The organism is Mucilaginibacter lappiensis (genome assembly GCF_050433765.1).
Taxonomy (GTDB): Bacteria; Bacteroidota; Bacteroidia; order Sphingobacteriales; family Sphingobacteriaceae; genus Mucilaginibacter; species Mucilaginibacter lappiensis_A.
This window is the reverse complement of sequence record NZ_JBNPWP010000001.1, coordinates 230,687-346,029: the sequence shown is the minus strand read 5'-3', so window position 1 is coordinate 346,029 and position 115,343 is coordinate 230,687. Positions and strand designations below refer to the sequence as shown.

102 protein-coding genes and 1 other RNA gene (2 of these 103 running past the window's edge) are annotated in these 115,343 nt (G+C 40.3%); 62 read left to right on the top strand and 41 right to left on the bottom strand.

Features of this window, described 5'->3' with window-relative positions; all coding sequences use genetic code 11:
- A protein-coding gene (locus M2273_RS01595; protein WP_429392131.1) for an FG-GAP repeat domain-containing protein crosses the window boundary here: on the top strand, positions 1–724 show its 3' portion. The gene continues 827 nt to the left of window position 1, outside the view; 724 of the gene's 1,551 nt are visible here — the last part of the coding sequence; the start codon falls outside the window, past its left edge; the stop codon is at positions 722–724.
- Positions 725–860: 136 nt separating this feature from the next.
- Here the strand turns inward: M2273_RS01595 and M2273_RS01590 are convergent, their stop codons facing one another.
- The 5 genes from M2273_RS01590 to M2273_RS01570 all read right to left on the bottom strand — a co-directional run bounded on the left by M2273_RS01590 (position 861) and on the right by M2273_RS01570 (position 11,870).
- Positions 861–3,137, bottom strand: coding sequence for a GH92 family glycosyl hydrolase (locus M2273_RS01590; RefSeq protein WP_429392128.1), 2,277 nt, complete (start codon positions 3,135–3,137; stop codon positions 861–863).
- Positions 3,138–3,210: 73 nt separating this feature from the next.
- Entirely contained in the window at positions 3,211–5,334 is a 2,124-nt protein-coding gene (locus M2273_RS01585) for an alpha-L-fucosidase (RefSeq protein ID WP_429392127.1), read from the bottom strand.
- 9 nt (positions 5,335–5,343) lie between these two features.
- Complete coding sequence (locus tag M2273_RS01580; RefSeq protein ID WP_429392125.1) at positions 5,344–7,647, bottom strand: family 20 glycosylhydrolase; 2,304 nt, start codon at positions 7,645–7,647, stop codon at positions 5,344–5,346.
- 12 nt (positions 7,648–7,659) lie between these two features.
- Entirely contained in the window at positions 7,660–10,341 is a 2,682-nt protein-coding gene (locus M2273_RS01575; protein ID WP_429392122.1) for a glycoside hydrolase family 2 protein, read from the bottom strand.
- 98 nt (positions 10,342–10,439) lie between these two features.
- Positions 10,440–11,870 (bottom strand): alpha-L-fucosidase, encoded by a 1,431-nt coding sequence (locus tag M2273_RS01570; RefSeq protein WP_429392120.1) that lies wholly within the window; start codon positions 11,868–11,870, stop codon positions 10,440–10,442.
- Positions 11,871–12,037: 167 nt separating this feature from the next.
- On the opposite strand from M2273_RS01570, the gene M2273_RS01565 reads away from it, so the two are divergent.
- The 4 genes from M2273_RS01565 (at position 12,038) to M2273_RS01550 (ending at position 19,559) form a co-directional block, all read left to right on the top strand.
- On the top strand, positions 12,038–12,682 hold the full coding sequence (locus tag M2273_RS01565) for an RNA polymerase sigma-70 factor (RefSeq protein ID WP_429392117.1): 645 nt from the start codon (positions 12,038–12,040) through the stop codon (positions 12,680–12,682).
- A gap of 50 nt (positions 12,683–12,732) precedes the next feature.
- On the top strand, positions 12,733–13,818 hold the full coding sequence (locus tag M2273_RS01560; protein ID WP_429392115.1) for a FecR family protein: 1,086 nt from the start codon (positions 12,733–12,735) through the stop codon (positions 13,816–13,818).
- 229 nt (positions 13,819–14,047) lie between these two features.
- Positions 14,048–17,368, top strand: coding sequence for a SusC/RagA family TonB-linked outer membrane protein (locus tag M2273_RS01555; RefSeq protein ID WP_429392112.1), 3,321 nt, complete (start codon positions 14,048–14,050; stop codon positions 17,366–17,368).
- Between the two features lie 10 nt (positions 17,369–17,378).
- Positions 17,379–19,559 (top strand): glycoside hydrolase family 3 N-terminal domain-containing protein, encoded by a 2,181-nt coding sequence (locus tag M2273_RS01550; RefSeq protein ID WP_429392109.1) that lies wholly within the window; start codon positions 17,379–17,381, stop codon positions 19,557–19,559.
- Positions 19,560–19,645: 86 nt separating this feature from the next.
- On the opposite strand, the gene M2273_RS01545 is transcribed toward M2273_RS01550, so the two are convergent.
- Complete coding sequence (locus M2273_RS01545) at positions 19,646–20,326, bottom strand: MgtC/SapB family protein (protein ID WP_429392107.1); 681 nt, start codon at positions 20,324–20,326, stop codon at positions 19,646–19,648.
- Positions 20,327–20,499: 173 nt separating this feature from the next.
- Here M2273_RS01545 and M2273_RS01540 point away from each other — a divergent pair, with 173 nt between their 5' ends.
- Complete coding sequence (locus tag M2273_RS01540) at positions 20,500–20,829, top strand: hypothetical protein (protein ID WP_429392105.1); 330 nt, start codon at positions 20,500–20,502, stop codon at positions 20,827–20,829.
- A 12-nt stretch (positions 20,830–20,841) separates the two neighbouring features.
- Here M2273_RS01540 and M2273_RS01535 read toward each other — a convergent pair whose 3' ends face one another.
- Together M2273_RS01535 and M2273_RS01530 are read right to left on the bottom strand one after the other, a co-directional pair.
- Positions 20,842–21,540 carry a uracil-DNA glycosylase family protein gene (locus M2273_RS01535; RefSeq protein WP_429392102.1) on the bottom strand — a complete coding sequence of 233 codons (699 nt, stop codon included), beginning with the start codon at positions 21,538–21,540 and terminating at the stop codon, positions 20,842–20,844.
- Positions 21,541–21,636: 96 nt separating this feature from the next.
- Positions 21,637–23,268 (bottom strand): carboxylesterase/lipase family protein, encoded by a 1,632-nt coding sequence (locus M2273_RS01530; RefSeq protein WP_429392100.1) that lies wholly within the window; start codon positions 23,266–23,268, stop codon positions 21,637–21,639.
- 146 nt (positions 23,269–23,414) lie between these two features.
- Between M2273_RS01530 and M2273_RS01525 the strand changes: the two genes are divergently transcribed.
- The 8 genes from M2273_RS01525 to M2273_RS01490 all read left to right on the top strand — a co-directional run bounded on the left by M2273_RS01525 (position 23,415) and on the right by M2273_RS01490 (position 29,253).
- Positions 23,415–24,146: an NUDIX hydrolase gene (locus tag M2273_RS01525; RefSeq protein ID WP_429392098.1), complete on the top strand. Its 732-nt coding sequence runs from the start codon at positions 23,415–23,417 to the stop codon at positions 24,144–24,146.
- 155 nt (positions 24,147–24,301) lie between these two features.
- Positions 24,302–24,727 (top strand): VOC family protein, encoded by a 426-nt coding sequence (locus M2273_RS01520; RefSeq protein ID WP_429392096.1) that lies wholly within the window; start codon positions 24,302–24,304, stop codon positions 24,725–24,727.
- A 58-nt stretch (positions 24,728–24,785) separates the two neighbouring features.
- Positions 24,786–25,163 carry a DoxX family membrane protein gene (locus M2273_RS01515; RefSeq protein ID WP_429392093.1) on the top strand — a complete coding sequence of 126 codons (378 nt, stop codon included), beginning with the start codon at positions 24,786–24,788 and terminating at the stop codon, positions 25,161–25,163.
- Between the two features lie 93 nt (positions 25,164–25,256).
- A complete protein-coding gene (locus tag M2273_RS01510; protein WP_429392090.1) occupies positions 25,257–25,478 on the top strand; it encodes a hypothetical protein in 222 nt (73 codons plus the stop codon).
- Between the two features lie 62 nt (positions 25,479–25,540).
- Positions 25,541–25,936 carry a VOC family protein gene (locus M2273_RS01505; protein ID WP_429392088.1) on the top strand — a complete coding sequence of 132 codons (396 nt, stop codon included), beginning with the start codon at positions 25,541–25,543 and terminating at the stop codon, positions 25,934–25,936.
- Between the two features lie 487 nt (positions 25,937–26,423).
- Positions 26,424–26,810 carry a response regulator gene (locus tag M2273_RS01500; RefSeq protein ID WP_429392085.1) on the top strand — a complete coding sequence of 129 codons (387 nt, stop codon included), beginning with the start codon at positions 26,424–26,426 and terminating at the stop codon, positions 26,808–26,810.
- Positions 26,791–27,879 (top strand): sugar transferase, encoded by a 1,089-nt coding sequence (locus M2273_RS01495; protein ID WP_429392083.1) that lies wholly within the window; start codon positions 26,791–26,793, stop codon positions 27,877–27,879. Before M2273_RS01500 ends, M2273_RS01495 begins: the two co-directional genes overlap by 20 nt.
- Before the next feature lie 600 nt (positions 27,880–28,479).
- Positions 28,480–29,253 (top strand): 4'-phosphopantetheinyl transferase family protein, encoded by a 774-nt coding sequence (locus M2273_RS01490; RefSeq protein ID WP_429392082.1) that lies wholly within the window; start codon positions 28,480–28,482, stop codon positions 29,251–29,253.
- Here M2273_RS01490 and M2273_RS01485 read toward each other — a convergent pair.
- Positions 29,224–29,949 (bottom strand): glycosyltransferase family 2 protein, encoded by a 726-nt coding sequence (locus tag M2273_RS01485; RefSeq protein WP_429392078.1) that lies wholly within the window; start codon positions 29,947–29,949, stop codon positions 29,224–29,226. The two genes, M2273_RS01490 and M2273_RS01485, sit on opposite strands and share 30 nt — an antisense overlap.
- 184 nt (positions 29,950–30,133) lie before the next feature.
- Here M2273_RS01485 and pbpC point away from each other — a divergent pair, with 184 nt between their 5' ends.
- From pbpC to M2273_RS01445, 8 genes are all read left to right on the top strand, one after another.
- Positions 30,134–32,422, top strand: coding sequence for a penicillin-binding protein 1C (gene pbpC / locus M2273_RS01480; protein WP_429392075.1), 2,289 nt, complete (start codon positions 30,134–30,136; stop codon positions 32,420–32,422).
- Positions 32,423–32,508: 86 nt separating this feature from the next.
- The gene (locus M2273_RS01475) at positions 32,509–33,087 is read left to right on the top strand and encodes a hypothetical protein (protein WP_429392073.1); all 579 of its coding nucleotides are present in this window, start codon (positions 32,509–32,511) and stop codon (positions 33,085–33,087) included.
- A gap of 181 nt (positions 33,088–33,268) precedes the next feature.
- On the top strand, positions 33,269–33,856 hold the full coding sequence (locus M2273_RS01470) for an RNA polymerase sigma factor (RefSeq protein ID WP_429392070.1): 588 nt from the start codon (positions 33,269–33,271) through the stop codon (positions 33,854–33,856).
- Positions 33,853–35,472, top strand: a complete 1,620-nt coding sequence (locus M2273_RS01465; protein WP_429392067.1) for an outer membrane beta-barrel protein — start codon at positions 33,853–33,855, stop codon at positions 35,470–35,472. Before M2273_RS01470 ends, M2273_RS01465 begins: the two co-directional genes overlap by 4 nt.
- 107 nt (positions 35,473–35,579) lie before the next feature.
- Positions 35,580–36,290 (top strand): 3'-5' exonuclease, encoded by a 711-nt coding sequence (locus M2273_RS01460; RefSeq protein ID WP_429392065.1) that lies wholly within the window; start codon positions 35,580–35,582, stop codon positions 36,288–36,290.
- Positions 36,290–38,002, top strand: coding sequence for an ABC transporter ATP-binding protein (locus tag M2273_RS01455; RefSeq protein WP_429392063.1), 1,713 nt, complete (start codon positions 36,290–36,292; stop codon positions 38,000–38,002). Before M2273_RS01460 ends, M2273_RS01455 begins: the two co-directional genes overlap by 1 nt.
- Positions 38,003–38,088: 86 nt before the next feature.
- Positions 38,089–40,224 (top strand): ribonuclease R, encoded by a 2,136-nt coding sequence (gene rnr / locus M2273_RS01450; RefSeq protein WP_429392060.1) that lies wholly within the window; start codon positions 38,089–38,091, stop codon positions 40,222–40,224.
- Positions 40,225–40,300: 76 nt separating this feature from the next.
- The gene (locus tag M2273_RS01445; protein ID WP_429392058.1) at positions 40,301–41,275 is read left to right on the top strand and encodes a polyprenyl synthetase family protein; all 975 of its coding nucleotides are present in this window, start codon (positions 40,301–40,303) and stop codon (positions 41,273–41,275) included.
- A 182-nt stretch (positions 41,276–41,457) separates the two neighbouring features.
- On the opposite strand, the gene rpmA is transcribed toward M2273_RS01445, so the two are convergent.
- From rpmA to M2273_RS01425, 4 genes are all read right to left on the bottom strand, one after another.
- Positions 41,458–41,898, bottom strand: a complete 441-nt coding sequence (gene rpmA, locus M2273_RS01440; RefSeq protein ID WP_429392055.1) for a 50S ribosomal protein L27 — start codon at positions 41,896–41,898, stop codon at positions 41,458–41,460.
- A 48-nt stretch (positions 41,899–41,946) separates the two neighbouring features.
- Positions 41,947–42,255 carry a 50S ribosomal protein L21 gene (gene rplU / locus M2273_RS01435; RefSeq protein WP_090467954.1) on the bottom strand — a complete coding sequence of 103 codons (309 nt, stop codon included), beginning with the start codon at positions 42,253–42,255 and terminating at the stop codon, positions 41,947–41,949.
- A gap of 75 nt (positions 42,256–42,330) precedes the next feature.
- Positions 42,331–42,753: a hypothetical protein gene (locus M2273_RS01430; protein WP_429392053.1), complete on the bottom strand. Its 423-nt coding sequence runs from the start codon at positions 42,751–42,753 to the stop codon at positions 42,331–42,333.
- Positions 42,754–42,999: 246 nt separating this feature from the next.
- A complete protein-coding gene (locus M2273_RS01425) occupies positions 43,000–44,373 on the bottom strand; it encodes a dicarboxylate/amino acid:cation symporter (RefSeq protein ID WP_429392051.1) in 1,374 nt (457 codons plus the stop codon).
- A 57-nt stretch (positions 44,374–44,430) separates the two neighbouring features.
- Between M2273_RS01425 and M2273_RS01420 the strand changes: the two genes are divergently transcribed.
- Genes M2273_RS01420 through M2273_RS01405 form a run of 4 tightly spaced genes read left to right on the top strand, consistent with a single transcriptional unit; the run spans position 44,431 to position 46,635 of the window.
- Positions 44,431–44,958, top strand: a complete 528-nt coding sequence (locus M2273_RS01420; RefSeq protein ID WP_429392049.1) for a hypothetical protein — start codon at positions 44,431–44,433, stop codon at positions 44,956–44,958.
- Between the two features lie 45 nt (positions 44,959–45,003).
- Positions 45,004–45,501 (top strand): RNA polymerase sigma factor, encoded by a 498-nt coding sequence (locus M2273_RS01415; protein WP_429392048.1) that lies wholly within the window; start codon positions 45,004–45,006, stop codon positions 45,499–45,501.
- The gene (locus M2273_RS01410; RefSeq protein ID WP_429392046.1) at positions 45,488–46,078 is read left to right on the top strand and encodes a hypothetical protein; all 591 of its coding nucleotides are present in this window, start codon (positions 45,488–45,490) and stop codon (positions 46,076–46,078) included. The genes M2273_RS01415 and M2273_RS01410 overlap by 14 nt, the downstream gene beginning before the upstream one ends.
- A gap of 26 nt (positions 46,079–46,104) precedes the next feature.
- Positions 46,105–46,635 carry a GNAT family N-acetyltransferase gene (locus M2273_RS01405; RefSeq protein ID WP_429392043.1) on the top strand — a complete coding sequence of 177 codons (531 nt, stop codon included), beginning with the start codon at positions 46,105–46,107 and terminating at the stop codon, positions 46,633–46,635.
- 1 nt (position 46,636) lies between these two features.
- Here the strand turns inward: M2273_RS01405 and M2273_RS01400 are convergent, their stop codons facing one another.
- From M2273_RS01400 to dinB, 4 genes are all read right to left on the bottom strand, one after another.
- A complete protein-coding gene (locus M2273_RS01400; protein WP_429392040.1) occupies positions 46,637–47,338 on the bottom strand; it encodes a LytR/AlgR family response regulator transcription factor in 702 nt (233 codons plus the stop codon).
- A gap of 4 nt (positions 47,339–47,342) precedes the next feature.
- The gene (locus M2273_RS01395) at positions 47,343–48,377 is read right to left on the bottom strand and encodes a sensor histidine kinase (protein ID WP_429392038.1); all 1,035 of its coding nucleotides are present in this window, start codon (positions 48,375–48,377) and stop codon (positions 47,343–47,345) included.
- Between the two features lie 4 nt (positions 48,378–48,381).
- Complete coding sequence (locus M2273_RS01390) at positions 48,382–49,596, bottom strand: acyltransferase family protein (protein ID WP_429392036.1); 1,215 nt, start codon at positions 49,594–49,596, stop codon at positions 48,382–48,384.
- Between the two features lie 302 nt (positions 49,597–49,898).
- The gene (gene dinB / locus M2273_RS01385) at positions 49,899–51,083 is read right to left on the bottom strand and encodes a DNA polymerase IV (protein ID WP_429392033.1); all 1,185 of its coding nucleotides are present in this window, start codon (positions 51,081–51,083) and stop codon (positions 49,899–49,901) included.
- A gap of 72 nt (positions 51,084–51,155) precedes the next feature.
- Between dinB and M2273_RS01380 the strand changes: the two genes are divergently transcribed.
- From M2273_RS01380 to M2273_RS01330, 11 genes are all read left to right on the top strand, one after another.
- Positions 51,156–51,782: a 2'-5' RNA ligase family protein gene (locus tag M2273_RS01380; RefSeq protein WP_429392031.1), complete on the top strand. Its 627-nt coding sequence runs from the start codon at positions 51,156–51,158 to the stop codon at positions 51,780–51,782.
- A 9-nt stretch (positions 51,783–51,791) separates the two neighbouring features.
- Positions 51,792–52,376: a hypothetical protein gene (locus tag M2273_RS01375; RefSeq protein ID WP_429392028.1), complete on the top strand. Its 585-nt coding sequence runs from the start codon at positions 51,792–51,794 to the stop codon at positions 52,374–52,376.
- A 101-nt stretch (positions 52,377–52,477) separates the two neighbouring features.
- Positions 52,478–52,576, top strand: an RNA gene (gene ffs, locus M2273_RS01370) — signal recognition particle sRNA small type.
- Positions 52,577–52,665: 89 nt separating this feature from the next.
- Positions 52,666–53,625 carry a YpdA family putative bacillithiol disulfide reductase gene (locus M2273_RS01365; RefSeq protein WP_429392026.1) on the top strand — a complete coding sequence of 320 codons (960 nt, stop codon included), beginning with the start codon at positions 52,666–52,668 and terminating at the stop codon, positions 53,623–53,625.
- A 319-nt stretch (positions 53,626–53,944) separates the two neighbouring features.
- The gene (locus M2273_RS01360) at positions 53,945–56,047 is read left to right on the top strand and encodes an LruC domain-containing protein (RefSeq protein ID WP_429392024.1); all 2,103 of its coding nucleotides are present in this window, start codon (positions 53,945–53,947) and stop codon (positions 56,045–56,047) included.
- Positions 56,048–56,351: 304 nt separating this feature from the next.
- On the top strand, positions 56,352–57,044 hold the full coding sequence (locus M2273_RS01355; RefSeq protein WP_429392023.1) for a TolC family protein: 693 nt from the start codon (positions 56,352–56,354) through the stop codon (positions 57,042–57,044).
- A complete protein-coding gene (locus M2273_RS01350; protein ID WP_429392021.1) occupies positions 57,045–59,207 on the top strand; it encodes an exopolysaccharide transport family protein in 2,163 nt (720 codons plus the stop codon).
- Between the two features lie 3 nt (positions 59,208–59,210).
- On the top strand, positions 59,211–60,404 hold the full coding sequence (locus M2273_RS01345; protein ID WP_429392018.1) for a glycosyltransferase: 1,194 nt from the start codon (positions 59,211–59,213) through the stop codon (positions 60,402–60,404).
- Positions 60,394–60,543, top strand: coding sequence for a hypothetical protein (locus M2273_RS01340; protein ID WP_429392016.1), 150 nt, complete (start codon positions 60,394–60,396; stop codon positions 60,541–60,543). Before M2273_RS01345 ends, M2273_RS01340 begins: the two co-directional genes overlap by 11 nt.
- Positions 60,543–62,084 carry an O-antigen ligase family protein gene (locus tag M2273_RS01335; RefSeq protein ID WP_429392013.1) on the top strand — a complete coding sequence of 514 codons (1,542 nt, stop codon included), beginning with the start codon at positions 60,543–60,545 and terminating at the stop codon, positions 62,082–62,084. The genes M2273_RS01340 and M2273_RS01335 overlap by 1 nt, the downstream gene beginning before the upstream one ends.
- On the top strand, positions 62,077–63,294 hold the full coding sequence (locus M2273_RS01330) for a glycosyltransferase (RefSeq protein ID WP_429392011.1): 1,218 nt from the start codon (positions 62,077–62,079) through the stop codon (positions 63,292–63,294). The genes M2273_RS01335 and M2273_RS01330 overlap by 8 nt, the downstream gene beginning before the upstream one ends.
- A gap of 15 nt (positions 63,295–63,309) precedes the next feature.
- Here M2273_RS01330 and M2273_RS01325 read toward each other — a convergent pair whose 3' ends face one another.
- The 4 genes from M2273_RS01325 to M2273_RS01310 are packed head-to-tail and all read right to left on the bottom strand — an operon-like array spanning position 63,310 to position 67,201.
- Positions 63,310–64,995, bottom strand: a complete 1,686-nt coding sequence (locus M2273_RS01325) for an FAD-dependent oxidoreductase (protein ID WP_429392010.1) — start codon at positions 64,993–64,995, stop codon at positions 63,310–63,312.
- 11 nt (positions 64,996–65,006) lie between these two features.
- Positions 65,007–65,582, bottom strand: coding sequence for a gluconate 2-dehydrogenase subunit 3 family protein (locus tag M2273_RS01320; protein WP_429392008.1), 576 nt, complete (start codon positions 65,580–65,582; stop codon positions 65,007–65,009).
- A gap of 33 nt (positions 65,583–65,615) precedes the next feature.
- Positions 65,616–66,404: a glycosyltransferase family 2 protein gene (locus M2273_RS01315; protein ID WP_429392006.1), complete on the bottom strand. Its 789-nt coding sequence runs from the start codon at positions 66,402–66,404 to the stop codon at positions 65,616–65,618.
- 5 nt (positions 66,405–66,409) lie between these two features.
- Positions 66,410–67,201 (bottom strand): glycosyltransferase, encoded by a 792-nt coding sequence (locus tag M2273_RS01310; RefSeq protein WP_429392004.1) that lies wholly within the window; start codon positions 67,199–67,201, stop codon positions 66,410–66,412.
- A 77-nt stretch (positions 67,202–67,278) separates the two neighbouring features.
- Between M2273_RS01310 and M2273_RS01305 the strand changes: the two genes are divergently transcribed.
- Positions 67,279–68,616 carry a lipopolysaccharide biosynthesis protein gene (locus M2273_RS01305; protein WP_429392001.1) on the top strand — a complete coding sequence of 446 codons (1,338 nt, stop codon included), beginning with the start codon at positions 67,279–67,281 and terminating at the stop codon, positions 68,614–68,616.
- A 9-nt stretch (positions 68,617–68,625) separates the two neighbouring features.
- Here the strand turns inward: M2273_RS01305 and M2273_RS01300 are convergent, their stop codons facing one another.
- Positions 68,626–69,750, bottom strand: coding sequence for an acyltransferase family protein (locus tag M2273_RS01300; protein ID WP_429391999.1), 1,125 nt, complete (start codon positions 69,748–69,750; stop codon positions 68,626–68,628).
- Between the two features lie 124 nt (positions 69,751–69,874).
- Here M2273_RS01300 and M2273_RS01295 point away from each other — a divergent pair, with 124 nt between their 5' ends.
- Positions 69,875–70,750 (top strand): beta-1,6-N-acetylglucosaminyltransferase, encoded by an 876-nt coding sequence (locus M2273_RS01295; RefSeq protein WP_429391996.1) that lies wholly within the window; start codon positions 69,875–69,877, stop codon positions 70,748–70,750.
- Here the strand turns inward: M2273_RS01295 and M2273_RS01290 are convergent.
- The 4 genes from M2273_RS01290 to M2273_RS01275 are packed head-to-tail and all read right to left on the bottom strand — an operon-like array spanning position 70,710 to position 73,262.
- The gene (locus tag M2273_RS01290; RefSeq protein ID WP_429391994.1) at positions 70,710–71,243 is read right to left on the bottom strand and encodes an ATP-binding protein; all 534 of its coding nucleotides are present in this window, start codon (positions 71,241–71,243) and stop codon (positions 70,710–70,712) included. The genes M2273_RS01295 and M2273_RS01290 overlap by 41 nt on opposite strands.
- 5 nt (positions 71,244–71,248) lie before the next feature.
- The gene (locus M2273_RS01285) at positions 71,249–71,584 is read right to left on the bottom strand and encodes an STAS domain-containing protein (RefSeq protein WP_429391991.1); all 336 of its coding nucleotides are present in this window, start codon (positions 71,582–71,584) and stop codon (positions 71,249–71,251) included.
- Positions 71,585–71,587: 3 nt separating this feature from the next.
- Entirely contained in the window at positions 71,588–72,730 is a 1,143-nt protein-coding gene (locus tag M2273_RS01280; protein ID WP_429391989.1) for a PP2C family protein-serine/threonine phosphatase, read from the bottom strand.
- The gene (locus tag M2273_RS01275; RefSeq protein WP_429391987.1) at positions 72,720–73,262 is read right to left on the bottom strand and encodes a hypothetical protein; all 543 of its coding nucleotides are present in this window, start codon (positions 73,260–73,262) and stop codon (positions 72,720–72,722) included. The genes M2273_RS01280 and M2273_RS01275 overlap by 11 nt, the downstream gene beginning before the upstream one ends.
- A gap of 66 nt (positions 73,263–73,328) precedes the next feature.
- On the opposite strand from M2273_RS01275, the gene M2273_RS01270 reads away from it, so the two are divergent.
- Genes M2273_RS01270 through M2273_RS01260 form a run of 3 tightly spaced genes read left to right on the top strand, consistent with a single transcriptional unit; the run spans position 73,329 to position 76,047 of the window.
- Positions 73,329–74,249, top strand: a complete 921-nt coding sequence (locus tag M2273_RS01270) for a glycosyltransferase family 2 protein (RefSeq protein WP_429391984.1) — start codon at positions 73,329–73,331, stop codon at positions 74,247–74,249.
- Positions 74,246–75,412 (top strand): glycosyltransferase family 2 protein, encoded by a 1,167-nt coding sequence (locus M2273_RS01265; RefSeq protein ID WP_429391982.1) that lies wholly within the window; start codon positions 74,246–74,248, stop codon positions 75,410–75,412. The genes M2273_RS01270 and M2273_RS01265 overlap by 4 nt, the downstream gene beginning before the upstream one ends.
- Before the next feature lie 17 nt (positions 75,413–75,429).
- A complete protein-coding gene (locus M2273_RS01260; protein ID WP_429391980.1) occupies positions 75,430–76,047 on the top strand; it encodes an acyltransferase in 618 nt (205 codons plus the stop codon).
- 67 nt (positions 76,048–76,114) lie between these two features.
- Here the strand turns inward: M2273_RS01260 and M2273_RS01255 are convergent, their stop codons facing one another.
- Positions 76,115–76,921 carry a glycosyltransferase family 2 protein gene (locus tag M2273_RS01255; RefSeq protein WP_429391979.1) on the bottom strand — a complete coding sequence of 269 codons (807 nt, stop codon included), beginning with the start codon at positions 76,919–76,921 and terminating at the stop codon, positions 76,115–76,117.
- A 336-nt stretch (positions 76,922–77,257) separates the two neighbouring features.
- Here M2273_RS01255 and M2273_RS01250 point away from each other — a divergent pair, with 336 nt between their 5' ends.
- The 9 genes from M2273_RS01250 to M2273_RS01210 all read left to right on the top strand — a co-directional run bounded on the left by M2273_RS01250 (position 77,258) and on the right by M2273_RS01210 (position 84,778).
- Positions 77,258–77,689 (top strand): hypothetical protein, encoded by a 432-nt coding sequence (locus M2273_RS01250; RefSeq protein WP_429391977.1) that lies wholly within the window; start codon positions 77,258–77,260, stop codon positions 77,687–77,689.
- Positions 77,690–78,178: 489 nt separating this feature from the next.
- Positions 78,179–78,820, top strand: coding sequence for a GNAT family N-acetyltransferase (locus M2273_RS01245; RefSeq protein WP_429391975.1), 642 nt, complete (start codon positions 78,179–78,181; stop codon positions 78,818–78,820).
- A 38-nt stretch (positions 78,821–78,858) separates the two neighbouring features.
- Positions 78,859–79,224, top strand: coding sequence for a four helix bundle protein (locus M2273_RS01240; RefSeq protein WP_429391973.1), 366 nt, complete (start codon positions 78,859–78,861; stop codon positions 79,222–79,224).
- A 32-nt stretch (positions 79,225–79,256) separates the two neighbouring features.
- Complete coding sequence (gene argG / locus M2273_RS01235; RefSeq protein WP_429391970.1) at positions 79,257–80,459, top strand: argininosuccinate synthase; 1,203 nt, start codon at positions 79,257–79,259, stop codon at positions 80,457–80,459.
- Complete coding sequence (locus M2273_RS01230) at positions 80,452–80,805, top strand: cupin domain-containing protein (protein WP_429391968.1); 354 nt, start codon at positions 80,452–80,454, stop codon at positions 80,803–80,805. The genes argG and M2273_RS01230 overlap by 8 nt, the downstream gene beginning before the upstream one ends.
- A complete protein-coding gene (gene argC, locus M2273_RS01225) occupies positions 80,783–81,781 on the top strand; it encodes an N-acetyl-gamma-glutamyl-phosphate reductase (protein ID WP_429391966.1) in 999 nt (332 codons plus the stop codon). The genes M2273_RS01230 and argC overlap by 23 nt, the downstream gene beginning before the upstream one ends.
- A gap of 65 nt (positions 81,782–81,846) precedes the next feature.
- Positions 81,847–82,974, top strand: coding sequence for an aspartate aminotransferase family protein (locus M2273_RS01220; protein ID WP_429391965.1), 1,128 nt, complete (start codon positions 81,847–81,849; stop codon positions 82,972–82,974).
- A gap of 23 nt (positions 82,975–82,997) precedes the next feature.
- Positions 82,998–83,945, top strand: coding sequence for an N-acetylornithine carbamoyltransferase (locus M2273_RS01215; protein WP_429391962.1), 948 nt, complete (start codon positions 82,998–83,000; stop codon positions 83,943–83,945).
- A 215-nt stretch (positions 83,946–84,160) separates the two neighbouring features.
- Entirely contained in the window at positions 84,161–84,778 is a 618-nt protein-coding gene (locus M2273_RS01210; RefSeq protein ID WP_429391960.1) for an FMN-binding negative transcriptional regulator, read from the top strand.
- On the opposite strand, the gene M2273_RS01205 is transcribed toward M2273_RS01210, so the two are convergent.
- Positions 84,768–86,012, bottom strand: a complete 1,245-nt coding sequence (locus tag M2273_RS01205; protein WP_429391957.1) for a cation:proton antiporter — start codon at positions 86,010–86,012, stop codon at positions 84,768–84,770. The genes M2273_RS01210 and M2273_RS01205 overlap by 11 nt on opposite strands.
- Positions 86,013–86,072: 60 nt before the next feature.
- Positions 86,073–87,371 carry an NAD(P)/FAD-dependent oxidoreductase gene (locus M2273_RS01200; protein WP_429391955.1) on the bottom strand — a complete coding sequence of 433 codons (1,299 nt, stop codon included), beginning with the start codon at positions 87,369–87,371 and terminating at the stop codon, positions 86,073–86,075.
- Between the two features lie 203 nt (positions 87,372–87,574).
- Between M2273_RS01200 and argB the strand changes: the two genes are divergently transcribed.
- The 4 genes from argB (at position 87,575) to M2273_RS01180 (ending at position 93,831) form a co-directional block, all read left to right on the top strand.
- Positions 87,575–88,420: an acetylglutamate kinase gene (argB, locus tag M2273_RS01195; RefSeq protein WP_429391953.1), complete on the top strand. Its 846-nt coding sequence runs from the start codon at positions 87,575–87,577 to the stop codon at positions 88,418–88,420.
- Positions 88,417–89,235, top strand: coding sequence for a pyrroline-5-carboxylate reductase (proC, locus tag M2273_RS01190; protein WP_429391952.1), 819 nt, complete (start codon positions 88,417–88,419; stop codon positions 89,233–89,235). The genes argB and proC overlap by 4 nt, the downstream gene beginning before the upstream one ends.
- Positions 89,236–89,421: 186 nt before the next feature.
- Complete coding sequence (locus M2273_RS01185; RefSeq protein ID WP_429391949.1) at positions 89,422–90,798, top strand: aspartate kinase; 1,377 nt, start codon at positions 89,422–89,424, stop codon at positions 90,796–90,798.
- Positions 90,799–91,020: 222 nt separating this feature from the next.
- Positions 91,021–93,831 carry a prolyl oligopeptidase family serine peptidase gene (locus M2273_RS01180; RefSeq protein ID WP_429391946.1) on the top strand — a complete coding sequence of 937 codons (2,811 nt, stop codon included), beginning with the start codon at positions 91,021–91,023 and terminating at the stop codon, positions 93,829–93,831.
- A gap of 162 nt (positions 93,832–93,993) precedes the next feature.
- Here M2273_RS01180 and M2273_RS01175 read toward each other — a convergent pair whose 3' ends face one another.
- The 3 genes from M2273_RS01175 to M2273_RS01165 are packed head-to-tail and all read right to left on the bottom strand — an operon-like array spanning position 93,994 to position 99,492.
- Positions 93,994–95,469, bottom strand: coding sequence for a dihydrolipoamide acetyltransferase family protein (locus M2273_RS01175; protein WP_429391944.1), 1,476 nt, complete (start codon positions 95,467–95,469; stop codon positions 93,994–93,996).
- A 55-nt stretch (positions 95,470–95,524) separates the two neighbouring features.
- A complete protein-coding gene (locus tag M2273_RS01170) occupies positions 95,525–96,760 on the bottom strand; it encodes a competence/damage-inducible protein A (protein WP_429391941.1) in 1,236 nt (411 codons plus the stop codon).
- A gap of 5 nt (positions 96,761–96,765) precedes the next feature.
- On the bottom strand, positions 96,766–99,492 hold the full coding sequence (locus tag M2273_RS01165) for a putative LPS assembly protein LptD (RefSeq protein WP_429391940.1): 2,727 nt from the start codon (positions 99,490–99,492) through the stop codon (positions 96,766–96,768).
- A gap of 52 nt (positions 99,493–99,544) precedes the next feature.
- On the opposite strand from M2273_RS01165, the gene M2273_RS01160 reads away from it, so the two are divergent.
- The gene (locus M2273_RS01160) at positions 99,545–100,480 is read left to right on the top strand and encodes an N-acetylmuramoyl-L-alanine amidase family protein (RefSeq protein ID WP_429391938.1); all 936 of its coding nucleotides are present in this window, start codon (positions 99,545–99,547) and stop codon (positions 100,478–100,480) included.
- 79 nt (positions 100,481–100,559) lie between these two features.
- The gene (locus tag M2273_RS01155) at positions 100,560–101,504 is read left to right on the top strand and encodes an MlaD family protein (protein ID WP_429391936.1); all 945 of its coding nucleotides are present in this window, start codon (positions 100,560–100,562) and stop codon (positions 101,502–101,504) included.
- Positions 101,505–101,630: 126 nt separating this feature from the next.
- Here M2273_RS01155 and M2273_RS01150 read toward each other — a convergent pair whose 3' ends face one another.
- The 4 genes from M2273_RS01150 to M2273_RS01135 form a co-directional block, all read right to left on the bottom strand.
- The gene (locus tag M2273_RS01150; RefSeq protein ID WP_429391933.1) at positions 101,631–102,545 is read right to left on the bottom strand and encodes a ribonuclease Z; all 915 of its coding nucleotides are present in this window, start codon (positions 102,543–102,545) and stop codon (positions 101,631–101,633) included.
- A gap of 22 nt (positions 102,546–102,567) precedes the next feature.
- Positions 102,568–102,945, bottom strand: coding sequence for an STAS domain-containing protein (locus M2273_RS01145; RefSeq protein ID WP_076378832.1), 378 nt, complete (start codon positions 102,943–102,945; stop codon positions 102,568–102,570).
- Positions 102,946–102,991: 46 nt separating this feature from the next.
- Positions 102,992–103,936 (bottom strand): phosphoribosylaminoimidazolesuccinocarboxamide synthase, encoded by a 945-nt coding sequence (locus tag M2273_RS01140; protein WP_429391931.1) that lies wholly within the window; start codon positions 103,934–103,936, stop codon positions 102,992–102,994.
- A gap of 147 nt (positions 103,937–104,083) precedes the next feature.
- On the bottom strand, positions 104,084–105,043 hold the full coding sequence (locus tag M2273_RS01135; RefSeq protein ID WP_429391929.1) for a PhoH family protein: 960 nt from the start codon (positions 105,041–105,043) through the stop codon (positions 104,084–104,086).
- 101 nt (positions 105,044–105,144) lie between these two features.
- Between M2273_RS01135 and M2273_RS01130 the strand changes: the two genes are divergently transcribed.
- The 5 genes from M2273_RS01130 (at position 105,145) to M2273_RS01110 (ending at position 110,235) form a co-directional block, all read left to right on the top strand.
- Entirely contained in the window at positions 105,145–105,921 is a 777-nt protein-coding gene (locus M2273_RS01130; RefSeq protein ID WP_429391927.1) for an SAM hydrolase/SAM-dependent halogenase family protein, read from the top strand.
- A 10-nt stretch (positions 105,922–105,931) separates the two neighbouring features.
- Entirely contained in the window at positions 105,932–106,459 is a 528-nt protein-coding gene (locus M2273_RS01125) for a hypothetical protein (protein WP_429391925.1), read from the top strand.
- A 30-nt stretch (positions 106,460–106,489) separates the two neighbouring features.
- On the top strand, positions 106,490–108,322 hold the full coding sequence (locus M2273_RS01120; protein ID WP_429391923.1) for an ABC transporter ATP-binding protein: 1,833 nt from the start codon (positions 106,490–106,492) through the stop codon (positions 108,320–108,322).
- A gap of 108 nt (positions 108,323–108,430) precedes the next feature.
- The gene (locus M2273_RS01115) at positions 108,431–109,831 is read left to right on the top strand and encodes an MBL fold metallo-hydrolase (RefSeq protein ID WP_429391920.1); all 1,401 of its coding nucleotides are present in this window, start codon (positions 108,431–108,433) and stop codon (positions 109,829–109,831) included.
- A gap of 83 nt (positions 109,832–109,914) precedes the next feature.
- Positions 109,915–110,235: a hypothetical protein gene (locus M2273_RS01110; RefSeq protein WP_429391918.1), complete on the top strand. Its 321-nt coding sequence runs from the start codon at positions 109,915–109,917 to the stop codon at positions 110,233–110,235.
- A gap of 115 nt (positions 110,236–110,350) precedes the next feature.
- Here M2273_RS01110 and M2273_RS01105 read toward each other — a convergent pair whose 3' ends face one another.
- The 5 genes from M2273_RS01105 to pnp all read right to left on the bottom strand — a co-directional run.
- On the bottom strand, positions 110,351–111,301 hold the full coding sequence (locus M2273_RS01105; RefSeq protein ID WP_429391917.1) for a D-2-hydroxyacid dehydrogenase: 951 nt from the start codon (positions 111,299–111,301) through the stop codon (positions 110,351–110,353).
- Between the two features lie 110 nt (positions 111,302–111,411).
- Positions 111,412–112,479 (bottom strand): 3-phosphoserine/phosphohydroxythreonine transaminase, encoded by a 1,068-nt coding sequence (gene serC / locus M2273_RS01100; RefSeq protein ID WP_429391914.1) that lies wholly within the window; start codon positions 112,477–112,479, stop codon positions 111,412–111,414.
- 184 nt (positions 112,480–112,663) lie between these two features.
- On the bottom strand, positions 112,664–113,332 hold the full coding sequence (rpe, locus tag M2273_RS01095) for a ribulose-phosphate 3-epimerase (protein ID WP_429391912.1): 669 nt from the start codon (positions 113,330–113,332) through the stop codon (positions 112,664–112,666).
- A gap of 105 nt (positions 113,333–113,437) precedes the next feature.
- Positions 113,438–113,710, bottom strand: a complete 273-nt coding sequence (locus M2273_RS01090; RefSeq protein ID WP_429391909.1) for a hypothetical protein — start codon at positions 113,708–113,710, stop codon at positions 113,438–113,440.
- A 168-nt stretch (positions 113,711–113,878) separates the two neighbouring features.
- Positions 113,879–115,343, bottom strand: partial view of a polyribonucleotide nucleotidyltransferase gene (gene pnp / locus M2273_RS01085; RefSeq protein ID WP_429391907.1) — the 3' portion only. Its footprint extends 671 nt past the window's final position; the window shows 1,465 of its 2,136 coding nt (coding positions 672–2,136); its start codon lies off the right edge, out of view — the gene reads right to left on this strand; it ends in the stop codon at positions 113,879–113,881.

Genomic DNA, 115,343 nt, shown 5'->3' with positions numbered 1-115,343 from the left:
CCGGGCAGGCAAGTACACCGAACAGGTTTTAATGCCGCTTGCAGGCGCTATAAAGTGCTATATTAAAGATATGGATGGTGATGGCAGGAAAGATATTGTGGCCATGTTTTCGCAGGGGGATGAAAGCGTTTGGATCTTTTATCAAAAGGATAAGTTGAAATTCAAAGCCAAAAGAGTTTTGCGTTTCCCACCAAACTATGGCACAACGGATATGGTTTTAGTTGATTATAATCACGATGGCCTTACAGATATTGTAACGGTGCATGGTGATAACGCCGATTACTCCAACATCCTGAAAGCTTATCACGGTATCAGGCTTAATATTAACCAGGGTAACGATGTTTTTAAAGAGAAATTCTTTTACCCTATATATGGCGTAACCCGGGTATTAGCCGAGGATTTTGATAAGGATGGCGATATTGATTTTGCTGCCACAGCCTTTTTCCCGGAGTTTAGTAAACTGGTTGATGAGTCGTTTGTTTACCTGGAGAATATAGACAAGGATAAATTTGCTTTTAAATCTTATACACTAAAAAGTGAGATCCCTATAAAAACATTAGCCCTGGAGGCAGCTGATATTGACGGCGATGGCGACCTGGATATCATTACCGGAAACTTCGCGCAAAGCCCCGGTCCGGCACCGGCAGAACTGGATCAAAAATGGAGATCGGCTAAATACGGGCTAAGTATTTTCATGAATCAGCTTTATCAGCCGAAGAAATAATTATTAAAAAACGCGTCATTGCAAGGAAGCAATTAGCCCAACCCAACCCGCCCCGGAAGGGAGGGCTTAAAACCAAAAGTCTCCCCTACCGGGGGAGATTTAGAGGGGGCTTCCTTACAATGACGCGTTGTGTATTTTACTTCAACACTGATACCGCCCTGTTGGTATCCCCTACACCCCAAACGGTGCCCGGTTTATCGCCCATGGTGATCACCAGTTCGCCGCCATTTATGATATCTGTATGGGCGAAATAGGTTTTATTATAGGTTTTACCATTCAGTTGCATGGCATTAATATATTTATTTTGTGGACCATTGTTTTTTACCACAATATGGAACGTTTTATTTCCCTGCAATTTTAGTGTAGCCTCATTGATAACCGGACTGCCAAACACGTACAGGCCATTTGCCGGGTTAACTGAGTAAAAACCAAGCGCCGATAATACATACCAGGCCGACATCTGGCCAACATCCTCATTACCTATTATACCGTCGGTTTTATCGGTATAAAAATCATCCAAAATATACCTCACTTTTTCAGCTGTTTTCCAGGGTTGGCCCGAATAAGCATAAAAATAGGTCATTGGATGACTTGGCTCATTGCCATGAGCATACTGCCCTATCAAGCCTGATATATCATTCGAAGCAAGTTTCCCCATATCGCCCTTTGCTATAAATAACGAATCGAGCTTGGTATTAAATTTTGCGTCACCACCTAAAAGATTGATCAGGCCTTCCACATCCTGGGGTGCCAAAAAGGTGTATTGCCATCCGTTACCTTCAGTAAAATCGCCGTGTTCATGGATGGAAATAAAGGGACTGTATGGTGTACGCCATGCGGTTTCAGACAAGCGACCGCGCATAAAGCCGGCTTTGGGATCATAATAGTTCTTATAATATTGACCGCGCTTGCTGAAATATTCGTAATCAGCCTGTTTGCCTAATTTTTTTGCTACCTGCGCAATACACCAATCGTCAATGGCGTATTCCATACCCATCGAAACAGATTCAGCAGTGCTATCGGCCGGGATATAACCTAGCTTTTTAACATATTTAATACCGCGGGCATCCTGCATGGCGGTGGTTTTCATGGCTTCATAAGCTAAGTTGGCATCAAAGCCCTTGTAGCCTTTTAACAAAGCATCGGCCACAACCGGTACGGCGCTATAGCCCACCATACAATTGGTTTCGTTGGCCATTAAATGCCAAACCGGAAGACTACCCTGCTGCTGATAAATGGTCAGCATGGAGTTGATCATATCATTAGTATGTTCGGGATGAATAATGGTAGACAGCGGATTGTTGGCCCTGTAAGTATCCCATAATGAAAAAGTAGTCACATTATTAAATCCGACATTTTTGTGCACCTTTTTATCAGTTCCCCAATACTCACCATTTACATCATTAAACACAGATGGAGCTATCATCGTATGATAAAAAGCGGTATAGAACTTTTTAAGCTGTGATAATGAATCGGTTTTGATAGTGATTTTTTCCAATTGTGTATTCCAGGCTTTATCAGCATCGGCTACCACCTTGTTAAAATCCCACCCTGGTATTTCGGTTTTAATATTCAGCATCGCGTTTTCGGCGCTTACCGGTGATATACCTACTTTGGCATAAACTACCTCGCCTTTAGTGGTGCTAAAACTTACTACACCTTTAACTTTTATACCTTTTAGTTCTGCACCCGGTGCATTTGCTGTGCTATCATACACGGCAAACGTTTTTATAGGTTTGGAGAAAACCGCGGTAAAGTAAATGCGCTGATCAACAGCCCAGCCTTTTGAAAAACGATAACCGCAAATAGTATTCTTATCTACCTGTTTAATATATGTTTCCATCGGCCTGTCCCAGCCTATACCCTCCTGCAGGTCGATAACCACATGCGCATCTTTTGATGCCGGGAAAGTATATTTGTGCATCCCTACCCTTGTACTGGCGGTAAGCTCAACGCCTATATCATAACGCTTTAGTTTTACTTTATAGTAGCCGGGTTTTACCACTTCATCTTTATGACTAAACAGGGAGGTATACCCGCTTTGCAAATCTTTTATGCTGCCTTTGAATACTTTTACCGGGCCGGTTGTAGGCATAAATGAAATATCGCCCAGGTCGCCAATACCGGTACCGCTTAAATGGGTGTGCTGAAAACCAACTATCGTTGAATCAGATATATGGTATCCTGAACACCAGTCCCAGCCCTGGGATATATTGGTTGGCCCCAGCTGCACCGCACCAAAAGGCACACTGGCCCCAACAAAAACATGGCCGTGAAAACCCGTGCCAATGTATGGGTCAACATATTGGGTTAAGCCGGCAACTTTACTTAAAGGGGTCGACCTGTGCGACTGGCTAAAGGAATTTAAACTAAACAATGCCAGTAAACCGGCTAAACAAATTTGTTTTTTCATTTGTGATTTTATAGAAAATGGTACGTGGTTTATAATTTCTTTTCAAACATAAACCCGTACACTTAATAGTTTATTAATAAACGCTTAATTCGGCAACTGTAATACCATTGCCAGCAATTACATGCACGGCTTCAAATTTAAAGTACCGGGCAAAAACCACGTGAGATAATGTTACTGTTTGTTCAATTGGATTTGATTTAATATTTGAGAATTCGCCCGAGGCTACTTTTATCCAATCCTGGCCATCCGGGCTAACATAAAAATTATAACGATCAACAGTTCCTTCTGATTGTTTATCCTGTCTTGGCAAATAAGAAAAGGCTTTTATTTCCTGTCTTTTTCCCATGTCAATAACTATTTGCTGAGGGAAAGCAATGGTATCCTGATTATGTTTAAGGGTACTATAAAAGGAGTTGGTATGCTCATCAATGGCATTCTCGGCCCTTTTTCCATCCCCATCTGTACCAGAGGCATCTGTAATTACCCAATCCTTTTGGCTAATGCCAAACTGCTGTGTGGCTGTTTCACTTGCCAGACCTGCACTTTCAAAAGCACGGGCTTTTATCACTTTACCGTTGCCAGGAGGGATAGGTTTTTCATATAAGGGAGATGAGATGGTAGGTTCTTCACCATTTAAAGTATAATGTATGGCATTTACCGGGGCTTCTGTACCTATAACTACTTCCCCACTTTTATTACGGGTAATTGTTGGGGCCGATAAATGTATCGGCTCTTTATAAATACCAAAATCACTTAAAGCAATTGCTACCGGCGACCCCGTAATACGAAGCCTTAATTTACTTGCGGTAACGTTTTGAGTTAAACGGATAAGCCTGTTACCTCCTATGCTGGTCGCGGCGCCAATTTGCTGCCATTTGTTATTTACAAAAGCATCAACAGCTACAGATTCAATGCGTTGCCCTAACTTAATGTTTTCCCTTAGCCTGATCACATTAAATACCTGTGGGCTATGCAGATCTATCATCAATTGTGGGAGTTTTATGTTATCATCAGTAGCCCAGTAGGTATAGCGGTCATTGTCAAGCAAAAACTGAGGCCCGTATTTAGCTTTATTACCACCGCGAACATTACTGGCTATAACGGTTGCGCCCTTTGCCAGGTTAACCGCGAAGGTTTGCTTTAACAAATTACCAAATTCGGTTAATGATTTTACGTCTATCTCGTTGAGTATCCCCCGTGGGTCCGGTGATAAGCCCAGATCAAGCGCCGCGCCGCGGCCTACACTTTTGTAATACAGATCAAGCAAAGTATAGGGCGATTTAACCCCATTGTTTTGCGTTTCGTGATAAAACCATCCGGGCCTTAATGATACATCGCATTCGGCAGGCATCCAGTATAAACCATCCCGGGTACCTTCAGTACCTTCGTAATCCTTAACGTAACCATTAGCCGGAATTTTACCCTCATCAGGTGCATGAGGCGTATAGGTTGCCCAGCTGGTTTCACCGGCATGACCTTCTTCGTTACCAACCCAGCGCACATCAGGGCCAACATCACCAAATATAACCGCGTTGGGTTGTAGTTTGCGGGTAATGGCCCAGGTAGTGTACCAGCCATAGTAGGTAGAGCGATCAATTTTACGCACCTCGCGCTTGCCGCCATAATAACCATCACCTCCGTTGGCTCCATCGTGCCACGACATAAATAGTGGCCCGTAATTGGTATACAATTCTTTCAATTGCTCGCGGTATATGTTCACATATTCGGGTGTACCATAGTTGGCATTATTCCTGTCCCAGGGCGAGCAGTATACGCCTAATTTCATCCCTAATTTATCGCAGGCTTCGCGGTATTCCTGCAACATATCACCTTTACCATTTTTATAAGGGCTTTTGGATATATTATGATCTGTTGTTTTAGTGGGCCAAAGGCAAAAGCCATCGTGATGTTTTGCCACCACTACTACCCCTTTAAAGCCACCGGCTTTGGCCGCCTCAACTATTTGCATGGCGCTAAACTGCGATGGGTTTAGTAATTTTGGATCTTCGCCCCCATCGCCCCATTCCTTATTGGTGTAAGTATCAAGGCCATAGTGTATCAGGCAGTACATACCCATTTCCTGCCAATCCAACTGACCTTTGGTGGGTATCGGCCCATAGGGTTTTGGAGGAGCCTGGCTAAAACCCCGAACACTGACAACGATAAACAATAATACTAAACCAATAAACTTTTTCATTTCAGATCTTTAATTTTTAAACCATTCAGCAGGGATATCCTGCGGGGCCGAACCATTTAAGCTATATTTTAGTATAAGCTTGAAACCGCCGCCGCCCTCAATAAAATCAAGCGCGAAAGGGTGCAAACCCATTTTTAAAGCAACCTGCCCGCTCTTTTCCTGTGCCGAATGATTGCCATCATTATTTACGGTAACCGTTGGCCCTATCTTTAGCACACCGCCATCGTCGCAAGTTAAATAAAAGCTATAAATACCATCCGAAGGTACGTCGATGTATCCTTTGTATGAAATACCAAAAGACGGCGCTTTTACTGTTGCAGGTACAGCGATAGTATTGGTTGTAAAGATACTATCAACCTTTGCGTTTTGCATCAAAGCTGTTTGTTTAAAGGCGGCTTTGTAATAACTACAAACCAATCCAGGTTTTGGCGGTGATGCTTTTACCGGGCCAAGCATTTGTTGTTTGGTATAATTCAAATTATAAACGTCACCGCGTGTACCGTTAGGGGTAAAAGCCGCGACTTTTACCAGTTCTGATTGTTTTATACTTAATGGCGATGGCAGTTCGGGCGATTTGGTATCAGGTAATGAACCATCGGTTGTATAGCGTATGGTTAAGCCTGGCAGTGGTTTGCTGATGCTTAGTTTACCTTCATCAGTAAATACATATTCGTTTAACAAACCAGGCAGATCGGGCAATCGATAGTTAATCTGCATGGCATCCATCCGGCTGTATTGCTTAACCAGGCGTTTTAAATATGAATCATATTTATCCGGTTGGTTTGTCCAAAGCATTTCTGCAAGGGCGGTTAAACGGGGCATATACATATAATCGGCACGTCTTTCAGATGGGATCATTTCTGTCCAGATATTGGCCTGAGCGCCTATGATCGATTTTGCTTCTTCCGCGTTTAAAACCTTTGGTACAGGGTTAAAATGGTACACTCTATCTATGGAATACTGATCGGGCTGGTTATCAAAGTATAAAGGTTCGCCGGGTGTCATGATCACGGTATTGCCGTTTTTAACAGCTTTTACCGGAGCATCAGGAACCCAGGTGCGCCAATACATGATGATAGCCGTTGGACTAATACCACCTTCAATGATCTCGTCCCAACCTATCAGCTTGCGGCCTTTGGAGTTAAAAAATTTCTCCATCCTATTTATAAAATAGCTCTGTAAAGCAGGCAGGTCTTTGATACCCTCGCGCTGCATAAGGATTTTACAGGAATCAGATTTCGCCCAATCTGTACGGTCTACCTCATCGCCGCCAATGTGGATGTATTTTGATGGGAAGATATCCATGATCTCACTGAATACGTTTTGGGCAAATTCGTAAGTGGTTTCGTTACCGGGACAAATAGGTTTAGTGAACAACTTACCCCATGAATTTTCGCCGTTGCAGGTTAAAAAGGGGTACGAGTTAATAGCAGCCATCATGTGCCCGGGCATATCAATTTCGGGAATAATATCAATGTGCCTTGCAGTCGCGTAAGCCACTACACCTTTCATTTCCTGCTGGGTGTAAAATCCCCCATACAGGGTTTTGCCGTCGCGCTGAATAATGTGCTCTTTATCAATAATAAAATCGGGATTGTCTTTTGCACGTTTCATACAAGCCGAATCTTGGTTGTTATAAGTGCGCCATGCCCCTTCTTCAGTTAATTTAGGGTATTTCTTTATTTCGATACGCCAGCCCTGATCGTCAGTGAGGTGTAAATGAAGTTTATTCATTTTGTACAGGGCCATCCTGTCGATAAACTTTTTCAGATAAGCCACCGAAAAAAAGTGGCGGGAAACATCCAGGTGCATACCGCGCCATGCATAAGCAGGCTGATCTTCGATAGTTACCGCAGGTAAAACCAATCGCTTACTTATGGTGCCCTGCTCTATAGAAACAGGCAACAATTGCCGTATGGTTTCAATGGCGTGAAATACCCCCGCAGCGTCTTTGGCTGCAATGGTAAGCTGCGAATTGCTTATGTTTAATTTATATGCCTCGGGCGCAATTAGTGTTGCATCATATACCAGTTTAATTGACTGCGGTTTATTACTTTTAACTATCAACAAGCGTTTGCCTAAAGCTTTTAGCATTAACTTATTAAGCTCGCCCGCTTCATTTACAAACTCCTTTGCCGTAATAATATTTGTTTTACCGCTGATGATAAATGTGCCCTCACCTGCCACGAGGTGACTTGGGTAAGGTATCAGTGGGAATTTGGAGGCATCCTGAGCCTGCACAGTTAAAGTCCCGCAACAGATCAACAGAAATACGAGTTTAAAAGCGATATATTTTTTAGCGAAAGCTATCATATTGGGTTGTTATTATTTATTGATCTGTATAATTTTTTCGCTTACATTCCAGCCAGCTACAGCAACTGAAAGTTGCTTTTTATCTGCACCTTTATAGTCGATGATTACTTTCTTCACTTCCCTCGGTAAAACAGTCACATAATTATCACTGTAAAAAGCTGGTAGCATCCGTTGTTTAGTATCTGCATTTACCAATGACAACCTGTTGAAAAATGCCAGTGGACCGTTGCCGTTATTTGTCAATGTCACTTCTACTTTATCACTGTTCAGGTATTTGGCTGATGCGTTAAGATTTCCTTTAGGCATTTTCTCTAAACCCGAATAGTTCCCGTTTTCGTCAGGTGTCCAGTAAATGTTTTCACTAATGATCTTTTTATCTGTATCTAATAGCTGAAAACAAACGAAAGCACCCTTATCTTTTGACAAGCCATCAATTGCTTTTTTAAGCGATAAATATCTTTTGGTTGTTGTTGGTGTAACATCCGCAAAAACCTGGGTAAGCATTTTTTCTTTGCCATCCATATCATAAGCTTTGGCTACCAGCATCATATTGGCATGGGTTTTAAAAGTATTGTTGGCTACCATCACCATGCCATCAGTAGGGTCGTACATGATATGCAGAGGTTCACTGCCGTTGTGCAGGCCATAAAGACAAGCGTTAGGATCTAAATAATAATCATACATCTGGCCGCGCATGGCAGTCCAGGGGTTTTGAGTTTTCCAGATGATGGTACCGGTATACCAATCCCACATGTGTGAGCTAAAACCCTCCATTAAACCACGATACTGGTCGTAATTTACCAGCTGGGCCTTTGTAGCAAAATCCTCTACATCTTTTGGCTTGCCATACTTATCAATAAAGCCATCATAGCCAATATATTTATGATAATCCCAAACAGAATCGGTTTTGGTTTTACCGGTAGTCTCATCATACTCAGGCAATACCATGTTTTTGGCTGGGATAAATCTTTTTAACGATTCATAATCGCTTACGCCAACTGAGCCAACTTCGGAGTTGAAAGGGTAAGTTTTGTGCGCCCAGAAGGTTGATAAAGGCTGTATGCCATAAGGCCCGTCGCCATTGCCGCCCTGCACGTTGCGTGACATTTCTTCGGAGTTTGAATAAGGGATAAACCAGCGGGTATTATCCAGTTTAGGCATCAGGGTGTCGCGCAGAGCTACCAAAATATCCTCGGGAGGAGTAATTTCGTTACCACCGCACCACATCGCCAGTGAAGGGTAATTACGCACCAGTTTTACCTGGTCTTCAATAGATTTAAGATACAGTCCATGATCATCCGGATACTTTCTGCGTGTCCATTGATCGTCCAGCTTCATGGGGTCAGTCCAGCGGCCGTTGCAATCACCTGATCCCCACATGTCCTGAAAAACCAGCATGCCATACTTGTCGCAGGCCTCATAAAATTCAGGACGTTCAATTAACGCGCCGCCCCAAACCCTAATCAGGTTTAGATTCATGTCCCGGTGAAAACGCACCTCGGCATCGTAACGCGCATCCGAAAAGCGCAATAGCTCGTCAGATATTATCCAGTTACCGCCCTTAATAAATATCTTTTGCCCGTTAATGTTGATCTGCCTGCTTTCGGTACGGGTATTCCATTCTGTAGTAAGTTGCCTTACTCCTACCTTAATATCGTCCTGATCAGATAGTTTACTAACACCAGTTACAAACTGCAGGTGCATTGGGTATAAATGCTGTGCACCGTATCCGTTAGGCCACCACAGTTTTGGATTTTTTAAAGTGTAATCATTTAGCTGTACTAATTGTGTTGAATTTGCTTTTATGGTAACTTTTTTAGATACCACGGTGCCATCCAAATTATATTTTAACTCGCCGGTTACGAGTGCATTAGTAGCATTTTCCAACGCTGCCGATACCTGTATAATAGCCGGCTGCTGTGGTCCTTCAACCTGCCTGATGCCAGGCACCAGCGTAACTATATGTGGGTCTTTTATTCTAACGGCACCTGTTTTCTCAATGGTTACCTTATCCCAAATTCCTGTATTACGGTCTTTGATGGGTTGAATCCAGTCCCAGCCCGCGGTATATTGTATACCTACGTTACGGGCAATAGTTCCATCGCCACCTTGACCACCGTTGGGGTTACCCACTACATCGGGCGGGTGAACAATAACCGCTAACCTGTTATTGCCATCTTTAGCTATCCATTTGGTTATATTATATGACTGGCGCAAAAACATGCCAACATGTGGTTTGCCATTCAGTTTATGGCCGTTCAGGAATACATCACAACTATAATTTACGCCCCTGAAATTCAGGTAAACCTGGCTGCCGCCCTGAGGCTGCGTTTCTTTAAAATCTTTTACAAACCAATAGGTGTAATAATCACGGCCAGTTCTGTATATGTCAGGAATTTGCTCGTTGTTCATGCCGTAAAAAGGATCAGGCATTTTTTTGTCGGCTATTAAGCTGGTTAATACCGTACCCGGAACAACTGCTGGCATCCATGCTGATGTGCTGTAAGCCTGACGAGAAATATCGGCTCCCTGCTCTTTAACATTGCCAATGGGTGCACACTTCCACCCTTCGTTTAACTCATATTTACTTTGCGCTTTTGTAGTTACGCTTTGAAAAACAATGCAGCATAAAAACAATGAAGCTATTGAAAATTTTAAAAAACCAGTTTTAACTGCAGGGTAAATTTTTGTCATTATGTGGTGGGATGTTGGTTTCAAAATTAAGTACTGCAACAAGGGCAGAAATATGGTTATTTAACTATTTGTGTGGTATTTTATCCTAAATCAGCATGCTAATATTCCATTTTAAAGCAGGCAGCTTCATTTAAGCCGCTGTTTTGTTGAAGACCTGCCGGAATGCTTATTACTATACCATCACCCTGTTGCTTCCATTTAAGGTGTTGCTTGCTGCCCAGTAAAGTTACCCTTTTCGGCTTATTTACCTTTACTGATATGGTTGCAGGTAATACTACTTTGTTTTGATCTGCTAACATAAAAGCATAAATAGCCTTATCATTCTTTGCTTTAGTATAATATATATTACCTGTTGAATATGGGGCTACAGATTTGGAGCTATAAATACCTTCGCCATTAATTTTCATCCAGGCGCTTATACCCTGCAAACGTTCGTAAGCTACAGGGTCCCAATCGCCATCAGGACCGGGGCCAATGTTCATTAACAGGTTCCCCCCTCGCGATACTATTTTTACCAGCAGTTGAACAATTTGCTGTACCGATTTATAATTGTCGCCGGGCACATAGCTCCAGGAGTTGCCCATGGTAATACAACTTTCCCAGGGGTGATCAAGCGGTACTTCGGGCACTTCCTGCTCTGGTGTGGTATAGTTTTCATACTGACCGGATACGGTACGGTCAACTACAATAAGACCCGGTTGTTTTTGTCTGCCCATTGCCGCTATTTTAGGCATATCAATATCCTGATCATATTTTATTCCCCGTTGCCAGTCAATTGTAGTGTCAATGCTGCTTTTAGGGCGAACCCAGCCACCATCCAGCCATAAAATGTCAACTTTGCCATAACCGGTCATTAACTCGCTGATCTGGTTATAAGTAAAATCCTTAAATTTTTGCCAGCGTTCTGGATATTTCGCAGGGTCATAGTTCACATTACGGTCTTTTGGTGGAAAATAAGTCCACCAGTAATTTTCAGTATGCCAATCAGGTTTGGAGAAATAAGCGCCTACCATAAAATTTTCCTTCCTGAAAGCATTAAATATCTCCTTAGTAACATTACTCCTGGGATTGCTTGAAAAAGGAGTTTTGGTACTGGTAATTTTATAATCAGTTTCTTTTGTATCAAACATGCAAAAACCATCGTGGTGCTTGGTGGTAAATATTACATATTTCATCCCGGCATCCTTTGCTGCCTTAACCCATTTTTCGGGGTTAAACTTTACCGGGTTAAAAGTGGTCTGCAGATTTTCATATGCCGCTTTGTAACCATTATAGGTGGCGCCATAAGGTCCTTTGCGTTGTGTCCATCCCTCATCCTCGGGGCAAATACTCCAGCTTTCAACTACACCCCACTGGCTATAGGTTCCCCAGTGCATAAAAAGCCCGAACTTTAAGTCCTGCCATTCTGTTATTTTTTTTTCAACCAGCGAATCGCCAGGTGGGACATATTGCTTGGAAACATTGTGCTTTTGTGCCATTAAAATGGTGCAATACAAGCTTAAAACAAGTAGGGTAAGGGTCTTTTTCATTTAGCCGCTAATTTATAATAACTGACAATATTTGGTAGTGTATTGCCTACACACTTTTTAAAATATTTTAATAAATATTCAAACTTAGCCTATAAAATTTCCATTTTATCATTTAATGTGTTATTATTGTTACATTAAAATTAAGGTTTAAATTAAATACCCCGGCCTTGAGAGATCGAAAAGTTGATACATTAAATTTGTGGAAGCTCATTTGCAACAATGACGACGAAAAAGCTTTTGAACTTTTTTTCCATCTGTTAAATAACTCCCTGGTTAAGTTTTGCGTTTTGTACGTAAACCAAAAAGAAATTGCCGAAGAAATAGTTTCGGATGTATTTGTTAAATGTTGGTTAAACCGTAAAACCTTAACCGAGATCCTCAATCCGGAAACTTACCTTTTTGTAGCTGTAAAGAACCAATCCCTCAATCATATCAAAAAATACTCCAGCATACATCTGGTACAGATTGATGAAACCAATTCCGTTGAATTTGTAAACACTTATAATCCTCAAAAGGAAATTGAAAATAAAGAATTGATTTTCAGAATGGATAAAGCCATTACAGCACTTCCTCAGCAATGCCGCATTGTGTTTCGGCTAATCAAGGAGGATGGAATGAAATATAAAGAAGTAGCCGAAATTTTAAACATATCCCCCCGTACCGTACAAACACAACTATTTAGGGCCATTAAGAAATTAAGTGTTGTATTAAGCAACTATAATAAACTTACTGAGCAGGCTCATAAAACCAATATTTTCAAGGCTTTAAGTATTTTTTTTGGTATTTTACAACTATTTTTTATAAACTTGTAGGTAATTTATCAAAAAAAGTTGTCCTTCTATAAAAAGCATGAAATATTAAAATGGGCAATGATAGATTTATAGAACTGGTTAGTAAAAAATTAACCAATGACATCAGCCCTGAAGAAAGCGAAGAATTTCAGCATTACTTAAATAATGACGAAGTAAATCGTCGTGATTTTGAGTCCCTTAGCATTTACTGGAACAATAGCGATACCGAATTTGCCGATAATGCACTTGCTTTTAAAAAAATAAAAGCAAAGATCAAAAATATTGAGGCCCCATCAGCAATTATACCAGCTTCAAAAAATTTTACTTTTTATATTTGGCGCGCCGCAGCCGCTATTATTTTTATTGCAGGTTGTTCATACCTGTTGTATTCAAAATTCACTAAACCGGTAAGTCAGGCCTTAGTTACAACAAAAAATTCGTGGCAAAATAAAACTACAATAAAACGCGAAAAATCAACCATCGTACTTACCGATGGAACCCGTATTACATTAAACTCTCAAAGCTCATTAAGATATCCTTCAACATTTACAGGTAAAACCAGAGAGGTTTATTTAAGTGGTGAAGCTTTTTTTGATGTACATAAAGATCATAAACACCCATTCATTATTCATGCAGAAAAAATGAACATCAAGGTACTGGGCACTTCGTTTAATGTAAAATCATACCCCAATGATCCGCAGAGCGAAACTACCTTGATCAGGGGTACAATCGAAGTTACTCTTGACGACAGACCATCTGACCATATTATATTAAAGCCAAGTGAGAAGCTGATCGTAAAGAATAAATTATTTAAACCGGTTCTCAAAAACACAACTAAACTTAACCCGGCCGAAACCAATATGGGTATGCAGTATGTGTTAACAACATTTACCCGTTTGCAACCAGATGATAGTACTGTGGTGGAAACATCATGGGTAAAAAACAAGCTTGTTTTCAGGGATGAAAGTTTTTCGGGCTTGGCAAGCCGCATGGAAAGATGGTATGGCGTTGATATAAAATTCAAAAACGATGCTTTGAAACAATACCGTTTTAGCGGCATATTTGAAAATGAACGTATTAACCAGGCGTTGGACGCCCTGCGTATGACAGAAAATTTTAACTATAAAATTAAAAACAACACTGTTTATATTTATTAGTTAAAACTGTTTATGGATTTAAATTTTACCCCGGGGCAATAATAAAATAACGCCCATAATTAAATCCTGATGTAACGGGATCACTGTTATATTATTTTTACATATCAGCCTGCTATAGTTAGGAGTTTTATGCTCTCAATCAAATTACTTACTAAAATTTATGTAAATTTAGCACTCATCTATGGATGTAACGACAGATAGTGGGCGATTAAGTAAGTACTAATAAATAATGAAGTTAACGTTTACTTTAATATTATTCTTCAATTTACTGATTACCCCTACACTATATGCCCAAACACATGTGACTATTAATTTAAAATCGGCCGATTTTAAAAAAGTTCTATCAGCAATTGAACGGCAAAGCAGTTACCATTTTGTTTACAGTGAGCGAAAAATACCGGCACTAAAGAAGGTAGATGTTAATGTTGATAATGAAGATGTTATAACTTTATTAAATAAAATTTTAGCAAATTCCGGTTTCACTTATACCGAACTGGCAAATCATCTGGTAGTAATAGCCCCCGTTGATGAGATTGTAAATATTGTTAAGGTTAACGGCAGTGTAATTAATGAAAAAGGAGAAACACTGCCGGGGGCAACGGTAAGGGTTAAAGGATCTACCGCCGGTACTCCAACAGATAAAAATGGCTTATTTTCTTTTGAAGCACCCGATCAATCAACATTGCAGATTAGTTATGTTGGTTATCAAACCCAGGAAATAAAAGTTACCGGTACCTCTCCTATTACTATTCAGTTATCGCTTAGTAATATCTTAAACGAAGTTGTTGTAACCGCATTAGGTATAACTAAAGATGAAAGAAAGTTGGGATACTCAGTAACAACGGTTAGCGGCGACCAGCTTGATAAGGCCAAAGAAACAAACATTGCTTACTCATTAGAAGGACTTGTAGCCGGCCTGAGCATAAATGGTGTAAATGGCGGTCCCGGATCATCTGCGCGTATCTTACTAAGAGGGGTAACCAGCTTTGGCGCGGCCTCGCCCTTGTTTATTATAAATGGCATACCTATTGATAATACCCAAAGAGGTACCGCGAATGAATGGGGAGGTGCCGACTTTGGTGATGGCATAAGCAATATAAACCCCGATGATGTTGAAAGTTTAATTGTACTAAAAGGGCAGTCAGCCTCTGCATTATATGGAGCGCGCGCAGCAAACGGGGTAATTTTAATCACCACTAAAGGCGGTAAAAAAAACTCAGGCTTTGGGGTTGAGGTCAATACCAATTTTCAGTTTGATAAGGCAGTCAATACGTTTGATTTTCAAACTGCTTACGGTCAGGGTGAAAATGGTCAAAGACCTGTTAATATTGCAAGCGCCATTTCAACAGGCAATTTAGGCTGGGGCGAAAAGCTTGATGGAAAACCCACTATTCAGTTTGACGGTAAATATTACCCATACTCGGCCGTTAATGATAATATTCAAAAATTTTACCGTACAGGTTATACCAATACCAATACTGTAGCCTTTAACAGTGGCGGCGAAACCGGAGGTTTCAGGCTTTCCCTTTCAAATCTGGACAATAAAGGTATTATCAGGAACAGCGGATTATCCAGAAAAACCATCAATCTTACCGCCAATCAGAATATTACTGATAAACTGAGCATCAATGTTGTGGCTAATTATATTTCGGAAACATCCAACCTGAAACCTAATTTAAGCGACGGCCCCATGAATGCGAATAATATACAATACCTGGCAGCTAATGAAAATCAGGCAGCGTTAAATCCAGGGTATGACTCAAATGGCAATGAGCTGCGCTGGGGAAATGATCCTTATGTTACCAACCCTTACTTTGTTGTAAATAAATTTGTAAATAATATAGGTCGTGAACGCCTTATTTCATCTATGGTTGCAAAATACAATTTTACCAGCTGGTTATACGCCCAGGCCAGACTTGGGAATGATATTTTGTATGATAACAGGCTAACGATAACCCCCACAGGTACAGCCTATTCGCCCGGAGGTGCAGGAGGAATTGATGAACAATCAAACACCAAGCGGTCTGAACTAAATATGGATGTATTGATTGGCGCAAAACACGATATTATTAAAAATTTGCTCAGTTTTGATATATCAGGTGGCGCCAACATCCGTAAAAACAGCTATGAATATACCAGGCTTAGCGGTAGCCCGTTTATTATCCCCTACTTTTACGATATTAGTAATGTAAGTACCAAAAGCAGTATTTATAATTATAAAAGCAGCGAAACACACTCGGCCTATTACACGGCAGATTTTTCGATTAAAAACTATTTAACATTAAATACCACCGGCAGGTATGATGCTTATTCCACCTTACCGGCTTCAAACCGGGGCATATTTACGCCTTCGGTATCGGCCAGTATGTTGTTTTCAGAACTTGTACATATTCCCGGCCTTGATCAGGGAAAGCTAAGGGTATCTTATGCGCAAACAAGCGGTGAACCATCTGATGTTTACATTACATCGCAATATTACACCATTAATAATTCTATTAACGGTGTATCTGCTGCGGGCTTTTCAGACAGCCTGCCTAACTTCTTCTTAAAACCTTATACGCTAACCGAAACAGAGGTAGGCACCGATCTTAAATTTTTGAACGGACGGTTAGGCTTTGATGTGGCTTATTTTTATCGTAAAACAAAAAACGAGATCATAAAAAGTGATCTTGATGTTTCTTCGGGCTATGCAAGGCGTTATATTGCTACCGGCTCAACTCAAAACCAGGGCATCGAAGTAGAATTAAACGGGACACCTGTTAAAACGCCTGATTTTACATGGTCGCCCTCCTTTAATTTTACTTTTGTACAAAATAAGATACTTCAAACCGATGGTACAGCAGCTTCGCCCAATATAAGTTTTGGTACTTATAGGCCCCTTAATGCCGCTACAGCTTTGGTTAAAGGTATGTCGGGTCCGCAAATAATGGCAAATGATTACCTGCGCAATGCCAGCGGACAGATAATTTTTGATGCCGCCGGTTTGCCCATAGCCGGGCCCCGTATACCAATGGGTAGCGCGGTCCCTAAAATTTATGGCGGGCTAACTAATAATTTTAGCTTTAAGAAAATCAGCCTTTCGTTCCTGATCGATTACAGGTATGGGAACAAAATACTATCGGCTACTAATTATTACAGTATTTATCGTGGCTTAAATAAGCTAACCCTTGCAGGCCGCGAAAATGGGGTTATTGGCGATGGTGTGACCATAACCGGCGAAAAAAATACGGTAGTTGTACCGGCCCAAACGTATTACCAGGGATTGGCACAAAATATTTCGGCATTAAATGTTCTGGATGGCAGCTTTATAAAATTAAGACAGGTTACATTTGGCTATACTTTTTCAAAAGGTTTTTTAACCGGTTCTCCTTTTGAAGGTATAACAGTATCTTTAGTCGGTCGTAATCTTTGGACAATTATGAAGCATTCAAACAATATCGACCCCGAATCGGGGTTTTCTCCGGATATTAAATATGCCGGTATTGAAGGTGCAAGCTTACCCCCTACACATACTTATGGAATTAATATTAATTTTAAACTCAAAAAGTAACAACAAAAAAATGGCCACAACCATAAAAAACATCAGCAGGCTCTCCATAGCCATCTTTGCTATGCTATTCATTAGTGCTGCTACAAAAGCACAGCAAACCCCTTTTTACAAAGATGCCTCGCAATCGATTGAAATTAGAGTAAAGGATCTTTTATCAAAGCTTACGCTCGAAGAAAAAATATCACTTTTAGGTTATAGAAGTCAGGCCGTAGCGCGTTTAGGCATCCCTGCTTATAATTGGTGGAACGAGGCTTTACACGGCGTAGCCCGTGCTGGCGAAGCTACCATATTCCCGCAGGCCATTGGTATGTCGGCCACATTTAATGATGATCTTTTAAAACAAGTATCTACTGCAATATCAACAGAAGCCCGAGCCAAATATAACCTGGCCATTGCGCAAGACAGGCATTTGCAATACATGGGCCTCACCTTCTGGACACCCAATATTAATATTTTCCGTGATCCACGCTGGGGACGCGGACAAGAAACCTACGGTGAAGATCCCTTTTTAACCGGCCGTATGGGTTCGGCATTTGTTAAAGGATTACAGGGAGATGATCCGCGTTATCTAAAAGCCTCGGCCACTGCAAAACACTTCGCTGTACATAGCGGCCCAGAGGCAGACCGTGATCGTTTTGACGCTAAAGTTGACGAAAAGGATCTGCGCGAAACCTACTTATACGCCTTTCATGAACTGGTTGGTGCGGGGGTTGAATCGGTAATGAGCGCATACAACAGGGTAAACGGCGTACCTAACTCAATTAATAAAATGTTGTTAACTGATATTTTAAGAAAAGAATGGGGCTTTAAAGGCCATGTGGTTACTGATTGCGGCGCGCTTGATGATGTTTATCTTACCCATAAAACCTTGCCTAATGCGGTTGAGGTAGCAGCAGCAGCCTTAAAAGCCGGTGTTAACCTTGATTGTTCATCTATTTTACAAAACGACGGTTTAAAAGCGATACAGCAAAAACTGCTTACAGAAAAAGATGTGGACCAGGCCTTGAGCGCTATTTTACGCACCGAATTTAAACTGGGTTTTTATGATGACCCAACCCTTAATCCCTACCATAACTATGGCGCTGATAGCATCCACAACGCACAACACCTGGCTTTGGCGCGTAAAGTGGCCCAGCAAAGTATGGTACTGCTTAAAAATGATAAAAACATTTTACCATTGAATAAAGGGAATGTATCAAGCATTATGGTTGTTGGACCCAATGCGGCCTCGCTTGATGCCATGATAGCTAATTACCATGGCACCAGTAGCAAGGTGGTTAACTTTGTGGAAGGTATTACGGGCGCGGTTAGCAAATCTACGCGGGTTGAGTATGACCTGGGCTGTGATTACCGTGATACCACACATTTTGGTGGCACCTGGGCTGCAGGTAACGCTGAGCTAACTATAGCAGTAATTGGTCTTTCGCCGGTACTGGAAGGTGAAGCGGGCGATGCCTTTTTATCAGAAAGTGGTGGCGACAAAAAGAACCTGAGCCTGCCGGCCAGCGAAATAGCATTTATGAAAGCCTTACGTAAGGGCGTTAAAACCAAACCAATTATAGCGGTTATAACTGCAGGCAGTGATGTTGATGTATCAGCCATTGAGCCCTATGCCGATGCTATTATATTTGCCTGGTACCCCGGCGAACAAGGTGGTAATGCATTAGCCGATATTGTATTTGGTGATGTTTCCCCATCGGGCCATTTACCGCTTACTTTTTACAAAGATATGAGCAACCTTCCGGCTTACCAGGATTATAGCATGAAAGGCCGTACCTACCGGTATTATGACGGCCCGGTTCAATATCCGTTTGGTTTTGGTTTAAGCTATACTTCATTTGCTTACACGCTTGATAGCAAACCAAAAAGCTCCTACAAAAAATCAGATACCGTAACCGTTGCTGTTAATGTAAAAAACACTGGTAAAATGAATGGTGACGAGGTAGTGCAGGCTTATATCGAGTATCCCAAATTAGACAGGATGCCCATTAAAGAACTAAAGAGCTTTAAACATGTAAGTGTAGCAATGGGTAAAGATGAAACGGTTACGCTTAAAATCCCCGTTCAGGACTTGCAAAAATGGGATATGGCAACCCATAAATGGAAAATTTATCCGGGCCAGTATAAGTTAGTACTCGGTAGCAATTCGGCAGATGAAAAGGCAAGTGTTAATTTTAATATAGCTAAATAATAGCCGATTCAAGTTATCAGGCTTTTAACTTTAAAAATGCGCAATGTATCAAAGTACATTGCGCATTTTTTTTAAACGAATGTTACTCAGATTAAAAAGTCTACTCCCTGTACCCCGTTGATCTTTTTAAGTTCTGCTATCACTGTCATTACGGTTTCCTGCTGGGTAAATTGTTTTTGAATGGTGATCCTGATTTCATCGTTGCCATCACCAGCGGTTAAGCTGATTTCCTTAAACGGGATATTATTTGTTTTCAGCACCCGCTCAATAGCTTCAAAATCAACCTGTTTTTGCGAAAGCAGCATCCTGATGTTCCGGTATTTGTTTTTATTAAAAAACCTGTTTTCAAACAGCTTAAATACAGAAAGAATCATTAACGCTATAAATGTAGTACTAACAGCTTCAATATATAAACCCCCACCAACAGCCAACCCTATGGCTGCTACGGTCCAGAGACCCGCGGCCGTGGTAAGTCCTTTTACAATTTCGTTACGCAGAAAAAATATGGTACCTGCACCCAGAAAACCTATTCCACTTACCACCTGTGCTGCCATCCTCGAAGGATCAAGTGAAATACCTGGCTTACCCACCACATCCTGAAACCCATAAACAGAAACCAGCATAATAAGGGCCGAGCCCAGGGAAACCATCATGTGGGTTCTTAAACCGGCGGTCCAATGCCTCCGTTCGCGCTCCCACCCTATTATACTACCTAACAACGCGGCTACAAACAACCGCAGAAGCATATCATAAGTACTTATCATCATAGGTTCAGTTTAATTAATCCAATATATACCTAACAGGCATAACGCCAATTAATTTAAGGTAACATAAAGTTATAACAAACCCCAAACAATATTCGGGGATAAATAGATTAAGCCCCATAAACCAAACAAATTCACACAGCCGTTGTCTATTATTAAAATTTAAATCACATACCATGATCACCAGCGGGGTTACAATTGGAATACACAAGCAGGATGGCACACATATGAATATAGCCATTGATCCGGCTTATGCCAATACAGGAAAAGGAAATGCCACAAATTCGGGTACCTATAAATTATATCGTGATATTGACAGCCCAAAAACTTTTGATAAGGGCTATCTGGGTGCCTTGCTTTTAGATGATACAGATATTGGATATCAGTATTCTGGCGGTGATGAACTTACGGATTTTGAACTAAAACAATTAGCCGAATTTATCAGGAGCTACCATGCTACCGGTAAGGAGTTTGATGATCATAAACGCGCCATCAGCACAAAATAGATCCCGCCCCTATTACAAAAGCGCCTTGCTAAACTCCCGAAGATATTTGGCAATGTAATCCTGCTTTGTTTTTGATTTGTACTGCATAATATAGCGCGGATGTTCCAGCGCGATGATCTGTTTAAAGAATTTCTGGTCAGCATTCAGCTTGCGCAAAAAAGTTTCATTTTTACCTACTCCAAAGCAAAAGCAAATATCAGTTTCAAACCCAAGGTCAATTTGCTTTTGTATATTTTCGATGATAAAGGGATATACCGCCTTTTGTAATTCCGGCTTATCGTAATAATTATAGTTCACTTCTTTCCCATTACTGCCGGTTATAGTAAAACCCAGCGGACAAACTGAATGAATATAAAACTGTTCATAAAATTCAGTGATCCCACCAAATGCCCGGATCATTTCATAAACATATTCTGAAGAGGGCTCATGAGCCATAGGCCCCGGATAAGGTATCTGGCACTGGTTTACCATTCTTTTAGGATCGGTAAACGAAACTCCGGTCATACCTGAACCAAATCTACCCGGATTGATGCCAAATATTAAATGCCGTGGGTGATTATCGTTGTAATACTTCCTGTAAAATTGAGAAGAAACAGCAAGAGCCGGCCCGTTTTCCTTAAAGGGGTTCATGATACTGATACCTAAGGGCAATGTCCCGGTAAAATCGAGTTGCTGGTTAAAGACAATTATCCTATCTGCAAATGTGCTCATATCGGGCACTAACATATTCAAAAAGAACCGATACAAAAAATAAAATCCCGGTCACCCTCGCGGCAACCAGGAATCAATTATTAAACCAATTAAATATTACTTCATATATTCTTTGTCCAGGAACAGGTACCGGGCGCGGTTAACTTCAGTTTTAAGTTCGCTTTTAACATCAATATTCATAAACTTAACGCTGTTGTTACTGGTATTTGCTTCCCACTTTGGCAAACCGTTGCCATTGGGGTTGCCGGTTTTAATGAAATTTGCAAAGTAGTTCTCCATAGTTGAGGATACTTTATAGTCATCGGGCGTCCAGGCATAAACTTTATTGCTGGCCAGGTTGCCCATAGCATACTCAATTTCTGAAGCGTGTGCAGCTCCAACAGCCGGGATTTTAGGGGGAGCAGGTTTTGCAGCATCACCCTTCACCACACCACCGGCAAGGCCTGGCGTTGCATTGCCCATTTGGGCTACCATAGCCGGGCGTATGCGCGAAAATTCATAACGGTACACCGGTTTACCCCCTGTTTGTATCTGCAAATCGGCCCATTTCCAGGTGCTGTAAACTATAAATCGGTCACTTGACAAAGCTGTCGCCACTTTAATCACTTCTTCATCTGTTGAAGCAGGATAAAGTTTTAAAGCTTCTTCGGCACGGTCGCCATAAAGCTGCGATAAAGTCTTTTTATAATTTTCAAGTGTTGGTGCATCACCCCGCATTAAAAACTGATATGGTACTTCGGCCGAGTTCCATCCTACCAGGATCGGCACGTGAGCCTGCTCACCGGCTTCAAAAATGGCAGGCAATGATTTGGGGAGTAAATATCCATCAATAGTAGCTGATGTTTGTACCGCCCCCGCTCTGAAAACAGAATCAAGCAATTGTGCAGCCGGAAGAGCCCTTAATGCCGCTAATGAATTTGCATTCATGTGAGCTGCAAAGGCAACTCCATTCTTTTCGCCATCAGCCAATGGTATAGGAAACAGCGTTGGTTTTATACCTGCACCGCTTTCGCCAATGGCACCGGCTATCAGATCTTTTGACAAAGGCGATGCCATTTGCACCGATACAGAAATTGATCCGGCCGATTCACCCGCGATAGTTACTCTTTTAGGATCGCCGCCAAAAGCCGCGATGTTTTTTTGAACCCATAATAAAGCAGCGTGCTGATCAAGGTATCCATAGTTACCTGATGAATGATTGGGTGATTCCTTAGTTAACTCCGGATGAGCAAAAAAACCAAATACACCCAGCCTGTAGTTTACGGTAAGCGCAACAATACCCTTTTTAGCCATGCTTTCGCCATCGTAACGTGGCTCCGAGCCATCGCCGGCTGCAAGTCCGCCGCCGTAAAAATAAACCAGCACAGGTAGTTTTTCTTTCCCGGTTTTGGCTGGTGTCCAAACATTCAGGTATAAACAGTCTTCGCTCATACCTGCTGAGCGGAAGCCCATATCGCCAAATATTGGTTTCTGCATTCCGTTTTGTCCAAAATGGTCGGCTTTAAGTACACCCTGCCAGTTTTTTGCAGGTTGTGGTTCTTTCCATCGTAAATCACCAACAGGTGGCTGAGCATACGGGATCCCTTTAAAAATAGTGATTGATGAACCGGCATCTTTTACTCCTTCCAGCGTCCCGTTTTCAACGGTTACCTGATTAATTGTTTGGCTAAATACTCTTACCGCGGTAATTTGTACAAGCAGTAGTACTACTAATAACGTTTTCTTCATATGGGTTTGGTTTATTATTTTAAACTGGTGTAAATGATCAATTTAAGAGTTTTAGTTTTCTATTGTATCATTTTGTTACAATAATAAATTAAATTTAATTAACCATCAATTTTTTTGTTATTTGCCCTTAAAATTTTACAATAAAAATGAGTGATGAATTTATAAAGCAGGAAATGAACGTTACCGGCGAAGGCTTTTTGCCAGGCTTAGCCATTGACACGGTTATTTTTGGCTTTCATGACACTCATTTAAAAGTATTATTACTCACCTATAAAAACACCGGCCTGTTTGCCTTGCCCGGAGGGTTTATCCATCAAGATGAAGATGTAAACGAAGCCGCCCGCAGGGTTTTATTTAGCCGTACCGGTTTAACTAATATTTTCCTGGAGCAGTTTTATGTATTTGGAGATAAAAGCAGGCACGATACTGCCCCCCTTAAAACCATCATGACAGCCCGTGGTTTTATACCCGGTAATGACCACTGGTTACTAAAGCGCTTTGTATCCATTGGGTACTATGCACTTGTTGATTTTACAAAAGCAATACCTACACCCGATAGCATATCAGACAGCTGTGACTGGTTTAGTTTGGATAGCCTGCCTACATTAATGCAGGACCACCGGCAAATAGTGGATAAAGCTTTACAAACATTGCAGGCAAGCCTTGATCAGAAATTGATCGGGTTTAACCTGTTACCTGAAAACTTTACAATGGGCGATCTGCAATGCCTGTATGAAACCATTTTAAATAAAAAACTTATCCGCACAGCTTTTCAACGTAAAATGCTCAGTATGGGAATATTGGAAAGAGTTGCCAAAAAATGGACGGGCGGAGCTCACAAGGCCCCTTATCTTTACCGGTTTATTGCTGAAAGATAGTACATTGTCATAATTCACCCCTAAAAGTGTCGTATTCCCCCCTTTCGTATCCTGTTTTATGAGCGTAAATTTGGTTTATAAATAAACAGGGACCTTTAATGTATCCGTACCCTAACAAGCATTAAATCAATATAAAACACTTAAATTAAACTAAAATGATAACGATCAACACTTATCTGAACTTTGCAGGAAACACTGAGGAAGCATTTAACTTTTACAGATCAGTTTTTGGAGGAGAGTTTTTAACGATAATGCGCTTTAAAGATACTTTCGAAGCCGACCGTACACCCGAGGCTGACAAGGACAAAATAATGCATATTGCTTTACCAATTGGAAAAGGGAATATGTTGATGGCTACAGACGCCACAGGCGAAATGGGCAAAGCATTGGTTCAGGGTAACAATTATTACGTGTGCATTAATGGTGAAAACGTAGAGGAAACAAGAAAATTATTCACTGCGCTTGCTGCCGGCGGCAAAATAGTTTATCCGTTTGACAAGGCCCCCTGGGGTAGTTACTTCGGCCAGCTTACAGATCAGTTTGGTATTCAGTGGATGGCAGACTGTCTTGCTGATCAATAATAAAATCGACATTCGTAACCTAAATATTATAAACAATTAAAATTTAAATCCTTAAATCATGAAAATCGCAGCAATTATTGTTCGTATACTGGTAGGCCTGATGTTCCTGTTCTCGTCGGCATACGTACTTTTTAAATTAGGGCCAATACCTGAAGCCCAAGGGAGTGTTAAAATATTTAACGATGGTATGGCCGCATCAATTTACCTGATACCATTGATTAAAATAACTGAGCTAATATGTTCTATAGCGCTTATTACAGGCAGGTTTGTTACACTTGCTTTGGTCGTGTTATTTCCAATCATGATCAACATTGTATTTTTTCATGCTTTCCTTGCACCAGAGGGATTAGTAACAGTTATACCATTGCTTATTGGTGTTCTGTTCCTCGCTTATACAAAACGCCAAAATTACGCAACGCTGTTTGTTGCAAAATAATAGTAAACTGTATAAGAGTAAAAACAAAAAAATAGAACCATGTATAAAACATGGTTCTATTAACCAGATAAATAGCATACTAAATAAGCTAAAATGACGGTAGAAGTATTTAAAACCAATGTTTGTACCCGCAGGTATGCCAACAAACTGGTAAATCAGATACATAAAACCTTTACTATGTATAAAGCAAATTTTGATCTGGACGATTGTGATAAAATACTGCGTGTTCAATGTATTCAGGGTTCAATAAGTTCAGGAGCACTGATCTTGTTTTTAAAGGATTTTGGATGTAATGCCGAAGTACTGCCTGATTGATATTCGGTTATATGCAAACAAAAATCAATTTCATTAATTGATAATTAATAAAAACTAATATTATGTTAGAAGCAAACAAAGCATTTAGCAGTTTTTCGGTAAACGACTTAACCGTGGCTAAAGAGTTTTATGGTAAAACACTTGGGCTAAAAATTTATGATGATAAGAAAATGCCCGAGTTGTTGAACCTGGAGATCAACGAAAACAACAGTGTTTTAATATATCCCAAACCTAACCATGTGCCTGCCACCTTTACTATACTTAATTTCCCGGTAAAAAATGTTGAGGAAACTGTTGATGAATTAACCCGGCGAGGTGTAAAATTTATCGTCTATAATGATGAAAACTTTAAAACCGATGAAAAGGGGATTCTGAAAGGTGGTGATAATGGCCCTACTATAGCCTGGTTTAATGACCCTGCGGGTAATATCTTATCAATTATTCAGCAAGCTGATTAATAACCAGGAGCAACTAAAATCCTTTATCAACCATAAGGCCAGAATGATCATCCACACTCTTAATTATATGCATAATTAAGGCTTATTTGTAACGCCAATTTTTAGTTAATTTATATCGTTAAATATTTCCAACCAGGTGGCATATTTAAGCTATAATATGAGCAAGCCTATGTGCTACGCTTTACGCTCCAATACAGCTGTGTTATTAATTAAAATTATCGCGACGATCAACATTTTCGGGTACTTTTGATTTAGTAATAGCTTACGGAAGCTAAAATGGACGGTGGGGTAATTATTTTATAAATAACTTCTAAAAAAACAAACCCCTGACGTTGTTTTAACGTACACCTATCAAATTTTTGTCTTGATCTTTAAAGCACCCTATTTTTTTAAAAAATTGAGTTTAAAACCCATCTCTTTAATTTTTTTTGTAATGAACAAATGTTTTCTGCTTTATTATTAATTCAACTATTATTCCCCTAAAAAAATGAAAAAAAACCTACTAATTGTTGATGACGATTTAAGCATATTGAAATTACTCAACTTTATCCTGTCGAAAGATTATGATGTGGTTGTTAAAAACAATGGCATTGATGCATTCGGCTGGCTTGAAGATGGAAATATGCCCGAATTGATAATATCAGATCTGCAAATGCCTTATTTTGATGGGCAATCATTTATAAAAAACGTTAAGATCAGCGGTTTTTATCGTGATATTCCAGTTATATTACTTTCTGCAGCGCATGACTTGGATGAACAGGTGAGCAAAATGTCATTTAAAGTTGACGCTTATATGCATAAGCCATTCAAACCAACCGAACTAAAATTGGCCATTAATCAACTTTTACAAGTGTATGAATCAACAAACAGCTGATTGGAACAAAAATTCAGGTTCTCATGTCAGAATTGCTTATGCAGGCTTGGAATTAAAAGAGTTAATATTAACAGGTCTTAATGAGAATTTTAAAATAATTTATAACGATTCTATAGTTCAGTTGGAGGAGTATCTGGGCAATCAGTCGATTTTATCAGTACCCGATATCATTCTGATGGAGATAGACGCGGAAGGAAAATGTTTCAACTTAGTTCAGGAGCTTAAAAAGAGTTTTCTGCTCAATGGGTCAATTATAGTGCTTTTATCATCAAAAAATGATAAAGAGCTCAAACAAAAAGCCATGCAGCTTAAAGTACATGATTTTTACAGTGTACCTTTTTTAATTGACAATTTACGTGAGCGCCTTAATTTTCTTGTTACCTTTAAGTTAATAAAACCAAGACTACTCGAGCTTTCAAAAGAAGTAGATACTACTTATAAAATGCCACTTGGTAAACGTATAATTGACCTGGCTATATCGGGCAGCATGTTGTTTATCTTATCGCCTTTGTTTTTGCTCATTGCCATATTGGTGAAGTTAGATTCAAAAGGACCCGCATTTTATAAAAGCAAACGCGTAGGTACCGGTTACAAAGTGTTTGATTTTTATAAATTCAGATCAATGCGTACCGATGCCGATCAGTTGCTGGCCCAACTATCAACAGGAAACAACCAATATGCAACAGAAGATGGCGGTAATAAAGCTGCATTTGTGAAGATCAAGAACGATCCGCGTGTTACAAAACTGGGACAGTTTTTACGCAACTCCAGTCTTGACGAATTACCTCAGTTATTTAATATCCTTGTTGGTGATATGTCTGTAGTTGGCAACAGACCCCTGCCTGTTTATGAGGCCGAAATGTTAACCTCAAATGAGTGGTCAATGCGCTTTCTGGGTCCTGCAGGCTTAACCGGTTTGTGGCAGATCAGTAAACGGGGAAAAGAAGACATGTCTGAACGCGAGCGAAAAAAATTAGATAATTTCTATGCCCAAAAGTATTCTATTTGGTTAGATTTTAAAATTATTATGGGCACCATACCCGCACTATTCCAAAAAGAAAAAGTATAATCAATGAATAAGACTATTAAAAAAAATCTGCTTCTTATTGGTTTTTACTGTCTTTACCAATCATTCGTTCGCACAGAATCTTTTAAAGATATTTCATACCCTATCTCGAAACACTGATAGCTACTGTAAAGAAAAATTCCATTAACATTGTTATCCCTAACATTTTCAAATGTTCAGTTTGATACCTGGAACATGGCCTTCTTCCTGTACGATCTGAATATATGGGTACCTGATAACTGGGTGATCATGGAAACCTCCTGATCACTCTCAACAGAAAAATTAATTGATTGTGCCGCATTACCCAAATCTGATTACAATTGTAGCCATACACAACCCAGCGGAGAGGTTTTGCCCCCCTTACTGATAACGAAAAGCCGGTAGCTGCTATTTGGGAGGAAGTGAAAGTATGATTTAGAAAAGGCTTAACGGGAGTAATAGTTAATATTAATTAAATTATTATTTGTTGTGTATATAATTTAATATTAAACAATATAAAAAATGCTATATTGAACTATAATTCCTTTTAAAGCCCATGATGAAAATATTTGCAAGCATACTACAAAACTGTTTAAACGAAGCTTCCTAAAAATGGCAACGCAAATGGATTTAATTAATGTTCAAATTAAGTTTCAGGATGATGTTAAATGGCAAAGTGGAACGGATTGTGATTATAAATTAAATGACGATCAGGTTGATGTTTGGCGAATTAAGATCAGTTCAAATCTGACATTTATTGATGACTTTTTTAAAGTATTGCTGCCTGATGAAATCATGAGGGCCAATCGATACGTGCAAAAAAAAGACCGGCTCAGGTTTGTGGTGAGTCGGGGTGCGTTAAGATGTTTACTTAGCAAGTATACTAATCGGTCAGCTTCGGCTATTAAATTTGTTATAAGCGCAAATAAAAAACCATTTATATACGATCAAAAAGTAAAGTATAATGTATCCCACTCCGGCGACTGGGTTTTGATCGCCATAGCAAACACCGAAGTTGGTGTGGATACAGAAGAAATGGATCCATTATTTAGCTACAAGGAAATACTGGCCGACAATTTTAGCAGGGATGAGATAAACTATATCGCGCACCAGGATTCTATTAACAGCTTTTATTTGCTTTGGACACGTAAGGAAGCCATAACCAAAGCAACCGCAATAGGCCTGGATGATAACCTAAAATACATACCCTGTTTAAACGGTGGCCATGAAATAAACAGTGGCATGCTTTCATCGGTCAAAAACTGGCAGCTAAACAGCTTTAAACCCGACGAACATAATATGGCAAGTTTAGCCACCGAGATCACAGTTGAGCAGGTCAGGTATTGGGATGTTAATTTTGAAGGTTTTTTACCGTGCTTTAAACAGTCCGTACTTTAATATACAATAAATAGCCCTTACGCCATCCTTCCATCCTATTTTTTTACCCTCTTCGTAAGTACGGCCATAATAAGAGATCCCTACCTCATATATCCTGATCTTAGGCACCCTTGAAATTTTAATGGTAATTTCAGGTTCAAAGCCAAACCGTCTTTCGGTTAAAGGTATAGCCTGTATAACTTTGGTGTCAAATAGCTTATAACAGGTTTCCATATCAGTAAGATTCAGGTTCGAAAACATGTTTGAAGCAAATGTGAGCCACCGGTTGCCAATGGTATGCCAAAAAAACAAAATACGGTGCGGGTTGCTGCCCATAAATCTGGAACCATACACCACATCGGCAAAACCAGAAATTACAGGCTTTAGCAGGTCGTTATATTCAGCAGGATCATATTCAAGGTCGGCATCCTGTATAATCAGATAATCGCCCGTAGCTTTGGATATGCCGGTATGCAGCGCAGCACCTTTACCTTTGTTTATCTCGTGCTTAAAATATTGGATATTAAGTTCGGGATTGGCCTCTTGGTATCTGTTAATAGCATACTCGGTATTATCCTTTGAACAATCATTTACAATAATGATCTCTTTTTGAATGTCATTTGTAAGGCTTACCGATTTAATTTTATCCAAAATCAAATGTATGGTGTTACCTTCGTTATAAGCAGGGATAATAATTGATAATTTTTGTATGGTCATTATTGTTTTGTGATCAAATTATACAGCCACTACATATTTTTTGCAGTATAAGGCTTATTTTATCTTTATTGAAAATATATTAATGCAAGCAATATTAAAACGGATCAAAATTTACTTAAAAAAACCAAAAGTAATATTAATCCTCATATTCTTGTTTTGTTTAACCCTGCTATTTTGGTTTTGTTTGCCCAAACCGTTATTTAAAAGTCCAACCTCCTATGTAATAGACGATGACAAAGGGCAATTATTGGGTGCATCCATAGCAATAGATGGTCAATGGCGCTTTCCATTTAACGATAGCGTGCCTGATAAGTTTAAGCAATGTATCGTCGCCTTTGAGGATAAACGTTTTGAACATCACCCTGGTTTTGATGTGCTGGCCTTTAGCCGGGCTATGAGGCAAAACTTGCTGTCAAAAAAAGTAACCAGTGGCGGCAGTACCATCACCATGCAGGTTATTAGGCTGGCAACCAAACATAAACGTACCATCTGGAATAAATTGCTGGAAATTTTTATGGCCCTGCGCCTGGAACTCACTTACAATAAAAATGAGATATTGGCCCTTTACACCAGCAATGCCCCCTTTGGCACCAATGTAATTGGACTGGATGCCGCATCGTGGCGGTATTTTGGCCGTAGTCCTGATAAACTATCATGGGGCGAAATGGCTGCTATGGCTGTTTTGCCCAATTCCCCGTCTTTGGTACATCCCGGCAGAAACAGGGCTCTGTTACTCAAAAAGCGTAATTTATTGCTTAACAGATTGAACAGGCAAGGCGTTATTGATAGCGCTACTACGGCACTGGCCGAATTAGAACCAGTACCCGACAGACCCATGCCATTACCCCAACTTGCCCCTCACCTGCTGCAACGTTTTAAAAATGATCACCGGGGTAAACCATTGGGCGATACCCGCATCCAAACAAGTATAAATGCTGCCTTGCAGCAGCAGGTAAATGATATTCTTGAACAGCATCACCAGGTTTTAAAGGCTAACGATATTAATAACATTGCCGCTATTGTTTTAGATGTAGAAACTGGCGCAACCCTGGCATACGCCGGCAACATATCGCACCGGGAAGACCCGCAGATGGAAAGTGATGTTGATGTGATTGACGCCCCGCGAAGTCCCGGCAGTACGCTAAAACCGTTATTATATGCCTCCATGCTGCACAATGGCCTGATATTACCCAATAGCTTGCTGCCCGATGTACCTACGCTGATAGCTGGCTATCATCCCGAAAATTTCGATCTGGGTTATGATGGCGCTGTGCCAGCATCAAGGGCATTGTCGCGCTCGTTAAATGTACCCGCGGTAAAAATGTTGCAGCAGTTTAAATACGAAAGGTTTTATGATTTCCTTCAAAAAGCAGGTATAACAACTTTGACCAAACCCGCCGATCATTACGGTTTATCGCTGATATTAGGTGGCGGAGAAAATACCCTCTGGGAATTAAGTGGCGCTTATGCCAATATGGCCCGTGTGCTTAATCATTATGATAAATATAATGGCAAATACGATCCGGCAGATTATCATAGTCCTGTTTACAGCATCCCCGTTAAAACAAGACCAACCTTAGAAAAATCAGGGTTGCTGGATGCTGCATCCATATACTACACCTTCCAGGCGATGGAAGAAGTAATGCGGCCCGGAGAAGAAATGTTATGGCAGCAATTCAGTTCTACCCAGCGGGTAGCATGGAAAACAGGTACAAGCTTTGGCTTTCGCGATGGTTGGGCAATAGGCATTTCTCCCCGGTATGTGGTTGGCGTTTGGGTAGGCAATACCGACGGTGAAGGCAGACCCGGTCTTACCGGGATCAATACCGCGGCCCCTGCCCTGTTTGAAATTTTCAGGCTGCTGCCTGTATCACGCGATTGGTTTGAAATGCCGGTTGGTGAAATGGTGAAAATAAACGTATGCCACCAAAGCGGTTACCGCGCCGGGCAATATTGCGATGATGTTGACGAAATGCTGGTACCCAAAAGCGGTTTAAAAGCCCCGGTTTGCCCTTATCACCAATTGATCCACTTATCTGCTGATGGCAAATACCAGGTAAACGGTAATTGCGAATCGCCGGATAATATGGTGAACAAAAAATGGTTTGTACTGCCGCCATCTATGGAGTATTATTATAAAGCCCGGAATTACCAATACCATGTATTGCCACCGTTTCGCGAAGGTTGTACACAGGCCGAGAATAGTAACACGATGGAAGTGATATATCCTAAAGATGGTGCAAAAATATACGTGCCGCTCGAGGCCGACGGCAGCCGGGGCAGGATGATCTGTAACGCGGCACATCGTGTACCGGGCATGAAGATATTCTGGCACCTGGATGATCAATATGTTGGCGAAACCAGAGATTCACACCAAATGGCCTTAAACCCACCTCCTGGTAAACACCTGCTTACCCTGGTTGATGGGAATGGCAATACCATCAACATAGGTTTTGAGATATTGAGTAAATAACTATTTATCGAAAAACCAGTGCTACACCCAACGTTTATCATGATTGATGCGATGATGCAATAAAAGACCATTAATTAATCAAAAAAATGAAAAACTTAACTTATGTTGTGCTTGCCCTGTTATTAGCCATTGTTGTTATTGCAGGATGTAAAAAGTCTGAAAATCTGGTTGCTTTAAATGAAAAGTCGACGGCGGCTCTTAAAGTAACTGATACGGTTGCAACACCACCCGCAACTCCCAAAGACAGCACTAAGCTTGTTCCACTTACCGGCGACAAGATAGCCCTACTCTCCGGCCTTTATAAAAGCAGATTAGGCGATACCACCTATGTTTACTTTGTGGCCCAAACAACTAACCAGTATTGTGCAAGCGGCAATATTAATTTTAGTAATGGTCTTGATGCCAATAACAATTTCAGCGTTGATCTGATCAATGCACAAGTTCCTATAGCTTGTAACGTACCCAATGGAACAATAACATCGGGCATTATTCGCTTTTGGCAAAACAATCAAAACCCATACATTGTAAATGGAAGCTACCCCCTCAAAGTAACATTAAATGGTAATACTTATACAGGGAGTATCAACATATCACCCACCGCGGTTACTTTTAACTGGAATTATACTTCAGGAGTAATAATAACACCCACACAAATTATGAGGTAATATTTAAAAAAATAAGCCCAAACAAGCACCTGCCGGTTTTTAACCAGCAGGTGTTTGTTTAAAAAGTTTGTATATAATATCGTTTTAATAAATATTAAAAAATTATTTTTGTTTTTACCCAACGTTTGATGATCTGTATACGAAGAAGCTCTTATAAGCACTTTAAGTGTTAATTTTTTGAATGAATCTTCCCAAAAAGCAGGCAGAAGAGCTAATAAAAAGATGTATAGATAACGATCGTACAGGGCAGGAAGCCTTGTATAAGCTATTTCATGCCGAAATGCTGCGTGTATGCTATAATTATTTACCCGATAAAGCACTTGCTAAAGAAGCCTTTAACACAGGATTTTTAAAAGTTTTTCAATCGATGAAAAACTTCGATATTGAAAAAGGTGAATTAGGGGGATGGATAAGAAAGATAATGATCCATACCTCGATAGATCTTTGCCGTAAAGAATTAAAATTTAATACTCTAAGTAACGGTGTACAGGATCAGGACGATTATTTTATCGCCCCTTCTATTTTAGAGAAATTATACTTTGAAGATATACTTCAAAATATCAGAACCTTACCTTTTGCCACACAAACTGTTTTTAATTTATCAGTATTGGATGGTTTTACGCATAAAGAAATAAGTGAACAATTAAACATAAGTGAGGGTACATCACGCTGGCATTTAGCCGAAGCAAAAAGAAAATTAAGAGACCTATTAGAACCATTGGTGATAAACAGTGATCAGCCTAAAGAAAGGAGTGAAAAAATAAAATGAAACATTCATTAAAGAACCTCAATCTTTGGCAAAAAAAGAGAAACGAATTACCGATTAATGATGAGCCTCAAAATGATTGGTTAGCAATGCAAAGCCTGCTGGATTTGCATTTGCCGTCTATGCCTGCTGTTCCCCAAAAAGTAACAGGGTCATCAAAAGCCCTAAAAGTTGTTAAAGCTTTAAAGGCAATTAAAAGTTCGTCTTTATTATTTGTTTCGTTAACAGCGGCAGCTTGTGCCAGTTTAGTTATTTATTCTATTCATACAAAACATAAACAGCACCATACTAAAGCCGAACACAAAAAACACAGATCAATAAACACTAAAGACACTTTATCAAACACGGTTATTATTGATTCTTTAAACTTAACAGATAGCGTTGATGATAAAAAGGATAGCTCATTCGCGTTAAAGGCCCCGATAACTGGTAGGGACACAGATATTGTTATCCAAAATCACATTTCAGCTATTAAAAACAATATTAATAATAAAAACACACCAGCAGTAATTAATAATGCTAATCAAATTATAGCTGCCGGCAACAATAAAAAGTATCCGGCTTTATCAAGTTATAGTAATCAAAAAGTGGCACAAGGCTCTATTATAACAAATGCCCCAACAAAAAACGGCAACCAGCTTTTATTACAAGGTGTAAATCCAGGTTTGCAATTAAGTGTAGTTACAGGCCAGGGTATCTCCCAATATAATGGCAACATAGTAACAACTTTACAACAGCCAACTAATGGTAAAGATGCCCAGCTACAAATAAATATTGTTGACAGTAATCAAAAGGATCATAACAAGCCCATAGTACAACCTTCATCAAAATCATCCTCAAGTTCAGATAAAACTACCATGCAAAACTTAGCAAGGTCTGGTAGAAATATAGAAGAAACAAATAAACAGATTGCTGCCCGGTTTAAAGGGTCGCAAAAAATCAAGAAAACAAAAACAGTAACAAACAATAGTAAATTACCGCCATCAGATATAGACTGGGGCATTTTAGCAGGTGTAAACTCATCAGGTAGCTTCACTCCTAAAGGCCAGAATGCAAATATTTACGGCAAATTGCCGGTTGATGTGTATTTGGGATTGTTTGCTACTTATCACTTTAATGATAAATGGGCAGTAAATTCGCAGATCAGGGTTTTAAACCCACAAAACTTAAATAGCTCATTTACTCACGTAGTGAACGAAAACAAAGCAGATTCCGGTAAAGTATTGGCAATAACCGACTCCCGAAAGGCATATTTTGTTAGCATTCCAATTCATTTGGTTTACAAGATCAACAATAAGATAAGTTTAAAAGGCGGTCCTGTTATAAACATACCGGTAAAGCAGATCAGTAACAGCACCTCTTTACAACCTGGTATAAAGTTAGATTCTGCCTATAATATTACGGTTTCGAACCAGCTAAAGGCTATAAAATATGATCAGAAAATCAATTTTGGTTTATCAGGCGGCATAAGTCTGCAATACAAACGTTTGATTTTTGAAGCTACTTATTTAAAGAGTTTCAGTGGCTACAATGTTATTTCTGATTTTGGCAATTACAAATCAAATAAAGGTTCATTACAGATCACCTTAGGCTTGCAATTAAACAGATTAAAACTATAATATTCATTTGCAGATGATTGAATAAGGGTAATATTGTTCATATTACAGCTATCTCATCCCTCAAAACTAAAAACTATAATTATATTGCCTCTTAAATTTGAATCTACATGCTTGAACAGTATGATCTGCATAATTTATTGGTGATTGACATTGAAACTGTACCACAATACAGCAGTCATGATCAAGTGCCTGAGCATCTGCAAAAATTATGGGAACTTAAATCAAAGAACCAGCGCAAGGATGATACAGCTGAAAATTTTTACACAAGCGCGGGCATCTGGGCCGAATTTGGCAAGATAGTTTGTATATCAGCTGGGATATTTACCGGCGGGAAAGATACCGGCCTGAGAATAAAATCATTTGCCGGGCATGATGAAAAGGAATTGCTAACCAAATTTTCGGCTTTGCTATTTAGTCAGCCAGCAAACCTGGTTTTATGCGCGCACAACGGTAAGGAGTTTGATTTTCCGTATATCTGTCGCCGGTTATTGATCAATGGTTTACCATTTCCGCCTCAATTACAAATTGCAGGCAAAAAGCCCTGGGAAGTAGTTCATTTAGACACCTTGGAATTATGGAAATTTGGTGATTATAAAAGTTATACTTCCCTAAACCTGCTTACCGCTATTTTTGATATACCAACCCCAAAAGATGATATTGACGGCAGTATGGTTGGCCATGTTTACTGGAACGAGAACCAGTTAGACAGGATATGCACCTATTGTCAAAAAGACGTAGTAGCTACAGCACAATTACTAAGGCGGTATCGTGGCGAAGATTTAATAAAAGATGAATTTATTACCATAATTGGTCAATAATGCTGCAAGTAAAGGATCTGTCTATTAGTTTTAAAACAAGGAACGGCTTATTTAAAGCAGTAAAAAACATATCATTCAATTTAAAAAAGGGCGAAACCATTGGTATAGTTGGCGAATCGGGCTCTGGTAAATCAGTAACTTCACTGGCACTCATGCGCTTACTGAATGCTGATCAAACGGTGATTGATGGCCGGGTGTTATTAAATGACACCAGCCTGTTTAACCTGCCTGAGCAGGATATGCGCCACATTCGGGGCAACCAAATGGCCATGATCTTCCAGGAGCCCATGACCTCGCTCAACCCTGTACTGACTTGCGGTTTTCAACTTACAGAGGCTATTCAACTGCACCTGGGTGTAAGTAAAGCTGAAGCTAAAAAGAAAACTTTAGAACTTTTTAATGAAGTTCAACTCCCCCGCCCCGAAGCTATATTTGACAGCTACCCGCATCAAATATCCGGCGGGCAAAAACAAAGGGTAATGATCGCCATGGCACTTTCCTGTAACCCGGAGATCCTGATAGCCGATGAACCTACCACTGCGCTGGATGTTACGGTTCAAAAAGCGATTATTGAGCTTTTAGTCAACCTCAAAAACACCAGCTGCAGAAGTTTGATATTTATATCGCATGATTTGGGGGTGATCAAAGAAATTGCCGACCGTGTTTTGGTTATGTACAAAGGCGAAATTGTGGAAGAAGCCACAGTAGCTGATCTGTTTACCAATCCGCAGCATCCTTATACCAAAGGATTACTGGCCTGCAGACCTTCGCCAAATCAACATTTAAAAAAACTCCCGGTTATTGCTGATTTTTTTGATGTTGATGGCACGGTAAATACACAATCAACTACTATTGAAAGCATCAGGGCTTTATATAACTACCCCCAGGCTGAAATAGCCGAAAGAAAAAAGGAGTTATATCAACAAATACCATTATTAAAGATAGATCAGCTATCAACCTGGTTTCCGGTCAATCCCGGTTTGCTTGGCCCGTCAGGGCAGGTGGTTAAGGCCGTAAATAATGTTAGTTTTGAGGTATATCCCGGCGAAACACTTGGCCTGGTTGGGGAATCGGGTTGCGGGAAAACCACTTTGGGCCGCACCATTTTACGTTTAATAGAGCCCACGGCTGGCAACGTAAGCTTTGAAGGTACCGACTTGGGCAAGCTTAAAAAAAACGACCTCAGGGAGATACGACGCGATATACAGATCATTTTTCAGGATCCGTACTCCTCTTTAAATCCACGTTTAACTGTGGGGCAATCACTAATGGAACCTTTGCAGGTACACCAGTTTTACAGCAACAATACCAAACGTAAGCAAAGGGTATTGGAGCTATTGCAAAGGGTAAATCTTTTGCCTGAGCATTTTAACCGTTATCCACATGAGTTTTCGGGCGGGCAAAGGCAGCGGATAGTTATTGCCAGAGCATTGGCACTTCAACCTAAATTCATCATCTGCGATGAATCAGTATCCGCACTTGATGTATCGGTACAGGCCCAGGTGCTTAACCTCATCCGCGAATTGCAGCAGGAGTTTAAGCTTACCTATATCTTCATTTCCCATGACCTTGCAGTGATCAAACACATATCCGACCGTATGATGGTGATGAACAAGGGCGAAATAGTGGAAACAGGTTATCCTGATGATATTTACTATCGCCCTAAAGAGGATTATACAAAAAGGTTAATAGCTTCTATACCGCAAGGATAAAACGGGACATATGTGATCTGCCTTATGCACTTTTCACCCCAATCTCCTAACGTTGAAATTCCGTATCTTTGGGCAAATACTTTTGTATGTCTAAAAAGAAAAATAATTCTTCCATAGTTCAGGTACTTACCCAAATGGTACTTGACATATTTGAACAAAACGGCAATACGCCACTAAATTATAAACAAGTTTCTGCTAAATTAAACGTTCGCGACCCAGAATCGCGCGAAATCATATTTGATATATTAAAGGACGAGGCTAAAAAATCTGTCCTTAAAGAACTTTCACCCGGAAAATTCCAGTTACTTGAATTAAAAACATTTATTGAAGGTAAGGTTGACCTGACAAATGATGGCTCTGCCTTTATTGTAACTGATGACGAGTTTGAAAGCGATATTTTTATAGCTCCACGTAAATTACGTAACGCCCTTAATGGCGACAGGGTTAAGGTATACGTATATGCCAAAAGCAAAGGCAAACGCAAGGAGGGTGAAGTAATTGAAATATTACAGCGTGCCAAAATGGAGTTTACCGGTATTGTAAAACTATCGGAGCGCTTCGCCTTCTTCATCCCCGACGACCGCAAAATGATGCACGATATTTTTATCCCTATCAGCGAGTTGAATGGGGCTAAAAACGGGATAAAAGCAGTTGCAGAAATTACCGACTGGCCCACCGAAGCTAAGAACCCAATTGGTCGTATTAAGCACATATTAGGTGCGCAGGGCGAGAACGACACGGAAATGAACGCCATTCTTGCTGAATATGGCTTCCCTCTTTCGTTTCCGGCCGAGGTTGAACATGATGCCGAAGAAATTTCAGACATCATTACCAATGAAGAAATAGCCAAAAGACGCGATTTCAGGAATATTACAACTTTCACTATTGACCCTTTTGATGCCAAGGACTTTGACGATGCGCTATCATTCAAACAATTAGAAAACGGTAATTATGAAGTAGGTGTGCACATTGCCGATGTATCGCACTACATCATTCCTGATTCTGCGTTGGATAAAGAAGCGCTGGAACGCGCCACATCTGTTTATTTAGTGGATAGGGTGATCCCTATGCTGCCAGAGCGACTGTCAAATGGTCTTTGTTCATTACGTCCCAAAGAAGATAAGCTTTGTTTTTCGGCAGTATTTGAACTTGATGAGAACGCCTTTATAATTAACGAGTGGTATGGTAAAACCATTATCTATTCAGACAGGCGCTTTACCTACGAGGAAGTTCAGGAAGTGATTGAAAGCAAGGAAGGCGATTTTGTAAATGAAATATTAAAACTAAATGAACTGGCCTACAAACTGCGCGAACGTAAATTTAAAAATGGCGCCATCAGCTTTGAAGCTACAGAGGTTAAATTTAAGCTGGATGAACAGGGTAAACCGGTTGGGGTTTACGTTAAAGAACGCAAAGACGCGCACAAACTGATTGAAGATTTTATGCTTTTGGCCAACCGTAAGGTATCCGAATATGTGAGTAAACTGGGTAAAGGCAAGCATAAATTTACATTTGTATATCGTACACATGATTCGCCTAAACCAGATGCATTAGCCAATTTTGCCCAGTTTGCCGCAAGGTTTGGTTATAAGATCAACACCAAATCTGACAAGGAAACTGCCAAATCCTTAAACTACCTGATGGAAGATGTGGAAGGCAAAAAGGAACAAAATGTACTTACCCAGTTGGCTATCCGCTCAATGGCTAAGGCTATTTATACCACCAAAACCACCAGCCATTACGGTCTGGCATTTGACCATTACACGCATTTTACTTCACCCATCCGCCGTTATCCTGATGTAATGGTGCACAGGCTCCTGTTTCATTATTTAAATGGAGGTCAATCTGCCAATGCCGAGCATTACGAAAAACTGTGTTCGCACAGTTCGCAAATGGAGAAGAAAGCAGCTGATGCCGAGCGTTCATCGGTAAAATACAAACAGGCCGAATATTTGAAAGATCAGGTTGGCAATATATTTACCGGCATCATATCTGGTGTTACCGAATGGGGCATGTATGTAGAAATCATTGAAAATAAATGCGAAGGCATGATCCGTTTGCGTGATATATCTGATGATTTTTATACTTTGGACGAGAAAAATTATGCTATCATTGGCCAGCGTAAAAAGAAGATCTATCAACTGGGCGATGAAGTGAGTATCAGGGTAAAAAATGTTGACCTGACTAAAAAGCAAATTGATTTTTCGTTAGTACAGGAGTAATACGTTAGTTGATTGGTTGCCATAAGTTAGCTTAACCGCTCGCTTGATCAACCCAATCAACTATTTAACTAATAAAATGAAGAAACTTACAGATCTGCAGGTATTAATAAATGAAGCTGTTGATAAACTTACCTTTCCTGAATCCCCTGCGGAGTTATATGAACCCATAAGTTATATATTGGCCCTGGGCGGTAAACGCCTGCGCCCTGCCCTGCTGCTCATGGCTTGTGATCTTTTTGGCGGCGATGTTGAAAGTGCGGTCGAACCTGCTTTGGCAATAGAGGTATTTCACAACTTTACGCTGATGCATGATGATATTATGGATAAGGCACCATTGCGCCGCGGTCAGGTAACTGTACATGAAAAATGGAACGCCAATGTAGCCATCCTTTCCGGCGATGCCATGATGGTAGAATCGAACAAGTTGATGATGAAGGTTCGGGACGCCATTTTACGCCCGGTAATGGATGTATTTAACGAAACAGCCACGGGGGTATGCGAAGGTCAGCAGATTGACATGAGCTTTGAAGAGCGCAATAATGTAGGCATTAATGAATACCTGAATATGATACGCCTTAAAACAGCGGTATTATTGGGTGGTACCTTAAAAATAGGCGCCATTATTGGCGGTGCTGCATTAAACGACGCGGATCTACTATACAGCTTTGGCGTAAACCTGGGCATAGCCTTTCAGTTACAGGACGATATACTTGATGTTTACGGCGATCCTGATAAATTTGGCAAGCAGGTCGGCGGGGATATTATATCCAATAAAAAAACTTACCTGCTCATCAAAGCGCTTGAACTGGCTAAAGGCCAGCAAGCTAACGAGTTAAACAACTGGCTAACCGCACGACAATTTGATGCGCAGAATAAAGTGACTGCGGTAACTGACATATACAACCAACTACAAATAAGGCAACATGCAGAAAAAGCCATGCAAACCTATGCAGAGCGGGCATTTAACGCATTGGACGATATAAACCTGCCCGAAGAACGCAGACAGTACCTGAGACAGTTTGCTGATAGTTTACTGGTAAGGGAGTATTAGAATTAAAACCAGTAAAGTCGTAAAGTCATGCCGAATTTATTTCGGCATCCCTCATACAAGGCTGTACAATATGAATAGTTAATTGTCTTATGGGATGCTGAAACCTGTTCAGCATGACCAATTGGCACAAAAAAAACCCGGATCAAATTGATCCGGGTTTTTTAATATCTATCGACCTAAACTTACTCAGCTGGTGTAGCTTCTTCAGTATCAGCTGCTGCTTCTTTCTTTGCTTTTGGAGCTGCTGTCTTTTTAGCTTTTGGAGCTGCTTCTTCAGCAACTTCTGCTACCGGAGCTGGTGCTTCAACAACTTTCTTTTCTGCCTTTGCTTTAGGTGCAGGTGCTGCAACTTCAACAACTGGTTCAGCTTCAAACGGAACTACAGAAACGTATGAACGGTTATCAGCTTTCTTTCTGAAAACTACATGCCCATCAGTTAATGCAAATAATGTATGATCCCTGCCTATGCCTACGTTAACGCCTGGGTTGTGTTTAGTACCACGCTGACGAACGATGATGTTACCTGCAATAGCTGGCTGACCACCGAAAATTTTGATACCTAAACGTTTGCTATGCGACTCGCGGCCGTTTCTGGAACTACCGGCCCCTTTTTTGTGTGCCATTGTTAATATCTTTTATGAGCCGATCAATCGGCTCGGTTTAAACTTTAATTATAATGTAATACCGGTGATCTCGATCTTGGTAAATTGTTGACGGTGACCGTTTTTCTTTTTGTAACCTTTTCTTCTTTTCTTTTTGAAAATGATCACCTTATCACCTTTTAAATGAGACACGATCTTAGCTGATACTTTAGCACCTTTCAAATCAGAACCTAATTTGAATTTACCTTCGTTTTCTGCTAACAATACACTGTCAAATTCAATACTAGCGCCTTCATCACCCTGTAACCTGTGTACAAAGATCTGCTGGTCTTTTGCAACCTTAAATTGCTGTCCGGCTATACTTACTATTGCGTACATGTTTGTTAATTATTGTTTTAAAATTCGAGGTGCAAATATAGGGATTGATTATTTAATAAACAATACACCATACTTTTATTTTTTCTGTCTTTCTTCGGCAGTTAATAAACTTTGCTTTATTTCTTTGATCAGGGTTATGTTAGCGTCTACTAATTTAGGGTCGCCAGCAAAATCACTGTCAAACACAACTCTTTTACTTTTTTTCTTGTATCTAAATTCAATTACATAGCGTATCGACTTATTTTTTGCCTTTACACTATCAGCAACTTCATTCGATGGGAAATCCCAGAAACCGAGGTCGGCAGCTTTGCGGTGCAGATAAAGCAAATCATCATTAGTAAGTCGCAGGTGCATCTTTATCAAAGAATCTCTTCTATCAATGTATTGATAGTTCCCGGTTTTTGAATCGTATTTATTAACCAGGCTATCAACCGGGCCATATTGAATAGACATGGAATCAAAATCCGAAAACCGGTATGGCGCATTTTTAATCATCATGCCATAATAATAAAAGCAGTACAATAAAAATGGGACAATGATGGTTAACGCAAAAAATATTTTTTTAGAACGATCAGACATGTTTTAATTATTGAATTAGTTATTGTGTTTTATTTTCTTTTAAGCGTCATTGCGAGGAACGAAGCAATCTCTATGCTATACAGAGCATATATGCATGATTGACCTGCTTATCGGGGATTGCTTCGTTCCTCGCAATGACGCTTTTATTTAATTTCATGTTGCTAATTATTTCAGCTCCCCCTCCCATTTACTTACAACCGCGGTAGCCATGGCATTACCTAAAACGTTTGTTGCTGAACGGCCCATATCCAGTAAAGGATCAATACCTATCAACAGGAACAAACCGGCTTCGGGGATATTGAACATAGATAAAGTAGCCGCGATTACCACCAGCGAAGCCCGCGGAACACCCGCCACACCTTTACTGGTAAGCATTAATACCAGCAGCATTGACAATTGATGCCCGAAGGATAAATGAATATCATATGATTGTGCCAAAAACAGGGAGGCAAAGGTCATGTACATCATAGAGCCATCCAAATTAAACGAATAACCCAACGGCAATACAAAACTTACAATTTTATTACTGCAGCCAAAACGCTCCAATTCAATAAGTACCCTTGGATAAGCAGCCTCACTTGTTGATGTGCTGAACGCGATCAGCATGGCATCTTTTATATTACTTACCAATTTAAATACAGGCTTGCGCAATACCACAAATCCGGCAAAAATAATGACTCCCCAAAGCAGTATCAGTCCAAAATAAAACTCGCTTATAAAAATGCCATAAGTGGATAATACTCCAAGACCCTGTTTGGCAACTACGGCTGTAATAGCCCCAAAAACGGCTAAAGGCGCTACCTTCATCACATAGCCTGTTATTTTTAATATAACGTGGGCAATGGCGTCCATAGCTTTAATAACTATCTTCCCCTGCTCACCTATAGCCGCGGTAGCTACACCAAAAAACAAGGAGAACACCACGATCTGCAATATTTCGTTATTGGCCATGGCCTCAATAAAGCTTCTTGGAAAAACATGCGCTATAAAATCGGTTAATGATAATGCCGATTTTTTAATCCCCGTACTTAAATAACTGTTAGGCAATGGTAAGTGCATAACTTTTCCGGGTTCAAACAGGTTTACTAAAAGCATTCCCAACAACAAGGAAACCATTGTAGCACTCAGGAACCATAACATGGTTTTACCACCAATACGGCCAACAGCCTTAATATCCCCCACCTTGGCCACCCCCACCACTAATGTGGTAAAAACAAGTGGGGCCACAATCATTTTAATGAGTCTTAAAAATATATCACTTAAAATGGTAAAACCTTCCAGTTTATCCTCACGTATAGAATTATTATCTTTACTGATCTTTAATTGTTGTACTTTCTGGGCTTTAAGCGCCATGTAATCTGCAGTAGTACTATCATTTAATAAAACCAATTTTACATTTATGGCTTTTATATTAGCATCGGCAGTACTGATATTTACATTGATGCCATTAATTACGCGAACATTGTAAATGTATCCTGTTATTACACCAAATACGAGTGCGATAAAGATATAGAGAGTTAGTTTGCTTTTTTTTTTCATCAACTTTGTTTGCAGGGCGCTAAACTACAATTATTTTGCTAAAATATTTAAACACACATGAGCATAACTACTTACGGATTACAGCATATAAAAAAAGAAATTCAGCATTTGCCCCATGAACAGTTAACTGAATTATTGCTCCGTTTGGTACGTTATAAAAAAGAGAATAAAGAACTGCTGGCTTATTTATTATTTGAAGCTTATGATGAAGCTGCTTTTATTGAAAAGGTTAAAGCCGAGGCCGGTTTTATGTTTAGCCAGTTGCCGGCCCTAAGTTATCATGCTGCAAAAGGGATGCGAAAAATATTGAGGTTGCTAAGCAAATACACCAAATTTGCAGGATCAAAACAGGCCGAAATTGAATTACTCCTTAATTTTTGCGATAATTACCTGGAATATGCCGACAGGCGCACATCGTATAAACCCATCAGGCTAATACTAACCCGACAGGTAGAAAAAGTGCGTAATTTGATAATTAAGCTGCATGAGGACCTGCAATTTGATTATGCGGAGAGCTATAACACCTTAATAGCTGATGCGGAACAAAAACTCGGATGGTTTAAAAAGAATGATTATCTGTTGTAACATATAGGTATAAATGTAATCTAAATTTAAAAGTCTATTAACACAGTGGCCAACAGAGAAGCAGCATTCAAGCAAATATATGAAGCTAATTCTAAAAAGATATTCCATTTATGCTATGGTTATACCGGCGATGATGATGCCGCCAATGACCTGTTGCAGGAAACCTTTTTAAAAGTTTGGCAAAATTTAGAAAAATTCCGAAACCAGGCTATGATATCAACCTGGATATACCGCATTGCCGTAAATACTTGTTTAACCTACTTACGATCAGAAAAACGACAGGCTAAAGACGAGCTTACTCCGCAAATAGCCGAAACAAAAAGGGAAGAACTATCGGATAAAAACGAGAAGGTGGCTTTGCTGTATAAGTGTATATCAAAATTGGAAGAATCAGAAAGAATTATAATAACAATGGTGCTTGATGAAGTGCCATACCCCGAAATAGCTGAAATTTCGGGCATATCAGAAGGGAACCTGAGGGTGAAGATTTATCGTATAAAACAAAAACTAACAGAATTATATAACCAGTATGAAAGACTTTGATCATTTGATGTCGGTTTGGCAGGGACAGCCAAAACCAGATCAGCTTTCAGTGGATGAGGTGCTGAAGCAGGTAAAGAAGGGGATTCGCAGCATAACTACAAGGTTGTACTGGACTATTATAGCCATGGCAGCAATAGCTGTATTTGCTTTTGTTGTTACATTTTTCCTGGCCTTTAACTCGTGGGTCACTACAGTGGGTATTTTAATTGTGTTGGTCACCATGCTCATGTACCTGTCGCTCATTGTAAGGCACTACCATATACTAAGCAAGCGCGATGCCACTCTTAATCCCTCCGAATACCTTGACGGCTTAAAGGCCTACCAAAAGACAAGAACAAAAATTATCGGCTGGTTCTATTACATTTATATATTGTTGATCAGTACGGGGCTTGCACTATACTTTGCAGAAGTACTGTCAACCTCTTCTCTACCGTTTAAACTCCTTACTTATGGTTCAATAATTATATGGTTTTTGTTCACCACGTTTTATTTAAAGCCACGTATGTTTAAAAATGAGGAAGAAAAGCTTAACCTGATGATAGACCGCCTGGTGCGCCTCAAGGAACAATTTGACTAAGTATTTTCATATCCCTAATTAACCCAATGACGGATAATATTATCACCCTACAAAAGGCTACAATAGCTGATGCGGATACCTTGCTTACATTCAGCAGAAAAACCTTTTTTGATTTTTTTGCGCATTTAAATGCTCCGGAAAACATGGAGGCCTACGCCTCAACCGCGTTTACTCAACAAAAAATACAAGACGAGCTTAACAATCCTGATTCATATTTTTATTTTGCTATGCTTGATGACCAGATTACCGGTTATATCAAAATAAATTTAAATGCCGCCCAAACCGAACTCCAGGAAAGCCAATCCCTTGAAGTAGAACGTATTTATGTAGTGGCCGAACATCATGGCAAAAAAATTGGTTATCAGCTATTAAACTTCGCTATACAAACAGCACAGGATAAGGGCCTTCAATATGTTTGGCTTGGTGTATGGGAACATAACCATAAAGCCATTGGTTTTTACGAGAAAAACGGTTTTAAGGTATTTAGCAGCCATCCGTTCATGTTAGGTAACGATAAGCAAACTGACCTGCTAATGAAAAAGGAACTGACTAAATAAATCAACGTCTGTTTTGGTTGATGAGTGAATGCATTACCTGTTCCCTCAATTGCCTGCTTATAGGTACCTGATGTTGGCCGATATTTAGCATGTTTCCCTCAATAGAAGTAATTTTACTATGCGCAATAATATAAGATTTATGCGTTTGTAAAAATTTACGCTGAGGCAGTTTGTCAGCCAGTGCTTTTAAAGTGCTATGCGTAATTATTCTTCTATTTAAAGTATGGATCTCTACATAGTTCTCCATACCTTTTATATACAATACTTCATCAAACACCACTTTTTCAAGCTTTCCTTCGCTTTTTACAAACAGGTAATCGGCATCATTACTATTGTTCCTGAGCTCAAAATAATCTTTAGCCTTAAAAGCCGCTTTCATAAAACGCTCAAAAGAAATAGGCTTTAGTAAATAATCAAGTACATCAAGGTCAAAACCATCGGTTGCATATTCTTTAAAAGCTGTAGTAAAAATCACTTTAGGCGGATTTGGTAACGATTTTATAAAATCGACACCAGTTAAATGCGGCATTTGAATATCCAGAAAAAGCAAGTCGACCGGTTGTTGTGCTAACACCGCACCAAGCTCCATAGCATCTTCGCATTGTGCTTTCAAATCAAAAAAGCCGGTTTTAAGTACATATCCCTCCAGGCCTTTCCGGGCAAAAGGTTCATCATCGGTAATAATGCAACTGATCGGGTTCATCCTTTTAAAAATTTAATTCCAGTTCTGCTATATAACGATCTCCCTGCCGGCCGGCTACCAACCTGTGCTTTTCAGGATAAAGCAAGTGCAGGCGCCGTTTCAAATTCTCATGCCCAATACCGCTATAATTATCCGGAGATATCATTTGGGCAGGAACATCGTTGGAGACGGAAAAAACAAAAACATCATTGCTCACCTTAGCAGTAATATCAATTCCATATTTTCCTCCTGCATATTTAAACGCATTTTCAACCAGGGGCAGTAAAAGTAACGGGTAAATCTGCTGATCAGCCAACAGTTCATCAAAATATACATTCAAGTTCATTTTTTTACTCGCTCTGATCTTTTGAAGCTGGATGTAATTTTGGAGATACTCCAGTTCCTGCCTTATAGAGACTTGCTGTTGCTGGTCATAAAGCTGATACCTTAACAAGCTGGATAGCAATTCTGTACTTTTTTTGGCCCCTTGCACATCCTCATCCATTTGAAAGTAAATGGTATTTAGCGCGTTAAACAAAAAGTGCGGATGATATTGTGCTTTTAAAAATTTAAGTTCGGTTTCCAGTTGGTCGTTGGTCAGTTTTTCAACAAGCAGCTGATGCTGAACATACGCTTTTAAAAACTTGCCACTACGAATAACCCCATAATAAATAAGAACATATAACAGCGGTACTACATTAATACTAACCAGATCGCTCCATGATAAACCATCATCTGTAACTGACGCCATTGGGGTAAATATTAAATTGACTACCAGCGTATTCATACCTGCGAGCAGTAATATTTCACGCCATAGTAATGATGAAGTTAATTTATGCTCAGATTGGCGCTGGTCATTATGATCACAAACGCGGTTGATCATATATATATTTAAGTACCCTACCACTATGCTTAATCCAGCCTCCAGAGAATTAAGCAGCAGTGGCCTGTTCCAGAAATGGAAACCACTTTCGGTATCCTGCAACAACCTGATTGTAGCATAAACGAGCAATCCATATGCTGCCGGAAAAATAGATCTTAAAAATCGTTGCCTTGTCATCACTTTAAATTGCAACTTCTGTTAATGGTTCTTTTACGGTAAGCACTTTATTGGCTACTGCAACTTTTTTCTTAACGCCGTTTGAGGGCTTCATACCAAACAGGAAACGGATCACTGGGTATGGCTTCACAAAAAAATGGAAAATACCCATGGTAATAAATAAAGTAACAACTATAGTAAAAATGTATTTCATGATAACAGTATCGCCAGCCGAGCGGGTAATGTAATAAGCTAAAATAACAATTACTGTTTGATGCAGGATATAAAAAGGATACACAGCCTGATTTAAATAATTCAAGATGCGATGCGAACGGTTAAGATATTGTTTGCCATATCCAATAAAGCCCAGCACCCAACCCCATGCAATAACGGGGCGTAAAGCGGCGGAAAACAGCGGCCATATAGCATCAGGCACAAACGGAAGTTTTGCATCGTTAAACCATACATAATAGTACAACATCAGGCTCACAAAACCAATACTTATGGCAAAACGACGATTACGCTGCAAACTATCCATTAGCGACGGAATTAGGATACATATAAAACCAGCCAGCACAAAAAGCAGCCAGTAAACAAAATAGCAGCGGTCATGCACCAGGTCGCCGGTTTCGGGGAGTCGTTTGCTTAGCAGCGCATACCATATGATAGATGGAATAGCTAAAAGATATACAAGCTTGCCTTTACTTAAGCGATGCAGGGCCTGTTTAACATTGTTGCTTTTATCAGATATCATCCACATAAAAAATGGAGCGAACACCAGGTCGTATATAAACAGGTAGGCGATAAACCAAAGGTGGTGCCAGCTAAAACTTCCACCCAGCGGATAGGGTTTAAACTCAAATACGGTTTTGTAAAATTCCCAGTAATTGCCTGTAAAGCCTTGTGTTAAGCGTTCCATGTAGATTTGCGGAGGCACTATAATGAACATCCCTACCAGCAAAGGGATAAGTAAACGGGTGCAACGTAACCCAATAAAACTCAAGGCGCTGCGGTGCTGCATCATGTAATAACTTACTGTACCACTGATAAAAAACAACAGCGGCATCCTGAACAAGTGTAAAAAAGCAATGAAATAAGTAAACAGATCGCTGGTTTCCTTATTGCGGATATGCCAGGTTTCGCCAGCGGCATAAGGCATGGCCGAATGAAGAATTAATACACCTGCTATGGAGAAGATCCTTAACCAGTCCAGGTAGCTTTGACGTTGTGTGGTTTCCATGTTGTTTCTTTTTTTGATCAAAAGAAGCAACCGTAAGCGGCCGGGTAAAATTATTTTGACCAATGGTTATGAACCGGTGACCAATGGTATTAAACAAAGCGCGGTTCTGGAACAAAAAACCTTGTCATTTCGAACGTAGAGAGAAATCTTATACAACTTTTCATACGAACTTTGCATGGTGTAGAAGATTTCTCTTTCGCACTACCCTCATTCCTCCCGCTGGCTCTTTCGAAATGATATTTTCTATTCGCTCAGGGTCTCCTGAAAGGGATCCTGAGCCAGAAGGTTCAAATAACCAGCACTCAGTCTTTAAGAAAAGGGTTAAAATTCCGGGTACCTATTTCCATACCCGCGGCGCGGCAAACGGTTTTATCGCCAAACTTAAAATTGATCTTGTCCATGGCCTGGTAAAGCCTGATGCGCTCCTCATTATCCTCAAATAAATTGATCTGGTAACTGCCTGTGCATAAATTGCTAAGCCTTACCCCTATCAGCCGGATGGGCCGGTGCTGGTTCCATGCCATTTTAAGCAGGTTTTTTACTCCCGGTATTAATATATGCTCGGCCGCGGTAAGCGGTATTTTTTGTTGCTGGGTATGGGTTTCAAAATTAGCATAGCGTATTTTTATAGCCATACATGATGATAGCTTATTTTCCCGGCGCAACTTGCCCGATAGTTCTTCGGTCATGGATACCAGGATAGTTTCCAATGTACGCTGGTCGTTTATATTATTGTTAAAAGTATGCTCGGTTGATATGGATTTACGGTCGGAGTATGGCACTATCTCACTGTCATCAATACCATGAGCCTTTTCCCAAAGATACCTGCCTGCCTTACCAAAAACCGCTTCCAGGAAACGGATGTTTGTTTTTTGAAGGTCGCCAATTTTTTCAATACCGTACTGGTACAATTTTTGGCAGGTGCTTTCGCCAAGCCCGGGTATTTTTCCGATGTTCAGCGGTGCTAAAAACTGAATTTCCTCACCATGTTTAATAAATAATTCGCCGTTGGGTTTAGCCTGGTTGGTTGCCATTTTTGCTACTGTTTTCCCCGAAGCCATACCAAAGGATATGGGAAGCCCGGTTTCCCTGATAATTTTCTGACGCAGATTTGATGCTATCTGGTAACAATCATAAAAACGCTCCATACCGGTTAAATCAATATAAAACTCATCAACAGAAGTTTTTTGATAAAGCGGTACCGAGTCATGGATGATCTGTGTTACCTCGCGCGATGCCTCTGAATAGCGGCCATGCGTGCCATGGAGCACAATAGCATGTGGACAAAGCTTTAAAGCCTGACGGGTAGGCATAGCCGAGTGCACGCCATATTTACGCGCCTCATAACTACACGAGGCCACCACTCCCCTTTCGGCAGAGCCACCAATGATCACCGCTTTGCCTATCAGTTCGGGATTAAACTTACGCTCAACCGATACAAAGAAGGAATCAAGATCAATATGTACTATATGCCGCTTAGCATCCATGCACAAATATGAAAATTATTCTTGTAATTTACTAAAAATATTAGCATTTTTGTTTTATTAAAAACAGCTGCCATGTATATGTATGAGGATTATTTAATGCTGCTTTCGCCGCCTGAATATGTGAAACATGAAATTACCCGTTATAAAAAAGCTTCTGCTAAATTAATTGGCAATTACAAAAGCATGGATTCGCCGGCGCATATCTCTGTACATCATTTAGAACGTCAGAAACCATTTATGGCGGATACTAATCATTTAAAACTCGAAAAAAGCATAAATGAAATGCCACCGGTTTTATTACATGTTGACGGGTTTAAATATTTCACCCATCTGCACAGCAAGATGACCATTTATGCGCATATCAGGATCACACCCTCGGTAGATGAATGGTTTACCTTGTTAAAGAAAAAACTAAGCATTAAAAAAACAATCATACCGCATATTACCGTAGTGAGGGATATTCCGGAGAATGATTTTAACCTGTTGTGGCCCAATTTCAGACATAAAAAACTGGTAGAGCCATTCTGGGTAAATGAGCTTAAGATACTGAAGCGCGAAACATTTACACCCTCGCCCCAATGGATGGCATTTAAAACTTTTGAGTTTAAAAGTAATAAAGGATTATTAAATGCAGAAGCTATTATCAGCAAACAAGCCATTGCTGACATAACACTACAAAATCAAATCAATCTTTTTTAACCAAACATCATGGATTACAAAGATTACCTCACCATTATTCCGGCTCCTGAGCATGTGGATAAAAAAATAAACGCGTTCAAGCGCTCATGTGGTAAACACATAGGGAAATTTCCTGGCATGTATGCCAAAGCGCATATTTCTGTTGACTTTATCAGGGATGAAGTTGACAAGTTTACGCAAAAACCCATCGCGTTAAGGGCATTTTACGAATTGATGGATTTCAAGATCAGAACCATACCCTCTCATGAATTAAAGATCACCGGTTTTGATTTTTTTGTACATGGACCAAATTTCAGGACTATTTATGCGGCTTTAGAGTTAGATGAAGAAACAAAATATTGGTTCGATAGTATTAAACAGGCATTAAGGATAAATAAAAGGCTCAACCCCCATATTACCATTACCAGGAAAATACCTACTGCGTTTTTTAATACCTTATGGCCCTATTTTCAAAAAATTGAATATAAAGATTCATTTAAAGTTGATTTCCTGACCATATTAGAAAAGGAAAGCGGCAAACTGTTTGACCATTACAAGGAATATAAAAGGCTCCATTTGAGTAAAAGATCAACTGCTTCCCCCGCTATACTTTAATAAAAGTAAGCGATCAAAAAGATAATGGTCTAAACGATAGATAATTATCTTTTTTTAACAATTTATTAACCAAAAGCAAACCTTTTTCTATATTTGCGCCGGGGTAAGTCTTTTACGGCCAGCTCCTCTTGAACTCCCCCAGGGCGGGAACGCAGCAAGGGTAGAGAGTTGAGCGGCGCGATAAAAGTAGCTTACCCTTTTTTTATTTTCTTATTTTTGCCGGCATGGCAAAAAGGCTTAAAACCTTCTGCGGGTTTCAAATTTCTTTAAAAGTCTTAATAATATATAAATGCTCGATATACTCATTATAGGCGGCGGCCCAATTGGTTTAACTTGCGGTTTGGCTGCTCAAAAAGCAGGTTTAAGTTTTGTTATTGTTGAAAAAGGCTGCCTGGTTAACTCTCTATACAATTATCCGTCAACCATGACCTTTTTCTCCACTTCTGAGAAACTGGAGATTGGCGGGGTGCCTTTTGTCACTGTACATAATAAACCAACCCGTGCCGATGCATTGGAGTATTACCGCCGGGTTGCCCTTTCAAACCACCTGCCTATTCATTTATTTGAGGAGGTTACCAACGTAACAAAAGAGAATGGCAGTTACACCGTAACCACCAGCAAAAAAAGCTATCAGGCTAAAAGAGTAATACTTTCTACCGGTTTTTATGATATCGCAGTTAATTTAGATATCCCCGGCGAGGACTTGCCAAAAGTAAAACACTATTACAAGGATCCGCATTATTATACCCTGCAAAAAGTGGTAGTGGTTGGTTCCAGTAATTCGGCCATTGATGTTGCCCTCGAAACCTATCGTAAAGGCGCCGAAGTTACTTTAGTGGTACGTGGCAGCGAGATCAGCAACCGTGTAAAGTATTGGGTACGCCCCGATATCATCAACCGGATAAAAGAAGGCTGTATTAAGGCTTATTTTAACTCCAACCTTCAGGCTATCCGCGAGCATGAAGTAGATATTAAAACTCCCGAAGGAATAATCACCATCCCCAACGATTATGTAATGGCTATGACGGGCTATAAACCTAATTTCAATTTCCTGAAAAAATTGGGCATCATACTATCTGAAGATAAGTTCATTCCGCAATACAATCACGAAACCATGGAAACCAACCTGCCCGGTTTATACCTGGCCGGTGTAGTTTGTGGTGGTATGGATACCCATTTATGGTTTATTGAAAACTCCCGTATCCACGCCGATATGATTATTAATGATATTGTGGCAAAGGATGAATGATCTTAAATTATAAATTAATTTGTAATGTTAATTTATAATTACACCAACCCCAACTTGCAACAGATATTATTTTTAATAAATATCACTTAAGATATTTTAATTTCCATTATTTATGAAAGCATAAGCAATGGTGTAACATCCTGTTTGAATCCCACTCAAGTTGCTCAAAAAGCAAAAATTCCCCACTATGTGTAGAAAATAATGCCGCTCATATACTTCTCACTCCACACTATTCGCAGCTTTTTATATATAAAATGAAGGTTATATAATATTGGAACAAAAGTTGGCTAAGTGCGTATAACAACACTAATTAATTTACATGAAAAAATTAAATACCCTTCTGTTAATAATTTTAACTACCGGATTTATATCCTGTAAAAAGGAGAACCGCACGCCGGATAATAACGACATTAAAACCCCAATAGAGAAAATTGCTCCCGACGGGTTTAATTTCACAACCTCAAAAGAAGTAAACCTAAGTGTCACGCTTCTTTCTAATAACAATCAGGCGCTGAAAGGTGTAGTGGTTAGTGTTTACGACCCTGCAAATACCGGGGCACCTATATTTAAAGGTGTAACCGATGCCGCCGGTAAACTGCAAGGTAAAGTTACGGTACCCACCTACCTTACCCAATTGATTATTGACCCATCATACGTAGGTTTAATACGCAACGCTACCGCGGCCATTAACGGCACTTCAACAACCGTTGTTATAGGTGGCACTGAAGGTTACTCTGGTGATATCATCCCTGAAGATGTAACTGTTAAAACAACCGGCAATGCACCAACTTCGGGTTTACACACAACAGGCTTATTGGGTGTAGATTATTCTTATCCAAACGGCTACTCAGCTTCAAATGCATTCACAAGTCCAAGCAATCTGGGCCGGCCGGCTTATTTGCTGAGCACAGGCGATGTTATTGACGCTTCATTATTATCATATATCAATGCTTCTCTGCCAGAAGCAAAGTCATTAACCACCACTCACCCCGAATACCTTACTTCATCAGTTACATCAACTATCAACGTTACAGCGAAATCAGACATATGGGTAACCTTTGTATCTGAGGGAGCTGCTTATAAAAACGGGCTGGGCTATTATACCTACAAAACCAACAATCCGCCAACACAGGCAACCGGCGGCCTATTGTTCGGCGGTATTGATGAAGTTACTTATGTTTTCCCTAACGCTTCGGCCACTGGCTCAGGTGGCGGCTTAAAAAGTGGCGATAAGGTAAAACTGGGTACTTTTGAAGCTGGTACAACCATTGCATTTGTACTGTTCCAGGATGCATGGACAGGTAGCGGTGTGAACACCAGTGCAACCAAATTTTACTCAAACGATAAATTCAACCCGGAATCTACTGCAGCTGCCCGCAAACATAGTGTGATGCTGTATGATGCAGTTCATAAATTATTCCTGATGGGATTTGAAGACTCCAACCGCCAATCGGGTTCAGACAACGACTTTAATGACCTTGTTGTTTATGCTACCGCCAACCCTATAACTGCAATATCTAATGATGGTATTCCTGCTATTGATGATGGCGGTGATAAAGATGGCGATGGGGTACTTGACGAATTGGACGCTTATCCAAATGATGCTACAAAAGCATACATTAGTTATTATCCTTCATCAAGTACTTATGCTCAGGTTGCTTTTGAAGATAACTGGCCAAAAAAAGGCGACTACGATTTAAACGACCTTATAGTTAACTACCGTTATACATTTATAAGCAATGCTAAAAACCAGGTAGTATCATTAAGCGGCGAATTTGTGCCGGTAGCTGCAGGGGCCTCATTTAAAAATGGCTTTGGTGTTCAACTGCCTGTAGCTGCTTCATCTGTATCATCAGTAACAGGGCAAAAAATTACAAGTAACTACATTACAATGGCATCAAACGGTGTTGAAAGCGGCCAAAGCAAAGCGGTTATCATTCCGTTTGATAATCATGACAATGTTTTGAAGTATCCAGACAATTCGTACCTGATCAATACCGTGCCAACAAAAGACAAGGTAGACGGTACAACTACTACAGTAACGGTTAACTTTACTTCTCCGGTTGATCAGGCAAACCTTACAGCGTCATCGTTTAATCCGTTCCTGATAAGCAACCTGCGCCGTGGTTACGAAGTTCACCTGCCCGGTTATGCGCCAACCGATAAAGTCGACACCAAACTGTTTAACACAGATGATGATGCTTCAGTACCGGCAAGTGGTAAATATTACTTATCAAAAGAGAACGGTCCATGGGCGATAAGTTATACAACAGCCATTCAATATCCAATTGAAGGGGCGAGCATAACTAAAGCATATCTTCACTTTGCCGAATGGGCAGCGTCTGGCGGTACTATTTACACCGATTGGTACAGCAACACGGCATCTGGCTATCGCAATACAAGCTTTTTATATACTAAATAACATTATCAACTAAACCTTATAATACTTGGGAGGATACCTTATTAACATCATCCTCTCAAGTATTTTCATTTCGCGAAGCTCAGAACTCATTCCCTTTTTGGATTTTATCCTACTTAGCTTGTTAACATAAAACAATCATCAATATTTTAAAGAAAAGAAAGCATTCACAGGAGAGCTTTAACTTTTATATAAAAATTGATGTCATTTACTAAACAAAATGTGAAGCATTCCCGTAGATATGCCAATAACATATTTAAGGACGGGCAGATGGCCTAATGGTCATTAAATAGCAAAAAGAATAACTATGTCTTTTAAAAAATTTCTAACTTTTATTTTCCTGTTAAATCTTTTCTTTCGACCAGACGCAAAGGCACAATTAAGCATTATCCAAGACCTATCTGATACTTATGTCAACAAACTGATAGATACAGCTAAAAAGAACTACCCCAGGGTACGTTCGTATCAAAACCGCATCAATATTGCTAATTCCAATATATCTAAAACAAAAGCCGGGTTGCTTAATGCATTTACTGTTTCCTATATATATCAACCGGGTGTTAACAATACTATTGACCCTGTAAATCCTACAACAAGTTATTTCAAGGGCTTTCAGGCAGGAATATTTCTGAACATCGGCGCACTGGTTTCGCAGCCGTCGCTTATCAAACAGGCCAGGGAGGAGCTTACTATAGCCCATAACGACCAGGATGAATATTTTATAACCCTTACTACCGAAGTTAAAAAGAGATATTATATGTATATACAACGCGGAGCCGAGGTAAAATTACAAACAAGGTCAACCCTGGAGACTGAAAGTGCGTTAAAGGACGCTAAGTACAGGTTTCAAAAAGGCGAATTGACTTTTGAAGATTATAACAAAATGCAAATACAATATACCGAACACCAGCAAACCAAGATACAGGCTGAAGCTAATCTTTTCACTGCTAAGGCCGACCTTGAAGAACTATTAGGCACTAAACTGGAAAACATAAAATAGATGGAATTTAGTGATTTTTTCAAAATCCTTAAAAGGCATAAACTAACACTAATTGTCATTCCGGTAATTACCGTTATTATAACTTATTTCCTGGTGCATAATCAGCCCGATTCCTACTCATCTGAGGCCCGAATTGCAACCGGAATAGTTGATCAGACACAGCAACTTTTAAATAATAACAATGCGCAGGAATCACAGATAAACCAGGAGTTCAGCAATCTTACCGAGATGCTGAGATCCAAAAAAATGCTCGATCAGCTTGCATACAAACTGATCATACATGATTTAACGAGTGATAAGCCCTACCGTGACCCAAGCCCTTTGTTTAAAGAATTAAGCACAAACGAAAAACAGCGTGCCGTGAGCACTCTTACCAGTTTGTATAAAACCCGCGACGGCCTTTCCTTATTTAATCCTGACCAAAACCGGCTAAATAAATTGGTGGTATCTATGCATTATGATGATCAGTCGATACTCAAAACGCTGCAGGTTTACAGGGTTCAGAATAGTGATTATATCACGGTTCACTTTGATTCGGAAAATGCGGAATTATCTGCCATTGTGGTGAATATCCTTTGCATGGAATTTATTGACTATTACACCCTGCTGGTAAAGGAAAACCAGCGTAAGGCTGTAGGTTTTTTAGGTGCGCTTTTACGTGCCAAGGAAGATTCCTTGAACAAAAGAATGGCCAACCTGAAAGCATACAAAATCAGGAATCACGTACTTAATCTTAACGAAAAAGCCAAAAGTATATATGGGCAGATGGCTGATTTTGAAACCCGCCGGGAGGAAGCACAAAAAAACATACAGGCTACACAGGCTGCCATCAATAACATTGATCAACAGTTTAACCCTGCCGACCGTAAATATTTGGAAAGCAGTAAAATTGCTGTAACCCAGCAACTCCTGTCAACCAGGGATGAACTGCAGGCTGCGAATGACAAATATGTTCAGAACAATTTTGACCCAAAATACAAAACCCGGATCGACTCGCTTAACAAAGTCGTATCAACGCAGCTTTCGCAATTGTCTGATAAGTATGTTTTAAACCCAATGTCAACTAAAAAAGACCTGATTGATCAGAAACTGGGCTTACAGATCCAACATCAGCTTGCAAAACACAGCACAGGTTCCATAGATGGCGAACTCTCACGCTTATATAATGAATTTAACGGCCTTGTACCTCATGAAGGTACCATACAGGCTTATGAAAGTGCCATCAGCGTAGCGAGTCAGGAATACCTTGAAATATTACAAAGGTATAACCAGGCCAGTATGGTATCCAATTTTTCTACCCAGCTACGGTTGATAGAAAGAGCAGAACCCGGAATTGCCCTACCCTCAAAAAAAATGCTACTGGTAATTCTGAGCTTCATTATCAGTTTTGCCTTTTGTATTGTTGTGTTGTTTATCCTGTTCTTTTTTGATCATTCCATTAAAAATCCGCATGAACTTGCCAACCGTACCAAAATACCTGTTTTAGGCTACCTTAATTTGCTCAAGAGCAAATCAATTGATCTGAAAGATATTTGGAACGAGCAAACCGAAACAGATGAATTTAAGCAATTCAGAAACCTTATGCAGTCCATAAGGTTTGAGGTAGATAATGAGCTTGCCAGCGGCAAAACATTGCTTATCAATAGCATAACAAAGGCTGAGGGAAAAACTTTTTTAGCTATAAACCTGGCCTATGCTTACGCATCTATCAACAAAAAAGTGTTATTGATAGATGGCAATTTTAACAATCCCGATATTACAAATTCAACCCAAACTAAAGTTTATCTGGAAGACTTCTTAAAAGGTTCTGATGATGTGTCTTTACTACAAGCAAATACCCGGATCTCATTACTTGGAAATAAAGGACATGGCAGGTCTTTACTTGAGGAAAGCGATGTTCAGCAAATAGGCTTAAAACTATCAGCTCTGAAAACAGCCTTTGATGTAATCATTATTGAAGCTCCAGCACTGGAAACACTGAATAAATCAAAGGAATGGACCATGTTTGCCGATAAGGTAATAACTGTTTTTGAAGCCGGAAAAACCATCAGTCGTACAGACAGGGAACATATAGCTTACCTTAAAAACCTGCATGATAAATTTTCCGGATGGATCCTTAACACAGTTAACCGGGATGAGCTAACAAACCTTGAATCAACCTAAAAAATGACGGTGATAGAAATCATATGGATTTTGTTACAGGTACTGATTGGCTACAATCTTGTTTTACCTGTTTGCATCTATCTTTTGTCGTTATTAAAAAAAAGCAACGCAGCGCTTTCTCATGAGGAACAGGAAGCCGATTACGCCATTATTATAACGGCTTACGAGCAGGTTACACATATACCCGCTGCTGTAAACTCACTGCTTGCGCTCAACTACAGTAATTACCTGATCTATATTGTAGCTGACAAATGTGACGTAAGCAAGTTGCATTTTGATGATTCCCGGGTAATCATACTTCGCCCCGAAACAACACTGGCCAGTAATACACGGTCGCATTTTTATGCCATCAACAATTTCAAACGCCAACATGACCGCCTCACCATAATTGATAGTGATAATCTTGCTCACCCCGATTACCTGTGCGAACTGAACAAATGCTTTAACCGGGGGTATTTAGCGGTTCAGGGTATCCGCGAAGCAAAAAACCTGGATACCACCTATGCCTGCCTTGACGCAGCGCGGGATATTTACTATCATTTTTATGATGGCAGGATATTGTTCAAAGCGGGCTCATCGGCTACGCTGGCAGGTTCAGGGATGGCGTTTACTGTGGCGCTTTACCGCGAGTGCCTGGAGCACCTGGATATTACGGGAGCCGGTTTTGACAAGATACTGCAATCGGCGATCGTTGGCCGTAATATTAGGATAGCTTTTACCGGTAAGGCCATAGTTTACGACGAAAAAACCACCAACCCCCATCAGCTCGTTAATCAGCGTTCGCGCTGGATCAATACTTGGTTCAGATATTTCAAATTTGGGTTTACGCTTATTGGTAAAGGCATTTCTAAAGGCAGCTTTAACCAGTTTCTGTTTGGGCTGATTTTATTACGCCCTCCCCTGTTTATCTTCTTGTTACTTTCGGTGATATGCCTGTTGATTAATGCTTTCATGAGTACAACAGCACTTATTTTATGGACAGCAGGTTTCGCTGTATTTATAGGTGGATTTTATTTAGCATTAACCAAATCAGATACCGATAAACGCGTTTACCAATCGCTCATCAATATCCCCAGGTTTATGTTTTACCAGGTGTTGTCGCTATTAAAAGCACGCGGCGCAAATAAACGGTCTGTAGCTACCCAACATTACCATGTCGGCACTATTGATCAAATTATAAAAAGCGATGAGAATTGAGCCATCTGAAAAAGCAATAAAGGGCAAAAAGCCAGATGCTAACGCTCAGCGTAAAATTGATCACATTACGCGTATAGTAGCATTGGTAGTAGCATTTATAAGTGTATTTTTTTTCATCATTAAAATATTATTCCTGTAGTGGATAAACCGCAGCTATCAGTAAAAGAACCGCTATTTGCCCCAAAAAAGGTTGTAGGTTTCTGGCAGATCTTAAGGAGAACAGTGCTGGCAGAAAAACTGTACAACCGCGTGGGTATTACTTTTTTTATCCTGTTGGCAGCGGTATTAGGTTTTGGCATAGCTAAATTCGGTGCCACATTCGGGGTGCTGTTTATTGTAACAGCTGTAGCCCTCCCCGCCGTTTACGCCATTGTGGTTTATCCTAAATTCGGTATTATAGTAGTGCTGATAATGGCATACCTGCTTTTTTTACTGATGCGCATAGGCGTATCCGGACCAATAGGCGTTATCATGGATGTTATGCAGGCGCTGCTGATGCTGGGTGTACTGATTGCCCAAAAAAGAGAGCATAACTGGGAAATACTGAAAGGCCCTATCAGCACCATGATAGTGATATGGATAGTTTATAATCTGCTTGAAATCGCAAACCCCTCAGCCGAATCAAGGGTTGCATGGTTATACACCATACGATCACTGGCCATTGTAATGTTGAGCTACTTTGTTTTCCTGTATAATATCAGGTCGGTAAAATTCATCAGGCTGATATTTAAGATCTGGCTTGCTATGAGCCTGTTTGCTGCCCTATATGCCGTAAAACAGGAATACATCGGGTTTTCGGATGCCGAAGAAGCTTATCTTCACTCCGATCCTGGCATTGCATCGTTATTACTTATTGACGGGCACTGGCGCAAATTCTCTATCTTTTCAGATCCGGTATCCTTTGCTTATAACATGTCCATGTCGGCAATTTTTTGCATCAGCCTTATATCGGGGAATTTAAAGCTTTGGAAAAAAATAATTCTGGGTGGTTTAACCGTGTTATTCCTGGTTTCGATGCTCTATTCGGGTACAAGGGGCGCTAACGTGCTGGTTCCGGCAGCTGTATTTCTTTTCGCCATTTTAAAATATAACCGCAAGGTGCTCATATTTGCAGGCATAGCATTCGCTTTCCTGGTTATATTGATAAACGTTCCCACCGGCGATCCAAATCTGTCTCGTTTTCAAACCGCGTTCAGGCCCAATCAGGATGCATCTTATAAATTGCGAAAATTTAACCAGAAACGCATTCAACCTTATATATTATCACACCCAATAGGGTTCGGACTTGGCTCCACCGGTACCTGGGGTAAAAGATTCGGTAACAACTCCTATGTAGCCCAGTTTCAGCCCGACAGTGGTTATGTAAGGGTATCTGTTGAGCTGGGATGGGTGGGACTCCTTATCTTCTGCATGTTAATGTTCACTGTTTTAAAAACGGGCATCAACAACTATTACCAGATAAAGGACCCCGAACTTAAAACTTATTGCCTGGCAATACTCCTGATAATTTTTGCTTACAACATAGCCAATTTTCCGCAGGAGGCGCTTGTTCAGTTTCCGTCAAACGTATATTTTTCTTTAGATATGGCATTGCTTACGGTATTATTCAGGCTTGATAAAGAAAAACAAGAAAATGAGGCTAAACCATTATTAACACTAAATACTGATAATAATGGCTGATAATTATACCATAAGTAACCGGGATATTATAATTGTTGGCCAGCAACCCTGGGATGTTGAGATAGGGAGCAATTGCAAAAATATTGCCCTTGAATTTAGCAAACACAACCGGGTATTGTATATTAATTCGCCGCTTGACAGGATCACTAAACTTAAACAAAAGGCTGATCCAAAAGTTAAAAAACGTATTGATGTGATTAATAGTAAAACAGACGGCCTGGTTAAGATCGGCGAAAACCTGTGGAATTATTATCCCGATGAACTCATAGAATCTATTAATTGGATCAAAAGCAATTTTATTTATAACTGGTTCAACAAAATAAATAATAAAAGATTTGCCCGCTCTATAAACAAAGTCATAAAACAGATTGATTTTAAGGACTTTATATTATTTAATGACAATGATATCTTTAGGTGTTTTTATTTAAAAGAACTGCTGAAGCCCACCGTAAGTATCTATTATTCCAGAGATTATTTATTGTATGTTGATTACTGGAAACTTCACGGCCAAAAACTCGAACCGGAGCTTATTAAAAAAAGTGATCTGTGCGTGGCTAATTCTACCTATCTGGCCAATTATTGCAAACAATACAATACCCACTCCTGGTATGTAGGCCAGGGCTGCGATCTTGAAGTATTTACCAATAAGCAAGACACACCTTTACCCCAAGACATAATCGGTCTTCAAAAGCCTATTATAGGGTATGTGGGTGCGTTACAAAGCATCCGGCTTGATCTGGAATTGTTACACCACATCGCTACGCAAAAACCCGATTGGAGCATTGTGCTGGTTGGCCCGGAGGACGAACAATTTAAAGTGCATAATTTGCACGAGCTCAAAAATGTCCATTTCCTGGGCAGCAAAAACCCTGATACGCTCCCGGCGTATATTAATTCATTTGATGCTTGCTTAAACCCGCAGGTTGTTAACCAGGTTACCATTGGCAATTACCCGCGCAAAATTGATGAATACCTGGCTATGGGTAAGCCCGTTGTTGCCACCCGAACCGAAGCTATGAGCGTATTTGAGCAACATACCTATTTAGGCATTACTAAAGAGGATTATATACCACTGATTGAGAAAGCGCTGAACGAGAATTCTCCAGAAAAAAAACAGGAGCGCATACAATTTGCCGCAACCCACACCTGGGAAAATAACGTAGGGGAAATATATGCGGCTATTAATGAGTTTGAAAAAACAAAGAAATAGCCTGAAAGTTAATGTTTAGATATTGCCTTTTTTCAGCTCCTTTACTGCAAAATCACAGGCCCGCGCTGTAAGCGCCATATAGGTTAACGAAGGGTTTTGACTTGCCGACGATGTCATGCAACTACCATCTGTTACAAATACGTTTTTTGCGGCATGCATCTGGTTATTTCCGTTTAATACCGATGTTTTAGGAGATCTTCCCATTCGGGCGGTTCCCATTTCATGCACCGTACTACCTCCCGGCTTGTTATAATTAAACGCATTTATTTCTGTAAAACCGGCGGCTTCCAACATTTCGCCTGATGATTTACGGATATCGTCCATCATCTTTGTTTCGTTTTCCCTAAATAAAAAATCAATATTGATTAACGGAAGCCCCCATTTATCTTTTTGTGTCTCGTTCAAACTAATCATATTATCATGATAAGGCAGGCATTCCCCCCATCCGGCCATCCATACCGTCCACGGACCTGGAGTTGTAATAGCTTTTTTAAAATCGGCGCCAAAACCCTGGTTAGTATTCATACTATCCTGCCATTCAGATCGTTCGCCATGCCCCTGAATATTAAACCCCCTTGTGTAATCAAGCCCTTCGCCAGGTTTAAGATTTCTATAACGGGGTATTAAAAAGCCACACGGCCTGCGGCCTTTGTAATAGCTGTCTGTATAACCATGGAATTTACCCGATGCACCTGCAGAAGAATGATGGTCCATCAGGTTATGCCCCAGTTCGCCGCTATCATTACCGAATCCGTTCGGAAACCTGCTGGATTTAGAATTAAGTAATATACCCGCCGTAGCAATGGTTGACGCGTTTATAAAGATCACCTTTGCGTAATATTCAAAGCTTTCATGAGTTTGGGTATCAATAACCCTTACGCCTTTGGCTTTTTGTTTTTGCTCGTCATATAAAACTTCGGCAACAATTGAATATGGTCTTAACGTGAGGTTACCTGTTTGCATGGCGGCCGGAATAGTTGAACTGTTGCTGCTAAAGTAACCGCCAAAAGGGCACCCCCTTGAACACAAATTCCGGTTCTGGCATGGCCCGCGGCTATCCCAGCCTTTGGTTAAATTGGCCACCCTTGCAATGGTCAATAATCTGTCGCCATTATTTTTACGGATAGAAGCATCTAAATGGTTCTCAATACAATTCAGCTCCATAGGCGGAAGGTATTCTCCATCGGGCAGTTGGTTCAAATTTTCCTTTTTACCGCTAACACCAATGTAACGTTCAACGCAGGCATACCAGGGTTCAATGTCCCTGTACCGTATTGGCCAGTCAACAGCTATACCTTCTTTGATGTTAGCTTCAAAGTCAAGGTCGCTCAAGCGGTAGCACTGCCTGCCCCATGTTAATGATCTTCCGCCAACATGGTATCCCCGGTACCAGTTAAAAGGCTTATTTTGTATGTAGGGATTATCGGTGTCGTTAACATAAAAATGGGCATTACCGGCATCAGCACCCGTTGATTGAATAGGACTTTCGGCTTTAAATTTTGGTGTGTTATTTAACCTGTATTCAAAATCCCAGGGATTTAGCATAGCCGTTGGGTAATCTGTAATATGCCTCACATCCCGCCCCCTTTCCAGGAGCAATGTTTTCAGACCCTTTTTACAAAGTTCCATAGCTGCCCACCCGCCGCTGATGCCCGACCCAACAACTATAGCATCGTAATTAAAATTGCCCGTATTAGCCATATATTATTAAATTATTTGGTCGCCCATGCCCGTTGATTGTTCCTTAACGGTATACACGCCTCATAAGTTGCAGGAATATAATCATAGGCCATACCTTTGGTAGCACCTAAAAAGGATGTACAGTAACCTTGTACGGTTAAATCTCTTAACTGATAAAAAAAGGATGGACCAAAAAGCTTTTTCCTTACTTTGTTCAGAATCTCCGGCGAATAGTTTCCCTTATCCTCAAAATGCTTTAATACTTCGTTTTTTTCGATGTTATTACAATCCGTAAATTGTTTATGATAATGGGTATAGGTATGATGTTCAAGTGAGCTTAAACCAGCCAAAAATGATTTTTGCGCTTTTCTCTCTGTATTTTCGGTTATCATTTTGATGATAAAATCGTGCACTTTGGCATCTTTAGCACCAGGTGTATCTGTACGCGGGATAATAACACCTGCAAGAGCCGCAATCAACTCTCTTTTTTGTGAAAGTAATTCAATAGGGATGCCACCGTCAGACTTTAAAAATTCATATAATACCCCTGAAGAAACACCAAGTGTAACAACTCCCAGAATGCCTTTTAGAGCCGTTTTCCTATTCATTTATTTTAATCATTGGGGTAAGTGTAAGATTGCTCATTTTATTTTCGGGGTTACCAGATAATCATAGCTGTGTTTAACATTGCGATACAGTGCCCTAACAACGCTGATTAAAGGATTCGAACTTTGCCTGAAATCACTACGCGTAAGGGTCATGGTGCTTGGTTCGTCGTTTGAGTTTCGCTGGTCAAACAATCCCTTGTAATCCTCATAAAACATTCCCTTTCCTTTATTTTTAAGGAAAGACATCGCCATCAGAAATTCCGTACGATCGCCTTTTATACCTTCACGATACCTGCCAAATTTTTGCAAAAAATTACTTCTGCGCAAATGCGGATGATCGCTGTAACAATGGAATTTGCGATAACCGGGGTACCATATCTTAAACACCATTTCCGAAAATCCCGCCCTGAATGGCTTGAGATAAGGATACTTAAAGTAAGCGTAAAACCTTACGATATCCATATCATTTCTGTCGATCATAATATCCAGCGCGTTTTTCAAATGCTGTTTATAACCAAGGAAAGGATCAAAGTCTTCCTGCACGTACAAAGTAAAAGGTGTTTGCACGGCATCCTGCCCCTTATTAATATTATTACCCAAACCTTTATTGATAGGCGTTGTAACAAGCCGGAAGTTATATTGATCACTTATTGCCTTGAGATAATCAAGGTGTTCGAGCTTACTTCCATCGTCAGATACTACAATGTCGCCAAAAACTATTTGTTGCGTGGCAAAAGTCTGCAGCAATCTTTCGAGCGACCGGCTCCTGTTGTAATGTGTTATTAATAGAGTAACTGCACTAAACTGATCTTGAATCATCATTTAAATTACTTTTTAAGAAGGACATCGTAAGTGCATTTCAACAATTTAAACTGCAGGTAAACCTGGCGGGCGGCCAGGGCAAATATATTTTTGCTCTCGCGCCAGCCAGCCCGTCCCATGGTGCTTGGCTCATCAGGCGAGTTTTTTTGATAAAAAAGCTCGTTAAACTGATCAAAGAACAGGCCCCGCCCCTTTTTCTGTATAAAAGAAACAGCCATACCATACTCGGTGAGGTCGCCTTTAATCCCCTCTGGATAGCGCCCAAACTTTTCCAGAAATGTACTTCGTCGCAGATGCGGGTGGTCGCTGTATACATAAAATTTCAGATGGTTATTTGCCCATAGGTAAGGTTTAAAGATCATTTCAGAAAAACCTTTGCCGATGGGTTTTAAATAAGGATACTTAAAATAGGCGTAAAATCTTATAATATCCAGGCCCTTATCCTCATTCATAAACTGCAGGGCATCTTTAAAATGAGTCGCAAAAACCGGCTTGGGTTCAAAATCTTCCTGCACATATAAAGTATAGGGTGTATGCACGGCGTCCTGACCTTTATTAATATTATTGCCCAGCCCTTTATTAACCGGAGTGGTTATCAGTTCAAAGTTAAAATCCGGCTGTAGTGCTTTAACCTTTTCCAGGTTTTCAGGCCTGCTGCCGTCATCAGACACCACAATATCCCCGAAAGTTATTTCAAGCGCTCTGAAAGCATTTAATAATCGCTCCAACGACCCGCTGCGATTATAATGTGTGATCAATAAGGTAACATCCTTGAAATAATTTTCGTTTACATCCATAATTAAAATCTGCATATCCTGCCCGGAGAATGATGTGTTTTTATTCTCTTTGCAGATAGTGATTTTTTTACGAAACTATGTTTAGAAAAGTTTATAATCTTATCCACAACAAATATATTTTATCACTGGCAGGTAATGTGATCATGTCGGGTCTGGGGCTGATAACCATGACACTGATCTATCGTTCATTATCAAAAACTGAGGCCGGAACATGGGTGTTTTTTCAATCCATACTTCTACTGGTTGATACTTTTAGATCGGGGTTTTTAACTACAGCTTTTATAAAATTTTATGCGGGCTCCGGAGAGGAACGTGCGCGTGAGGTTTCTGGTTCGGCCTGGTTACTTGGGCTTATGGTTACGGGATCGCTGGCACTCATAAGCCTTACATCATTTCTTTTCCTGAACTATATACCCGATGAAGGACTTCTATTATTTTTCAAATGGTCTGGAGTTTACTATGTCATTTCACTGCCCTGGTTTTTGGCTACTTGTGTTATACAGGGCGATCAGCACTTTGGTAAGTTGCTGTACATACGATTGTGTAACCAGGGGAGTTTTGTTGTGTTTATCCTTATTTTAATCATTATTCAAAAGGTTAATCTGCAAAATGTGCTTTTTACGTATCTTTTCTCCAATGGGATAACCAGCTTATACGCTTTGGTAAGAGGCTGGACACGTGTAAGCAATCTTAAATATCGTACCAAAACATGTATCAGGGATATTTACAATTTTGGTAAATTCAGTGTTGGCACATCATTAAGCGCCAATATGTTTGGCACTTCCGATACGTTCATTATTAACTTTATGCTGGGCAAACCTGCCCTTGCCATTTATAACCTTGGCCAAACCCTTATGCAGCTTATTGAGATACCTCTGCGCAGCTTTGCGGTTACTGCTATGCCCGAACTGGCGACAGCATATAATTCAAATGACCGCCAGGGAGTTATAAAGATCATGAAAAAATATGCGGGTATGCTATCCATCATCCTGATACCGGTGGCACTTGTTGGTGCCGCACTGGCAGATGTGCCAATTTATATTATTGGAGGCGGCAAGTATGTGGGTACTGAGGCTGCAAACGTTTTCCGTCTTTTCCTTACGTTTGCCATTTTATTCCCGGCCGACCGTTTCTTTGCCCTGACACTTGATGTAATACACCGTCCGCATGTAAACTTTTATAAGGTGCTGGTTATGCTTGCTGTTAACATAGCAACCGATTTTTTGGGTATCGCCTTAACGCACAATGTTTACGGAATTGCCTTTGCTACGGTGTTCCCAACAATAACAGGCTCTATCATAGGGTACTTCGCCCTAAACAAATACTGTAATTTTACTTATGGAAGTATCTTCAAAACAGGCTACTATGAAACTATTGCTTTGGTAAAACAAACATTCGCTCCCAAAGTACTATAAAAGGTCGATCTACCAGAGCCACCACCCTTTTTTACCGGGTTCTTTTTTGGTGGAAATATTAAACCGCATTTCGATATGTTTAAATGTCCATGCCGATAATAGCCAGATGATGGCATAGTTCAAAATAAAAAGATATGCATAAGCTGAAGGCGGAAATTTGAGCACCCGGATAAATACGATATTGAACAGGCTGAGAATAAGTGTATGTATCATGTATATGGAGTACGAATACTGACCTGTAAGGTGAAGAAAGCGCGATCTTTTCAATAATGCCGAAAGCCGACCTTTTTCAAAAGCAAAGATGAGTATCGTTACAAAAAACAACAACTCGTAAATAAAGCCATAGTCTTTAAAAACAGATCCGTACCAAACAAAACCAACCGTTACGAGCAGCGCGGCCACTTCGAGGAAGCTAAACAGACCATTGCTAAGCGTGCGCAGATATATTTTATAGCCGTCAAAAATATTAAAGCAAACCACGCCGATGAAGAACCCCATGATGCCGCGCAAAAAGCCGTAATCAAAACTGTATATCAACCTCAAGCCGCCTGTGCATACGTATATTACGGCTCCTGATGCGATGATCACCAAAGCGTAGATGAGCAATCTGCCTTTTGTAAAGCCGCTACGGTTGATAAAAAGCATGGTTAAGCCAAAAACTAAGTAGGCGATCATCTCGGCGCTGATTGACCAACTTGCGATGTTCCAGCTTACATCATGAATACCCTGAAATTTGACCGAGTTGAGCAAAAAAACATTGGTAATAAAGGTGTACAGGTTGTTGCTTACATTATCAACCTTATTAACGTGCACATAGCCTGATGCCGAATGTTTGGAAAGCTCAATGGCTACAAATATCAGCAACACAATAAAATGGAGCGGATATAACCTAAAGAACCTTTTTTTATAAAACCGGCCAAGCTCATTTCCGGTTTTTATAAAACGATAACTATAGGCGATCACGAAACCGCTGAGCACAAAAAAGAAATCGACAAAGAGATCGCAATTGTAAATAAACTCGTTGTTGATAATTGGCGTGGCAGAAAAAGCACTGAGGTGAAAAAACACAACCAGGCTCGATAGTATACCCCTGAAAATATCCAGAACCTCGAATCTTTCTTTTGTAGCAGTCATTTTTTAATAAACGGTTCTGATAATGTATCGTCAAGAAGGTTATTCGTTAACAAAATGGTATCCTTGTTTGCGTGTTATACGTATTAATATTTAATGTTGTTTTAATGAATTATAAAACGGATATATGAAACTGGCCCATCTTATCCTTGCCCACAACGAACCAAAACAGTTGGAACGGTTAATTTCACGTTTGGCGCATCCCGATGCCGATATATATATCCATATTGATAAAAAAACATCCATTGTTCCTTTCGAATATTTAAAAAACATCAAAGGCTTGTTTTTTATTCAAAACAGGGTAAAGGTTTACTGGGGATCATACAATATGGTGGAAGCTACTTTGAATGGGTTTAAAGAGATCTTGTCGTCCGGAAATACTTACCAATACCTGAACCTGTTAAGCGGGCAGGATTATCCTTTAAAACCGGCAGCGTTTATTCACCAGTTCCTTGACGAACAGGCAGGCAAAGTTTTTATGAACTTTCTGCAATTTGACCCAGACTGGACCGAAGCCTTACCGCGCATACAGCAATATCATTTTAATAACTGGCGCATGCAAGGCAGATATATACTTCAAAGTATAGTTAACAAGTTGCTCCCGGCACGCCGCATGCCTAATGGGCTTATTCCGGTTGGTCGCTCGCAGTGGTTTACCATTCCTATAGAATGTGTAAGTTATTTATTGGAATACTGGCAGCATAATCCTAAACTGCGGCGTTTTATCAAACTGACATGGGCTCCCGACGAGTTCATATTCCAAACCATCCTTTATAATTCCAACTATCAAAGCCATATGGTAAATGACGATCTGAGGTATATCGACTGGTCGGCCGGGGGGGTAAGCCCAAAAACACTTACAATATATGATACAGCTGCACTTATCAATTCGGGCAAGCTATTTGCCCGAAAATTTGACAAAAACACAGATTCGGCTATACTTGATCTGCTTGACCAAACGATCAATCCTGATTTAAAAGCATATGAACACGAAAAGTATTGAGTCCGGTAACAGGATTATACCGGTAGATAAATTCCTCGGCCGATCGCGTAATGATCAGCAAACCAAAATGCTCCATGATATCAACAAAACTCAAGGAGGTTTTATTTTCCTCACAGATAAACCTCGCCTGGTGATCATTTTCAATAACCGCGTAAATGCTGTACAGATCATCCCGGCTTAATTGTACTTTACTTCCGGTGTTTGTAAACTGAGACAAGAAATCATTAGGATTAAAGGGGTTTCCGTGGTCACTTTTTTCAATAATGAGGTATTCTTTGCTGATGGATATGCTAATAGATATTTCGGCATTGCCGGTATGTTTAATTGCGTTGGTGAGCAATTCGGTAATCACCATTTCAATTTCAAAATGCCGGGTGTACCGGCCGGCACATCCGGATAAATGCCCGTTTATAAATTCAAGAATCTCCCTTAACGAGGTTATGATGGATAACCTTGTATTTTGAAAGGAAAACTGATGAACGATGGGGTACATACCGTTTATCGTGAGTTAATGGCATCGTTAAAACTACCGTATATCTTAAATACCTTATCCAGGCGTATCAGGGAAAACAGGTTGGCGACATCCTCATGCATATCAACCAAAATGATATCCGATTTATGTGACAGCACGTATTTAAGAGCTGCCACCAGCGCACCGAGGAATGAACTGTCAATATACTGCACCGCTTTCATGCTGATGATGAGCCTTTTTTGATGCTGATCAAAAAGCTGCACCAATTTATCTTTAAATATATCAGCATTGTTAAGGTTAGCTTCCTGTATATTCAGGCTAAGCAACAGGTTATTATCGTCTTCTTTATAAATTGTTACCATAGTTTAATTTTTATATATGCTGATTATACTTTGATCGTCAACCTGTCTGTTCAGGTTATTATTAAATAGGCTATCCTTCAAATATTCAAAATTACCAGCCTGCCCTAAAAAGCTGCCAAGCTTTTTAGAAAACTGCTCATAATCGCTTTTTTTACCAGTACTATCTGTAAAATCAATCATACCATCTGTAAATACAAACAGCCCGTCGCCTCTTTGTAATATGATCTCCTGTTCGTCATAATTTCCGTTGGCAAACAAACCTAACAACAAACCCTGAGAGCCAATAGTTTTAAGCTGGCCTGCAGCGGTCTCATAATGCAGCAAAGGCAGGTCCCCTGCTCCCGAGTAAGTAATACGGCCTGTTTCGGTGTTGATCAGCAATAATGACAAACTTGATAATATGTCTTTCAGTACATCATCAAAACAAATTACATCATTTACCTGCTTTAAAATTTTTGCCGTTGAATATTCGCCGTTGTAAGCCGCAAACCTTACGGCCGATCGTACGTAGCTTAAAAAACCAAAAGTAAAAAACCAGGCCATCCACTTTTTACCCATGACATCGCCCAACACAATAAAGTTGTGGGTATCACTCACTTTAATAAAATCAATAAAATCGCCGCCCGGAATATCATGGTAAGCCTGGTGCCAAAAATCAATGGTATAACCATTTATTACAGGAGAACCAACTGGTATTGATTTAATATTAAGAGACTTAGCTGCCTTTTTTATTTCGAGCTCGGAAAGTTCCCGTTGTTTTTCAACAGCAAATAGTATATTATTCACCTTTGATACGATCACATTGACAGATGTATCCTTCGTTACATAATCAATAGCCTGCAGATTAAGACCTTTAAGTACGAGGTCATGATCAGAAAAGGACGTTAAAAAAATAAAAGGAATATCCTTATAAGCGGCATCGAGCATGAGATGCGTGCGAAACTCCAGTCCATTCATTTTCAACATCTCATAGTCTGAGATTATGATATCGGGCGTAGGTATTGTATGCAGTAATTCCAGAGCCTCCTCTGCTGATTGAGCCGTTATATACTCAAACCCCGATTTTTTAAATACCTGGCCCACCAGCTTCAGAAAAAGCGGATCATCGTCAACAAGTAATATTTTCTTAATCTGATTAATGGCCATGTTTACTATAAAATGATCTGATCAGCATATATATACCCGAAAAAATAATACCTAACGAAATCAGGTCCATTAGTGTTATGCCATCATCCTGATTAAAATAAAAGATAGTAAACATTTCAAAATCCGGAGGAGCGGGCATAATGATTATTGCCAAACCCAGGGTAATCATCACGATACCCGTGATCATCAAAATCCACTTGTTCGCTCTTTTAGCTTTTAAATAGCTGCTTGAAATGTTACTGTCGATCTTATTGGATAAAAGCAACATGCTAAACTCATCCAGTAACTCGGTCCTTGAAATGTTATCCTTGCTGTCGATGGCCTTAAAAGCATCAATTGCCTTCGAATTTAATGATTTATCGTCAATAGCCTGGTTAAACCGTCGTTGAAATTGTTTAACTGTTTCGCTATCAAATTGATACCTGGCAAGCATATCTATCAACTCATCCAGCTTTTCTTCAACCGCCAGTTCCTTTTCAGCAATGCTTTGCAAACCTGATATATCTTTCCGCTTATTTGCTTTGATTCTCAATTTTAATTAATAATTTCAACAAAACAGGGGCATCAGGAGCTTTGTTTTTTTTCAACTTTTATTTACATGAAGCCAGTTTCCATCATTACGGTTAATTTCAATCAAGGTTACGTTACACAGGCGCTTTTATCATCAATTGACTTAACAAATAATTATTCCCCGGTTGAAATTATTGTGGTTGATAACGGCAGCGCGGTAAATAGTGTTCCAGAATGGACTATAAAATACCCGCATATTAAATTTATCCGCTCGGAGGAAAATCTGGGTTTTGCCGGAGGGAACAACCTTGGCATAAAAGAAGCCGCCGGCGACTATCTTTTCCTGGTTAATAACGATACGGTGTTTACACCGGGGCTTATAGAAACGTTGGTAAATACGCTTGAAAGTAATCCGCGCATCGGAATGGTATCGCCTAAGATCAGGTATTTTGACCAGCCCGATATGCTGCAGTATATGGGGTTTACATCAATGAACTATTTTACAGCGCGAAACTATTGTACAGGCCAGTTTGAAGTAGATAAAGGGCAGTACGATCAGTTAACCGGCCCCACGGGCTATGCACATGGCGCTGCCATGATGATCAGAAAAGAATGCGTTGAAAAAGCCGGTCTTATGGCCGAAAATTTCTTTTTATATTATGAGGAAATGGATTGGTGCGACCGTATTAAAAAGGCGGGCTATGAAATATGGCTGGTTAGCGGCGCGCTCATCTATCACAAAGAATCGGTTTCAGTGGGGAAGGCCAGTGTATTAAAAGAGTATTTTATGAACAGGAACAGGATTCTGTTCATCCGCAGAAATGCCCCCTTCCACGCGAGAATTATATTTTATTTATATTTTTTTACCATTGTTGTATCCCGCAACCTGTTAAAATACGTACAAATGGGACGTACTGATTTCATTAAGTGGCTATTCAGGGCAATTTGGTGGAATATGACTAACAACAAGAACAGTAAAAATTTGGGGTATCCCATCAAAAAAATATGATCATCACATTCTGGGTAGGTTTATTTATCATTTTTTATGCGTTTCTTGGATACGGTATTCTACTCTTTATTTTGATAAAGATCAAACGTATGATAAGCGGAAAACCCGTTATCCCCCAAGTGGTAAACCTGCCAACATGCACGCTAATTGTGGCAGCTTATAACGAGGAATCGGTTATAGAGGAAAAAATCAAGAACAGCATAGATCTCATTTATCCCGAAAACAGGTTAAAGTTTATTTTTATAACTGACGGCTCTACTGATAAAACAGCGGATATGGTGGCAAAATACCCGCAGATCAAACACATGCATTCGGCAGCACGAATGGGGAAAATGGCGGCCGTACATCGTGCGGTGGCCGCTGTAGATACGGATGTCATCGTTTTTACCGATGCCAATACTTTTCTAAACACTGAGGCCATCGTAAATATCTGCAGGCATTATGCCAACCCGAAAGTTGGAGCTGTTGCTGGTGAAAAGCGGGTACACATTTCTGAAAATGCCGATGCCACTGCCGGCGAAGGATTTTATTGGAAATATGAATCCAGATTAAAAATATGGGATTCTGAACTTTACTCGGTTGTAGGCGCCGCTGGCGAACTGTTTAGTGTACGAACAGCCCTGTACCAGCCGGTTCCGTCAAATGCCATCATTGACGATTTCATGATCTCCATGTTGATAGCTAAAAAAGGCTATAAAATTATATACGAACCCGATGCCTACGCGCTTGAAACCGCCTCAGAAGATATCGGAGAAGAGATGAAGCGCAAGGTGCGCATTGCGGCGGGCGGCCTGCAATCCATCATCTGGTTAAAAAGCTTGCTTTTACCATTTAAGCTGCCGGTGCTGTCACTTCAGTATATAAGCCACCGGGTGCTGCGGTGGACAGTGGTGCCATTCCTGATGATATTGGTACTGCTGTTAAATATATTAATTGTTGCGGCTGGTGGCAGTCCGTTTATCTTTCGGCTCATATTGTGTTTGCAGCTGGCATTTTACAGCATGTCTTTATTTGGATGGCTGCTGGAAACGCGACAGGTAAAAGTTAAAATACTCTTTATCCCCTTTTACTTCTGCATGATGAATTATGCAGTAATCAGAGGCATATTCCGTTTTGCAGCCGGCAGACAAAGTGCTGTCTGGGATAAAGCAAAAAGGAAATAAATGTTATATATAAAACCATGTCGCTGAAAGAGAAAATAAAAGGCAATCCCGGTTTAAAAAAACTGGTTCACTGGATGTTGATCCCACCTGGTGAGGCAAGGCCCCGCCTGTGGGTAAGGCTGTTTCTTAATCCGTTTATACACCACTACGGTAAAGGCTCAAAAGTCAGATACCGGACCCGTATGGACGTGCTGCCTTTTAACAAGTTCAACCTGGGAAAGGGATCAACTATTGAAAGTTTTTCCACTGTCAATAACGGTGTTGGTGACGTCATTATCGGTGATGGTACGCTTATCGGCATGAGCAATGTTATCATTGGGCCGGTTAATATCGGCAATAACGTAATTTTAGCGCAGAATATCGTAGTTAGCGGCCTCAATCATGAATACAGAAATACGGATATTGCCATAAAGGATCAAAAAATCATAACGGCCACCATAACCATTGAGGACGATTGCTGGATTGCAGCCAATGCAGTTATCACAGCCGGTGTAACCATTGGTAAACACAGCGTTGTTGGCGGAGGTGCAGTAATTACCAGGGATGTGCCTGCCTACTCCGTAGCTGTGGGTAACCCGGCCAGGATAATTAAAAGATTTGATTTTGAAATGGGCAACTGGATATCCGTCAAATAGTACGCTTAAATAAATTAAATATGCTGTTTTACCGCATCACAAGTGAAAAACACTTTTGCTGACTGGTTTAAAAGTTAAATAGGCGTTTAAGTCTTTTCCCGACAGCTTTCCAGAGGCCACCATCAATTTGCAGGCGCCTGTCCGTTGTCCATACCACTGCGTTGGATTTGCCTACCCTGTACATTTTTCCAAAGCCTTTATCTGTAAGTTTTAAAGCCAGAAAGCCATCTTCATTAGTTCCGGGTGGATGGTTAAAACCATCAACCTGCAACCCCTGCTCACGCCTAAAACCCGAGTTAAAGCCATAAACATTTACCGCCTCGCTTTTTTTAAATTTGTTATAAAATCTTGTCAGGTCTGCAAGCATCTCATAAAAATAATAAGTGACCCTGCCGGTGCTGCCGATAGGAATAAAAGAAAATGTTCCGTAGGTAATAGCTACCTTGTTGTTATCCAGCGGCTTGACCATCTCCTCTATCCAATCCCTCGGGTATATGGTATCGGCGTCTGCATTTAAGATATATTTACCTTTGGCCTTTGCCAAACCAGCGTTACGCGCCGGGGTAATACCTTGTGTTGTTTCCAGGATGCAGGTTACGCCGCAGGCTTCGGCCAGCGCTCCTGTACTATCGGCGGAGTTGTTATTGACCACAATGATTTCAACCCCCCTGTCAGTGATATTATTACAGAGCGATGCCAGTACAGGCACTATATTTTCCTCTTCGTTATAGGCAGGCATTACAACGGATATCTCCGGCTCACCTTTTACCAGTTTTTTTTGGTAAGCTACTTTAATCTGCTCAAGAACTGTAGGCTCGCGGCTGTTATTTTGAAGATAATCACTAATATATTTTGGAATAAAAACCGGCTTCATGAGGGTGCGTTAGTTAAAATAATACGTCAATCAACATATTACGCCTATACGAATATTGTAGTAGCTATGTTTTAGTTATTTCGCGTAAATGGACTTTGTTTTGAAATAAGCACATGAATTGCTTCAGTTTATTAATAAATGCTGTCGCCCCGAATAGGCGTCCTGCTGTCCTTGTCCATTTAGGATCAACAGGTGGTATGTTTTAAAATACAATTGTTTTATACTCACTATCAATAACTTGCTATTTATTTTATATTTTTATAGAACTATGTATTGCATAATACTATACAAAACAAGTATCTTTATTTGAGTTTTAAACCTATTAAAGTCAAAATCATGAAATCAACCCTCCTTGCACTTTTACTGCTGGTAGCCGGCAGTAGTGTATGCCTCGCGCAATGCGACCAAAAATTGAGTCTCACATCTTCAAAAACGGATCACCTTGATGCCAGCGGTAATTTAGAGCGGACCGTAGATGAGCAAACAGTAATTGAAATAAGTAAATCAAACATCTCTGTTATAATTGAGAACGGAAAACAAACACTTACAGGGGTTGTAAAATCAAATATCTGCAACTGGAAAACACCATTTAAAGAGGGAAAAACAATTATTAATAATACCCTTAGTGACGAAGATGGTGATGGTGAAAAGGATTATACACTTACCATTGAAGGAAAAGATGGAAAAGTTACCTTGCTTGTAGAAAGCACGCAAAGGCCCGATAAAAAGTTAAGATTGCTAATTGATAAGTTCGAAGAAGGAAAATAATTATCAGGATACACCTGTAAAATAAAGCACTGTAACTTACATGTAATTGTAAGTACGGTGCTTTTAAGTTAAACTAACTCCCGGCAAAGCAGGTGCTTGCAGCGCTATTTAATTCAATTTAAATGTAATATTTGCTGGTATGTGCGCATGTATCTAAGTTAAACGTGATTAAATCATATTTTTCTTGCATAAATAAAAATTAATGCGATACTTTGCACAAAATTTAAAAACACAGTAATACCTCAAAAAATGAATCAACAAAGCTTAAATAAGCCTGCAATAAGAGCAACATTTGCTCCGGCTGCCGCTGCTTTGGTTTCAACTGTTTTTTTATGCTGCCCTCCCCGACGAAGGCCCTATATGCCACGGGTTTGAATTAATTTCCTGTCCTGAACCCCTCAAAAAGAAAGTTTTTAAACTTCTTTTTAAAAAAACCATCTAATTATTAAGGCTATTAAGCCAATTAATTTAACGGTAATATCTATTTCAATGACCATACAAGATTTTGATATTAAGGTTGCTACAGCCCAGCATGTAGATTATGCCCCCCAGATATGTGACGAAATGGCCGAGTCGGCAAAGGCCCGCGGCACGGGTATCGCACAACGTTCGCCTGAATATGTGGCCAACAAAATGCTGGAAGGAAAGGCGGTTATTGCCTTGCATAAAGACGGTACCTGGGCCGGTTTCTGCTACATTGAAACATGGAGCCATGGCGATTTTGTGGCCAATTCGGGCCTCATTGTTAATCCCCAGTTTCGTAAGGCGGGCTTAGCTAAAGCCATTAAACACAAGATATTTCAGCTTTCACGTACTAAGTATCCTGATGCCAAAATTTTTGGTTTAACCACCGGATTGGCTGTAATGAAGATCAATTCAGAACTCGGTTATGAACCGGTAACCTACTCTGAACTTACCCAGGACGAAAACTTTTGGGCGGGCTGCAAAAGTTGTGTTAACTATGATATATTAACCAGCAAGGAGCGTAAAAACTGCATGTGTACCGCCATGCTGTTTGATCCAGCCGAAAAACAAAAACAGGACGAAGAAAAAATGAAAAGGATAACCCACAAGGCTACCTTGCTTGAGCGTATTGAAAATGCCATAAAAAAGCGTATCGGACAAGAATAGGTGAAAGGTTAAGGGTGAAAGGTTAAAAAATAGAGGTAATGAGAGATTATAAAAAACTTGACTTTTGGAAAAGATCACATTTGTTAACAAAGCAAGTTTATGCCGATGTTTTGCCTATTATGCCCAATGAAGAACGTTTTGCCTTGACAAACCAGCTCCGCCGATCAACCTATTCAATTCCGTTAAACATTGTGGAGGGTTGTGGTAAAAACACAGATAAAGACTTTGCTCATTATCTTGACAATGCATTAGGATCGGCACATGAAGTAGAATATACTTGCTACTTAATCTATGACCTTGGGTTTATCCCAAAAGAAATTTACGATAAAATACACACTGCAATTAATGAAGTGAAAGCTATGTTAATTGGATTTATAAAATTTTTAAGAGGCGAAAACCTTTAACCCTTAACCTTTCGCCTTTAACCTTAGAAAGCATGAAGAAAAAAGTAGTATTAGCTTATAGCGGAGGATTAGACACCTCATTTTGCTGTATATATTTAACACAGGACCTGGGTTACGAAGTTCATTCTGTTATTGTAAATACAGGTGGCTTTAGTGATGAAGAATTAAAAGGTGTTGAAGAACGCGCCTACAAAATGGGCGTTACATCACACCACGTGGTTGACGAAACAACAAACTTTTACAATACCTGTGTACGCTTTTTAATTTATGGTAACGTTTTAAAAAACAACACCTATCCCCTTTCAGTAAGTGCCGAGCGTGTAAGCCAGGCTACTGCTATTGCAAATTATGCTAAAGAAATAGGTGCCGAATATGTAGCGCATGGCAGTACCGGTGCCGGTAACGATCAGGTACGTTTTGATATGATCTTCAATATTCTTGTTCCCGAAGTTCAGATCATCACCCCTATCCGTGACCTGAAACTGAGCCGTGAGGAAGAGATCGATTACCTGAAAAAACATGGTGTGGATATGAACTTTGAAAAAGCAAAGTATTCTATCAACAAAGGTATCTGGGGAACTTCAGTTGGTGGTAAAGAAACCCTTACCTCAAACTTAGGTTTACCAGAAGAGGCATGGCCTACCCAGGTTACCGAATCTGAAGTAAAAAACCTTGAACTTGTTTTTGAAAAAGGTGAGCTCATTGGTATTGATCAGGAAAGATACGATCATCCAACCAAAGCTATACAGGCACTGCAGGCCATTGCCCAACCCTATGGTATTGGCCGTGACATTCATGTAGGTGATACTATCATTGGTATTAAGGGCCGTGTAGGCTTTGAAGCCGCCGCGCCAATGGTGATCATCAAAGCTCACCATACTTTAGAGAAACATGTGCTTACCAAATGGCAGTTATCATGGAAAGACCAGCTATCTGCATTTTATGGCAACTGGCTGCATGAAGGTCAGTTTCATGACCCTATTATGCGCAACATAGAGGCATTTTTAACCGATACACAGCAAAACGTAAGCGGCAAGGTATTTGTACAACTGCATCCATATCGTTTCCAGGTGATCGGTATTGAGTCTGATCACGATCTGATGTCGAACAAGTTTGGCAGCTATGGCGAAATGAATAATGCATGGTCAGGCGAAGATGTTAAAGGCTTCTCTAAAATATTTGGCAACCAGGTAATGATCTATCATAAAGTTAATAACCCCAATCAAAATGATTAATAAAGCTTTCTCAAAGGGTAACTGTTTAAAACACTACAACTGGGGCGACGATTGTCATGGCTGGACTTTTATTGATACCGAAGCCCTATCAGTTAAACAGGAATTAATGCCGCCTGATACGGCAGAACAGTTACACTATCACGAAAAAGCTACGCAGGTATTCTTCATTTTAAAAGGAAGAGCTACTTTCTCTATTGATGGCAACATCACGGAGTTAAAACCAGAGCAGGGCATTGAGATCTTGCCCGGTCAAAAACACTTCATCAGTAATAATGACCGGAGCGACCTGGAGTTTATTTTATACTCTTATCCATCTACAAACAATGACAGGATCGAAATTAAATAAAGTACGCGCCGGCATCATTGGCGGCGCCGGATATACCGGAGGTGAAATGTTGCGTATACTAATCAATCACACTGATGTGGAGATTGTTTTTGTACATAGCAACAGCAATACCGGTAATCATATTTACGAGGTACATACCGATCTTTTTGGTGATACCAACCTCCGCTTTACTGGCGAGCTTTCCTTCGCTATTGATGTGCTTTTTCTGTGCGTTGGCCATGGTGATGCTAAAAAATTCCTGGAGTCAAATAATATCCCTGATCACATTAAGATCATTGATCTGAGCCAGGATTTTAGGTTAAGCCAAAATTCAAAATTTAAAAGCAAAAACTTTGTTTACGGACTGCCTGAATTAAACAGGGAAGTGATCAAAACAGCTGATAATATTGCCAACCCGGGTTGTTTTGCTACTTGTTTGCAGTTGGGTTTATTGCCACTTGCAGCTAAGGGTTTATTAAATAACGAAGTGCATGTTGCAGCAACAACCGGCTCAACCGGCGCAGGACAAAGCTTAGCGGCTACCTCCCACTTTACCTGGCGAAATGACAATCTGTCTGTTTATAAGGCATTTAATCACCAGCACTTGAACGAGATTGGTCAGTCACTAAAGCAGTTGCAAGCTGATTTTAGTAAAGCGATAAATTTCATTCCTTATCGTGGTGATTTTACCCGGGGCATTATAGCTTCTATATATACCGACAGTGATCTGAGTGCCGAAGCAGCGCTTAAGCTTTACCAGGATTATTATGCAGGCGATCCGTTTACACATGTAACCGACCGAAATATAGATTTGAAGCAGGTTGTAAACACGAATAAATGCTTTATACAGGTCACTAAACACGAAGGCAAAATATTAATAATAAGCATCTTAGATAATTTACTAAAAGGAGCATCAGGTCAGGCAGTTCAAAATATGAACTTGCTATTTGGCCTGGATGAACGAGCCGGGCTGCGATTGAAGGCCACGGGATTTTAGCCCCCCAGCCCCCTAAAGGGGGAGTATTAAATTAACTAAGTGTTCAAGCTTTTAGCTTAAAAAAAATGAAATTATTCGACGTATATCCGGTCAATCCAATAAATATAGTAAGAGGCCAGGGCAGTCTGGTTTATGATAATCAAGACACAGAATACCTTGATATGTATGGCGGTCACGCCGTAATATCCATAGGCCACACCCATCCGCATTATGTAAAACGGTTGGAAGACCAGTTACATCAGTTGGGATTTTATTCCAATTCTATCGAGATCCCTATTCAAAAAGAACTGGCTACCAAGTTAGGCCAGGTATCGGGCAAGGAAGATTACCAGTTATTTATGTGTAACTCAGGTGCCGAAGCTAACGAGAACGCTTTAAAACTGGCATCGTTTTATAACGGCAAAAAGAAAGTGATCGCTTTTACTAAAGCATTTCACGGTCGTACATCATTAGCTGTCGCGGTTACTGATAACCCCAAAATTGTTGCTCCTATCAACGAAACTGATAATGTAATATTTTTACCATGGGCAGATGAAGCCGCTTTGGAGCAGGCTTTTGCCACCAATGAAATATCATCTGTAATTATTGAAGGCATACAAGGCGTTGGTGGTATACAGGTTGCTCCTGAAAGTTTTCTGCAAAAGATCCGCTCGCTATGCGATGAGCATAATGCGGTTTTTATAGCCGACTCGGTTCAATGTGGTTATGGGCGTACCGGCAAATTTTTCTCACAGGATTTTGCAGGTGTTGATGCCGATATTTATAGCATGGCAAAAGGTATGGGTAATGGTTTCCCGGTTGGTGGTATCATTATTTCACCTAAAATACAGCCTGCTTATGGCATGCTGGGTACAACTTTTGGCGGTAATCATTTGGCATGTGCCGCCGGTTTAGCTGTATTAGAAGTAATGGAGCAGGATAACCTGATGCAAAATGCAGCCACCATTGGCGATTACCTGATTAAAGAAGTTAAAAAGCTGGAACAGGTTAAAGAAGTACGTGGCCGGGGATTGATGATAGGCATTGAATTGCCTGAAGAATTATCAAATGTGCGTAAGGAGCTTTTATTTAAACATCATATTTTTACAGGCGAGGCTAAACCGAATGTGGTAAGGTTATTACCTGCACTAAATTTAACCAAAGCACATGCCGATAGATTTTTAGAGGCTTTTGTAAGTGTTTTAAATCAATAATTCGTTATTAAATATCCTGGCTAATGAAACTATTTTCTTCTGTTAATGATGTTGCTGATATCAATGCACTGGTAAAAGAAGCATTAGAGCTTAAACAAAATCCATACGCGCACCAGCATTTAGGTAAAAACAAAACGCTGGCATTGGTATTTTTAAACCCAAGTCTGCGTACCCGTATGAGCACTCAAAAGGCAGCCCTTAACCTGGGGATGAATGTAATGGTGCTTAATATAGATAAAGAAGGCTGGGCATTGGAACTGCGCGATGGTGTGATTATGGACGGAAGTACAGTTGAGCATATCCGTGAAGCTGCGGGGGTTATGGGCCAATATGCTGATATCATTGGCGTACGTTCATTTCCAGGATTAAGGAACCGCGAGGAAGATTATAGTGAAATGATATTTAACAAGTTTGTCGAGTTTTGTAAAGTGCCTGTGGTGAGCCTGGAGTCGGCTACCCGCCACCCGCTGCAAAGTTTGGCCGATCTGGTAACTATCCAGGAACTTAAAACTAAAACACGCCCTAAGGTTGTATTAACCTGGGCACCGCATATAAAACCTTTGCCACAGGCCGTACCCAATTCTTTTGCCGAATGGATGTGCAAGGCCGACGTTGATTTTACTATTGCCCAGCCGAAAGGCTATGAACTTTGCGCTGATTTTACAAAGGGAGCTAACATTACTCATAACCAGGATGAAGCATTGGCTGATGCCGATTTCATCTATGTAAAAAACTGGTCGGCCTATGAGCCTTACGGTAATATATTTGGCGGTAATGAAGATTGGATGCTGACTAACGAAAAGCTGAAACAAACCAATAATGCCAAAGTGATGCATTGCCTTCCGGTACGTCGTAACCTGGAGCTATCTGATGAGATATTGGACGGCCCTAACGCTATTGTGGTACACGAGGCCGGTAATCGTGTTTGGGCTGCCCAGGCTGTGTTAAAACAGATGCTGGAGAGTTTGTAGCTCATCTAATTGGGCTGAAGCCCTTTATTAATCTCTTGCAACCGTTGGCTAAAGCCAACGGCAATGAATTTATGAAAATCTTAATTCATTGCCGTCCCATTCATGGGACGGATAGTCAAAGAAAACAAAGGGCTTTAGCCTCAATCTTGGAAAGCTATAAATTTCATTATTGTTGCTATCTTAATTCTTGAATCTTGTAGTCTTGACTCTTTAACATGTACATACCATCGTTCAATAAATTCGATAATGAGCAGGAAGCCATCAACTTTATGCAGCGCTATAGTTTTGCAACTATAGTTACATCGGTGAATGATGTACCTGTTGCAACACACCTTCCCTTTTTGGTGGAGCAGCGTGATGATAAGATCATCTTGTTATCACATTTTGCCAAAGCCAATCCGCAGGCGGCTCAAATTGTGGACAAAAGTGTACTGGTGATATTTACCGAACCTCATGCCTACATATCCCCCAGCAATTATGAAAAAGAGACTAACGTTCCTACCTGGAATTATTTAGCCGTACATGCTTACGGCAAAGCCACATTATTAGCTGAAGGCCAAAAAACTGCAGACCTGTTAGCCCATACCATAAGTACTTTCGAAGCTGACTATTTAAAACAATGGAACGGTCTGCCTGATGACTACAAGCAAAAAATGATGAAAGGCATAGTAGCTTTTGAAATAGTTGTTGATGACTTGCAGGCTAAAAAGAAGTTGAGCCAGAACCGATCAGTACATGAACAAGAAAACATCATTAATACTTTAAGTAAAAGCAAAGAAACAACTGAAAATGAGATAGCTAAATACATGGATAACTTGAAACCTACTCTGTAGGTTTGGATGCCCGGTTGATCATTGCATTTAAAGTGAGGCCCTGCACTATTACCGAAAATATCACTATAAAATAGCTGCCTGATAGTATCAGGTGCCTGTATGGTGTGTCGGGTAAGGACAGTGCCAAAGCTATCGAAATACCTCCCCGCAAACCAGCCCATGTCATGATGTTAATGTTGTTGTAATTTACTTTTAATGTATTGCGTAAAAATGTCAGTGGCAGCATAATGCTTAGCCAGCGTGCAATTAATATCATCACTATAGATATACCGCCTGTTATCCAGTAATTGTTTACATAGGGCAGGTTAATAAGCTGCAAACCAATCATTACAAATAAAATAGTATTCAGCATCTCATCAACCAATTTCCAGAATTTTTCCAATGCTTCATGTGAGCGTTCCTTGTTGTCCTGATTTATAGAATGGCTCCCGGCAAACAGTCCCGCGGTTACTACAGCCAGGGGAATGGAAAAATGAAGTATAGTTGCCAATACAGACAGTCCCATTACCAATGCCAGCGATATTAAAACAATGGTTTGAAAATCTGTAACCGATTTCATGAGTCGTTGGGCAAGGTAGCCCAAAATTGCTCCTGCAGCAATGCCACCCAAAACCTCCTTTATAATAAGCAATATAACTTTTGATAGTTCAATATTCTCCTCGCCCACCCGCGTTATTTCCAGTATAATAACAAACAAAATAAGCCCTATACCATCGTTAAACAATGATTCGCCCGAAATAATAGTTTCCAGGTGTGCAGGCAGCTTTGAGTTTTTTATGATGGCCGATACCGCGACAGGATCTGTTGGTGATACCAATGCCCCAAACAACAGGCAGTAGATGAGCGGCATATGAATATGAAAAAATGGTGCCAGGTAAAACAACAGAAAACCAAAAATAGTTGTCGACAAGATCACTCCCAACGTGCTTAATACAAAAACAGGGCGCATTGCTCTTTTAAGTTTTGCACCATCAAGGTTAAAGGAACTTGAAAACAGCAGAAAGCCCAGCATAATGTTGAGCACGGCTTTTGAAAAATTAATATTCCGGGCAAGTGTGGTCAAATACCTGGCCGAAGCCGGATTTGTTCTATCGACGATCAGTATAATAACAGACGAAACAGTAGCTATTAAAACGATCCCAATAGTACCGGGAAGTTTAGTAAAGCGTGCATTTATATAAGAAAAAAACGCGCTGACAATAACTAATAAGGCGATGATAACAAACAGGTCCATAATTGTTTAACCTATTAGTAATAAAATAAGCTAAACAATGTTTTAAAGACCAAGCTATTTTTATTTCGATTCAGGGTCTGTCATCCTTGTTTCGATGTCAAAGTAACGTATTATCAGACGGTTATCACTGTTTTTAGTAAAATAAGATATTGCCCAGCTAAAAAATATAGTTCCCTTATTGGTAAAGCCAGCCAATGACATGATGTGCACAGCACCCCATAGGATCCAGGCAAAAAATCCTTGCAGGTGAAGCCAACCCAGATCGGCCACTGCCTTATTCCGGCCAATGGTAGCCAATGATCCTTTATCTTTATATTTAAACGGAGCCGTAGCTTCGCCTTTAATAATACGTACCAGGTTTTTGGCTAAGCAATTTCCCTGTTGTATAGCAGCCGGCGCTACACCGGGATGCCCGTTGGGTGTTTCGGGCGTTATCATGGCTGCTACATCGCCTATGGCAAAAATATTGGAATATCCGTTCACCCGGCTTATCTCATCTGTTTGCAGGCGGTTGCCCCTGGTAATAGTGGTTTCGGGCATTCCTCCCGGCACCTCTCCTTTTACACCTGCTGCCCACAAAACATTCCGGGTTAATATAGTGGTACCATCATCAATTTTAAGCTCGATCCCATTATAACTTTGCACATGCACATTGTTAAATATGGTAACTTCCATATCCACTAAAAACTTTTTAGCCTTGGTTGAAGCATCCGGCGAAAATGCAGCCAGTAAATCGGCTTTACCTTCAACCAGGTAAACCTTCATGTTATGTTTTCTTAAACCATGATAATCCTTCATGAGTATCAGCTGCCGCATTTCGGCAAGTGCACCTGAAAGCTCTACCCCGGTGGGGCCTCCGCCCACAACAACAAAGGTCATCAATGCCGCTTTTTCTTCGGGATCTTTAGAAACTAAGGACATTTCGAGATTTTGCAGGATAAGGCTCCGTAAGTTCAGCGCTTCGGGAATATTCTTCATCGGCATGGCAAAATGTTCTATCTCTTTATTACCGAAAAAGTTGGTGTTTGATCCGGTGGCTATAACCAGGTAATCATAATAAATAGTACCTATATTGGTTGTAAGTGTATTATTTTCCGGATTTATCTGCTCTACTTCGGCCAGGGCAAACCTAAAATTGTTCTGTTTAGTAAATATCCTGCGAATAGGGAAACCAATTGAATCGGCAGCTATGCCTCCAGCGGCCACCTGGTAAAGTAGTGGCTGAAAAGTATGGTAATTATGCTTATCCAGCAAAAGCACATCTACCGGCGCATTTTTAAGATTTTTAGCTAATTCCAATCCTCCAAATCCCCCACCTATAATTACTACACGGGGCTTACTGCTTTTTTTTTGATCCATAGGAAAATTTTACTGCAAGTTTAATGCCTTAAAATTTCAATAATACTAATTATTTCATAATCATATTGTAAAGTTGCATATATAATGTATTAATCATTTTTTAACATTTTTTAAATGAAATACACTATAATTTCATATTTTTAGCAGGTTACAGTTTAATTTAATAGAAATTTAGCATCAACGGGGTTATATTATTGTTAAGAATGAATAAAATTGATACAGTTTCAGCAAATTCGGCTCAATTACCAGGAAATAAAAGCTTGTATATAATAAAAATAGGCGGAAACGTTATTGATAACTCCGAAAATCTGTATCATTTTCTGAAAGATTTTGAAAGATTGGATGGTTTTAAAATATTAGTACACGGCGGCGGAAAGGTAGCAACACAAATAGCCGAAGAATTAGGTATTGAAGCTAAACTGGTTGATGGTCGCCGGATTACGGATATTGAAACATTACGAGTGGTTACCATGGTTTACGGAGGTCTAATCAATAAAAATATTGTTGCGCAGTTACAGCGTTTTGGAAACAATGCGATTGGCCTTACCGGGGCCGACGGTAATTTTATCCGTGCTAAAAAGCGTCCTGTAAAAACTATTGATTATGGATTTGTGGGCGATATTGATGACAACTCCATAAATCCCGAAAATATAAGCCGTTTGATGGAAGCCGGCTTTACTCCTGTTTTTTGTGCCTTAACGCACGATGGCGGGGGTCAGTTGCTTAACACTAATGCCGATACTATTGCTTCGGCACTGGCAGTGGCACTTTCATCCCTGTATGAAACTACGCTCATCTATTGCTTTGAGAAAAAGGGTGTGCTACAGGACATTGATGATGAGGATTCATTGATCAGGGAAATTAATCCCGAACATTATGAAGAATTAAAAACCAGGCGTATTATACACAGTGGCATGTTGCCCAAATTAGATAATGCCTTCACCGCCATTTCATGCGGTGTAAAGGCGGTGATCATTGGCAAGTCAGACGACCTTGGACAATTAAAAGATAATAAACCATTTGGAACACGTTTAAGTAAGAACGCATGAACTCATCACAGCATTTAGCCATATTAGGCTCTGGTAACATCGGACTGTCATTAGCCAAAGGGTTAGTTAAAGCAGGAATTTGCAAACCCCAGCAAATTACCCTGACACGCAGAAACGTAGGGGCCTTAACCGAGTATGCCCAATTGGGTTACTATACTACTGATAATAATGTCAAGGCGGTAAAAAAGGCTGACATTATTGTTTTAGCGGTATTACCTCAGCAGCTTAATAAACTATTAGACGAAATACGCCCCACACTTAAGGCCGAAAAACAGCTTTTAATTTCTGTTATATCCGGGGTTAGCTGTAGTGATATTCGCCAGCAGCTTGATCTGAACGTACAGGTAATACGGGCCATGCCTAATACTGCCATTGCTATTGGGCACTCCATGACCTGTATTGCTACTGATAATGGCACCAACAAAAATATAAACCTGGTTAAATCTCTTTTTGACACCGTTGGCGTAACTATACAGATCAATGAAGAATTAATGACATCGGCCACCGCGCTTTGCGCCTGCGGTATTGCCTTTTTCCTGCGTTCTATACGTGCGGCTTCGCAAGGAGGTACCGAAATAGGTTTCCATGCACATGATGCCTTAAAGATGGCCGCGCAAACCGCTAAAGGCGCTGCCGACCTGCTATTACAGCTTTCATCACACCCTGAGCAGGAAATTGACAAGGTTACTTCGCCAAGTGGCTGTACCATCGCGGGCTTAAACGAAATGGAACATAATGGTTTCAGTTCGGCCATGATCAAGGGGATCAAGCTTTCGGCCGAAAAAGCGGGCGACCTTTATAAAAAAACCGAGTAGGTAAAAGATCACATATATACTTTTTTTTGATAAGGAGTATATCATTTTGATACAACTCTACAATAAAGCACAAAAAACTATACAATCTAATAACCAATTATTTAAAGGTGTCATCTTAAATAAACAGCCATTCTTTAACTAAAGGCATAACTTTGGCACTTACGCTTTAAGCGTTTATTTTTTAAAATGTTAACAGTCGAAAAAATCGGCGGCACTTCCATGACCGCTTTAAGTGATGTTATAAAAAACATCATCCTATTTGAACGTACCGGGCAGCAATTATACAATCGCATTTTTGTAGTTTCGGCTTTTTCAGGAGTAACAAACCTCCTGCTCGAAAACAAGAAAACGGGTGCACCTGGGGTTTACCACAAGCTGGCTAATTACAAGAATTTCCATAAGCCGCTAAACGCGCTGATAGTTAAGCTAAAACAGATCAATAAAAGTTACGAAAACCTTGGATTAAACTTAGCCGAAGCTGATAAGTTTATTGAACTGCATATTAAAGATGCCCAAACTTACCTGGAGAACCTGGCTAATATTTTAGCATCGGGCTATGTAAATAAAGATGGCATATTGCTGGCTGCCCGCGAAATATTAGCATCCATTGGCGAAACCCACTCTGCTTTTACTTTCACCAACATATTGCAAAATATGGGTATTAATGCTACACTGGTTGACCTCAGTGGCTTTCACGACCATAGATCATTAACTATTGACCAGCGCATAAAGAAGGATCTGCAGCATATTGATTTCGAAAACACCATCACCATTGTATCGGGATACGCCAAAGGCACCGAAGGGATTATGCGTGAGTTTGACCGCGGATACTCAGAAGTTACCTTCAGTAAAATAGCGGTAGCTGTTAAACCGCAGGAAGCCATTATTCATAAAGAATACCACTTATGTACAGCTGATCCTGAACTGGTGGGTGTAAACAACTGTTTCCCGGTGGGCAATACCAATTATGATGTAGCCGATCAGCTGGCCGATGTGGGTATGGAAGCCATCCACCCTAAAGCGTCAAAGCCATTGGAGATCAATGATATTGATCTCCGTATTAAAAACACTTTTCAGCCGGAGCACCCGGGCACTTTAATTACCCGCGAATATATTTGCGATAAGAAAAGGGTTGAGGTGATAACTGGTACCGAAAGGGTAATGATGATTGATATTTATGATCCATCAATGGTGGGCAATGTTGGTACCGATTTTCATATTATGCAATTGTTTTACAAGTTTGGCGTGAGCTACACTTTTAAGGCAACCAGCGCCAACAGCATATCCATTGTGATATGGGATAAGGATTTTAATAAAAAATTGATACAGGAACTTGAAGATGATTTTGAAAAAGTAACTGTCGAAAAAATGGCGATGGTTTGCCTCATCGGTTCAAATATGGATCAGCCTGGTTTACTCGCTAAATCAGCAACTGCACTGGCTCAAAAAGGCATCAATATCAAAAGCTGCGGCTTTGCATTGCGCAAGGTTAATATTCAGTTCCTGGTAGCCCGGGAAGATTTTAAGGAAGCAATAAAGGCGCTTAATAAGGCGATGATATGATTTCTGAGGTGAAAGGATAAAGGTAAAAAGCGAAAGGTCTTAAGTCTGAACATTTGTTATTTCATCATTCGATATTCAGCATTCATTATTCGATATTATTTTTTACAAGCACCTTTAACCCTTCACCTTTATCCTTTCACCTTCTTCAATTGTAACTTTCCCGTTAGGTAACTTTTATAACCGCTCTGTTTTACGCATATTTAACTCTTACTTAAGTTCCATATGCGTAAAATTTTACTTCTGATACTTTCATTTGTTATTTATTTTGATGCGTTTGCTCAAAATGCAAGTAAAAAACCTCTTGATCATTCTGTTTTTGATGGTTGGCAAAGCATCAGTAACCAGCATATCAGCAATGATGGTAAATGGATTTCGTATGTAATAAAACCCCAGCAAGGCGATGCCGAACTGGTGATTACGGATACCAAAAACAGCAATAAAATAAAAATCCCCCGGGCCGATACCGCTTGCTTTAGTAACGATTCAAAATTTATCACCTTCCTGATCAGGCCATTTTATAAAGCCATCCGCGAAGCAAAAATCAAAAAGAAAAAACAGGCCGATTTCCCAAAAGATACACTGGGTATTATTTCGCTTGGCACACAATCTGTAACAAAAGTACCGGCTATCCGGTCGTTCAAATTGGCTGCTAAGGCCAGTGTCATAGCTTATCTTGCCGCTGCCGATACCGTTAAAAAAACACTGCCTAATGATACTTCCAAAAAGGCGGTCAGTGCCACCATTGCCCCGCCAACTCACGAGGGCGCAGACTTAACTGTAAGTAAATTGCCGGGCAAAGCAAACCGTATATTTAAGTATGTTACCGATTATCAATTAAGCAAAAATGGAAAGCTCATGGCTTTTGCGGTTACCGCGCCTGCAAAGCAAAAGGACATACAATCAGGAATGTATGTTTATGATATTGATAAAAACGCGGTAAAAACAGTAAGTACAGGCCGGGGCAATTATCGTAATATCACCATTGATGATGCGGGCAGGCAACTGGCTTTTACTGCCGAAAAAAATCCGGAAAAAGCATTGGTTAAACCATTTAAATTATACTACTATATACCCACCCGTGATAGTGCCGAAGTTATTGCAGCAGCAGGCATAAACGGCATCCCCCAGCAATGGGCGGTTAGCGGCGATGGCAAAGTTTACTTTAGTAAAAGCGGCAGTAACCTGTTTTTTGGCACCGCCCCTATCCCCAAACCTGCCGATACCACTATAGTTGATTTTGAGGTGGCCAAACTGGATATATGGAATTACAAAGATGATTATCTGCAACCACAACAGTTAAAAAACCTGCAGACGGAATTAAAACGAAGTTATCTTGCAGTTATAAAACCAGATGAAGCTGACCCTGCACCTTTGCAATTGGGCAGTAAGGCCATACAAGAGGTGCAGGTGGCAGAAAATAAAGATGCCCGTTATGTTTTAGGTGTTACCGATACAGGAGCCCGTATACAAGCGCAATGGGAAGGTGGCTCTAAACAGCAAGCCATTTTAATAGATACTAAAAGCGGTAATAAGCGTCTCATTAATGCAAGCACAAGGGCACGTTACCACATCTCGCCCGATGGTAAATATGTGATCTGGTTTGATCTGGAGAAGCAAAACTGGTATAGTTATACCATAACTACCGGTCAAAAAAACAACTTAACCAGTACCACACATACCAAAATGGGCGACGAACTAAACGATGTGCCCGACTATGCATCAGATTATGGCCTTGCCGGTTGGCTACAAGGCGACAAAGCCGTGCTGATATATGACCGTTACGATATATGGAGCATTGACCCGGCCACAGGCTATGCCACTAACTTCACCAAGGGAGTTGGCCGCAAAAACAAACTGATCATGCGGTATGACATGACCGATCCTGAACAAAAATTCATTCCATTGAAGCAGGTTATGTGGCTGCAGGTTCAAAATGAGGCAAATAAACAATGGGGATATTATACCAAATATCCAGAAAGCAAAGCGACTCCTGAAAAGGTAGCCATGATCCCGATGAGTTATAATGACCTGCAAAAAGCTAAAAATGCCGACACTTACATTTATACCAAGGCCAGCTATGAACTGCCACCCGATTTATATGTATCAACCAATTTGAAGAAGGAAATCAAACTGAGCGATATCAATCCTCAACAGGCTGAGTATAACTGGGGAACAGCGTCGCTGGTACAATGGACAACTCCAAAAGGCTTTAAATCGCAAGGCATTTTGTATAAACCGGAGGATTTTGACCCTAATAAAAAATACCCGATGATCGTTTATTTTTACGAAAAACTATCAGACGGACTTTATAATTATGTAGCACCAACCCCTACTCCATCACGCTTGCCTATTTCATTTTTTGTAAGCAACGGATACCTTGTTTTTGCACCTGATATTAGTTATCAAACCGGGCATCCGGGTGCTTCGGCAGTGGAGTTCATTAATTCGGGAGTGGAATCATTGAAGAAAAATGCATGGGTTGATGGTGCTCACATCGGCTTACAGGGCCAAAGCTGGGGAGGTTACCAGGTAGCTTATCTCATCACCCAAACCAATATGTATGCTGCAGCCTGGGCAGGCGCCCCGGTAGCTAATATGACATCGGCCTACGGTGGCATTCGCTGGGAATCTGGTGTAAACAGGCAGTTCCAGTACGAAAAAACACAAAGCCGTATTGGTGCAACTTTATGGGATAAGCCGGAGTTATATATTGAAAACTCCCCGCTGTTTCAATTACCTAAAGTTAAAACCCCCGTGATGATCATGAGTAACGATGCCGATGGCGCTGTGCCCTGGTATCAGGGTATTGAAATGTTTACAGCACTGCGTCGTTTGGGCAAGCCGGTTTGGCTGCTGCAATACAATGGCGAGGCTCATAACCTGGTGCTGCGACAAAACCGTAAAGATATCACCATACGTGAGCAGCAATTTTTTGATCACTTTTTAAAAGGTGCGCCTATGCCGGCCTGGATGGCCAAAGGTGTGCCTGCTGTTGATAAAGGAAAAGACTGGGGCTTTGAGTTGGTGAAATAGATTAACTTTTAGTTTTAAAGTCATGCCGAACTTGTTTCGGCATCCCACCCGCATAGACCATGTCCTGAGAGATCCTGAAACAAGTTCAGGATGACATTTTCAGGTTAATACCAACAAAAAAACCGGGTAATACCCGGTTTTTTTGTTTTATGTGGAGTGCAATTATATTACTCTGTTTATGTCCCACTGTTCAAGGTAATCCGCAACACGTCTTACAAATGATCCGCCCAGGGCACCATCAACTACACGGTGATCGTATGATAACGACAAAAACATCATATGACGGATAGCGATCATGTCGCCCTCTTTTGTTTCAATTACAGCAGGCTTTTTCTTAATGGCGCCTACAGCTAAAATAGCTACCTGAGGCTGGTTTATGATAGGCGTACCCATAACATTACCAAACGAGCCTACGTTTGTAATGGTAAAAGTACCATCCCGTACATCATCAGGTAACAACTTGCCGGTACGTGCCCGGTTAGCCAAATCATTAACAGACTTGGTTATACCCAGCAGATTTAGCTCATCTGCCTTTTTAATTACAGGCACTATGAGATTACCACTTGGCAAAGCAGTAGCCATGCTGATATTAATTGCCGCTTTTTTGATGATCTGCGTACCATTAACGGTTATATTGATCATCGGGAAATCTTTGATCGCTCTTACAACAGCCTCGATGAAGATAGGTGTAAATGTTATTTTTTCGCCTTCGCGTTTTTCAAAACTGTTCTTAACCTTGTCGCGCCATATCACCAGGTTGGTTACATCGGCTTCAACAAATGAAGTAACATGGGGCGAAGTTTGCTTGCTCATTACCATATGATCGGCAATTAAGCGGCGCATCCTGTCCATTTCAATAACTTCATCTATGCCCGATACCGAAGTAGCAGGTGCCTGTTTAAATTCAGCAGGTTGTTGTTCTGTTGGTTTTGCAGGGGCAACCGGAGGTATGGTAACCTGAGGTCTTGCCGGTTCAGGAGCATTAACATATGCCGTAGTTTGTTGTGCTGGTTCTTCCACTTTTTGGGTGACAGCTGGCCTTTGTTTATGCTGAAGATAATTTAAAAGATCATCCTTTGTTAACCTTCCTTCTGAACCACTTCCTGGTATACTATCTAATTCAACGGTATTTATACCTTCCTGGCTGGCTATATTCCTTACCAGCGGCGAATAAAACCGGCCCTCGCTTTTGAATGTTTCAACAGGCTGAGCGGCAGCATTTTGCTTCAATTGCTCTAAACCGGGTATAGATACCGGCTCAGGTGATGCCAGTGGTTGGTAGGCTTCAGGAGATGGTGCGGTATTATGAGCAGAAAACTGTTGCTCATTGTGCTCTTTTTGTTCTATCGCTGTAGATGGCGCAACAGGAGTTGACTCCGGTTCATCCGGGCTAGTTTCACCAGTTTCAATAATTGCTATTACTGATCCAACCTGTACAACATCATTTTCCTTGTATAGCTGCTCAACTAATTTGCCGGTTACCGGAGACGGAACGTCCGAATCAACCTTGTCAGTTGCAATTTCCATTACTGCTTCATCCGCATCTATATGATCTCCTGGGCTTTTTGTCCATTTAATTATAGTTGCTTCTGCAACACTTTCACCCATTTTTGGCAATAATAGTTGGTATTTGGCCATGCGAAAATTATAGTTTCTTTTCCAAAATTAGGGATTTCGATCTGTACTTTGCAACTTATGTGAGTAAAGTATTCAACATTGATAAAGCCATCACCGCACTTCTTTCAATGTTTTGACGGCGTTTATTGCCAAATGTGTATTTCTTTATTAACATTTTTTGACCGCCTGAAACTGCAATCCACACAGTACCAACGGGTTTGTCAATTGTGCCGCCATCGGGTCCGGCTATCCCGGTTACGGATATGGCAAAATCAGATCTGAAATTTAATAAGGCACCTTCAACCATTTCCTTTGCAGTTTCTTCACTAACTGCGCCGTACTTATCAATGGTTTCGTGTTTTACCCCTAAAATACTCTCCTTTAGCTCGTTCGAATAAGTTACGCCACCGCCCAAGAACACTTTGGAGGAGCCCGCATGTTGTGTAAACAGATGTGACAGATAGCCACCTGTACAGCTTTCAGCAACTGATAGGGTAAGTCCTTTAGCAGCCATCTTATCAAGTATTGCTTTTTCAAGCGCAATATCCTGATCAATTACAAAAACAACGCCTATCCGCTCAATTATTTTACCGGCAAAATCATCAACTTGTTTTTGAAGCGATTCCTGATCTTCGCCAAAAGCGCTTAAACGCAAGCGTACCTGACCCAATTTGGGTAAATAAGCGAGTTTAATATAAGGTGGCAGGTCATTTTCAATATCGGCAATACGCTCTGCTAAAAACGATTCGCCCTCGCCTACTGTTAAAATGTTTTTATGAACAATAACAGGGAGCTTTACTGTCGACTTTATTTTGGGCAGCACCTCTTCCTCCATCATGTACATCATTTCAAATGGCACACCGGGCATTGAAACGTAAATAACACCTTCATGATTAAACCACATACCCGGCGCTGTACCGTTATGGTTTAATATTACCTCACAATTTGCCGGAACATAGGCCTGCAACCTGTTAACCTCTAGCAATGGGCGGTTATACCGGGCAAAAATACGCTCTACATTATCCAATGCTTCCTTATTTTCAACAAGGCCTACACCAAAGTATTCAGCTAATGTTTTTTTGGTGATATCATCTTTGGTTGGCCCCAAACCACCGGTAATAAAAACGATGCTGGCCCGGCCTGCCGCTTCGGCTAATGCTTTTAAAATATGTTCTTTATCATCTGATACCGAAGAGATTTGCTTAACACGCACCCCTATTTTGTTAAGTTCAGTAGCCATCCAGGCCGAATTGGTATCAACAATTTGACCTATAAGTATTTCATCGCCTATAGTTATAATTTCTGCCAGCATTTTAATTAATAAAAAGTTCCGTTGTTTGTGTAATCGTTTCTTTTGCTCAGTTTAAGATCCTGCAAAATGGTTGATTTAACCTTTAGCGTAACATTATACGATTTTAAATACCCAAAAGGTATCCATTGAACCGAAAGATCCCAGCAATGCAGATCGCGATAAATAGAAAAAGATGTGGCGCTACCCAATTTACCTGCTTTAATATCATAGTTGGTAGAGTACTGTACTTTCCACTTTTGTGTAATATTTAAATCGCCGCTAACTTGAATGGTATTACTGGTTGAAATAGTATTGAGGGAATTACTGTAGCTGTAACTATAATTAAATGAAATATTCCAGGGAACATTAAAATCAACATAGGCGTTAGGATCACTATTTACCAATGCTAATCGCTGAGCCTGTTGCGGGTTTATATTTGCCAGCGTATTATTTACCCCGGGCGTTCCCGGAGCTTGAGCTTTTGTAGAATTTAAACTACCGCTCATTGATATACCAATGTTAGATAGTTGAGGAAATTTACCGTCCTGCCAGGTGTACCGGTTTATTTGTGTAGCATACCGTTGAATGACATTATTTTGAATAGAGTCACGAATTACAGTAACATACGGATTAAAGCTGCCCTGAAAACTAATATTAAGCCTTTGGTTAAAAATAGCTGTATGCCCCGAAAATGTAATGGGCGAAAGCTTCATAGAATCGGCTGCAAAATTGTAGAAGGTTGAAAAAGATAAACCCTGCAAAATAGTTATCTTCCGGTCTACACCCGATGTATCGGTACTTTTGGCTTTCACTTTTGCTTCGATGGTGTTATCCAAACTAAAATTTAGTCCTGCCTGTTTTCCCGGTGAAGGTCCGCCGTAAACCGCCCCATCAAAAATGGAATATTTTTGGGAGGTATAGGGGTATGGAATAGTAGCATCGCTTACCGCGGTTTTATAATACCCAAAACTTGGGTCTGAAAAATCCGGACGGTAACCAAAGCTAATTGATGGAGTTGCTATGTGCCTTATGGCCTTTAAATTTCCGTGTTTAAAATTTATCTGTCCGTATAATTTAGTTGATAAACCTGTGCTCAGGCTATATTCTCCCGAGCGTTTAAACCCGGCAATGGTATCAGTGATCAATTGATCTGTATTGCTGATACTACCCCGCTCAAATCTTTTGTTTATGCTTTGAAAATACCAGCGTTCGGTATAATTTACACTACTGTTAAACTGGAAATATTTAAGCACATTTAAACCTAAACTTACCGGTATCTGGTGTTGAAAACCATTTTGCAAACGTTTTGATAGCGTTTCGCTTTTAAACAATTCTGATTCGGGAATATCATTTACCTTATTTGTGGCGGTCATGTTATAACTAACCGTAAGTTTTTGATACCACTTTTGTTCGCCAACTCTGTCTTTTGAATCAAAAGGATTTATTGACGACATACCAAAAGCTATCGTTGGTAACTCAATTGTAATGGTTTTACGTGCAATATCCTGACTGTGCGACAAACCCACACTCAGGTTAAAAGGTGTTCCGGCCCATGTTTTACCATACGAAATGCTGGAACGCAAGCTACTTTGGGCAATATTATTTACGTTGTAATTTGAAAATGCAGGGCTGTTTCTGAAAAAGCCCGCTGTACCCGCATTTACCGATGCACTAAACGTAGACCCGGGATTAGCATTGGCATCCTGCGAGTGTGTCCAATCGATATGGACATCTTTAATAGAAGGATCACCCGGCAGCCCATAATTATGCGAACCAAAGCTTAGTGAAAGATTCCCGGTGTATTTATATCGCTTTAAATAACGCATAACGCTATTTAACTCGTATGATCCTTTTGAATATACAGTAGCCGTAGTGGTAAGGTCAATATAATCATTAAACCCCAGGTAGTAACCAAAACCCGACAGTTTAAATCCCAATTGCTGATCTTCACCAAAAGTAGGTAAAATTACCCCGGATGTACGTTGATTAGGCTTTGGGAAAAAGCCGAATGGAATGGCTAAAGGTAAGGGGATACCCTCAATCTCCAGGTAAGCGGGCCCTGAAATAATCCTGTTCTTTTCGCCAATTCCGCGGGTTATAACAATACCAAAGTGGGTATCGGGATACGGCAGATCACAGGTACTAAAGATCACATTACGATAGGCTACCTCTGTTTCATTTAGTTTTTTTGCCTGCCCACCCGATATAAAGTTACCATCCTGCTCCGACGCCGGATTGTACAACTTTCCTTTCTTTGTCTCGTAATTAAACAGCAGGGAATCTGATGATACCGGTTTATCATTTTTTTGCTTGGAAATAGGCCGGCCTACATAACGCTTGGTACGGGGGTCAATGCTTCCCCTTGCAAATATGAGGTGATTTTTCTGGTCAACCCTTATATAATCAGCATCCAGCTCAAAATCCTCATAGGTAACACGGGCACGCCCATAGAGGTATAAAATATCATGTTCAACATCACTATGTGTAGAATCCTCAGCAACAGCCTTTACTTCAGACTGCAGCCCCCCGTTTTTCTTGGTAGTATCATTTTTAGCGGTATCATTTTTTGGTGCTGGGATACGTCCGTTTTTTTTACCTTTAAGCAGTTTCCTGTCTTTGATGGTATCAAGTTTTATAATAGTATCTGCAACAGGCTTGCCGCTATAGCCCTTATGTGTACCTTTGCTTTCGGCAACAAGTACATTTACCGTTAAAATAATTGCAATGAGAAAAAAGAAAGTTATGGATTTCAAAATGGATTATGAATAGTATTTTTGCAGATATAGTTAACAGCGTTCAAAAATAATGAAAAATAGGGCATTGAAAAGATTGATTTATAGTTTATCGGCATTACTGGCATTCCTTTCATTTTTTCCGGTTACATCTTATAGTTTCATTAAACAAGATACTATTATAAATAATTCAAAAAATGATACTGTTCCAAATAGTACCACCGGTTTTAAAATAAAAACCATCATTATTGACGCAGGTCATGGTGGCGCTCATTCCGGACCGGGACATTTTTCACCTGGTGCATCAGGAAGTTTTTCTAAAGAAAGAAATGTAACGCTTGCTATTGCATTAAAATTGCAAAAAGCCATAGAAAAAGATATGGGCGGAGTAACGGCTGTATTGACACGCGCTACCGATGATGATGTTTCTTTTGAGCGACGGGCAGAAATAGCTAATCAAAACAAAGGAAATGTTTTTATATCGATACACTGCAATTCGTTACCAGACAGACATGCACGTGAAAGGGTTGGCACTAAGCGCCGTAAACCGGTATACAGGACGGTTAGTGTGCCAGACCGTTCCGGCAAAGGTGTGTTATTACTTGTTTATGGATTAAAGCGTACAAGAGAAGCAGAAAATGAAATAAAAGCCAACCAGGTAGAAGGAGATTCTGAAATGGGTGCCGGTTTGGATCCTGACGATCCTGTTACTATTATTTTGACCAATGAGTACAAACGAAAATTTCGCCAGCAAAGCATAAATCTTGCAAACCTTATTAACACTGAATTTGTTCAAACAGACGAAAGACCAAGTGATGGCATGCGGGAACAGAGTATATATGTACTATGCCACAGTGCAATGCCATCGGTTTTGGTAGAAACAGGATATATAAACAACCCTGATGATGAAAAATACCTAAATTCGGAAGATGGACAAAACGAAATTGTGGCTTCCATCGTTAGGGCTTTAACAACTTATAAAAAAGAGATGGAATTAGTGTCGCGATAATTCACTATAAAACGTACTATATAAAAGCCCTAAAAAGACCCACAGCAAAACTACTTAAACCCCATAACAACTCTGCTTAATGAAAATCTCAAACGAAACAAAAATAGGAGCACTTACGGCCATAGCAATTACCATACTTTTATTAGGATACAGCTTTTTGCGGGGAAATGATGTTTTTTCGGGGTCAAACAAATATTATGCTGTTTACCGAAGCGTAGAAGGGCTTGCTTTGGCCAAACCTGTATTGGTTAACGGGTTTCAGATTGGGCGGGTATCAAGTATGAAACTACAGCCTGACGGACATACCATTGTAGAGTTTAAAATTGATCCGGATTACGTTATACCTAATAATACACTTGCAAAACTGTCAAGTACCGACCTTTTGGGCAGCAAGGCAATAGTTTTTGAGCTTGGAAACAGTAAGGTACCTGCCGAAGATAAGGACACATTAAAGGCCGATATACAAGGCAGTCTTGCTGAAAGCCTGCAGCCTATCCAAAAAAAGGCCGAGATGCTGATATCAAAAATGGATTCATCACTGGCAGCCATTAATAAAATATTGAATCCAACTTTTCAAAAAAATATTGACCGCAGCTTCATGAGCATTGCCAATTCGTTGCAAACCCTTGAAGGCACTACTAAAAAAATTGACAACCTGGTTGGTTCACAATCCGGCCATATTGATGCCATCCTCTCCAATGCCGAAGTTGTTTCGGGTAGTTTAAAAACCAGCACGGCCCATATAGAGGGGATGAGTGCTAATTTTGAGAAAGTGAGTAATGATATAGCTGCTTCAAATATTAAGCAAACCCTTGATAACGCCAATAAAGCTATGGCCGATTTGCAGGCTACTATCAACAAGATCAATACCAGCCAGGGTTCGCTGGGTTTATTGCTTAATGATGATAAGATGTATAAAAATCTTGCAGATGCTTCAAACAACCTGAACAATCTGTTTATTGATCTGAAGGCACATCCTAAGCGTTATGTAAGCTTTTCGGTTTTTGGCGGCAAGAAAGATTGATTTATTAGAGTCAAGAGTTTAGAATCAAGAGATAAGACTACTTAAAATTTGAATAATAAAAAAGCAGACGATCATCGCCTGCTTTTTTTATGTCTTGTCTCTTGGTTCTAAACTCTTTGCTCTTCCCTACTCGATACTGAATGTTTTTCCTTCAATTGCCAATTCGGTTGCCGGGAAAACACTTCGGGCCTCATCAAGCAACTCATTTAAAGTTTTATACCTGGCCGAAAAATGGCCGATCAACAACTTTTTCGCATTGATTTTTAATGCTATTTGTGCTGCCTGCAGCGCTGTGGTATGATGGGTAATTAGCGCCCTGTCCAACATATCATTTAAAAATGTGGCTTCGTGGTAAAGCACTGTAACATTACAGATCTGGTTAAAATATTGCTCATTATACAATGTATCTGAACAATAGGCATAAGCTTTAGGCGCCTCAGAATCGGTAGTTAAGGTATCATTTTTATATACCGTGCCATTTGTTGAAGTATAATCCTTCCCCTTTTTAAGCGCCGTATAGTACTCAACAGGAATATTTAACTCATCCAGCTTTTCTTTTATCAATTTGCGTAAACGCTTTTTTTGCCTGAAAATAAAACCGGTACAATCAATACGATGATCAAGCGGAATGGTTTCAATAATGATATCATTATTGTTTACGATCACTTCGGCCTTTTGGGCGTTTGTAAAAGTATACTCAAGCGGAAACTGTAGTGTGGTTTCTGAATATTTTAATTGCAGATCAATAATTTCTTTTAAGTGTGCCGGGCAAAAAAGGTAAAGAGCTTTTTTGCGTCCGTTAAGATGCATGGATGATAGTAAACCTACCAGTCCCAAATAATGATCGCCGTGAAGATGGCTTATAAATATATAATCAATACGGCTGGCTTTAATATCAAAACGCAGCATTTGCTGCTGAGTACCTTCGCCGCAATCAATTAAGTACAGGTGCTCATTAATATTAAGTGCCTGTGATGTAGGATTTCTGTTAAAAATGGGTGTTGCAGAACTGCTCCCAAGTATTGTTACCTCAAATTTCATACAGGGTAAACAATCATAAGGGTTATCTTGCTTCTTTTTTCAGTTCTTTTTCAATCTCCTCCATGAAAATAAGATCGATGCCTTCTTCGGCTGTAGGAACAATATTAAGTACATTATCCAATTGTGAAATGGTAACCAAACGGGCTACGGCATCATTTAATCCTGCCAGGATAAATAATCCTGTCGCATTTTTACACAAACGATGACCTACCAGTAAACTACTTAAACCCGAAGAATCTGCAAATTTTACTTGTGAAAGATCAAGAATTATATTTCGCTGACCTTCAGTATTGATCAATATCAACTCAGATTTTAATTGAGGTGTAACCAATGAGTTTAGTTTTGACTCATTAAGTTTCACTAAAATATATTTCTCGTGCTTATCAACAGTAAATTTCATTCTTGTTAAATATTAAGAAGCTAAGATAAGATTAATTTACGTGTAATTACAAATTACTTAATGCCTGTTTAATTCCGGTCTCCACCCTGTTTAGAACACTTGCATTATCCGGCCTCACAAATGTTTCGCCTATAATTTGTTCATACAGTTCTATATAGCGCTCAGATATCGATTTTACAATATCAGGTGTCATTACCGGTACTACCTGGCCTTCTTTACCCTGAAATCCGTTTTCGATGAGCCATTTCCTTACAAACTCTTTAGAAAGTTGTTTCTGAGCCTCGCCTTTTTGCTGGCGTTCTTCATACCCTTCCTTATAAAAGTACCTTGACGAATCGGGCGTATGTATTTCATCAATTAAATAAATTACACCATCAATTTTGCCAAATTCATATTTGGTATCAACCAGGATCAATCCTTGCTTCGCGGCTATTTCAGTTCCGCGTTTAAATAATGCTTTGGTATAGGCTTCCAGCTTTGCATAATCATCGGCCGATACAATATTTTGTTTAAGGATCTCTGCTTTTGATATATCCTCGTCATGCCCTACTGATGCTTTAGTGGTAGGAGTAATGATAGGCTCAGGCAGTATGTCATTCTCCTTTAAACCTTCGGGCAGGCTTTCACCACAAACCTCTCTTTTACCGGCGCTGTACTCGCGCCATGCATGGCCTGCCAGGTAACCGCGTATTACCATCTCTACTTTAAAAGGTTCGCAAATGCGACCGATGGTAACACTCGGATCAGGAACTGATATTACCCAATTAGGTACAATATCAGCAGTGGCTTCTAAAAAACGTGCTGCAATCTGGTTCAGCACTTGTCCTTTATAAGGAATAGGTTCGGGCAGTACCACGTCAAAGGCCGAAATACGGTCTGTAACCACCATGGCCAGATACTTATTATCTATAGTATAAACATCACGTACCTTGCCTTTGTAAAAATTAGTTTGACCGGGTAAGTTAAAATGTGTTTCTTTTATTGCGTTCATTCTTTTTAGTATCAAGTAGTTAGTATCAAGTAGCAAGTATTTTGCCTGGCGCTTAATGCCGGCTACAAATAGTTAGTACAGCAATCAAAAATCTTGATACTTGATACTAACTACTTGATACCAACTAAACTACCTGATACTAAACTTTTATTGTATATCTCCGTAAGCTTCCAGTATTTTACGAACCAGTTTGTGCCTTACAACGTCTTCACCGCTCAGGTAAACAATTTCAATTCCTTTAATATCGGTTAGTATACGCAGTGCAGTATGCAAACCTGATTGTTGCTTTTTAGGAAGATCTATCTGTGTAACATCACCCGTAACAATAAACTTTGCCGACGGCCCCATACGGGTCAGGAACATCTTGAGCTGCATATCGGTAGCATTTTGCGCTTCGTCCAATATCACAAAACAGTTATCCAGCGTACGGCCACGCATAAATGCCAATGGTGCAATTTCAATGGTACGGTTCTCCAGGTAAAATTTTAATTTTTCGGCTGGGATCATATCATCAAGCGCGTCATATAATGGCCTCAAATAAGGATCTATCTTTTCTTTCAGGTCGCCCGGTAAAAACCCGAGGTTCTCCCCTGCTTCCACAGCCGGCCTGGTTAAAATGATACGTTTAATTTCCTTGTTTTTAAGCGCCCGTACAGCCAAGGCAACAGCGGTATATGTTTTACCGGTACCAGCAGGCCCTATGGCAAAAAGTATGTCACTTTTGTTAATACTATCAACCATCTTTCGCTGGTTGGCGGTACGCGCTTTAACCATCACGCCATTTGGCCCAAAAACTATCACTTCGCCACTGGCAAACTTATCAGTTATCTGATCTGTTGATGGCGCGGCGGTAGCCTTTGATCCAAGTATTCGCTCAAGATCGGTTATGTTCAGGTTTTCGAATTTCTCCACATGTTGCAGCAGGTGATCGAATTTTTCCTGAAAAATATTCAGTTCGTGATCATCACCCAGAATTTTAACTTCGCTGCCACGTGCAACTATTTTAAGTTTAGGATATTGTTTCTTAATGATCTCAAAATGATCATTATTTGGCCCCCACAATACTGCCGGATTTACGTTTTCAATTGATAGCTTTAGCTCGTTCAATACTAATTTGATTTTTTAGTTACCGATTTTTATGAATTAAAAATTGAATATTTGTAGCTTCAAATGCTACTACAAGATTAGCAATAAATATTATAAAATTAATGGCAATAATAACATTAACTACTGATTTGGGCGATAAAGACATTTACCAGGCTGCACTTAAGGGCAGCATCTATAAATTGTTACCCTCAGTTAATATTGTTGATATTACCAACAACGTTGCGGCCTTTAATGTACAGCAAGCCGCGTTTATATTAAAAAACAGTTTTTATTACTTTCCCGAGAATACGGTACACCTTATTGGTATTGATACTGTTTATAATGACCATACCAAATACCTTGCTGTAAGATACAAAAAGCATTATTTTGTTGGTGCCGATAACGGCATTTTTTCGCTGATGTTTGATATTGATCCGGAGGAAATTGTGGAGATCAATATTATGCAGGATTTGAAGTTTTTGCATTTCCCGCTGGCCGATATTTTTGTTAAGGCAGCCTGTCATCTGGCACAGGGGGGTAAACTTAGTGAAATAGGCCTGCCGGTTCAAGACATCGAAAACAAAATGAATTTACAGCCTGTTATTGAAAAAAACCTGATAAAAGGCGTGGTTATTTATATCGATTCGTTTCAAAATGTGATAACCAATATCACTAAAGAATTTTTTAACAGTGTGCAGCAAGGCCGGCGTTTTGTACTAAACTTTAAACGTAACGAAACCATTAACCATTTAAGCTGGCACTATAACGAAGTGCCTGTTGGCGAAAAACTTTGTCTTTTTGGTATAAGCGACCACCTGGAAATAGCGATAAATAAAGGTAACGCCAGTGGCTTATTAGGTTTAAATCTTAATGACAAGGTAATTATTGAGTTTCAATAAGTTTTAATCCATGAAAAAAATCATTCTGCTTTGCTTCTTTTGTTTTTCGGGTATTGGTTTGGCTTATGCACAATCGCAGGTAAATGCCGATTCCATAGCTTATCAACTGCAGCGAAAAAAAATAAACAATATGCTTGATATGCGCAAGCAGCGCTTTGGGCAATATCAGCAGAGCCTTAATGACCACACCGGCATATTTGGCCTGCAAACAAAAAGCGACATACGCCGCTCAAACGACATTTTGATGGATATTGTTAAAACAGATGATAATATTTACAAGGAGCTAAAAATACTGTTGGAGTACCGGGCATTTCAGCAAAGGCAAATCCAAACACATTCCAAAGAGGCCGAAAGCCTCAGCTTGGGCTTTATGAGCACTATTAATAAGCTAAGGCAGCAAAATATAGCTTTAAAGGCCAGTGCTCAAAAGGCAATTCAGCAAAAAGAAAATTCACAACGTATTTATATTATTGTAATTGTTCTCATGCTTGCGTCAATTTTATTTCTGATAAGCAAAAAAAGTAAAGTTAAGGTGTAATTTTACGCCTGCATCTATTTAAAACTATAAATGGCAAGAGGACGACTGAACAGTGGCGCTAAGACCGAGACCGAATTACCAAAAGCAAAAATTAACAGGCAGAGTATCCAAAACATAAGGAAACTGCTCAATTACATAAAACCTTATCGGGGTAAATTCATATTGGGTTTGATATTTTTGCTCATATCAAGCGTGGTAGGCCTGGCATTCCCTAAAATACTGGGTGCCTTGATTGATGCGGCTCAGGGCAAATATCCAAACAACTATTTGCCGCATAGCTTAAATGCCATAGCTATTGCAGGCTTTTTATTATTGTTCGCACAAGCCTTTGTATCATTTTTCAGGGTAGTTTGGTTTGTACAGGTTGCTGAGCGTTCCCTGGCCGACATTAGGCGTGATACCTATTTTAAACTGATTACGCTGCCGATGAACTTTTTTGCCAACCGTCGTGTTGGCGAGCTGAACAGCCGCATATCTGCCGATCTATCACAAATACAGGATACGCTAACTACTACTATAGCCGAGATCATCAGGCAGTTGGTGATCATGGTGGGTAGTGTTATTTTATTAGCGGTAGTATCAATTAAATTAACGCTGGCTTTACTGGCTATTTTACCTTTTCTTGTAGGGTTCGCTGTATTTTTTGGCCGGTACATACGTAAACTTTCACGCCAGGCCCAGGATAAACTGGCCGAATCGAACACAATAGTTGAGGAGACCCTGCAGGGTATAGCTAACGTAAAGGCATTTGTGAACGAGGCTTATGAAGCAACCCGTTACGATAAAATACTGCGCAACGTAGTTGATATTGCCGTAAAAGGCGCCAAATTCCGCGGAATATTTGCATCGTTCATTGTGTTTTGCCTCTTCGGAACTTTTGTTGGGGTGATATGGTATGGCTCGGTATTGGTTAGTCATCATGAAATTTTGGTGGGCGACCTTACCACTTTCATTATGTATTCTATTTTTGTAGGCGCTGCTATGGGTACTTTCCCTGATCTGTATGCCAATTTACAAAAGGCAGTAGGTGCAAGCGAAAGGGTATTGGAGATACTTGCCGAAAACGGCGAAGATATATCCATGGTTGAAAGCAATAACCAAATAGATCAACCCATAAGAGGTGATCTGGCTTTTGAAAACGTTGTTTTCGCCTATCCCTCCCGTTCAGAGCTTACGGTTTTAAAAGGTATTTCGTTTAATGCAGCGGCCGGTCAGCGGGTGGCTATTGTTGGGCCCAGCGGTTCGGGTAAATCAACTATGGCATCATTGATACTGCAGTTCTACTATCCTCAAAATGGCGGAATTTTGTTTGACGGTCGTCCGGCGTCTGATTTCTCCATTACCGATATCCGTAACCAGGTAGCTATTGTACCCCAGGATGTGCTGCTTTTTGGTGGATCGATATTAGAGAATATCGCCTATGGTAGGCTCAACGCTTCAAAAGAAGATATTATACAGGCTGCCAAGCGCGCAAACGCCCACCAGTTCATCACCTCCTTCCCCGAAGGTTATGAAACTATTGTGGGCGAACGTGGTGTTAAATTATCAGGCGGTCAACGCCAGCGTATAGCTATAGCAAGAGCATTGTTAAAAAATCCATCTATACTCATATTGGATGAGGCGACCTCATCATTGGATTCAGAATCAGAAAGACTGGTTCAGGAGGCTTTGGAAGAGCTGATGAAGGATCGTACTTCAATTATCATAGCGCACAGGCTTTCAACTATTCGCGAGGCTGATAAGATCATCGTGCTCGAAAAAGGCGAGATCATTGAAAGCGGCAGCCACCTGGAACTGATCAGTAACGAGCAAGGCCTTTACCGTTATTTGAATCAACTGCAGTTTGATGCACAAAACAGTTAGGTTGTAAGTTTTACGTAATATGCTTTACGTAAAATAAACTATTATATTCACAACAAAAACTAACAACATCATACGTACAACGTACAACGTAAAAGCGTATTATATATAATGAAATTAACCATACACGGGGCGGCCCGGCAGGTAACCGGCAGCATGCATTTGCTGGAAGTTGACCAATATAAGATATTAGTGGATTGCGGGTTGGATTACGAGAAAGACCGCAGCATACAATCAAACGAAAATTTCCCTTTTCGCCCCGAAGAGATCGATGTGGTGATACTTACGCACGCGCACATTGATCATTCAGGTAATTTACCCACCCTCGTCAGGCTGGGCTTTAATGGCCAGATATTGTGCACTCCCCCTACTGCCGACCTTACCGAGCTCCTGTTGCTCGATTCGGTAAGTATATTCATGAATAAGGCCAATAAAGGTAATAGAAGACGCGGCAAAGGCAAATTCAATTCTGGTGGAGGTGTACAACCGCTTTATCTGCAAAAGCACGTAATGGATACGGTAGACCGCTTTGTTACCATCGGTTTCAACAGACCTTTTCGCATTAATGGCGATATCGAGCTTACCTTTATCCCGGTTGGTCATCTATTAGGTGCCGCCGCGGCTGTATTGAAAGTAACGGAGCACGGCGAAGAAAAGTCCATTGCCTTTACCGGTGATATCGGCAGGAAAAACTATCCTGTTCTGGACGACCCGCAAACATTGCCACCCGTTGATTTCCTGGTTTCGGAGTCGACCTATGGAGGCCGTTATCATACCAAGGATAAGTCGGTTGAGCAAGCCTTAATTGAAACCATTGACAAAGCTTGCATCCGGGAACAGGGCAGGTTAATTATACCGGCATTTAGTATCGGGCGTACACAATCATTAGTGTACTCGTTAAACAAAATATTCAGCGAGGGATTATTGCCGAAGGTTAAAGTTTTTGTGGATAGTCCAATGGCTACCATGGCGACCGGGATTTTCAGAAAATATCACAGCCTGGTGAACCAGGAAGCGCAGGATTTTTACAAGGACAAAGGCGACGAGTTTGAATTTGACAACCTTACCTATGTAGAAACTTTAAAGGACAGCAGGCAGATCTCAAATTATTATGAACCCTGCATCATTATTTCCTCAGCCGGGATGCTGGAGGGCGGCCGTATCCAGGATCACCTTTTTTATAATATCCAAAATTATTATTGCACCATCTTGTTTATAGGTTACTGCGCCAAAGGTACTTTAGGTCATCGTTTACTGCGCGGCGATTCCATTGTTCATATTAAAGACAGGGAGCTGGCCGTTTATGCCACCATTAAACAAACTGATGTATTAAGCGCTCACGGTGATCATAATGACCTGGTGGAAAACGTAAAACAACAGGATAAATCAAAGCTTAAAAACGTTTTCCTGGTACACGGCGAAGCAGAAAGTATGCAACTACTGGCTGCCGATCTGGAGCATAATGGTTATATCGTTACCATACCGGAGAAGGACGTGGTTTATACGCTTTAATTTACGATGGGGTACACATATTAAATATTTTACTATTTAACTATCTTTATAGCAAAACTCTGATCAATACTATGGCTATATCGATGGATCCTAAAACTCGCAAGCATATTAGTCGGGCATTTTTTTGTCTTGGTTTTATTGCAGTCAGCTACGGGCTCTTAAGAAGAGAAAAAGCAATGAAGTACACAGTAGTTGTGATTGCAAAAGTTATGGGGTTTCGGCATCCTAAAATTGATAGAACCGAAGTAGATATACAATACAGTTATAATGGGAAGACGATAAACAATGACTTTTCTTTACGCCATCCTGATAGTTTAAAAGTAAATACTAAAATAAGGCTGCTTATTTCAAGAGTGTATCCAACTGAATCTCAATATATAGAATATCTCGGAGTTAAACATTAATAATTTCAATCGTCTTTCTGCTTACGTAAAAATTACTGTTTAAACAAAATGGCACGAACCAAAAAGATCCGTGCCATTCGTATAATTCGCACAAATTAGTGCAATTCGTGTTTACTTATTTTTTAAAGTGATCAATGATCAGGTTAGCAAGCTCCACACCTATCCGTTCCTGAGCTTCGTTAGTGGCAGCGCCAATGTGCGGGGTAAGGGAAATTTTAGGGTGTTTTAATATTTCTTCGCGAGGAGTTGGCTCGTTGTCAAAAACATCCAAAGCGGCAAATGAAACCTGTCCGCTGTTTAATGCATCAATTAGGGCCAGCTCATCAATTAAGCCACCACGTGAAATATTTACCAGACCTACACCTTTTTTGGTTTGTGCCAGTTCTTCGGCACCGAAAAGCGCTTTATCAATAAATGGCGTGTGCAGGGTAATAAAATCAGCTTGTTTGATCACCTCATCAAGTGTAACTGTTTTTACAGATACCTTAACAGTTGTGCCACCGCCTAAAACAATATCAAGCTCAGGGTTAAAAGGGAACAGGTCATAAGCAATAACATCCATACCTACACCTATAGCTATTTTAGCAACCTCGCGGCCGATACGGCCAAAACCTACAATACCTAAAGTTTTGCCACGCAGCTCAATACCTTTTGCATAAGCTTTCTTCAGATCATTGAATTTAGTGCCACCTTCAACCGGCATTTTGCGGTTGCTGTCATGCAGAAAACGTACACCACCAAATAAACTGGCAAATACCAGTTCGGCAACTGATAATGATGATGAAGCAGGCGTGTTATAAACACCGATGCCTTTTTCTTTGGCATACTCCACATCAATATTATCAACACCTACACCACCGCGACCGATCAGTTTTAGATTAGGCGTAGCGTCAATTAAGGCTTTACGCACTTTGGTAGCGCTACGTACGGTTATGGCATCGTAGTTCTTCAACTTTTCAGGAAGTTCATCCTGAGGTATATTATTGGTATCAACAAAAAATCCGGCATCTTCTAAAAGCTGCTTTCCAATCGGATCTATACCGTCATTAGCTAATATTTTGATCATCTTATGTATAGTTTAAGCCCCCGGCCCCCTAAAGGGGGAGTGATAAACTCATCCTTTAAAGATACCGGAGGTTATTAATTATTTTGTTCCCCCTTCAGGGGGGTAGGGGGCTACTTATTCTTTTCTGCAAATTCCTGCATGGCATCAATCAGCACATATACGCTGGTTATTGGCAATGCATTATATATTGATGCCCTGAAACCACCAACACTTCTGTGGCCTTTTATGCCCACTATTCCTCTTTCATCACATAGTTTAAGGAATGGTTTTTCGTGCTCTGGATTTTCAGCAACAAAGCAAACATTCATGTGCGAACGATCTTCAGGAACACAAACACCTTTAAAGAAAGGATTGCGGTCAATTTCATCATAAAGCACTCTTGCTTTGGTGATGTTTTCCTGCTCAATAGCCTCAACGCCACCTTTAGCTTTTAACCAGTTAAGTGTAAGCATAGATACGTAGATAGCAAAAACCGGAGGTGTGTTGTACATAGAACCACCTTCAATTTGCGTTTGATAGTTAAACATAGCAGGGATCTTACGATCTGTTTTGCCTAATATATCATCCTTAACAATTACCAGCGTTACACCAGCCGGGCCCATATTTTTTTGAGCACCTGCGTATATCAACCCAAAATCAGCAACATTAATCTTACGGCTGAATATATCTGACGACATATCACAAACCACCGGTATAGGCGATGATGGGAACTCTTGTAGCTGTGTACCGTAAATAGTATTGTTTGATGTGATATGGAAATATGCAGCATCAGCAGGTACGGTATAATCCTTAGGGATATAAGTAAAGTTGCTTTCTTTTGACGACGCAACAATTTCAACCTCACCAAAGTATTTGGCTTCTTTTAAGGCTTTGTTTGCCCATACACCAGTTTCCAGGTAGGCAGCTTTGCCGCCTGCAGGCAACAGGTTATAAGGAGCCAAAGCAAACTGTGTGCTGGCACCACCTTGTAAAAATAATACCGAATAACCCTCAGGAACGTTGAATAATTCTTTTACCAACTTAACAGCTTCATCCAAAACTGCTTCAAATTCTTTTGAACGGTGCGAGATCTCCAATAATGACAATCCTGTACCATTAAAATCAATTACCGCCTCAGCAGCTTGTTTTAAAACTTCGTGAGGTAAAATGCCTGGTCCGGCACCAAAATTATGTTTCATATAGTTAACAAATTGTAGGTTCTGAATACACGATTAGGAACTTCGTATTTAGTTGGGCCGAAGTTAATTAATTTGACAAAATATATAGAGTTTATTTACATTTTTTGAAAAAATATACAATTAATCAACAAAAGGCCCTTTGATTGCAAATTTGTAATTAATCCTATTAGGTTAATAGAATTTATTACGATTGTAATAACTTTTCGGGGTATTTAAGATTGGATATGGCACCCAGTTGGTTGGCCGACGAAAACACCGAATTACCCGCGACCAGCACATTTGCACCGGCTTCAACTAATTTTTCAATATTACTCTGGTCAACTCCACCATCAACTTCAATCAGCAGGCCAGGATTTTTTTGCTGGCTTAACGCTTTAATATCTTTCAGTTTTTTGTAGGTGTTGGGAATAAATTTCTGTCCGCCAAATCCAGGATTTACCGACATGATTAAAACCATATCCAGGTCGGCAATAATATCTTCGAGCAATGCAACAGGCGTATGCGGGTTAAGGGCCACCCCTGCTCTGCAGCCCAGCTCCTTAATGGCTTGTATGGTACGGTGTAAATGCGGGCAGGCTTCATAATGTACGGTAATACCATCGGCTCCCGCGTCTTTAAAAGCTTTTAAATAACGGTCGGGGTCAACAATCATTAAATGTACATCAAGCGGCTTGGTTGCGTGTTTTTTAGTGGCATTTACAACCGGGAAACCAAAGGATATATTAGGTACAAACATACCATCCATAATATCAACATGCACCCAATCCGCATCACTTTTATTGATCATTTCCAGATCGCGTTGCAGGTTGGCAAAATCGGCAGCTAAAATTGATGGTGCTATTAAATGATTCATATGCAAATATATAAAACCCCCGGGCCAACTGGAGGAGGAGTTATTAATTTAGTGTAAACTTTTTTGGGATGAAGCAAAGTCCCACCGCGCGTCATTACGTGGTACTTAATCGCAATTAAGCAAAAGGTCGTAATACTTTTTCATGAGTATGGTATCATAATTTACCAAAGAGCTATAGGCCTCTGATACCAGTTCATTTAAAATTGATGATCCAAGTTGTCCACCTCCATTGGGAATGGAGTCATAATATACTATTAGTTCTTTAACCCTAATAATCTCATATAATAACAGCTGGACCAAATCGGTTCGTGCCCCCGACTGTATTCCATGCGGATTATTGCTGAGAAAATCTAAAGGATCATTAGTAGCAGAAGTCATGTTTTTTTCAAGCAGGATCGGACTTTACGGTTTTATTGACTATCTATTAACTATTATAAAGTTTAAACAAGTAAGTTTTGTTTTGATTTTTCAAAAAAAACTCAGAACAAAACAGGCTAAATAGCAAAACCCTCTTATCGAGGGTTTTGCAAATAAAAATTCAATAAATTAATTTTCAGCTTTTGGTGACTCCGGCCTTGGCAATAATGCTTTGCGGGAAAGTTTAAGCTTTCCTTGTTTATCAACATCAAGCAGTTTTACTCTTACCTCATCGCCTACTTCAAATATACCGTCCATTTTTTCAATTCTGCGGTGATCAATTTCAGATATGTGCAGTAAGCCATCTTTACCAGGCATGATCTCAACAAATGCACCAAACGGCATAATTGATTTCACTTTACCTTCGTAAACTTCGCCAACTTCAGGTTTTGAAGCGATAGCGCGGATACGTGACAAGGCCTGATCAATAGATGCTTTGTTATCGGCAAATATTTGAACAATACCCTGGTTGTCCTTTTCTTCGATAGAAATGGTTGCACCTGTTTCGCGTTGCATTTCCTGGATAATTTTACCGCCGGGTCCGATAACTGCACCAATAAATTCTTTATCAATTTTGATGGTAACAATACGCGGAGCATGTGGTTTGTAATCAACACGCGGAGCAGTAAGTGTTTTAGCCATTTCACCAAGAATGTGTAAACGACCATCTTTAGCCTGGTTTAAAGCGTTGGTTAACACTTCGTACGAAAGACCATTGATCTTTAAATCCATCTGTACGGCAACTATACCATTGGCAGTACCTGTAACTTTAAAGTCCATATCACCCAGGTGATCTTCATCGCCCAGGATGTCAGAAAGGATAGCATATTTAGTACCCATTTCGTTGGTGATCAGTCCCATCGCGATACCTGATACCGGCGATTTAATTTTAACACCTGCATCCATCAACGCCAATGTACCTGCACAAACTGTAGCCATTGATGACGAACCGTTTGATTCCAGGATATCAGAAACTATACGGATAGTGTATGGGTTTTCATCCTCAGATGGTAATACTTGTTTTAATGAACGCATGGCCAGGTTACCGTGACCAATTTCGCGGCGACCAGCACCCCTGTTTGGACGAACCTCGCCGGTTGAAAAACCAGGGAAGTTATAGTGCAACAGGAATTTTTGATAACCATTGATGAACGCGCCATCAATCATTTGCTCATCATCCTTAGCACCTAAAGTAACAGTGGTTAATGATTGTGTTTCGCCACGGGTAAATACAGCCGAGCCGTGAGCAGATGGTAAATAACCAACTTCGCTCCATATTGGGCGTATTTGTGTAGTTGTACGACCGTCTAAACGTTTTCCTTCGTCTAATACAAGGTTACGGATAGCATCGTACTCCACATCGTGGTAGTATTTTTTAGCAAGGAATTTAGTAACGTCATCAATCTCACCTAAAGTTTCGATATACGCGTCACGAACTTCTTTAAACTTAACCGAACGCTCGTCTTTTGCCGATGCAGAAGAAGCGATAGCGTAAACCTGATCATAAGTTGCAGCGTAGATAGCTTTTTTCAGCTCTTCGTTACTGTTTTCATGACTGTAAACGCGTTTTTGGGTTTTGCCAACTTCAACGGTT

Bases quoted from the DNA above. Each gene is read 5' to 3' on its own strand.
- M2273_RS01590 (WP_429392128.1), bottom strand. From the start codon at position 3,137: ATGAAAAAACAAATTTGTTTAGCCGGTTTACTGGCATTGTTTAGTTTA.
- M2273_RS01585 (WP_429392127.1), bottom strand. From the start codon at position 5,334: ATGAAAAAGTTTATTGGTTTAGTATTATTGTTTATCGTTGTCAGTGTT.
- M2273_RS01580 (WP_429392125.1), bottom strand. From the start codon at position 7,647: ATGATAGCTTTCGCTAAAAAATATATCGCTTTTAAACTCGTATTTCTG.
- M2273_RS01575 (WP_429392122.1), bottom strand. From the start codon at position 10,341: ATGACAAAAATTTACCCTGCAGTTAAAACTGGTTTTTTAAAATTTTCA.
- M2273_RS01570 (WP_429392120.1), bottom strand. From the start codon at position 11,870: ATGAAAAAGACCCTTACCCTACTTGTTTTAAGCTTGTATTGCACCATT.
- M2273_RS01560 (WP_429392115.1), top strand. From the start codon at position 12,733: ATGGGCAATGATAGATTTATAGAACTGGTTAGTAAAAAATTAACCAAT.
- M2273_RS01555 (WP_429392112.1), top strand. From the start codon at position 14,048: ATGAAGTTAACGTTTACTTTAATATTATTCTTCAATTTACTGATTACC.
- M2273_RS01550 (WP_429392109.1), top strand. From the start codon at position 17,379: ATGGCCACAACCATAAAAAACATCAGCAGGCTCTCCATAGCCATCTTT.
- M2273_RS01545 (WP_429392107.1), bottom strand. From the start codon at position 20,326: ATGATGATAAGTACTTATGATATGCTTCTGCGGTTGTTTGTAGCCGCG.
- M2273_RS01540 (WP_429392105.1), top strand. From the start codon at position 20,500: ATGATCACCAGCGGGGTTACAATTGGAATACACAAGCAGGATGGCACA.
- M2273_RS01535 (WP_429392102.1), bottom strand. From the start codon at position 21,540: ATGAGCACATTTGCAGATAGGATAATTGTCTTTAACCAGCAACTCGAT.
- M2273_RS01530 (WP_429392100.1), bottom strand. From the start codon at position 23,268: ATGAAGAAAACGTTATTAGTAGTACTACTGCTTGTACAAATTACCGCG.
- M2273_RS01525 (WP_429392098.1), top strand. From the start codon at position 23,415: ATGAGTGATGAATTTATAAAGCAGGAAATGAACGTTACCGGCGAAGGC.
- M2273_RS01520 (WP_429392096.1), top strand. From the start codon at position 24,302: ATGATAACGATCAACACTTATCTGAACTTTGCAGGAAACACTGAGGAA.
- M2273_RS01515 (WP_429392093.1), top strand. From the start codon at position 24,786: ATGAAAATCGCAGCAATTATTGTTCGTATACTGGTAGGCCTGATGTTC.
- M2273_RS01510 (WP_429392090.1), top strand. From the start codon at position 25,257: ATGACGGTAGAAGTATTTAAAACCAATGTTTGTACCCGCAGGTATGCC.
- M2273_RS01505 (WP_429392088.1), top strand. From the start codon at position 25,541: ATGTTAGAAGCAAACAAAGCATTTAGCAGTTTTTCGGTAAACGACTTA.
- M2273_RS01500 (WP_429392085.1), top strand. From the start codon at position 26,424: ATGAAAAAAAACCTACTAATTGTTGATGACGATTTAAGCATATTGAAA.
- M2273_RS01495 (WP_429392083.1), top strand. From the start codon at position 26,791: ATGAATCAACAAACAGCTGATTGGAACAAAAATTCAGGTTCTCATGTC.
- M2273_RS01490 (WP_429392082.1), top strand. From the start codon at position 28,480: ATGGATTTAATTAATGTTCAAATTAAGTTTCAGGATGATGTTAAATGG.
- M2273_RS01485 (WP_429392078.1), bottom strand. From the start codon at position 29,949: ATGACCATACAAAAATTATCAATTATTATCCCTGCTTATAACGAAGGT.
- M2273_RS01475 (WP_429392073.1), top strand. From the start codon at position 32,509: ATGAAAAACTTAACTTATGTTGTGCTTGCCCTGTTATTAGCCATTGTT.
- M2273_RS01470 (WP_429392070.1), top strand. From the start codon at position 33,269: ATGAATCTTCCCAAAAAGCAGGCAGAAGAGCTAATAAAAAGATGTATA.
- M2273_RS01465 (WP_429392067.1), top strand. From the start codon at position 33,853: ATGAAACATTCATTAAAGAACCTCAATCTTTGGCAAAAAAAGAGAAAC.
- M2273_RS01460 (WP_429392065.1), top strand. From the start codon at position 35,580: ATGCTTGAACAGTATGATCTGCATAATTTATTGGTGATTGACATTGAA.
- M2273_RS01455 (WP_429392063.1), top strand. From the start codon at position 36,290: ATGCTGCAAGTAAAGGATCTGTCTATTAGTTTTAAAACAAGGAACGGC.
- rnr (WP_429392060.1), top strand. From the start codon at position 38,089: ATGTCTAAAAAGAAAAATAATTCTTCCATAGTTCAGGTACTTACCCAA.
- M2273_RS01445 (WP_429392058.1), top strand. From the start codon at position 40,301: ATGAAGAAACTTACAGATCTGCAGGTATTAATAAATGAAGCTGTTGAT.
- rpmA (WP_429392055.1), bottom strand. From the start codon at position 41,898: ATGGCACACAAAAAAGGGGCCGGTAGTTCCAGAAACGGCCGCGAGTCG.
- rplU (WP_090467954.1), bottom strand. From the start codon at position 42,255: ATGTACGCAATAGTAAGTATAGCCGGACAGCAATTTAAGGTTGCAAAA.
- M2273_RS01430 (WP_429392053.1), bottom strand. From the start codon at position 42,753: ATGATGATTAAAAATGCGCCATACCGGTTTTCGGATTTTGATTCCATG.
- M2273_RS01425 (WP_429392051.1), bottom strand. From the start codon at position 44,373: ATGAAAAAAAAAAGCAAACTAACTCTCTATATCTTTATCGCACTCGTA.
- M2273_RS01420 (WP_429392049.1), top strand. From the start codon at position 44,431: ATGAGCATAACTACTTACGGATTACAGCATATAAAAAAAGAAATTCAG.
- M2273_RS01410 (WP_429392046.1), top strand. From the start codon at position 45,488: ATGAAAGACTTTGATCATTTGATGTCGGTTTGGCAGGGACAGCCAAAA.
- M2273_RS01405 (WP_429392043.1), top strand. From the start codon at position 46,105: ATGACGGATAATATTATCACCCTACAAAAGGCTACAATAGCTGATGCG.
- M2273_RS01400 (WP_429392040.1), bottom strand. From the start codon at position 47,338: ATGAACCCGATCAGTTGCATTATTACCGATGATGAACCTTTTGCCCGG.
- M2273_RS01395 (WP_429392038.1), bottom strand. From the start codon at position 48,377: ATGACAAGGCAACGATTTTTAAGATCTATTTTTCCGGCAGCATATGGA.
- M2273_RS01390 (WP_429392036.1), bottom strand. From the start codon at position 49,596: ATGGAAACCACACAACGTCAAAGCTACCTGGACTGGTTAAGGATCTTC.
- dinB (WP_429392033.1), bottom strand. From the start codon at position 51,083: ATGGATGCTAAGCGGCATATAGTACATATTGATCTTGATTCCTTCTTT.
- M2273_RS01380 (WP_429392031.1), top strand. From the start codon at position 51,156: ATGTATATGTATGAGGATTATTTAATGCTGCTTTCGCCGCCTGAATAT.
- M2273_RS01375 (WP_429392028.1), top strand. From the start codon at position 51,792: ATGGATTACAAAGATTACCTCACCATTATTCCGGCTCCTGAGCATGTG.
- M2273_RS01365 (WP_429392026.1), top strand. From the start codon at position 52,666: ATGCTCGATATACTCATTATAGGCGGCGGCCCAATTGGTTTAACTTGC.
- M2273_RS01360 (WP_429392024.1), top strand. From the start codon at position 53,945: ATGAAAAAATTAAATACCCTTCTGTTAATAATTTTAACTACCGGATTT.
- M2273_RS01355 (WP_429392023.1), top strand. From the start codon at position 56,352: ATGTCTTTTAAAAAATTTCTAACTTTTATTTTCCTGTTAAATCTTTTC.
- M2273_RS01350 (WP_429392021.1), top strand. From the start codon at position 57,045: ATGGAATTTAGTGATTTTTTCAAAATCCTTAAAAGGCATAAACTAACA.
- M2273_RS01345 (WP_429392018.1), top strand. From the start codon at position 59,211: ATGACGGTGATAGAAATCATATGGATTTTGTTACAGGTACTGATTGGC.
- M2273_RS01340 (WP_429392016.1), top strand. From the start codon at position 60,394: ATGAGAATTGAGCCATCTGAAAAAGCAATAAAGGGCAAAAAGCCAGAT.
- M2273_RS01330 (WP_429392011.1), top strand. From the start codon at position 62,077: ATGGCTGATAATTATACCATAAGTAACCGGGATATTATAATTGTTGGC.
- M2273_RS01325 (WP_429392010.1), bottom strand. From the start codon at position 64,995: ATGGCTAATACGGGCAATTTTAATTACGATGCTATAGTTGTTGGGTCG.
- M2273_RS01320 (WP_429392008.1), bottom strand. From the start codon at position 65,582: ATGAATAGGAAAACGGCTCTAAAAGGCATTCTGGGAGTTGTTACACTT.
- M2273_RS01315 (WP_429392006.1), bottom strand. From the start codon at position 66,404: ATGATGATTCAAGATCAGTTTAGTGCAGTTACTCTATTAATAACACAT.
- M2273_RS01310 (WP_429392004.1), bottom strand. From the start codon at position 67,201: ATGGATGTAAACGAAAATTATTTCAAGGATGTTACCTTATTGATCACA.
- M2273_RS01305 (WP_429392001.1), top strand. From the start codon at position 67,279: ATGTTTAGAAAAGTTTATAATCTTATCCACAACAAATATATTTTATCA.
- M2273_RS01300 (WP_429391999.1), bottom strand. From the start codon at position 69,750: ATGACTGCTACAAAAGAAAGATTCGAGGTTCTGGATATTTTCAGGGGT.
- M2273_RS01295 (WP_429391996.1), top strand. From the start codon at position 69,875: ATGAAACTGGCCCATCTTATCCTTGCCCACAACGAACCAAAACAGTTG.
- M2273_RS01290 (WP_429391994.1), bottom strand. From the start codon at position 71,243: ATGTACCCCATCGTTCATCAGTTTTCCTTTCAAAATACAAGGTTATCC.
- M2273_RS01285 (WP_429391991.1), bottom strand. From the start codon at position 71,584: ATGGTAACAATTTATAAAGAAGACGATAATAACCTGTTGCTTAGCCTG.
- M2273_RS01280 (WP_429391989.1), bottom strand. From the start codon at position 72,730: ATGGCCATTAATCAGATTAAGAAAATATTACTTGTTGACGATGATCCG.
- M2273_RS01270 (WP_429391984.1), top strand. From the start codon at position 73,329: ATGAAGCCAGTTTCCATCATTACGGTTAATTTCAATCAAGGTTACGTT.
- M2273_RS01265 (WP_429391982.1), top strand. From the start codon at position 74,246: ATGATCATCACATTCTGGGTAGGTTTATTTATCATTTTTTATGCGTTT.
- M2273_RS01260 (WP_429391980.1), top strand. From the start codon at position 75,430: ATGTCGCTGAAAGAGAAAATAAAAGGCAATCCCGGTTTAAAAAAACTG.
- M2273_RS01255 (WP_429391979.1), bottom strand. From the start codon at position 76,921: ATGAAGCCGGTTTTTATTCCAAAATATATTAGTGATTATCTTCAAAAT.
- M2273_RS01250 (WP_429391977.1), top strand. From the start codon at position 77,258: ATGAAATCAACCCTCCTTGCACTTTTACTGCTGGTAGCCGGCAGTAGT.
- M2273_RS01245 (WP_429391975.1), top strand. From the start codon at position 78,179: ATGACCATACAAGATTTTGATATTAAGGTTGCTACAGCCCAGCATGTA.
- M2273_RS01240 (WP_429391973.1), top strand. From the start codon at position 78,859: ATGAGAGATTATAAAAAACTTGACTTTTGGAAAAGATCACATTTGTTA.
- argG (WP_429391970.1), top strand. From the start codon at position 79,257: ATGAAGAAAAAAGTAGTATTAGCTTATAGCGGAGGATTAGACACCTCA.
- M2273_RS01230 (WP_429391968.1), top strand. From the start codon at position 80,452: ATGATTAATAAAGCTTTCTCAAAGGGTAACTGTTTAAAACACTACAAC.
- argC (WP_429391966.1), top strand. From the start codon at position 80,783: ATGACAGGATCGAAATTAAATAAAGTACGCGCCGGCATCATTGGCGGC.
- M2273_RS01220 (WP_429391965.1), top strand. From the start codon at position 81,847: ATGAAATTATTCGACGTATATCCGGTCAATCCAATAAATATAGTAAGA.
- M2273_RS01215 (WP_429391962.1), top strand. From the start codon at position 82,998: ATGAAACTATTTTCTTCTGTTAATGATGTTGCTGATATCAATGCACTG.
- M2273_RS01210 (WP_429391960.1), top strand. From the start codon at position 84,161: ATGTACATACCATCGTTCAATAAATTCGATAATGAGCAGGAAGCCATC.
- M2273_RS01205 (WP_429391957.1), bottom strand. From the start codon at position 86,012: ATGGACCTGTTTGTTATCATCGCCTTATTAGTTATTGTCAGCGCGTTT.
- M2273_RS01200 (WP_429391955.1), bottom strand. From the start codon at position 87,371: ATGGATCAAAAAAAAAGCAGTAAGCCCCGTGTAGTAATTATAGGTGGG.
- argB (WP_429391953.1), top strand. From the start codon at position 87,575: ATGAATAAAATTGATACAGTTTCAGCAAATTCGGCTCAATTACCAGGA.
- proC (WP_429391952.1), top strand. From the start codon at position 88,417: ATGAACTCATCACAGCATTTAGCCATATTAGGCTCTGGTAACATCGGA.
- M2273_RS01185 (WP_429391949.1), top strand. From the start codon at position 89,422: ATGTTAACAGTCGAAAAAATCGGCGGCACTTCCATGACCGCTTTAAGT.
- M2273_RS01180 (WP_429391946.1), top strand. From the start codon at position 91,021: ATGCGTAAAATTTTACTTCTGATACTTTCATTTGTTATTTATTTTGAT.
- M2273_RS01175 (WP_429391944.1), bottom strand. From the start codon at position 95,469: ATGGCCAAATACCAACTATTATTGCCAAAAATGGGTGAAAGTGTTGCA.
- M2273_RS01170 (WP_429391941.1), bottom strand. From the start codon at position 96,760: ATGCTGGCAGAAATTATAACTATAGGCGATGAAATACTTATAGGTCAA.
- M2273_RS01160 (WP_429391938.1), top strand. From the start codon at position 99,545: ATGAAAAATAGGGCATTGAAAAGATTGATTTATAGTTTATCGGCATTA.
- M2273_RS01155 (WP_429391936.1), top strand. From the start codon at position 100,560: ATGAAAATCTCAAACGAAACAAAAATAGGAGCACTTACGGCCATAGCA.
- M2273_RS01150 (WP_429391933.1), bottom strand. From the start codon at position 102,545: ATGAAATTTGAGGTAACAATACTTGGGAGCAGTTCTGCAACACCCATT.
- M2273_RS01145 (WP_076378832.1), bottom strand. From the start codon at position 102,945: ATGAAATTTACTGTTGATAAGCACGAGAAATATATTTTAGTGAAACTT.
- M2273_RS01140 (WP_429391931.1), bottom strand. From the start codon at position 103,936: ATGAACGCAATAAAAGAAACACATTTTAACTTACCCGGTCAAACTAAT.
- M2273_RS01130 (WP_429391927.1), top strand. From the start codon at position 105,145: ATGGCAATAATAACATTAACTACTGATTTGGGCGATAAAGACATTTAC.
- M2273_RS01125 (WP_429391925.1), top strand. From the start codon at position 105,932: ATGAAAAAAATCATTCTGCTTTGCTTCTTTTGTTTTTCGGGTATTGGT.
- M2273_RS01120 (WP_429391923.1), top strand. From the start codon at position 106,490: ATGGCAAGAGGACGACTGAACAGTGGCGCTAAGACCGAGACCGAATTA.
- M2273_RS01115 (WP_429391920.1), top strand. From the start codon at position 108,431: ATGAAATTAACCATACACGGGGCGGCCCGGCAGGTAACCGGCAGCATG.
- M2273_RS01110 (WP_429391918.1), top strand. From the start codon at position 109,915: ATGGATCCTAAAACTCGCAAGCATATTAGTCGGGCATTTTTTTGTCTT.
- M2273_RS01105 (WP_429391917.1), bottom strand. From the start codon at position 111,301: ATGATCAAAATATTAGCTAATGACGGTATAGATCCGATTGGAAAGCAG.
- serC (WP_429391914.1), bottom strand. From the start codon at position 112,479: ATGAAACATAATTTTGGTGCCGGACCAGGCATTTTACCTCACGAAGTT.
- rpe (WP_429391912.1), bottom strand. From the start codon at position 113,332: ATGAATCATTTAATAGCACCATCAATTTTAGCTGCCGATTTTGCCAAC.
- M2273_RS01090 (WP_429391909.1), bottom strand. From the start codon at position 113,710: ATGACTTCTGCTACTAATGATCCTTTAGATTTTCTCAGCAATAATCCG.